Here is a 113,220-nt window from a genome sequence, read left to right on the forward strand (position 1 = left end):
GGGCGTCTCTGGCTCACACGTAGTAGAGGTGCGCGTTGTGGGATCTGCGGCCGCGAGCCTTCGCAACTGTGGACAATCGCGCGGTTCTAGGACCCGCCACGAAGATGAGATAAACCCGTCCGCCATTTTGATGAGAATTCTGCAACACCGCAGGTGGCATGGCCGTCATCCGTCACGCGGTTTGAGAACCTAATGGCATCGGCGATGATCCCCCTCCACCGCTGCCAGCGGATAATCGTTGTCCCGCAGCCAATTCAGATACTCGGCGGAGCCGAAGCGGTGGTTCCGCCCTGGGTGCTATTACGCCAAGGCGTAGGCGGGCGGTTGGTTACGGCGCGCGGCTGTTCACGCACGACATGATCGGTTCGAGTCGGTGACGAAACTAGTCGGCGGCGGTCCGCCGAGCGGTCAACCTGCGCGGGACTACTTTGCGCTCGCGCCAGCAACCTTGGTATTCGCCGCGCAAACGGCAGGCAGAATCAGCGTGTCGATGACTTTCCGGACGAACTTCGCGTCAACGGTTTGACCGCTGATGACCCGCATCAGCCCCATTCCCGTCAAGGTGTCGGCGATAAGGGACCAATCCCCGTCGGGCGCGACCTCGCCGCGGGCCGCGGCCTGCCGGAGGATGGCCGTCACCACGCGCCTGCCCTTGAGCAGCATCAACTCGTCGAGGGCTGATGCGAGTTGGTGATCGTGTACCGCCTCCATCGCCACTCGCAGCACCAGATCACTGGAGATCAGGTCGTCATCGGCGCGCGCCACACGTTCAACCAGCGCGTCGAAGTCACCGACAAGGCTGCCGGTGTCTGGGGCATCATCGGCGATGAGGTCGGGTCGCCAATACACAAGCGCATCGGTCATCAACGCGGCCTTCGACGCCCAGCGGCGGTATATCGCGGCTTTACCGACACCCGCTCGCGCGGCGATGTCGTTCATATTGGTGTTGTTATAACCGTTTTCGGCCAATGCGGCCAGCGCTGCATTGAGGATCGCGGGATCGCGGGATCGATCGAGCCGGCCTTCGGTGCGTTGGCGCAGTATCGATTTCGTGTCTGGCAAGCATTCCGCTGCAGCGACCGACTCCGTCGCCAGCTTGCCAGGCCCGGTCAAGGCGCTCACGTCCTTGCTGTCGCAAGGGGCGCGGTGTCGTGGTCGGCAGGCCTTGGTTCGGGTTCGCTACGGCCATGCCTGGTGATCTCAAAGGTGTTGAGCGGCCACCAGAACCAGCGACCCAGCGCCGCAGCGATCGATGGGGTCATGAACGCCCGCACGATCAACGTGTCGACGACCAGGCCGATGCCGATGGTCATGCCGAGCTGACCGACCACGCGCAGGTCGCTGACGATCATCGCCATCATGGTGAAGGCGAACACCAGGCCGGCCGCGGTGACGACGCGTCCGGTGGCCCCGATGCCACGGATGATGCCCGTGTTGAGCCCGGCGTGTATCTCTTCCCTGAAGCGCGAGACCACGAGGAGATTGTAGTCCGAACCCACCGCCAGCAGGATCACCATCGACAACGGGATCACGATCCACTGCACGCCCAGCCCTAGGATGTCCTGCCAGAGCAGCACCGATAAACCACATGCGGTACCCAAGGACGCGGCGACGGTGCCGACGATCACGACGGCGGCCACCACACTGCGGGTGATCAACAACATGATCGCGAAAATCAGGATCATCGCGGCGATGATCGTAATCATGAGGTCGGTGACGACGCCGTCCTGCATATCGGCATACAGCGATGCCGTGCCCGCGAGTGAGACCTTGGCATTGCTCAGCGGGGTGCCCTTGAGGGCGTCTGCGACAACATTTTTGAGGCCTCGGACATGGTCGATACCCTCCACCGAGGCGGGGTCGCCCTGGTGGGTGATGATCATCCGGACTGCTTTGCCATCGGGCGACATGAACATTTTCATGCCGCGTTTGAAGTCCGGGTTGTCGAACACGTCTGGTGGCAGGTAGAAGAAATCGTCATTCTTGGCCTGGTCGAAGTACAGGCCTATCTCCGTCGCGCCCTTGGCGAGTTCCTGTTGCTGGGCCTGGGTGCCGGCCTGGGTGCTATGGGTCGCGATCATGAAGTCGCGCATTTTGGTCATCGAGTCGATGGTGTTCTGCAGCACCGGCAACATCTGCGGCAGCAAATGATCCAAACGATCCAAATCGATAGTGAGGCCTTGTATTTGGTCGGCGAGTGCGTCGATCCCGTCCAGTGTGTCGAAGATTGACCGCAGTGACCAGCAGATCGGGATGTCGTAGCAGTGCTTTTCCCAGTAGAAGTAGCTGCGAATGGGTCTGAAGACATCCTCAAAATCGGAGATGTTATTCCGCAGTTCGTTGGTGGTGTCCACCATCTCGTGGGTCCTGCCAACCATGCTGTGCGTGGTTTCGGTCATCTCCTTGGTGATGGTGTACATGCGTTGCATGTTGGCGATGGTCCTGCTCAGCTCGTCGGCCTGTTCGAGCATCTGCGCCGAGCTGTCGTTGTTGAACTTCGCGGCCTGCAGGGTGCCCGCGTTTTGCGCACCGAGCAGGAATGGGATCGAGCTGTGCTCGATCGGTGCGCCCAGGGGGCGGGTGATGGTCTGTACTCGATCGATGCCCCGCATGCGAAAGACGTTCTTGGCGACCTTTTCGATCACGAGCATGTCCGCGGGCGTACGCAGGTCGTGATCGGCCTCGAGCATCAACAGTTCGGGGTTCATCCGGGCCTGGGAGAAATGCCGGTCCGCGACGCCCATGGCCTGGTTGGCGGGCATATCGGCGGGGGTGAACTTCTGGTCGTTGTACTGCGGCACATAGGTCATCAGGGCGACGAAACCCACGACGGCAATCACGCAGGTCACCAAGACGATCGGAATGGGCCAGCGCACCACGGACGTGCCGACCTTGCGCCAACCCGGCGAGGAGACCACGTTGTGCTTGGGGTCGAGCAGACCGAATTTCGACGCCACCGTCAGGATCGCGGGCGCCAGTGTCAGGGCTGCGGCGATGACCACCCCAACCGCGATCGCGCAGGGCAGACCCATGGTCTGGAAGTAGGGCAGCGTGGTCATGGTGAGGCACAAGCAGGCACCGACGATGGTCAGCCCGGAACCCAGGATGACGTGCGAGACACCGCTGTAGGCGACATAGAACGCCTCTTCGGAATCGAGGCCTTTCGATCTCTCCTCGTGATATCGCCCGAGTAGGAAGATCACATAATCTGTCCCGGCGGCCAAGGACAGCATGGTCACCATGCTCACCGCGTACGGGGTCAAGCCGATGATGTTCAGGTTGCCCGCCGTGGCCGTAATACCCTGTGCGGCAAATAATTCCAGGCCGATGATGACCATGGACACCAGCATCGTCACTACGGAGCGGTAGACGATGAGCAACATCAGAATGATGACGGCGACCGACACCACCTCCATGGTGGCCATGCTTTGATGCCCGGCCACGCTGGTGTCGGCGTTCAGCACGGTATTGCCGGCGACATGGGCCTTGATACCCGGCGGCGCTGGTACCGAGGCAACGATGTCACGCACCGCCGCCACCGACTCGTGGCTGGGTGTCGTGCCCTGGGGGCCATTGAGGAAGATCTGCACGTAAGCGGATTTGCCGTCCACGCTCTGAGAGCCCGCCGCGGTCAGCGGATCACTCCAGAAATCCTGGACGCTTTGCACGTGCTTGTGATCGGCTTCCAGCTTGGCGACGATCTTGTCGTAGAACTTGTGCGCGGCATCGCCGAGCTTGTCCTTGCCCTCCAGCACGACCATCGCTGTGGAGTCCGAATCGTACTGCTGAAACACCTTGCCGATGTGCAGCATCGCCTGATACGACTGCGAATTGGTGGGGCTGATGGGCACCGAACGTGTCGCCGCGACGGCATCGAGCGACGGGGTCAAGATGCCCAGGCCCACGGCCACGAGCACCCAGAACACGATGATCGGTAACGAGAAGATCCGAACCATTCGACCAATGAACGGGCGATGGGGCTTCATGTGCATGTTGCTCATACGGATTTCACCAAGCAGTAGATGAACGGTTTGATGGTGTCGGTGCTCGCCCTGCTGTCACGCACCTGGCCGTCGACGGTCACCTGACACCGAAGATCGTGGGTGCCCCGATCGCCCTGGGCCAAGATGTTGGCCGACATCGACGGCAGCGTCGTCACGATCGTGAATGACCAGGGCAGCGGCGCATTTTCGATGAGATGGGGTTGGCCGTTCTCGTCGAGGTAGTTGAGATTCGCGGTCCCGCCCGTCCCGGTGATCTCGTACCTGATGTGCTTCGGATTGAAGTTTGCGGTAATTCCGGATCCCTCCGCCAGATTCGGGCCGTGATGGCTTGTGGACTCGCGAATGCGGGTAATCGCATACGCGCCTAGCGCCACGACCACCACCAGCAGCAGCGGGATCCAGAACCGCCTCAACACTCGAAACACCGCGTGCGTTCCCCCAGCTTTCGTTGCGTTCAGTCCAGACGCAGGACAGCCCCGTTCAGGCGAGAAGATGACCTGCCAAGCGATGCGAAACTCGGGTTCCGAGTCAGCGACGGTGGCTACGGTAACACCGTCGCGTCAACCACGCCAACCGACCAGAGCGGCCTTGACATGGTGGCGAGCTGTATGAGCAACGGAGCCGTGATCGCATGGCCTCCACGTCGGTGGCGTTCAGTTGGTGACTCGTCGAGCGGCACGTAATGGAGTCGCCATCCACGATGCATTTGGGGACCTACGGTGACGTTCCCCGCGGAAATCCTGTCCGGTGGGTGCTCCCGCCGCGACGCCACCGTCGAAGACGGATCTAGAGAAACCTAATCGTGGGGTAGGCTGAAGGGCGAATGTGTTCTGCATTCGCGAAAGTAAACGAAAGAAGTACAAGAAATATGACGCAAGGAACCGTGAAATGGTTCAACGGCGAAAAAGGCTTCGGCTTCATCGCCCCCGATGACGGCAGTGCGGACGTCTTCGTCCACTACTCCGAGATCCAGGGCGGTGGCTACCGCTCACTGGAGGAGAATCAGCGGGTTCAGTTCGAGGTAGGACAGGGCGCCAAGGGCCCCCAGGCCACCGGAGTGACCGCGGTCTGATCTTTACGTAATCTGTGGGCCGGCAAGGGATTACCCCTTGCCGGCCCACAGTTCGTTTACGGCCGGTGCTGTGTCTGCGCCGCCTGATCGCCCCCGCTATTCCAGGCAGCTGGTAGCGGCCGTTGGGCGGTGAACGAAACCCGTTGTAACGCAGCTGGCTCCCGCCGGCCGTCACATACCCACGTCCTATGTCCGTCGAATTCTGTTGACGGAAAGGTCTTTTCGGCAAAGTATCAGGCGCGTGGTGAAATTTCGCCGAGGCAGGACCGCCGAGGTCGCCGCAACCGGGCGTCGAAATCGCGGCGCTAGCCGTGCAACCGGCTCACTGCGGCGGCGGTGGTGCTTCCCCACAATCGGTGAGCCTCGGCGGGGAAAACGTCACCGAGCCGACACCGCCGAGGGTCATACCGTTGTCCGCGAGCGTCATGGTGGTTGTGTACGGGCAGGTCTGAATTCCGGTTAGCCCGGTCAAGAACTCGACCTCGTAGGCGTACAGGAACGAACGCACGAGCTGGTCGGCATTCCACGGCACATCCAGCGCGAAGCCGAGGGATGACGCCGAACGTGCTCCGAGGACCCGTGGTCCCACTTCGCCGATCCCTGGTGTCAGGCGGAACGGGGTTCCGTCCTGCTTCGTGCCCGACACACTGCCGCTGCGGATGCGGTAACCGGTGGCGCCCGAAGGTACGAGCGGGCCTCTCGGGATCTTGGTGCTGAACAGAATCGAGTAGTTCGTACCTCCGGCGATGGCCGTTGTGCTGAAACTCGTCGAGGTGAATTCCTGGGGTAGCTGCACCGCGCAGTTGCCGACCATGCCGGATGGATCGCTGCACTCCGAAGGCTCGGCCAACGCGGCGGGTACGACGAGCGCTGCGCCCACGACGGGCACCGATAACGCGGCACCCCGTATGAATGCGCGGCGGGAGAAAGCGTCGTTGATGATGTCGGTCAATGCGACCGCCCCCTTTGTGGTGTAGGCCCGACGCTACCTTTCCAACCCCATATCGGGCGAACACCTCACCCGGCGTGATCGGTTATCGGCAACCCCGATGTCAGCACGCTTTGGATCGCCGGCGCAGCGAGCGCGACCAGTGCCTCAGTGTCCGCACTGGCGAGCACGGGAACTCCGACGATTCGTCTTCCGACGACGATGCCGACCAGCATCGAGGACGCCAATCCGGCGCGGAACGCCGCGTCGTGGTGCTGAACGGGACGTGAGCTGACGCCTTCCAGCAGCCGGGCTTGAAGGAACTCGCGCAATTGCGCGGCCGCCTGTTCGTTGACGATGGCCCCTCGAAGCATCGCCATGAGCGGCTCCGAATCTTGCGGCGCCCCTTCCCACACGCTGAGGAATGCGCGGACCACCCGTTCGCCGAGGTGTTCGTCTGGTCCGTCGAACGCGGTGCTCAAGTGTGCCAAGGCTTCCGGCGAAATCGACATGACGGCGGCGAACAACTCGTTCTTCGATCGGAAGAACTGCATGACCAACGAGGCGTCGACGCCCGCATCGGTCGCGACCCCCCGGATGGTCGTCGCGGCGAAACCGTCGCTCGCGAACCGGGCGCGCGCCGCCTCCAGGATGGCTTGGCGGGTAGTGCTCCTGCCCGGCCGACGCCCGCGGCGCATCGCGGACGCTGGCGTGCTGTTGGGGGCCATGCCGTCAAGGTACTGGTTCCGGCGCCTTATCTCAACGCATGTTGATTTTTGGGCGGATCGGTCTTATGGTCGAGAAGGTTGGATGACGCGGATTGCGAAAGGATCCATATGGCTGAGGTGGAGAAAGTGTTCATGCCGTCTCAGCCTTTGGAACCGGGCGAGAGGTTCGGGGTGTTGAGCGGGTTCGATCCGGGCACGCGCACCCTGCCGGCGGGGTTTCAGCTGGCGCCGGCGTTTCGGACCTTGCCGGTCGACATCGTGTTGGAGAAGGATGTCGCGGTCACCTTGCGTGACGGCGTGACGATCTATGTCGATGTCCTGCGGCCGGTGGGCGCGGAGAAGGTGCCGGTGATCGTGGCATGGAGCCCGTATGGCAAGGGCGAGGGCAGCGCGCCGGCCGCCATGGGGGTTTTCAGTTTGGTCGGTCTGGACAACGCGATTGTGTCGGGTCTGCACAAGTTCGAGGGGCCCGACCCGGCGTATTGGTGCGCCCACGGTTATGCGATCTGCAATCCGGATCCTCGAGGGGTCACCGATTCCGAGGGCGACAGCGTCTTGTGGGACCGCCAAGAGGGCCAGGACTGCCACGATCTGATCGAGTGGCTGGCGGCCCAGGAATGGTGCACCGGCAAGGTCGCGATGAGCGGGACCTCCTATCTGGCGGTCTCGCAGTGGTTCGCCGCGGCCGAACAGCCACCTCACCTCACGGCGATCAATCCGTGGGAAGGCATCAGCGACGTCTACCGCGATCTGGTGATGCGCGGCGGCATGCCCGACACCGGGTTTGCCCGGCAACTGCAGGACAACAGCTACTGGGGCAAAAGCCGCAAGGAGGACGTCCTCAGCGAGGCTGATCGGTATCCGCTCGTGAACGAGTTGTGGGAGAACAAAATTCCGCAGTTTGACCGGATTGCGGTACCGGCTTACGTGGTGGCCAGCTATTCCAACACCCTGCACACCGCGGGGACGTTTCGGGCCTGGCGGCGGATGGGGTCGAAGGAGAAGTGGCTGCGCATCCACAACAGTCAGGAGTGGCCCGATTACTACGACGAGGCCAACCGGGAGGATCTGCGCCGGTTCTTCGATCACTTCCTCAAGGGCGTGGACAACGGCTGGGAGCAGACCCCGCGTGTCCGATACGCCCTGCTCGATCTCGAAGGCGGCGACCAAGTCAATATCGCCGCGGATCAGTTTCCGCCGCAAGGCGTTACCTACACGAAGTACTACCTCGACGGCGCGTCGCGCACGCTGCACACGCAGGCACCCGCTGACGAGTCGGCGGCGATGTATGACGTGGAAATCAACCCGGGCCTAGTCTCTTTCATCGTTCGCTTCGACGAGCAGACCACGATGGTCGGCTACCCGAAAGCGCGGCTGTGGGTCGAGGCGGACGGCGCCGACGACATGGACCTGTTCGTCTTCATTCAGAAGCTGAACGCACAGGGGGCTCCTCTGCAGGAGTTCACCGTGCCCAACCATGGCGCGAGGGTCCACGACGTCACCGAGCGGGGCGCCTCGATCCTGCGGTACAAGGGCTCCAGTGGCCGGCTACGGGTGTCGATGCGGCATCTGGACGAGATGCTGTCGACCGACGAAGTCCCGGCCCACAGCTTCGATCGGGTCGAGAAGCTCAGCCCCGGTGAAATAGTCGACGTTGAGATCGACCTGCTGCCGATCGGTCTGGTGTATCACCCCGGCGAGCAGCTCCGGCTAATCATCAGTGCGCAGAACCTATTTGGCACATGGATGCCCGCACTCCGTGAATACATCCCGCAAAACAGCGGGCAACACATTGTCCACACCGGAGGATTCCGCGCCTCGTACTTGCAACTGCCCGTCAAAACGGTTTGATGACCGGTCTGGTGTAGGCAGGAATGGAGCCGCTGCAGGAACGATGTTGATCTGCAGACGAATTGGGGACGCTGGGACCATGGCGACGAAGCGGGTTGTGGAATTACGTCCGGCAGATGTCGCGCCGCTTTGCCGTGCAGTGCCTGCGAACACTCAGCTGCTTGGCAGTCACATTGGATCCGCTACTTGATCACCAGCAAGAGCGCACAATTTGCTGTCAGATACGCAACAGCGCCTCGACGTTACCGTGTGCGATGGCGTGCATTTGCTGATTGGAAAGCCCTGAGTCGGTGAGGAATTCGGTGACATTGTCACGCTTAACGTAAGGGAAGTCCTCGGAGTAGATGATCCGCTCGGCGCCCAGTTCGGCGACGACGTGGTCGAGCTGATGCTGGTTGAACATTCCCGAGGGAGTCACCCAGATTTGTTGCCGGTAGTAGTCGCTGACGTCGCGGTCGCGGCCCTTGCGTACCAGCGCGAAGGTTTCGTCGAGTCGTTCGAGCCAAAATGCCATCACTTCTCCCCAGTGCCCGCTGAGCAGTTTCAGCCCCGGGTGGCGGTCTAGCGCCCCGGACAAGATCAGCCGGATCATGTGGATACCGGCCTCGGCGTGCCAGCCGAATGCGGGTCCGGAGAACATCAGCCCGACGGCGGCGGACCAGTCGCCGAAGTAGTAAGGCCCAGAGACCTTTGGGTGGGGCAGCCCGGGATGAACGTAGATCGGCAAGCCCACTGCCTCAGCCGCTGCAAGTATCGGATCGAAACGGGAGTCGTCGAGGAAGAGTCCGTCGAATGTGCCCGCGATCAACGCACCCACGAAGCCGAGGTCGCCGACACAGCGCCGGAACTCCTCGGCTGCTTCGACGGGATCATAAAGCGGGAGCGTGGCGAATCCCCGGAATCGGTCGGGGCGTTCGGAAATCTGTTGTGCCAGTTCGTTATTTACTTGGCGGCACAGCACTATCGACTCTGGGGCGGGCAATGAGCTCGGGCTGCCGTTGCCGTGGGAGACGACTTGGACATCGACACCGACGGCGTCCATATGCGCCAGCCGATGCCCACCAAGCCGGGCCGCGGCGTCGGGGTCGTCGTTGAAGACCGAACCGAATTCAGCGAGCTCGTCAAGCGGCAAGCCGCTGGGTGGCCCACCCAGCTGCAGAACGCGCTGACTTACCTCGGGGTGCTCAAAGTGTTCCTCAACGGTGATAATGCGCATTCGGTCGGCTCCTTCGACTTTCGTAACCCGTTCAGGTGTGGGCGCGGTCATTGCGGCCGATGGTTCTCGGCCTTGCTGATCCACCATCGGTCTATCGACGCAATTGCGTTGTCCACGACCATGCCACGATCGCGGCTTCGAGGCCGGACATCACGACAGACCGTCATCAGCGAACTCCAATACCGGGCACTACACCTCGACGATCCAACTCAGGCCGTGATCTGCTGGTAGAGGCCGAACATATCCGGGCTGGCCCAGTGCTCGACGTACTTCCCGTCGACGATCCGGATGATGTCGATGACGCCGAATGACACTCGTCGTCCGGTTGCGGGAACGCCAAGGAACTCCGCCATATGTGTCGCCACATACGATTTGCGCGTGACGGTCTTGTCGCCTTCAGCGATCTGGTCGTGGATCGTGACGGCCAGGTCGGGGAACGCCACTTTCAGGACTCGGGTGAACCAATGAAACGCGCCGTCGGGCCCGTCCTGTCCCGGCGCGGCTGAACGGTTGATGAACTCCGGGGATACCGTCTCCCAGAAGAGTGCCTCGTTTCCCCCTTCGATGAATTCCTTGTTGAACCGGGCAATGATTTCTTTGTTCTGCTCTGGCGTGGTGGACATATTTTCTTTCTTTCGCGTTGCCGGACATTGCTTTCCGAGCGGTGTCTCACCGGTTGGCGGGCACGGTGCGCAGGGTGTGGATCATGTCGGTGACGGGGTTGGCGTCCAGCGGGCGGAGGTCGGTGGCATCGTCGATGACCGCGACCTGCCTTGTTGTGAGGTCGTAGCGGGGGAATTCGGTGCCGTCGAGGGTGCGGGGCACGCCGGTGCGGGCGAATTCCACCCAGGCGTGTTGGACGGCGTCGGACACTGCGGCGTCGATCTCGTCGTAGCTGGCGGGCGGTTCGAGCCCGCCGAACAGGTAGGGAATCTCGGCGCTGTGTTTGGCGAGCAGTCCCGATTTGCGGGCGCCCGGGGAGACCCGCGCGAAGCGGTAATGGTACGCCCGTCGTCCCAGCGCGGCGAAGCGTTCGGCGCTGGCCAGGGCCGGCTCGTGCCACACTGCGACGGTGATCAGATCGGCCAGCGCCTCATAGGGGCTGAGCCGGGAGGCGGCGTAGTGGGCGAGGATGTCCTCGGCGCGCTCGCCGCCCAGCGCGCGGGCCATGTGCGCGAGGGTGTCCTGGGTGTACACGTGGGCGGGGTCCAGCTCGGGATGGGCATACAGCAGGGTGGGCTGGACGAAAAAGCGGCCCTCGTGTTCGGTGCAGCCGATCATGACCGGCACGTCGGCGGGCCAGCCGGCGAAGTCCTCGGCCATCACCACTCCGTCGGCGGTCGGGTACCAGACGAGGTTGGCCGGGGTGTGCACCTGACCGGGTGGCGGGTTGATGCCGCACTGGTCGAACGAGGCCTGGCGCACCTGTTCGGCCGGCACCCGGCGTAGCTCAGCGATGTCGGTGCTGCCCAGCTGGTCGAACAGTCGCTGGCTGGCCGTGGTGACGCGCTGATACGACCGGGACCCGACGACTGCGTAATCCTCATAGCCGGCGCTTTGCACGACGGCCCGCTGGAACAGGCCGCGCGCGGAGGGGGTGTGCAGCAACGCGCGCGCGGCGGCGCCGCCGGCGGACTGCCCGAAGACCGTCACGTTGTTCGGGTCACCGCCGAATGCGGCGATATTCTCGGCCACCCAGGTCAGCGCGGCCACCCAGTCCAACAGCCCGAAGTTGGTGCCGGCCTGCGGGTGAGCCAGAAACCCGAACGCTCCCAGCCGGTAGTTCAGCGAGACCACCGTGACACCGCGCCGGGCCAGATTCTCGCCGGACCACAGCCTCATTGAGGAGGCGCCGTTGAGGAATCCGCCGCCGTGGATCCACACCATGACCGGTTGGCGCGCAACGGAATCGAGGGTCGAGGTCCACACATTCAGATATAGGCAGTCCTCGCTTTGCGGCGCGCCGGGATCGAAGCCGGTATCCACGGTCTGTATCGCGGCGTTGCCGAATCTCGTGGCATCGCGAACCCCGTCCCACGGGGCGGGCGGGGCCGGGGGCGCCCAGCGCAGGGCTCCGACCGGCGGGGCGGCGTACGGAATGCCGAGGAATCGGTGGATGCCGCCTTCTTCGGCGCCCGACACCAGTCCTTGCGCAGTACGCACGTTGCGGGTCATCGTGGATCCTGTTTCTCGAGGTATGTTGCGGCGCTTGCGTTCACGGCTGTCGTTTGTCGGGCGGGGTGGCGTCGATCATCGAGCCGACGAGCAGGCATGGTTGGTTGGTCCGGTTGCTCCAGCCGTGTTGACGCCGCGGATGATCACCGTGTCACCCGGGGTCATCAGGACCTCGTCGACGTCGGTGACCAAGTAGATTTCGCCTCGCACGCAGGTGATCGCATCGAGGGTGTCGGTGCGGTGCATGGTGGGGTGCCGCTGCGCGTCGGTGTCGCTGGGCTGGTGCTTTTGCCCGACCTGCTCGTTGAGCTCGGCGAACTCCTCGCGCAGCTCCTGGGGATCCTTGTCGGGCCAGATCTCCAGGGCCCGGACCAACATGCCGTTCGGGAACGGTTCACGACTGGCCCCCGGGTCGAGGGACCGGTCCCCGTCAATGCTGTTGTCGACCGGGGTTTCTCGTGTCGCCCACAGGGTGGCGCGCCAGAAGAAGCCCTCCTTGGACTGGGTGTTGGTGGGTTCGGTTTCCAGGATCGCCGAGCGGCCCTCGACGTCGGGTCCGACGACGTAGCGGTGCAGTGCGGCCATGGTTATGCCCTTTCGTTGACGAGGCGGGTCGTTGATCAAAACTGGGCGGGAAAACCGCTCTCGGGTGCAGCGGACCGGGTGAAGGAGGGGTGGGCGGCGACCGACGCGTTCGCCGCCGCGATGGTGTCTTCGCAGACCCGGCGAAAGGCCATCACGTCGATGCCGAGGCAGAACACGGCGATGCCGTCCCTGAGTGCCTGGGTGCAGCTTTGCGCGCTGGGGTCCAGGATCGGCCCGCCCATCAGCACCACACCGTGGCGGGCCGCGGCGTACTTGACCTTCTGGTAGGCGTCTTGCACCTTGGTGCTGCTGTGCATCCGGCTTCCCTCGCCGAGAGCGAAAGCGAGCTCGCCGGAAGCGAATCCGAGGATCCGGACCTGCTCGATCGCGCAGATCTCCTCGATGTTGTCCAGCGCATCCAGGGTTTCGATCAGCGGGACGACGAGCACGTTGGCGTCATTCCAGGCCGCGTACTCGCCGAACATGCGGATCGAATACCCTGCCGCCCGGTAGGCCGGGCAGATACCGCGCTTGCCCGCCGGCGGATAGGTCACCGCGTCGAGCACACCGCGGATGTCGGCCGCGCACCGCACCATCGGCACCACCACCCCGGCGGCGCCGGCCTCCAGCGCGCGCCGCGCGGCGGTACCGTCGCCGGGTTCGGGGATCCGCACCAACGTAGTGAGGCCGACCCCGTCGGCGGTGCGGAGGGTGTCCTCCAGCGCGCGGGGGTTGATGTCGCAGTGTTCGCTGTCGAGCCAGACGAAATCAAAACCGGTGCGCCCCATCACCTCGATCAGGGTGTGGTTGCCGGTGAAGCACTGCATGCCCACCGGCAGCTGCCGGTTGTCGATCATGGCCAGCAGGCGATTCGGTGTGTCGAACATCGGCTGGGGGTTCCTTTCGCGGACAGGGACGGCTGTTGGGTCAGCTACCGGGATCGGCGCGCAGACCCCCGGCGGCGATGCCCGCGATCGCGCACGCTTCGTCGTTGTCGGGGTCGTGGCCGCTGACCCCGACGGCACCGATGACGTCGTCGTTGGCGTCGCGGATCAACACGCCGCCGGCGACGGGCACCAGGTCGCCGCCGGCCAGCGACACCAGCGAGTTGACGAACTCCGGATGAGAAACCGCCCGCGCGGCCAGGCTTCGGCTGCCCACACCCATATTCAGCGCCCCGCGGGCCTTGGCCTGGGCGATGCGTCCGCGCAGCAAACTCGAACCGTCTTCTGAGGCGAAGGCCACCAGCCGGCCCGCGGCATCAAGCACCGCGACCGTCATCGGGGGGAACTCGGCGCGCCGCGCATGGTCCAGCGCGGCGTCCACGATCATGCGCGCTCGGGCAAGGTCGATCACGACAGCTCGCCGTAGCGACCGACACCGCAATCGTTGGCGTCATGAGCAGAGGCATGGCAGAGCAGCATCCTGGCCCCCAAACGAGAGTGATCGTTTCTTCTTGAGCCTGACAGTACGCCGGGACTGCCCGATAGCGCAACCGATCGTTTTCGTTTAGCCTGTGTTTTGTGCCCCGCCTCAGCGAGCAGACCCGTGCGCAACGCCGCCAGCACATTCTCACCAGTGCGTGGACGTGCTTTTCGCGCGGCGGCTTCCACGCCACCTCGATGGACGATGTGATCGCCGCGACCGGAATGTCCTCGAGCGCGGTCTACCGGTACTTCCGCAGCAAAGATGAGCTCATCACGGCCACCGTCGACGAAGGACTGGCCAAGGTGCGCGGCATCTTCGTGGCAGTGCTGGGTCGCGACCCCTGTCCCACGCCGGCCGAAACCCTGTCCCTGTTGGTGGCCGAACTGGACAGCAGGACAAGCAATCCCGACTACGACATGACCCGGATCGCGCTGCAAACCTGGGCCGAAGCCCTGCGCGATCCGTTCCTCCAAAAACGTGCCCGCTCGCTCTATCGGGAAACTCTCGACCACATCACCGAACTGGCCGAACGCTGGCGCGAGGGCGGGCACCTCCCGCCGGACGCCGACACCCGCGCCACCGCCGCCACCGTGCTTTCCCTCATGCACGGCCTGATCGTCATGCACCACCTCGTCGACGACGTCCCCGCCGACGCGCTCCAACACGGCCTCGCCCTGCTTGGCGCCGCTGTGGTCCCAAAAGCGGTGACCACCACCCCGCTGCCGGAGGCCCGCCAATGACGCCCGACATCGACCTGACCGAGCTGGCCGCCAACGATTGAACAAGGAGAGGCATCCATGGCGGACACAAGACGAGACATCGGCCGGACGTGCATGGCGCTCGCGGTTGGGGCGTTGCTAGGCGCCGGAGCCGCGGGGGCCACCCCGGCCCACGCGCAAGGAGCCGATGATTTCCTCACCGACATCAACAGCATCGGCATCGGCAGCCGCGACGACCCCCATAACTTCGACCTGGTGGGGTTTGGCAACGCCATCTGCTGGCGGCTCTACAGTGGCGAGGCGCCCGGCCGCATCGCCGATGAGTTGGTCACCGGATCGCGTTCCAACGGCAGCTCGGCGCTTAGCCACGACCAGGCCACTGCCGCAGTGCGCTTTGCCGCGGCCGACCTATGCCCGGACGCCGCGCCGTAGTAAAAGCCGGACTGGTTTTGCGGCTGGCCAGGGACCGCGCTCGTGTCATACAGATCCGACGTAGCGAACCGGTTTGGTGTCAGCCAAATCGTCAAACCTCCGGACGCGGATACGTCCGCCATATTGTTTGGAACCTGAAGGCATTTCGCGTCGGGCAATCACATGACGAACGGATAACTTTGGCAGCTGAAGCGGCGCATCTAAGGCGCCGTAACCGCGCACCGGTCCCGGACAATAAAAAGTGGGCTCCCCCGATCGAGGAGTTCGACGGCTGGCGACGAGGGGGGCTCGGTGAGCACCGACCAGGTTTTTACGATCGGCCATTCGACACGCGAGTTCGACGAACTCTTGACGATGTTGCGCACCAACGCGATCACCTACCTCGCCGATGTGCGTTCGTTCCCGGCGTCCCGAAAGTATCCGCAGTGGAACAAGGACGCAATCGCCGAAGCGCTGCCGTCCGACATCGGCTACCGATGGATGCCGAAGCTGGGCGGCAGACGCCACACACCCGCGGGCGTGTCGAGCCGTAACGGCGCGTGGCGCGTCAAGGCGTTTCGCGACTACGCCGACTACATGCACACGCCCGACTTCAAAGAAGGCCTCGACGAGTTGATCGAACTAGCGACCGGACAACGGCCGGCAATCATGTGCAGCGAGGCGGTCCCGTGGCGCTGCCACCGCAGGTTGATCACGGATGCATTGCTGGTCGCCGGGATTGAGGTCATGCACATCATGTCCAACACCTCGACGAGGCCAGCCGTCCTAAACGAACACGCTCGCCTTGATGACGACGGGAACCTGTTCTACCCACCATCGCCCGAAGACCGCGTATGAGGTCGACCTCACCGTGTGCTATACAGGTGTACAGCGCAATCCGATCTCAGCGGAAGGACCGCCATGACCAACGGCGACGAGCTCGAGCAACTGCGGCAGCGGGTGCAATACCTGGAGGATCGCACCGCCATCCTCGACTGCGTGATGAACCAGTCCCGTGGGCATGACCGCCACGACGCGGAACTGATGGGCAGCGTTTATTTCGAGGACGGCGTCGACGAACACGGTCCGACCGTGAAACTCGGCCCCGAGTACGGGGATTGGGCCAACAACGCGCACAGCATGGTCTTCGAGGACCACCTGCACAACATCACCACCCACACCTGCGAGATCAACGGCGACGAAGCCCATGCGGAGAGCTATGTCATCGGGGCGATGCGGGCCAAGGGCGGCAAGATCGTGTCATTGATGGGCGGGCGCTACCTCGATCGCCTGGAGCGTCGCGACGGGGTATGGAAGATCGCGCTGCGCCGCTGCACCTTGGAATGGATGATGAGCGGCGATTCCTCGGTGCTGGCTTCCGGCGCCGTCAAGGGCTTCATCAAGGGCAAGTGGGACCGGACCGACCCCTCCTACGCACGTCCGCTGACGATCGAAGACGTCCCCGTCGAACGGTGGTGAACATCCGTGACAAGCGACGAGGTAGATCGCCTCGGTTGGTATCCGGTCGGCGGTTCTAACCCCAGCAGACGTCGCATCTCCCGTGTGTCTCAGACGCCGGCGGGGCCGGGCCCGCCGTGCATGTACAGCGTCTGGCCCGAGCAGTAGCTGGAGGCATCGGAGGCGAAAAACAGTACCCCGTAACCAATCTCATCCGGATCGGCGATGCGGCCTGACGCGTTGGTCTGTCCGATCATGTTGACGTCAAAGCCCTGACGGTCGGCGTCGGCTTCCAAGCCGGGCGTGCGGATGGCGCCGCAGGCGATGCAGTTGACCCGCACCCCCTTGCGGGTCCAGGCCGCGGCCATCGAGCCGGTGAGATTGTTCAGCCCGGCCTTCGCGGCGGCATACACCGGCGCCTGCGGCATGGCCAACAGGCTGGCGCCGGAAGAGATGTTGACGATGGCACCCTTGCCCGCGGCGATCATCGGTTCGGCGGCCGCGCGCGACAGATACCACGCACTGGAAAGATTCAGGTCCAGCACCTGATGCCACTCGTCGTCGGTCCACTTCATCAGAGATTTGGTCTGACCACCGCCGGCATTGTTCAAAAGCACATCCAGGCGCCCGAATTCGGCCAACGTGGTATCGACGAGGGACCGGCACTCCGCGGCATCGGTCACGTCGGTCGGCACGGCCAGTGCCCGCCGTCCCAGCGCCTCGATCTGGGCGGCCGTCGCCTTCAGCGGTTCCTCCCGGCGGCCGGCGAGCACGACGTCGGCGCCGTATTCGGCGAGGACCAGCGCCGAAGCCCGGCCGATCCCCGTGCCGCCGCCGGTGATGACGGCAACCCGCCCCTGCATCGAGAACCTGTCGTCCACAACACCACTTCCCATCGTCGCGACGCGAAACAGACGCAATACAACTGTACAGCATCAACGAAGGGCGGCCGCCTTGCCTACGGCGCTAGTTTCACTATACAGTCGTATAGCACCGGGTGTCGGTGCGGCAAGGAGCGTGTCTGACATGAACCGCGTGGCGGTGGTGACCGGTGGCGGATCGGGCCTGGGTCAGTCGATCTGCACGACGCTCGCCGCCGGCGGGCACCGGGTGGCGGTCCTCGACCTGAACGAGGAGGCGGCGACCAAGGTCGTCGCCGAGGTCCACGCGGCGGGAGGCAAGGCCGTCGCGGTCGGTGTCGACGTATCGGAGGAAGCGTCGGTTCACGCCGCGTTCGACACGGTGCGGGCACAGTTCGGCCCCGTCGAGATCTTGGTGACCAGCGCGGCCATCGGCGGCTTCACGCGGTTCGACCAGATCACCCTGGCGGAGTGGAATCGGTTTCTGGCGGTGAACCTGACTGGCACCTTCCTGAGCCTGCAGGCCGGCCTCGCGGACATGGTGCCCGGCGGCTGGGGGCGGATCGTCACCATCTCCTCGGCGGCCGGGCAACAGGGCGCGCCACGTCAGGGTCATTACTCGGCTACCAAGGGCGGGGTGATCGCGTTGACGAAGACCGTCGCGCGGGACTATGCCGGAAAAGGCATCACCGCCAACACGATTCCGCCGTTCGCGATCGACACCCCGATGCTGCGCGAACAACAGCGGCTGGAAAAGCTGCCGCCGACCGAGTACCTCACGCGGGCGATTCCCGCCGGCCACCTTGGCTCGCCCGAGGACGTCGCCGGGCTGTGCTCCTACCTGTGCACCGACGGCGCGGGCTACATCACCGGCCAGGTGATCGGGGTCAACGGCGGCGCCGTCATCTAGGCGGATCCTCGGACGAATCATGCTGCCCGGCAGCAACTTTGGAGGCAACAGATGAGCGACCTGTACTACGACCCTTGGGATGTCGAGATCGACCTCGACCCCTATCCGACGTATCGCCGGCTTCGCGACGAATCCCCGGTCTATTACAACGAGCGGCACAACTTCTGGGGCATCAGCCGCTACGCCGACGTCGACGCGGCACTCAAGGACACCACTCGCCTGAGCTCGGCCAAGGGCGACATCCTCGAAGTCGTGCTCACCGATCCGGTGATCCCGGCAGGCGTCTTCATCAATGAAGATCCCCCGGTGCACACCATCCACCGCGCCATCGTGTCGCGCGCATTCACACCGAAGAAGATGCGCGCCATCGAGGACAAGGTGCGCGCGTTCTGCACCGCCTGTCTCGACCCGCTGGTTGGCGGTGAACGCTTCGACTTCGTCGAGGACCTCGGGGCCGAACTCCCGATGAAAACGATCGGGATGCTCGCCGGCATCCCGGATTCCGAGCAGCCCGCGGTGCGCGCCCACGCCAACGCGGTACTGCGCAACGAAGCCGGCAAGCCCATGCACATCGACAAGGAGCACTACTTCACCGGCGAGATGTTCGGCGAATACGTCGAGTGGCGCGAGAAGCACCCGTCCGACGACCTGATCACCGAGCTGCTGAACGTCGAATTCGACGACGAAACCGGCACCACGCGCAAGCTGACCAAGCAAGAGCTGGTCATCTTCCTCGCCGTAGTCGCCGGCGCCGGCGTCGAGACCACCGGTCGGCTGTTCGGGTGGATGGGCAAGGTCCTGGCCGAACACCCCGACCAACGCAAGGAACTCGCCGAAGACCACTCGCTGATCCCAACGGCGATCGAGGAACTGCTGCGCTTCGAGCCGCCCGGGCCGCACGTCGCGCGCTACGTCGCAGCCGAGGACGTCGCGTTCCAGGAGCAGATCGTGCCGGCCGGTAGCGCGATACTGCTGATGCTCGCCTCGGCCAATCGCGACGAACGGCACTTCGAGGACCCCAGCCGGTTCGACATCCGCCGCAAGCCGGGCGGTCACCTCACTTTCGGCCGCGGCGCCCACTTCTGCGTCGGCTCGCCACTGGCCCGCCTCGAGGGCCGCGTCGCGCTCGAAGAGGTGCTCAAGCGATTCCCGGAGTGGACCATCGACATGGACAACGCGCGCCGTTCGCGCACATCGACCGTCCGGGGCTGGGACTCCATGCCCGCGATCGTCGGCTGATCCGACAGGCAGGAGAACTCCCATGTCGTCCGCACCGTGCGTGGCCGTCGTGACCGGAGCCAGCCGCGGCGCCGGAGCCGGCATCGCCCACGCCCTCGGACAGCACGGCGCCACCGTGTACGTCACCGGCCGCAGCGAGAACGCCCGCGACGCCGCCCTGCCCGGCACGATCCACCAGACGGCCGAAATGGTCAGCGCCGCAGGGGGACAGGGCATCGCCGTGCGTGTCGATCACGGCGATGACGATCAGGTCAAGGCCCTGTTCGCCCGGATCGAGCAGGAACAGGGCCACATCGACATCCTGGTGAACAACGCCGCCATCATCCGCGACGAAATGATGGGGCGCACCAAGTTCTGGGAAGAGCCGCTCAACGTCATCGACACCCTGGACGTCGGCGTGCGCAGCAGCTACGTCGCCACCGTCTATGCCGCACCCCTGATGCTCCCGCAGCGACGCGGCCTGGTGGCCTTCACCTCCTCGTCGGGGTCGGTGCACTACGCCTTCGGACCCGCCTACGGAGTGCCGAAGGCCGCGGTCGACAAGATGGCCGCCGACATGGCCTTCGACTTCAAAGACACTGGGATCACGGCGGTATCGATCTGGATGGGATCACTGCTCACCGACCGCGTCCGCGCCATCATCGCCAACAACCCCGAGAAGTTTGGGCACATCCTTGACAGCGCCGAAACGCCCGAACTCACCGGGCATGTGATCTGGGCGCTTTACAACGACCCCCAATGCCTCGAACTCAGCGGCCAGACCCTCATCGGCGCGGAACTGGCCGTCAAATACGGCATCCACGACGAAGACGGCCGGCAACCACCCTCCTACCGCGACCTGTTCGACGTCCATCCGCACACCCAGTGTGCACACGTGATGCGCTAGCCGAAGCGGTTGACCATTGCGCCCCGGCGTTGCTATACAGTCGTACAGCACTTCTGAGTGATTCGGTCCTTTGAAAAGAGCGCGCCCTGGGCGTCCGAACGCTAGGCGGCGGCGACGGGTTCCTCGCCGGCCAGCGTTGTGCGGTGCATCAGGCGCACCGACGTCGGTTCGAAAGGCAATGCGCGGTGCAGCATTCCGGTGTTATCCCACATCACCAGGTCCCCGACGCGCCACTGATGGCGGATGCTGAACTGCGGCTGCGTCGACCAGTCCAGCAGCCGGTCCAACAGCTCGCGGCTCTGGCCGGGCGGCCACCCGACCACCTCGGCGGCGGTCGCCCCCAACAGCATCGACTTCCGGCCGTCACGATGCGTCCACACCAGCGGGTGAATGCGGGCGGGAACCCGATTCCATTGCGCGCGTTGCTCTTCGGTGGCATCCGGGTTGGCCAGCGACTGGGCATGGGCGAAGGTATGCACGACTTGCAGGCCCGAGATCTGCGCCTTTTGCTCCTCCGGCAAGGCCTCGTAGGCGGCGTACGTGCTGGAGAATTCGGTATCCCCGCCGGCGGGATCGACGGCTCGGGCGGTCAACAGCGTGCCCTTCTGCGGGGTTTCGTCGGTGGCGCCGTCGATGTGCCAGTGGAAGTTGCCCTGACGGTAGGAGGCCAGCAGGGCGTTCGTCTTGGCCGGATCCAGCGTGATGGTCTGGATCTCCGGATAGCGGTGTTCACCGGTTGGCTGCACCACCAGCGTCCCCAGCATCCGGCTCAACTCCAGCAGGCCCTCGTCGCTGATGTGAACCTCGCGGTACACCACCACACCGTGCCGATCCAGCGCCGCCTGTGTCGCATCGGCGCCAGCGCGAGTCACCAGGTCGTCGCTGGTCATACCCGTGATTTCGAGCCCCAGGGCCGCAGAAATGGGGTGGGAACGGACCGCCATGACACCTCCACAAACTTTGGTGATTTGTACAAGAATAACGTATTCAACCGCGGAACGTCCATTCTCTCGCCATCCGGATCGTCGGATGAGCCTCCCGTGACGGGGCGAAGCGTCAGGCGGTGGGAGGTTCGACCTGGTCGAGGAACCGTTCGACCAGCGCGGTGGCTTCGGCATGGCCGGTGACGGTGCCGAGGCTCTCTTCGAGATAGATCATCCGCGGGATGCAGGACAGCAGGAACAGCACGGCGGCGGGCGGCAGGGTGTTCTCGTCGAGACCGTAGGTGGCCCAGCGGGATTGGATCGTCGTCAGCAAGGCCTGGCGTACACGTTCCCCGCCCTCGCCGATGACGGCACGCACGGCGCCGCGGTGATTGGCCAGTGCCATGAACTCCATCAGCAGCGCGGTGCCGGCGGCGTTGTTGGCGTATGCCCATGCGCCCCGTAGTGGTTGGTCGGATTTGGTGGCGCGCTGCAGGTCGGCGATGAGGCGATCGGTTGCCGAACGCAGCACCGCCACGAAGAGGTCGTCCAAGGACGGAAAGTAATACTGCACCAGGCCTGCTGCCACGCCCGCAGCGTTGGCCACACTGCGAAAGGTGACCGCCCCGTAGCCCTGATCGAGCATCAGCGCTTCGGTGGCGGCCAGGATGCCCTGCAGCTTGGCCGACTGACGAGCGCCGCTACCCGATGCCATGAACAGTCCGCCTTTAGCGCTACCGTGAACGCCGTTGGGCGGTCTTACGTTTCGGAGCCGGGGCCGGCTCGATCGAGTCCAGGTACTTCTCGAAGGCGTTGGTGACTTCCTTGTGGGCGGTCTTGACCCCGATGCCCTCTTCGAGGTTGAGGAACTTGGGCAGCCCGGAGATCAGCAGTTGCAGGGCGGGCAGCGAGAAGTGTCCACCCGGGCGCGCGCTCTTGCCGAATTTGGCGACCAGCGCATCGACCTGACGTTTGCGGTTGGCTTGGGTCACCGCGGCGATCTCGGCCTGGATGGACTTGCGGTGATTGCCCAGGGCCATGAACTCCGTCATCAATGCGCCCGACGCCTCGGTCCGGCTGAACTCCCATAAGGCGCGGAGTGGATCGTCGGGGCGCGATTCGAGCACCTTGTCGAGCAGTCGACGGCTGCGTTTGGAATAGCGGCGGATCGCCGAGAGAAAAATGTCGTCGAGCGTCGGGAAGTAGTACTGCACCAGGCTGGGCGTGACGCCGGCGGCCGAGGCCAGGGCGCGGTAGGTCACGCTCGCATAGCCCTCGTCGAGCATCATCTTCTCGACATGGTCGAGCAGGTTGTCCCGGGTCTTGGACGTCTCGGCGCCCACACGCCGCGCAGATGCTGCCATGTTCTCCTCGCTCAGCCGGTTCGTTGTATTGTGACACCGGTAGCGCGCTGTACAGGCGTACAGTGCCGGCGACTCCGCGATCGCGCAGTACCAGTCCAGCGCCGAAGAGGCCGCCGCGGGCCCGGACGTGTCGACCCGATCTCCGGCTGCATGCGGTGGCCGGCAACATCTCTCGGCAACCGGGAACCGGAAATTCTTCACGGGCCCTTGCCAAGATCGCCGAGTCGAGATATATAAAAACTATGCCGTAAGGCATAGATAACCGATGCGAACAGATACTGGATGGGAGTGTTGGAGGTGACGACCATGTTGGTTCGTAGCGATCCGTTTCGTGACCTCGACCGCTTCACTCAGCAGGTATCCGGCACCGCGGCGCGCCCGGCCGCGATGCCGATGGATGCCTGGCGCGACGGCGAGCAGTTCGTGGTCGAATTCGATCTGCCGGGAATCGATGTGCAGTCGCTGGACCTCGACATCGAGCGCAATGTGGTGACGGTGCGCGCCGAGCGCCCCGATGTCGATCCAAGCCGGGAGATGCTGGCAACCGAACGGGCGCGTGGGGTGTTCAGTCGGCAACTGGTGCTCGGCGACAATCTCGACACCGAGCATATCGATGCGCGTTACGACGCCGGGGTCCTGCGTTTGCGTATCCCGGTGGCCGAGAAGGCCAAGCCGCGCAAGATCGCGGTCAACCGCGGGGATAGGCAGCAGACCGCAATCAGCGCGTGATGGGCCGGTGCGATGCTGACAGAACGTGGGTTGGTGATGACGCACCGCGGCACCGGGACAGCAGCGCCCGGCACGGTCATCGAGGCAGCACCAAGCCAGCAGACAGGGCTCTTGCCGGCCGATGATGCCGAGGTGTCGGTGCTGATGGCCGAGGTCGACGCCATCTTGTGCGCGGCGTCAGTCACCCTGCTCCGTCGGCCACCGGCGCCACCAGTGGCCGGGTGCGCCCTGCTCGGGCCCCGGTCACCTGGTCGGTCCTGGGAGGTATGCGCACCGCCGTGGCGTGCACCCGCACCCAATGTGCGCGCCGTGCAGCGCAGCCCTCCGAGGCGGCCATCGGCCAAACCCGATGACACCACGATGGAGAAAGGCAGGTGATGACATCACAACGAGGATGAATGGGCCAGTCCGCCGACCCAGGCAATTCCGTGGGCACTACCTCGGTCCCGCACAGATGAGGTTCGGCCACTGCCATAGCCAGGCGACTCGTCCGGGGGCGGGCGGCCCACCCTCGCAGGACTCAAACGTGTTGACAGTCGGGGTTATTCATCAGTCGCGAAGGAAGGGATAGCCGTGATCGAACAAGCCATGCTCAACAGCCGTGCGCGCAAATACTCCGGGGCGCTGCACAACGTTCTGCCGGTGGAGGCCGACCCCGCCGACTGGGCAGAACAGCAACTCTCAGTCGCCCTGCCCGACGACGAATATCCCCATGTCGGTGGTGACCGCCGCGTCCTGATCATGGCGTCGGGCGGCCTCGATATCGACTGAAACGCATTGCGTTGAGGCCCAGCTTGTTTGAATCGGCAGGTGCTATGCCAATCCGCCGCGCCTGAGACTTGTTGGCCGGAGTGTGGCCGGCGTGTGACCTTCCCGCGACCGTGACGAAGGACGCTCATCACGTGACGGTAATCGTGGCAATCTGCGCGCTCACGACAGCGACGTGCATCGGCTACTACTTCGGCCGTCGTGCGGGCTCCACGCGGCGAAGCTGGAGGAAGCGCACCAGCCGGATCGCGCTGGGCAAGCTGGCGATCAACCTGGTCGCGATGATCACGGCACGCCGGCTCGAGCAGAGCCTGCAGCTCGAGCGGATGTTCACCGGTAGGCGAAGATCCAGACCGGTTGCCCCACTTGAGCTTCTGCGGGGTAGCGTCGTGCGGATGCGGTCCTACTAGGCTGCCCGGAGCATCGGGCCGCATCGAACCGCCGCGACGAGGGAAGAGAGCTGGCATGGCCGCGCTGCAGGACAAGGTGGCATTGGTGACGGGGGCGTCGTCGGGCCTGGGCGCGGAAACGGCCAAGCTGTTCTCGCGGCAGGGCGCAACGGTTTTCGGCATCGGCCGCGATGCCGGACGCCTGGCCGACGTGTTCGCCGACGTGGAACGCGGCGGATACGCGTCGGTGGACATCGCTTCGGCGCCGGCCTGCAGGGACGCGGTCGAGCGGTGCGTCCGCGACTTCGGCGGTTTGGACGTTCTCGTCAACGTCGCCGGGAAGCATCAGATGCGCCGCACGGAGTCGATGACCGACGACGATTGGGAGCAGGACGTCGCGGTCAACCTGAGCGGTCCTTTCTTTCTCTGCCGGGCCGCGCTGCCCCACCTGCTGGAGCGAGGCGGAAACATCGTCAACGTCAGCTCGATCGCCGGTGTTGAGGGCCAGGCGTATTCGGCGGGATACTGCGCCGCCAAGCACGGGCTGATCGGACTCACCCGCGCGCTGGCCGTGGAGTACACGGCGGATCGCCTTCGCGTCAACGCGGTGTGCCCCGGCGGCATGCTCACACCGCAAATCGAACAGTTCAGTGCGCCCGAAAATCCGAACTACGACCTGATCATGCGCACGGCCTCACCACGGGGCATGATGCAGCCCCTCGACGTCGCCAATGTGATCGCCTTCCTCGCCAGCGACGCCGCGGCGGCCATCCACGGCGCCGTCTATCGCGTCGACAACGGCAAGGGCGCCGGATAACGGTTGGGGCACGTTTCGGTCAACCGTCGACATGTCATGCGCCGCCACGGTTCTCGTGGTCGACAATTCGGGGCATGAGGCAGTCGCGGGAGCCCGGCGTTGGCGCGTGAAATCTCACGGCAGACGTTTCTGCGGGGCGCCGTCGGGGCGTTAGCCGCCGGAGCGGTGCTCGGCGCACCCCGGGCTGTCGCCGATCCCCGGCCGTCGGGGTGGGAAGGACTCTCCACCGCGCTCGGCGGCAAGGTGTTGCTTCCCGACAACCCCCAATTCGCCAGCGCCAAGCAGATTTTCAACACCAACTACAACGGGTCCACGCCGGCGGCGGTCGTCACCCCGACGTCGGCGGCCGACGTGCAAAAGGCGATGGCGTTCGCCGCCGCCCACAACCTCAAGGTCGCTCCGCGCAGTGGCGGGCACTCCTACATCGGAGCGTCGACCGCGAACGGGACCATGGTGCTCGATCTGCGCCAGCTGCCCGGGGATGCCAACTACGACGCCGCCACGGGGCAGGTCACCGTGACGCCGGCCACCAGCCTGTACACGATGCACCGGACGCTTGCCGCGGCCGGCCGGGGCGTCCCGACCGGGACCTGCCCGTCGGTCGGCGCCGCCGGGCACGCGCTGGGCGGCGGCCTGGGCGCCCAATCCCGGCATGCGGGCCTGCTCTGTGACCAGCTGACGTCGGCTTCGGTGGTGCTGCCGAACGGCCAGGCGGTCACCGCCTCCGCCGCCAGCAACCCCGACCTGTTCTGGGCGCTGCGCGGCGGCGGTGGCGGCAACTTCGGTGTGACGACCTCCCTGACCTTCGCCACGTTCCCCACCAAGGACGTCGACGTCGTCAACCTCAACTTCCCGCCGGAGTCGTTCGCGCAGGTCCTCGTCGGATGGCAGAACTGGCTGCGCACCGCCGACCGAAACAGCTGGGCGCTGGCCGACGCCACCGTCGACGCGACGGGCATGCATTGCCGGATCATGGCCACCTCCCCGGCCGGATCGGGCAACAGCACTGCCGCAGCCATCACCCAAGCGGTCGGAATGCAGCCCTCCGGCACCGAAAACCACACCTTCAACTACATGGACCTGGTGAACTACCTGGCCGTCGGGAACCTCAACCCGTCGCCGCTCGGCTATGTCGGCGGATCGGACGTCTTTTCCACCGTCAACGCGGGTGTGGCGCAGGGGATCGCCGCGGCGGTCAACGCCTTTCCCCGCGGGGCCGGGCGCATGTTGGCGATCATGCACGCGCTCGACGGCGCCCTCGCCACGGTGGCGCCGGGAGCGACGGCCTTTCCCTGGCGCCGGCAGTCGGCGCTGGTGCAGTGGTACGTCGAAACCGGCGATCCTTCGGCGGCGACGAACTGGCTCGGCACGGCACACCAAGCGGTGCAACAGTATTCGGTCGGTGGCTACGTAAACTACATCGAGGCCAACCAGTCGCCGGCGCGCTATTTCGGCCCGAACCTGTCCCGGCTGAGCGCGGTGCGACAGAAATATGACCCCGGCCGGGTGATGTTCTCCGGGCTGAATTACTAGGCGGCGGGCGGGGTCCGCAAGTCGGTGATTAGACCAGCTTTGCACGGGGTACTTCCAGTGCATCTGTGCGAGTTAGGGGTTGGTGAATGGCAGTGGAACACGGTCGCGCACGGTGCCCGCGATGCATGGCGTGGGCGCAGTACAGCTTCCTCGAGCGCGACGACAAGCTCGAGTATCAGGTCCATTGCGATGCGTGCGGCAACTTCTACTCCGAAGTCACAGCCGCATCGGCCACCACGACGCCCGCCGCCTAGCCGCCGGCCCCCGGACCTGCTGCGTTACGGAATTTAACCCTGGTAAAGTCGAGGTCGCGAGCCAAGACGCCCCCAACCTGGAGCAGCGCCTAGTGCGCGCAAACGCCGTGCGGAACGCGTTGAAAGGGGCGGCGTGGACGACATTTTGGCGCGAGCCGGCATCTTCCAGGGAATTGCACCCGATGCGGTCGCCGCGTTGGCTCGCCATCTGCAGCACGTCTCCTTCCCTCGCAGGCGCACCGTCTTCGTCGAAGGCGAGGCGGGCGACGACCTCTTTGTGATCCTGGCGGGCTCGGTGAAGATCCGCCACCAGACGGCAGACGGCCGTGAAACCGTGTTCGCGGTGCTGGGCCCCGGTGACGTGTTCGGTGAGCTCGCGCTCTTCGATCCGGGCCCGCGCACCTCGACGGTGATCACGCTGACCGAGGTGGAAACCGTCAGGATGGACCGCCAGGCCCTGCGAACATGGATGGCCGAACGACCCGAAATCGCGGAGCAGCTGCTACGGGTGCTGGCGCGCCGACTCCGGCACACCAACAACACCCTGTGCGACTTGATCTTCACCGACGTGCCCGCCCGGGTGGCCAAGCAAATCCTCGATCTGGCAATGCGATTCGGCACCGACAATGGGGGACCGGTGCGCGTCGAGCATCACCTCACCCAGAAGGAGCTCGCTCAACTCGTCGGTTCCTCACGCGAAACGGTCAACAAGGCGCTCTCGGACTTCACCCAGCGCGGCTGGATCCGGCAGCAGGGTAGGGCCCTGATCATCGACCAGCCCGCGAAGCTGGCCCGCCGCGCACGGGCTTAGGTGATCGACCAGAATTCCAGGAGCGTGCGCAGCGTCGCGACCAGTGGAAGCGGTTGGTCGAGCATCGGATGATGACCGGCTTCGGCCAACTCGACAAAGGGGCCCCTCAGCTGCAGGAGAGAGCGGATCCGTTCGGCCATCGCGGGCGGAACCAATCCGGCCTCGCAACGCAAATAGCCTACGCGGCAACGCATTGCGGCGAGCATGCTCTCCAACGATTCCTCGTCGGCGGGCGTCGGCTCGAGATACTCACCGCCGTAAATCGCCGGATCGAACTTCCACACCCAGCCCGCGTTGGTCTTGCGCACCGACTCGGCCGCGATGTGCTGACGGACGTAGGGGAGGATCAACTCCTGCGACGGCACCGCCGTAAAACGGGCCAGGATCTCGTCTCTGGTCCGGTATTCGGTGTGTTTGTGCCGTCGTAGCCGCCCTTCCTCCGGCGCACGCTCCCACAACGGCGAGTCGATCACCAGCATGCTGTTGATCTGCCGGCTGTAGTGCATTGCCGCCGTGGACGCTACCCAACCGCCCATGCTGTGGCCGACGATGGTCGGCCGCCCGGCGGGGCCGGCGGAGGATGCGGCCGCCATCACCTCGCTTGCCCAGATCCGCAGGTCATAGCCGGCTCGTGACCCGCTGTCGCCATGCCCGGACAGATCCAGCGCGATCACCCGGTGGGTACGGGAAATGAACGGCGCGATGTGATCCCACCAACCGGAGTGCGCACCGCCGCCGTGGATCAGCACCACCGGAGGTTGGTCCGCGGCACCCCAAAGACGTAGGTGGATGCGGCAGCCGTCGACCTCCACCTCGCCCTGCTCGGGCCGTTGATCGAGTGCGGCAGTGAACCACGCCGGCGTGACGGGTATCTGGCGCGAACGGGAAAACAGTTTGACCCTCCCTATTCGCGATGCAGGTCAGCCACGCCGACGCCCCACTTTAACTGCAGCGGAACAATTCCGGAAGGATGCGCTATCGACCTCCGCGGCCCCTTGGGCGGCGTCGCGTCACCGAGATGGCCGCCGCCAATGCCCGCCGCGACCCAAATCCTCTGCATAGATCCAACTTCCACCGAGTTGAGGAGCTCGCCGCTGCCCCCGACGGGGCTCCGATCTCCAGGGATCCCGCCCCGCCGGCCGCGCCGAACAACCACCATTATCAATTCCTTAATATTCTTACCATAACCTTATATTTGCGGTATGCTGCTGCGTCATGGGTCACAACACAAACCGTGTGGGCTCGACTGACCAAGGGCGTTCGCCGTGAATGCTTCGCGCCAACACGCCATTGTGCTGGGCGCCGGGATCGCGGGTCTGCTTGCCGCGCGCGTGCTTTCGGACTTCTACGACTCGGTCAGCGTCATCGAGCGCGACAAGGCCCCCGGCCATCCCGTTCACCGGAAGGGCGTGCCGCAGGGCCGTCACGTGCATATGTTTCTCAGCCGCGGCACGCAAGTGCTTGCCGAACTCTTTCCCGGCCTGATCGACGAGTTGGGCGCGGCCGGCGCCACTGTCATCAACGACGGCGACCTGTCGCGGTTCTACGTGCGCACGGGCCGCTACGAGCTCCAACGCTCGGGCACGTTGACCGATCCCACGGCGGTCACGTTGTGCCTGGCCAGCCGGCCGTTCGTGGAGTTTCATGTGCATCGGCGCGTCGCGGCACTGTCCAACGTGACTCTTCTCGACGGCCACGACGTCATCGAGCCGCTTGCCGCCGGGGAGGCGGTCACCGGTGCGCGAATCCTGCACCGCGACAACGGCGCGGCCATCGATGTGCCCGCGGATCTGGTCGTCGATGCCATGGGCCGCTCCGCCCGCACGCCGGCCCTTCTGGAACTCCTGGGTTACGGGCGCCCACCCGAGACGCGGTCCACCGCCATGCTGGGCTACTCCAGCCAACTGCTGAGCATGCCGACGGGATGCCTCGACAAGCAGATGGTCGTGTTCAACCTCGGCGGCGGCGGTAAGCCCGGTGGTCTGCTGCTGGCCTGCGAGAACGACACCTGGATGTTCGCGGTCGGCCGCACGATCGACACCGGCGGGGCGCCACCCGATTTCGCCACCATGCTCGCGCTGGCCGATCGCGCCTTGCCCCCGGAAATCATCGACGGGCTACGCCGCGCGCAGCCGCTCGCGGACATCGCCACCTTCCGTAACCCCGCGGCGGTATGGCGGCGCTACGACCAGATGCCGAGATTCCCCCGCGGCCTGCTCGTCATCGGCGATGCGCTGTGCAGCCCCAATCCCGTGTACGGCCAAGGCATGACGATGGCGGCGCAGCAAGCGCTGGCACTGCGAGACTGTCTGCGCGGCGGCGACGCCGACTTGGCCCAGCGCTTCTTCCACATGACGGCACGCGACATCGGCCCGACATGGGCGATGAACCAGGCCAACGATCGCGTCCCATCTCCCACCCTCAAGCCTTCCCTGAGTCGGCGGCTGCGCGGCCAGTTGGTCGGTGCCATGCTGAACGCCGCCGGTGATGACACCGCGGTAACCGAAAGCCTGCTGCGGGTCACCCATCTCGTCGATCCGCCGGCGCGACTCCAGGATCCCACGTTGCTGCTGCGCGTCCTTCGAGCCACCTTGCGGCGACGGTTCCACCGTGCGCAGCAGCCGCGTCGGCACCAACGTTTACGGGAGGCGTTGTGACGAGCGGCGACCGGCGAGCCGACGAGGACGCCACCCGCGGGTTGATCGCTCAGCAGGTAAACGGTTGGGCGGCGGGCGATCCCGACGCCTATGCCGGTGTCTTCACCCACGATGCGGACTACGTCACGTTTCTGGGCAGCCACCACACGGGGCGCGAAGCGATCGCGGCAGCGTACCTCCCGCTGTTCCGCAAGCTCCTCAAGGGAACCCGCCTACGGATAGACATCACCCAGGTCCGGTTTCTCACACCGGACGTGGCGCTGCTTCACGCGGACGCCGCGGTGGTACGGCGCCGACGCAATCGGCGCAAAAGTCGCGTGAACACCAGCGTCGCCGTGCGGGCTGATGGGCGCTGGTTACTTGTTGCCTCGCAAAACACCACCCGTCGCCGGTTCGCCGAAACCCTCATATCCACATTATTTTCCTGAAGGCCGACACCACCGTCGCTGTACGGCTAGCCTTCTGTGGTCGTGAAGGTTCGCATGGCCACGCCCGAGGACGCGGGTGCCGTCGCTGAAATCTATCTACCGTACGTGCGGGACACGGCGGTGTCCTTCGAGACGGCTCCCCCCGGCGTCCAGGAGGTGCGGTCGAGGATGACCCGCACGCTTGCGACATTGCCCTGGCTGGTCGTCGCCGATAGCCAAGGCGTCAAGGGATACGCCTATGCGAGCCCGCACCGGGCGCGCGACGCCTACCGTTGGTGCGTCGATGTGTCGCTGTACCTCGACGCGTCCATTCACGGCCGCGGTCATGGCCGCCGAATCTACGCGGGACTGCTGAATCTGCTCGTCGCACAAGGGTATGTCAATGCCTATGCGGGCATCACGCTTCCCAATGCCGCCAGCGTCGGGCTGCACGAGGCTTTGGGTTTCACCCCCGTCGGTACCTTTCGGGGCGTGGGCTTCAAGCAGGAAAGGTGGTGGGATGTCGGCTGGTGGCATCGTCGGTTGGCCGACCCGCCCGGGTCCCCGCGGGAACCGATGCCCTGGGCCGAGCTCGCCGACCAAGCCGTCGAGGCCGCGCTCGAGGGGTAAACCATAAGGGTCTAAGGAGAGTTCACCACCCATGACCACGCTGCTCTGGGACCAGCACACGTGTCTGCCGCTCAACACCGACACCGAGATCGGTCCGTTGACGCGTTACCAATACGCCGGTCGCACCGTGCTTTCGGTCAACGCGGGATACTCCCCGCACAGCTTCAGCGACGCCGTGGCGCTCCTGCACCACTATCGCGCCGGGATCGCCGCCCACCCCGACCTGGAACTGGTGGCCACCGTCGGCGAGGTAGACGCGGCGACCCGGGCCGGGCGCATCGCGGTGGTTTTCGACCTGGAAGACTCAGGCCCACTCGATGACGATCTGGAAAATGTGCGCACCCTGGCGAACCTGGGGGTACGCACCCTGCTGCCGACCTACAACAACGCCAACCGGGCCGGCAGCGGCTGCCTCGACCGCACCGATGGCGGCCTCACCGATTGGGGCCGTGCGGTCATCGCCGAACTGAACGCAGCCGGCATCGTTCCCGACGGATCCCACTGCAGCGCACGCACCGGTCTCGACATGTGCGAGGTATCCGCCGGGCCGGTCATTTACAGCCACTCGTGCATGCGCGCGCTGTGGGAGCATCCCCGCAACATCACCGACGACCAGGCGCGGGCCTGCGCGCAGACGGGCGGCGTCATCGGCATCACCGGCGTCGGCATCTTCCTCGGACCCAACACGCCCACGCTGGACGCGATGACACGGCACCTCGAATACGCCGTCGACCTCGTCGGCGTCGAGCACGTCGGCGTCAGCACCGACTTCTGTTTCGACGCCGCCGATGTCGTCGATGAGCTGCGGCGCAATCCCCACCTGTTCGACGACAGCTACACGCGCTGGGGCCCGATCCGATGGATGCCGCCGGAAACGTTCGTGACGCTCGGCGAGCACCTGCGGGCCAGGGGATGGAACGGCCGCGACATCCACGCGGTGCTCGGTGGAAACTTCTATCGGGTGGCCGAGGAAACCTGGCGCGCCTGAACAACCCGTCGGCGCACCGGTTCAGGGAAGCTCCACCTTGCTGGCCAGCCAGCGGCCGTCCACCTTTTCCATGGTCATCTTCACCCTGCTGCGGTCCAACTGGGGAACCGGCGCCGCCCCGTTGCTCACCGACTGATCGACGAACAGCACGACGTCCACCTTGTCCTCGGTCGCCGACTGGACCGCCGCATCGACGACGCTGCCGTGCGCCGCCGCCTTGTTGTCGATGAGCGTTTGGCGCAGCTGGGCGCTGGATTTCGTGTACATGTCCTTGAACTCGCCGGTCGAGCCGTCGAGAACCTCGGTGAAGTTCTTATCGATCGCGTTGGTGTCCACGCTGGTGAGCGCCAGGATATATTTCTTGGCCGCAGACAGCGCTTGGGTCGCAGCGACATCCTTCTGGTGATGCTGGAACAGCAGCCAGCCCTCGTATCCGGCCCCGGCGAGCGCTACGGCCAGAATCACGGCGGCGGCCCGGCGAGCGACATTGACCCGCAGGCCCTTTCGCCGGCGCGGCGGCTGGTCGCCTTCCGCATCGACACGACCCTCGTCATGGTCCGTGTCGGGTGAGGTGTCGGCCGGCGGACTCATGTCGCCTTCCCCAACTTCCGAGACTTCTGTGCCTTCTGCGGCGATACGGAAGCGGCTCACCAACCACGTCCGTGGGTTGCCGACTGTTCGTAGCGATGGGCGGTAGTTCATCAGTTACATGCGCCGGAGTCACGTAGCGCGTTCGCCCAGCCGGTGGCCGAGACGATGTTCGCGTGGGTGACGCCCGACGGTTCCTTTCTCTTGATGCTGTCGCTGATCCGTGACAACTGAAATGCCAAGTGGGTCATGGATTCCCCGCCGTATATCGGCGAATAGGGGCCGAAGTTGTCGGGTTCGTTGGTGATGATCAGTGGCTTTACCCGCGGGCCCAGAAAGGCCGTCGACCGGTCGATGTTGGTGACAACGGCGTTGGCGTTCTGCTGCACACCACCGGCCGTGTAGTCGTCGTGCTGATCACCGAGGTATCGGTTGAAGTCGTTGATCTGGCCCATCAATGGGTCGAATTGGGACTTGAACCATTGGCAGGAGTCGGACATTCCGCCGATCATCTCGGGTGTCACCCGAGAGGCGAAGGTGTTGTACGGCCAGATGTCGAAGTTCGGTGACCAATCGCTGGGTGCCGGCGTGAACGCGGGCAACGGTGGGGGAGGCTGACCCGGATCGGCGTAGGCGGTGCCGGACAGCGCGAGGGCGGTAGCGAGCAGCGCCGGCCCGGCGGCCGAAATGCCGCCGCCCGCCCGTCGCAACCTCGTCAGGATCATCCGCGCCTTCCCCAGGAAAACGATAACTCGCGATCACCCCAGACTGAACCAACCATTTAGTAGACAAATGGCTATTAACATCAGCAGTCCGGAACGCGATCTTCCCGCGATGTCAGCGGCGCGTCAAGAGGCGGCTAGCAGGGAAATACGCGAAATGACCATGGGTCATACCCGGCTCGGTGGCTCAAATTAGGCGCTGAATTTGCAGACAGTGCAAAGTGAGATCTTCCGCATAACCTGAGCAGCGGTTAACATAGCGGCCCGTGGGGGCACACCAAAGGTTCACCGATGAACACACATACCGGCGAGTCGTCGCGCTGAGGCGCATCCGGCGATGACCATCCAGGACGACCGCTCGCTCAACGACGACCGAGCACCCGAGGGTGTGGCCACCATCCAGGAGTGGTCCGCGGGCTACGTCGTGCGGCACCCCCTCGCTTCGCTCACCACCCTCGGCGAGCAGTACATCCTCGCGGTACGCACGGTCGAGTACTGCGTGGTCGACCTGTTCACCGGGCGCTTCCAATGGGCGGAGTTCGTGCGCCAGGGCGCATTCATGGCGGCGACCGCCGTGCTGCCCACCGTCCTGGTGGCGCTGCCGATCGGGGTGACGCTATCCATCCAGTTCGCCCTGTTGGCCAACCAGGTCGGTGCGACCTCCCTCGCCGGCGCCGCCAGTGGGCTCGCCGTGATCCGACAGGCCGCCTCATTGGTGGCCGCGGTGCTGATGGCTTCGGCCGTCGGGTCCGCCATCACCGCGGATCTCGGGTCTCGGACCATGCGCGAAGAGACCGACGCGATGGAGGTCATGGGGGTCTCGGTGATCCGCCGTCTGGTCGTACCCCGCTTCGCCGCGGCCATCATGGTCGGCGTCGCCCTGACCGGAATCACGTGCTTCGTCGGGTTTTTGGCCAGCTATCTGTTCAATGTCTACTTCCAGCGGGGCGCGCCGGGAAGTTTCGTGGCGACGTTCTCGTCGTTCGCCACCACGGAGGACATGATCGTGGCGCTGCTCAAGGCCGTGATCTACGGAGCCATTGTCGCGGTAATCGCCTGCCAGAAAGGTCTTTTCACCAAGGGCGGCCCGGCGGGCGTGGCCAACTCGGTGAACGCGGCGGTGGTGGAATCGATTTTGGTGCTGATGGTCGTCAACGTCGGAATCAGCCAGTTGTACAACATGCTGTTTCCCAGGACGGGGCTGTGAAATGACGGCCTCCGCATACGTTCCCGGACTCGCACGACCGTTCATCGGCGCGTACCGGGTCGCGGCCGGGCCCACCATGCGGCTGGGGCACATGCTGGTCTTCTTCGTGCGTGCCGTGCTCGCGGTGCCCAGCGTGCTGCGGCAATACCGTACGGAATTCCTGCGGTTGCTGTCGAACATCGCTTGGGGCAACGGCTCGATCGTGGTGGGCGGCGGCACCGCCGGCGTCGCGGTGGTGCTCGGTTTTACCGCGGGCGCACTGGTGGCCGTGGAGGGATACAACTTTCTCAACCTACTGGGACTCGGCCCCGCCACCGGGATCATCTCGTCACTGGTCAACACCCGCGAACTGGCGCCCATCATGGCCTCCCTGGCCTTCGCGATGCAGGCGGGCTGCCGATTCACCGCGCAGCTCGGCGCCATGCGCATCGCCGAGGAGATCGACGCGCTGGAATCCCTGGCGATACGCCCGATTCCGTTTTTGGTCACGACGAGGCTCATGGCCTCCGTCATCGCCGTCATCCCGCTCTACATCGCCTGCCTCGCGGTCACCTACCTCACGTGCCAGGTGGTCGCCAACATCATCAGTGGCGGATCCATCGGACCGTACCTGCACTACTTCACCATGATGCTCAGCGCCAAAGACATCGCGTACTCGGTGCTCAAGTGCGTTGTCTTCGTGTGGCTTTCATCCACCGTGCAGTGCTACTACGGGTTTTACGCCGCGGGCGGCCCCGAGGGCGTGGGTGTAGCGGCCGGGCATGCCATGCGGGCGAGCATCACCGTCGTGATCATGGTCAACATGTTGCTCACGATGGCGCTGTGGAGCATCGACGCCGGCGCGAGATTCGGTGGCTGAATGGCGAATTCGCTAGATTTCGACGGGCGGGGTCCCACCGACCAGCAGCTGGTGGCCCTCGGGGCGGCGGTGCTGCTGATCGCGGGACTGATCACGGGAAGCCTGCTGTTGAAGTCCACCGGACGGCTCAACGACTACATTCGCGTGGTCGCCGAGCTGACGAACGTGGGTGACGGGCTGCCGGCCCGGTCCGATGTCAAATATCACGGGCTACTCGTCGGCGCCGTCGACAATGTCGTCCCGGCGGCCTACGGCAAGCCGAATTACGTGCACATCAACCTCAAACCCGAATACGCGAAGGACATCCCGAGCGCGGTGACCGCGCGCGTGGTACCCAGCAACGTGTTCGCGGTCTCGTCGGTGCAACTCGTCGACGGCGGCCCCAGCCCGAGCATCCGCAGCGGGACGCGCATCCCCGAAGACCTCCAGCTGTCGACGGTGATCTTCCAGACCACGATCAGCAAGCTGCGTGACATCCTGGCGGCGACCGGCCGGGGCCGCGAAGACCACAGCGTCGGAATCCTGGCCGCGGTCGCGGCCGCCACCAATAACCGGCGCGGCACATTGCTCACCGCCGGCGCGCAGATGACCCGGGTGCTCGACGAACTCAACGCGATCGTGACCACCGACCCCGGCCCCTCCACGGTCTCCGCGCTGCTGGACGCCACCCGCGGCCTGCAGGCCACGGCGCCCGACCTCGTCGACGTCCTGCACGACGCGGTCAAACCGATGCAGACCCTGGTCGAAAAACGCGAGCAGTTCCGGTCGCTGGTGACCGGCTCGCACCACACCTTCGGCGTGAATCGCCAAGCGTTCGACAACCACACCGACCAGCTGATCGAAATGAGTCAGAACCTCACGCCCGCGCTCGGGGTCTTCGCGTTGAACAGCGACAAATTCGTGCCCATCTTCACCAGGCTGAATCGGCTGTCCGACAAGTTCTTTGAAGAGGTCTGGGATCCCGAACTCGATACCGGCAACATGCGGGTCAATCTGGCGCTGACGCCGACCTACACCTATACCCGCGCCGATTGCCCGCGCTACGGCCAGCTGCTGGGACCGAGTTGCTTCACGGCCCCGACGATCGCGGTGCGCCCGGACCTGCCCGAGGTGTTGCTGCCGCAGAACTACCATGCGCCCGCGGATCTGGCGCCGCCCCCGGGCACGCAGATCGGACCCGACGGCAACCTCACCGCGGTCGGCCCGCCGCTGTTCAACCCCAATCCCAGCCTGGAAGACCCCAACCCGCCGTTGCCGTGGTGGCCGTGGCAGGTCGGTCCGACACCCCGAGTCCCGGGGACCGCCGACCCCGACGATGCGCCGCCACCGCCGGCGCCGGGACCGCCGCCCCCGAGTCCGGCCCTGCCTGGTGCGGCCGCGCCATCGGCCTACGGCGGCAACGTCGGCCCCGTGGGCAGCCAACACGAACGCGACCAGCTCGGCATGATCACCGGCCAAGGCCGTCCGGCGTCGGTGGCGACCCAGCTGCTGCTGGGCCCGGTGGCGCGCGGCGCCACGGTCTCCCTCAAGCCACAGCAACCGCGGCCCGCGGCGGGCGAACCGAAATGAAGGTACGCAAACCGCTGATCGGGCTGTCGCTGTTCATGGCGATCGCCATCGCGGTGACGTGGATGGTGTACGCCACCCTGCGCCGCGACGTGGCCGGGCCGACCACGCCGTACGCGGCGATGTTCACCGACGTGTACGGATTGCGCATCGGCGACGACGTCCGCATGGCCGGCGTGCGGGTGGGCCGCGTCGAAAACATCGAATTGGCCGGGAAACTGGCGAAGGTCTCGTTCATCGTCGAGAACGAGCAGCGCCTGTACGGCAACACCGTCGCGTCGGTGACCTACCAGAACATCATCGGACAGCGCTATCTGGGGCTGTCGCTGGGTGAAACCGGCAGCAGGGGAACGCTTTCGGCGGGCAGCGTGATACCGGTGCAGCAGACCGACCCCTCCTTCGACGTCGGCAAACTGCTCAACGGTTTCGAGCCCCTGTTCACCCTGCTCAACCCTAAAGACGCCGATGACCTGACCAAGGGGGTCCTGCAGTCGTTGCAGGGCGATCAGGCGTCCATTCCGCTCCTGGTGCAGCAGACGTCGACGATCACCCGGACCCTGTCTGCGCGCGATCAGTCGTTGGGCGACCTCATCAGCAACCTCACCAAAGTCACCGACACCGTCGCGCGCCAGAACGACGACCTCGACCACGCGCTCGATCAAACCCGCTCCGCGGTGGCCAATTTCGATGACCGCCGCCCGGCGTTGCAGGACTCGGTGGGTTCGATCGCCCGGGTGACCCGCCGCCTCGCGGCGATCGCCGACGACGTCGACCCGTCGTTGAACCAACTGATCACCCGGGAGCCGGGGTTCAGCAAGCACCTGGTGGGTATCGAGCCGCAGCTGGCGTTCACCGGTGACAACCTGCCCCTGTTGCTCAAGGGTTTCGCGCGGGCCCTCAGCGAGGGTTCCTACGGCAACGCCTACGCGTGTGACCTGAATGCGACGGGCTTCTTCCCCGGACTCAACGACATCACCACGTTCATCGTCAACGCGGCCACCCCCGGGAACGCGTATCCGATCACCACGAAGAACATGGGGTGGCACACCCCGCGATGCAGGAACATGGCCAATGGCTGACGCACTGAAAACCCGATGGCTGCAGCGGCGCCCGCTTGAGTCGTACAACAGGACCTGGCTCGGCCTGGCCGGGCTCGCGGTGGTCGCGGTTCTTGTCGCGGTGTCGCTCGGAATCAAGCTGCTCGGCGTCGGCTACACCCACTACACCGCCGAATTCCTGCAGGCCGCCACGCTGCGGCCCGGAAACCCGATCACGATCGCCGGCATCGAGGTCGGGCACGTCACCAGCATGAAACTCGACGGCGACCACGTCGAAGCCGGCTTGAGCGTGCGTGACAACGTCCCGCTCGGCAGGGACACCCGGGCGGTCATCAAGGTGATGACCATCCTCGGGTCGCGCTATCTGGAGCTGGTGCCCGACGGCCCGGGTTCGCTCCCGGCCAAGACCATCACGCTGTCCCACACCGCGGTGCCCTACGACCTGCAGTCGCTGCTCGAAGACGCCACCACCACCTTCGAGCAGGTCGATTCCGACCAGTTCGCGCAGTCGCTGGCGGTGCTGGGCAAGCAGCTCGCCGGGGTGCCGCCGCTGGTTCCGCAGGCCGTCGCGAATCTGCAGACCTTGTCGACGATCACCGCCGACCGGCGGGGACAGCTCGGCACGCTGATGAAAAGCACTCAGCGAGTGGTCAATACGCTGCGGCGTCAGCAGACCAACATCGGACATCTGATGGATCAAGGTCAGGACCTGCTCGGCCACCTGGTGGCCCGCCAGGCCACCTTCCACGCCATGTTCACGGCGCTGACCGAGCTCGTCGATCAACTCGACAAGATCGTCGTCACCAACCGGCCCATGCTGGACGAATTGTTCGCCAACCTGCACGACCTGACGAACATGATCGGCCAGCACGACGACCTGGTGCGCAATCTGCTGCAGGTTGCCCCGGTGGCGTTGCGGGGCTTGACCAACGCCACCGGCTACGGGCCGGTCGTCGAGTTCAACCTGCCCAACGGGCTCGCCATCGATTCGTGGATGTGCGCCATCAGCGGCCGCGCGAAGGAATTCAAGATGATCCAGTACTTCAAGGACTGCAAATGATTTCCGGTAGGCGCAAGCTCATCGCCGTCGCTGCCGTGGTAGCGGTGGGGGCCGCCGTCGCCATCGGCGTGGTCGGGCACTATGTCAAGTCACGCCTCGACACGATGACGGTGATCGCTCAATTCGACAGCGCCGCCGGCCTTTACGAAGGCAACGTGGTCGCGGTGCTCGGCATGCCGGTGGGAAAGGTCAGCAGGGTCACGTCCAAAGGCAGCTACGTCGAGGCCGAGCTGACCGTGGACAAGAAGGTCAAAATCCCCGCCGCGGCCCGCGCGGTCACCATCACCACCTCGATACTCACCGACCGGCAGGTCGAACTGACCCCGCCGTACCGGAGCGGCCCGGTGCTCAAGAACCACGACACCATCGGACTGACCAGGACGAAGACCCCCGTGGCGTTCGACCGCGTGCTCGACATGCTCGACAAAGTCTCCAAATCGCTCAAGGGCGACGGGAAGGGCGGCGGCCCGGTCGCCGATCTGAGCGACGCGGCGGTCGCCATGACCGATGGGAACGGCAAGAAGATCTTGGCCGCACTCGACGAGCTTTCCAAGGCGTTGCGGCTCAGCTCCGAGCGAGGCGGCACCACCCGCGAGCAATTGACCACGATCGTCACCGACCTCAGCTCGATCACCGAGGCCGCCGCGCGCAACGACACCAAGGTGCGCCAGTTCGGTTCCACCACACGCCAGCTCAGCCAGATCCTGGCCGACGAGAAGTTCGGCACCGGAGCCACCGGGCGCACCATCAACCGTATCCTCGAAGTAGTCACCACGCTGATCGAGAACAATCGCGACAATCTCAAGCAGGCGGTCCGCAACGGCGACACCGTCGCCAAGACGGTCGTCGAGGATCAGCGCGTCGTGGCGGAGATGCTTGACGTCCTCCCGCTGACGCTGGAAAACCTGTACAACACCGTCGATCGAAACAACGGCGCGATCCGTGTGCACGGCCTGCTCGACAAGGCACTCACGGACAGCCAATCGGCCAAGGAGCTGTGCAACCTGATGCACCTCCGTCAATTGGGTTGCAGTACAGGGACACTGCAGGATTACGGGCCCGACTTCGGCCTGACGTACATCCTCGACGGCCTCTCGGCGATGGGGCAGTAGCGATGGCCTGGGGCAAGCACAAGACATTGGCGGTCGCGCTGAGCGCGGCCATGGTCAGTTCGAGCTGCGCCACCAACGGGCTGGCCAGCTTGCCGCTACCGGCCCCGGGAATCGGCGGCGGCGGATATCTGCTCAACGCCGTGTTCTCCAACGCCCTGAATCTGCCCGCCCACGCGAAGGTCAAACTCGCCGGCGCCGACGTCGGGCAACTCGAATCGATGGTCGCGCGCAACTACACCGCGGTGACCACCCTGCGCATCATGGACGGCGTGCGCATCCCCGTGGGCAGCACCGCGGAGTTACGTTCCGCGACACCGCTTGGCGACGTGTTCGTCGCCATCAAGCCACCCACCCCGACGAACCCGAATGCACCGCTGCTCAAGGGCGGTGAAACCATCGGACTGCCGGCGACCCGCGCCGCCGCCACCGTCGAGAGCGTGCTCAGCTCGGCCGCGCTGCTCGTCAACGGTGGCGCGGTCCGCAACTTCACCAATATCGTCAACGGCGCCGGCAAGGCAACCGGCGACCAGGGGCGCGCGTTCGGCGACCTGATCAACCGGACCAATCTGTTGCTGGGCAAGCTCAATGCCCGCTCGGAGCAGATCGACGCGGCGGTGACCGAGACGGCGAACCTGGCCGATCGGCTGGATGAGAAGAACCAGGCGATCACCGATGTCCTGCGAGCGGTCGGGCCGGCAACGAACGTGCTGTCCGACAACGCCGATGAAATCGCCGACGTCGTCGACGAACTCGGCGCCACGACCCGCCAGCTTTCCAAGTTCCCGTCCATCGCCGGCACCGACAAGACGGGCCGCAGCGTCATCAAGGACGCGAACACCATCGCCGCCGCGTGGAACGACGTCGTGTTGAGCCCCGACACCAGCCTGGCCGGTCTGAACCGGCTGATCCCGCCGTTCGTGAAAACCACGCCCAGCGACGCTATTTCGGTACGTGGAAGCTTCGACCGCCTGGTCATGGGATCGCGGCCCGGAACCGGCGCGGAGACCGGGGGGTTCAAGGGGGATCCGGCATTCCACGGACCCATGCGCCGCGACTGGAACTACATGATCGGCTCGATCAAGTACGTGTTGTGGCGGCTGCAGGAAAGGGTCGTGGGCCGCGGGCCGCAAACGCCGATGGGCCAAACCCCGTGGACGCCAAGCGGTCCTCCCCTCCCACCGGCACCCGGGGGAGAACCGCCCCCGGACCCCATGAGCCCGGAGCCACCGCGGTGATCGACGCCCTCGCCCGATTCATCGTCGCCGCGGTCAAAACCGGTCACCGTCAACGCGCCTGGCTGTCCGGCATCGCCCTGGCGCTCACACTCGTGGTCGGCCTGGCCTACCTGGCGATCGGCGCCCTGCGCATCAACCCGCTGGACTCCACCTACCAGGTCACGATCCGGCTGTCCGACTCCGGCGGCCTGCTGGCCAACCAGGACGTCTCCGTCCGGGGGATTCGGGTCGGGCGAATCCAGTCGCTGCGGCCCACACCTACCGGCGTCGAGGTGGTCGCGAACATCAACGCGAATACCAAGATTCCCGCCGCCAGCCCGGTGCGCGTGTCCGGACTCTCACCCGCGGGCGAGCAGTACATCGATTTCGAACCCGCCTCCAACAGCGGTCCGTTCCTCGCGAACGGCAGCGTGATCGGCCCACAGCGCACCACGACGCCCATTCCGCTGTCCCGGGTCCTCGCCGACGCCGACGGGATGCTGGCCCAGACCGACCCGAAGAAGCTCGAAATCGTCAAGCGGGAACTGAGTTTGAGCAAGGAGGGCCCGCAAAAGCTCACCGACATCATCGACGGCTCCACGTTTTTGCTCTCGACAATGGACCCGGTGCTGCCGCAAACCGTCAGCATGCTCAAGACCAGCCGGGTGGTCCTGACCACCCTCTCGGACAAGAATGCCGGGCTCGCGGTGGCGGCGCGCAATGTCGGCGACCTCATGACCGGGGTGAACAAGATGGACCGCGGCTATCGCACATTCGTCGATCAGACACCGCACGCGATGTCGTCGGTGGACAACCTGTTCGACGACAACTCCGACACCATGGTCGGGCTGCTGGCCAACCTCGTGACCACCGCCCGGATCATCTATGTCCGGGTTCCTGCCTTGAACGCGGTCTTCCCGAACTATCGCGGGTCCACGCTCGAGGCCCTGATGACCACCATGCACGAGCACGGGCTGTGGGCGACCGCCGACATCTATCCGCGCTACACGTGTGACTACGGCACCCCGCGGCGGCCGTCGTCGTCGGCGGACTATCCCGAACCGTTCCTGTACACCTACTGCCGAGACGACGATCCCCAGGTGTTGGTTCGCGGCGCGAAGAATGCGCCCCGTCCGGGCGGCGACGACACGGCGGGCCCGCCTCCCGGCGCCGACCTCGGTCAAACCGCCGATCCAACACCGAAGGGGCGGTTCACCATTCCGACTCCCTACGGCGGCCCGGTACTACCGATCGAACCGCCTCACTGAGCCCACCGACATCCCAGGACCGCAAGGAGACAGCGCCGTGACCGTGACCGCCGACCAAGAATGCGACGCCACCGAGGACATCGAGAAGCCGCCCGACGGCGACCGTGAAGACGCGGCGGATGCCGACGAGCTGGAGCCGAAGGCCCCGGCGCGGCACTGGAAACGGTACGCCCGCATCGCAATGGTGGTCGCCGTCTACCTGGGCGCCTTCGGCCTGGTGGGCGGGCTGGGCTGGAAGCTCTGGGATGAGCACACGGTGAGCCAGGCCGGGCAGGCGGCCCAGCGGACCGCTATCACTTATGCCCAGGTGCTGACCAGTATCGACGCCAACCAGGTCGACCAGAACTTCTCCGCCGTACTCGACGGCGCCACAGGGGAGTTCAAGGACACCTACACCAAGGCCAGCGTGCAGCTCCGGCAATTGCTGGTCGACAACAAGGCCACCGCGCACGGCACGGTAATCGACTCGGCGATCGAATCGCAAAGCAAAACCCGGGTGGTGGTGTTGTTGATGGTCGATCAGACGGTCAGCAACGCGGTGCGTCCCGACGGTCGCGTCGATCGCAGCCGCATGAAGATCACGATGGACAATGTCGGCGGCCGTTGGCTGGCCAGCAAAGTCGAACTGCCCTAGGACGATTCGGCCATGCGAATCATTCGACTTTCGGCCGGTATTGCGGCCGCGGCGGTGTTGACCGCGCCGACGGCGTCGGCGTCGGCCCAGTCGTTTTGCGGCGGCCTGGGTGGCGACTGGGATGGACAGTACTGCCACACCTCGGTGACATCCGAGCGAAAAGCGGTGCGCGACATCAAGATGGCCCTGCCCGGCGATCTGGTCGACAACCCCGCCAGCGGCCCCGCGATCCGCGAATACCTGCACAACCTGATGAACAACTGGCGCACGAAGGGCGCCTCGATGGTCCAAGACAGCTGGGGTGAGGAGAACTTCCAGGTGTTCCCCCATGGTCGGGCGCTCAGCGTGGTCTTCCACGAGGACTATCACGCCGATGGACCGTCATTCAACAACGCCTACCGCACCTTCACCTTCGACATGGCGGGCGGCCGACGGTTGCAGCTCGCCGACATCACCAAACCCGGCGTCGACCCGCTGACCGCCATCCCACCGTTGGCCGAACCCTTCATCCAGGAGGCGCTCGACCGCGCCGCCTGGCAGCACACCCCGGGGAGCTACCCGTTCACCGTCGACCGCTGGACACCGGACAAGGTGTTCTCCGGGGGCTACAAGGCGTGGGCGCTCACGCCCGACGAGCTGATCCTGTACCTGCCGGATTACCCGGTCGGGCACGACTCCCCGATCCAGTACGGGCAGTCCGAGCAATGGTTCATGGACGGAGGCACCGTCGAGCCACACATTCCGCTCGGCGCGCTCAGCTCGGTGCTGCGGCCGGAATTCGGCGGGGCGTAACGGGGTTGGACGTCCAATGACCTCGGGCACAACGCTGCGCCCGGCCGCGCGCCCTCAGCGTGCCGGTACCGTAAAACCGGTCGTCCTCCGATCGCCCGATCAGCCGCCGCTGCGGCTACGGTGATCTGTATGCCATCGGCTAGCCGCTCGTCTGCGGATCACGTCAAGCGGCGCCCGAAGGACCGCAAGATCCAGATCGCCCGCGCCGCCACCGATGCCTTCAGCGAGCTGGGCTACCACGCGGTCAGCATGGAAAACATCGCCGCCCGGGTCGGAATCTCCGCCGCTGCGCTCTACCGGCATTCGCAGGGAAAATACGACCTGTTCCGCGACGTCGTCTTGGCGCTGGGCCAGCAACTGGTCGACGCCACGGCGTTCGCCGATGACTTGCCCGCCGATGCCGACCCCGGCGACGTCCTCAGCGCGCTCACCCGTGCGCTGATCGACACCACGATCGTCAACCGCACCACCGGCGGACTGTATCGGTGGGAAGGCCGCTATCTGCGCGGGGACGATCAGCGCGCGTCGGCCGAGCAGATCAAACTGATCAACCGGCGCCTGCAGCGGCCGCTGATCAGGCTGCGGCCGAAACTCACCTCGCGGCAACGCTGGATCCTGTCGGCGGCCACGCTGAGTGTCATCGGCAGCATCACCGATCACCGATCCCGCCTCGGCAATGCCGAGATCCGCGCCGCGCTCACCGACATCGCGGCCGCGGTGCTGCAAGCCGAATTGCCGGCGCAGCGCCCACGCGGCTCCGAACCGTTGCGGACGTCGACCCTGACGAGTGCCGCGGGCAGCTACGAACTGCTCCTGCACGAGTCGATGCGCCTCTTCAACGAACGTGGCTACCGCGAGACCGGGATGGAAGACATCGCCGCGGCGGTGGGCATACCGGTTGCCAGCATCTACCAATACTTCCCGGGAAAGGCCGCGATCCTGGCGGTGTACTACAGGCGAGCCGCCGACCAACTCTCCGGCGACCTGTCCAGCATCCTGGCCACCAGCGACGATCCGGAGCAGGCGCTCGCGCGGCTCATCGACGCCTATGTGACCCGGTCGTTCGCCAACCCCGAGCTCGCGGGCGTGTATTACACCGAGCGTCACAACCTGCCTGACACAGATGCGGTGCTGCTCTACAACATTCAGCGTTCCACCGTCGAATCCTGGGCCCGGTTGGCCGTAGCGGCACGACCGCAACTCACGCTCGGCCGCGCGCGGTACGCCGTGCACGCCGCGTTCGCGCTCGCGGCGGGCGTCGGGCGACTCGTGTACCCCGACACCAGTCAGTCCGCCGCCCTCACGGTTCGTCGCCTGATGGAGGTGACGGTGCTGGGACGGCCGGCCGCATCCCCCGCCGCGGTCGGCGATAGCCGGCAACGTCGCTGACATGCGTTTCGGAGAACAGCGCTGCACTTGCTGCGATGCGTCCGCCGCGATTCGCGAATCGGTGGGGATGAACGTGCCGTTCCGGCAGCGTATCTCCGCGTAAGAGGCCTCGGCGCCCATCAACGCCGATCGGCCCATGCACTACCCAATAAGACGAATCGGTATTAACATATTCGGCGTCTAGTCCGCGCGCCGGAATGTGGTGGTCCTCATCGCTTGGTGTGGGTCGGCGGCGACTCCGGCAGCGCCCGCGCGAAAGGGATGCTCATGCTCAGCAGGCTCCGCAAGCTCCTCGAGTATCAGTTGAGCATCGCCGAACTGCTGGGACTGGGCATCCTGCTGGGCACGCCGTACTTGATCGTCGGCGTGATCTGGTCGAGCACCCACACAACGCATCTGCACGACATGCACGGCGTCGATTTGGTGGTGTCGTTCCTCGGCTCGATCGTGTCCTGGCCGGTGCTGCTTTTCTCCAACGTTTGCATGACCTAGGGGGCTCAGGCGCATGCTCACCCGCGGACCGCTCATCGTCTTCGCGGCGGTGCTGTTCTTGGCCGGGGGGCTCTTCGCGTTGCGGTTCCCGGTCTTCATCGATGCCTACGACCAGTTCGGCTGGCAAGTCAAATGCGGCAGCGGCTTCACCACGGATCTGACCCACGCATCCAACGCCGAGACGAGGCCGACCGGCCGAAAGGCCAGCGCCGGCGCGCCGCACGCGGCCGGCGACAACTACGTGGGTCGATGCAATGACGCGCTGATGGCCCGTCGCGTGTGGGCCATCCCCGCGGCGGCCCTCGGTGGCCTGACCCTGACCTGGTCGGCGGCCGCGGCGCTCGCCCACGACCGCCGAGTCCGCACCGAGCACAGCCAAGCCTGACCGGCGGCAGCGAGTCTCGAAAAGCCTTAGGAATCAACGGAAGTAGCTGGGGCTAGCGCGTGCTCTCGTCGGCGGTGTCGTGCCGTGACTGGTGCAAACCCGGCGCGTCCAAGTCTTCCTTCTGGTGCTCGAGCTGATCCTGCAGCTTGCGCTGTTCCTCGGTTGTCTTTCGGGCGTCCTCGGGCGCAGCGGGCGAGTCGCTGTTGACTTCCTGATCCACCGGGATCTCCTCTGAACGTCTGCAGATGGCTTTTGTGAGGGTCTCCCGAATCGCAGGCGCCGAAACACTCAATACCGTTTGACCACGGCGCGCGGGGCCGTTCGCCACGTTCTGCCGCCGCCGCCTTGGCGGCGCGGTGGCTCGAGAAGCAGGACGGCCAGCCCGTCGAGCAGCACCGGGCGCACCCAGTCGCCCAGTTCGATCACCTCACCGGGAGTGGGTTGGCGATGCAGGTCATCGTGGGCGAGGTCGATCGGTGTCAGGGTGCGAACCGTGTCGAGGGTGGCATGGTGGGGCAGCTTGCGGATGCCGGGCAGGGTGATGAACAGCCCGTCGTTGCCGGACAGGTGCAGGCCGACCGCCGCCAGCGCGCCGGTCATGCCCTCCTTGGTGCCGCCGTGCCCCGATAAGTGCACGCCGAGCGTCGTGGCGAGTTCGCGGGCTTCGCTGGGATGCAAGACCTCTCGTTTGGCGCGGCGACCGAACTCGATGAGCAGCGCGGCGTCGTCGAGGTCCGCTGGGACGGCGGCGGCGAGGCCGGGGTCGGCATCGGGTGGGCAGACCCGTTCCAAGAACTGCCCGGCGAGTTCGATGATGCCGGCGCGCGCCGCGTGTGGGTCGCCGCCGGCGGCGCGCCAGGCCAGGCATGCGCTCGAATTGTGGGACGTATAGGGGATCCGGTCGTCGACGAGCAGCTGGTGAGGGGTGGCGCCGGCGGGCGAGCCGAGGCCCGCCGCGGCCAGCTCGTGAAGCAGCGCGCGGGCGCGCCGGCCGGTGCCGGGCGTATAGGGGTTGTCGATGCCGATGAGCAGGTCGACACCGGCGAGTGCCGAGCGTGTGGTCACGGGTTGACCACCAGGGCGGTGACATCGCGGACCCATTGGTCGCGGCCGAGTTTTGCGCCCGCCAGCTTGAGCGTGTCGCGTTTGGTGAAGCTGAGGATGGTCTGATCGTCGAGCGCGGCGGCGATCAGCGTCTGGGCCGGGTCGCGCCCTTCCACCCGCACCCTCGTGGCTCCTGCCGCGCCCGCAGCGTTGAGGACCGAGCGCACGCTGGGGCCCTTTTGCGCCTGCGCGCCGTGCGATTGCGGCGTGGCGATCTCCACCTGGGGGAGCCGGCGCAGCTGCGCGATGGTGAACCGCTCGAGCACGCGGTGATTGTCCTGGACGACGAGCTGATTGTCGGCCCCGGAGGGCCCGCACGCAGCGACCCCAGCGCCGAGGGCCAGGACCGCGACTGCCCGAAGCAAACGCGTACGGCTGCGCATTTACGGATCTTATCCTGTGAATCATCCGCAAATGAGGGCGTGGGTGGCTGCCGGCAATTTATGCTTCCCGGATGACCGTGATGCACGTCCGGCGGCCGGTTTCGTGCCCGTCCGCGAGGCGGCGTTCCCCCTGTTTGCGGTGGCCACGATCGTCGCCTCGACCGATCTCCGGATCCCGCTGGGCCTGCCCGGGCACCGCGGATTGGTTTGGCTGACGCTGTTGGTGGCGGTGGCGCTGGTAACCGCCCGGCGCGAGACGGTGCTCGCGGTCGGGGCGGCCTCCACGGTGGCGACGTTACCGATGCACGGGTGGGCCGATCCGCTGTGGAGTAGTCGCTATGTGGCCGCGGCGGCGTTGCTGTACGCCGTCGCCTCGCTGCCGGCGGTGCGGGCGCGGCGATGGCTGTTGTCGGTCGCTGCCGCACCGGTTCATCTTGTCGCACTGGCCAGTTCGGTGTTCGGACTGCACGCCGGTGGTCATTTGTCGACCTGGGCGTCGACCGGGCTGCTCGAAAAGTCTGGCTGGCATGTGGTTTTCGGCTTCTTGGCCGGGCTGCTCGGCTGGGCGGTCGCGCGTTGTGTGGGGTCCCTGCCCCCGCCGAACGTGACCGGAACATTGTGGGGCAAAAGACGAATCGAGGAGTGGCCGCGATGACGCTACGAGTTCTTCCCGAGGGCCTGGCCGCGACCAGCGCGGCGGTGGAGGCGATCACCGCGCAGCTCGCCGCCGCACATGCCGCCGCCGCCCCGGTGGTCTCGGCGGTGGTCCCACCGGCGGCCGATCCGGTATCGCTCGGAGCCGCCGCCGTTTTCAGTGGTAGGGGCGGCCAGCATACGGCCGCGGCGGCCAAGGGTATCGAGGTGTTGGGCCGGGCCGGGCTGGGGGTGAGCCTGGCCGGCGTCGGTTACGCCGCCGAGGACGCGGCGGACGCGACGACGTATCTGGTGGCGGGCGGCTGACGGTGACCGCTCCGGTGTGGATGGCGCTGCCGCCAGAGGTGCATTCGACGCTGCTGAGCAGTGGCCCCGGACCGGGCCCGCTACTCGCCGCGGCGGGAACGTGGTCAGCACTGAGCACCCAATACCATTCTGCAGCAACGGAATTGACGACAGTGCTGACCGGATCGGCCGGGGTGTGGGACGGCCCGACCGCGGAAACGTACGTCGCCGCGCACATGCCGTATCTGGCCTGGCTGGAGCTGGCCGGGACGCTGAGCGCCGAGGCGGCCGCCCAACATCAGGGGGTGGCCACCGCGTACACGGCCGCCCTGGCCGCGATGCCGACGCTGCCGGAGTTGGCCGCCAACCATGCCATGCACGCGGCCTTGCTGGCAACGAATTTCTTTGGCGTCAATACGATTCCGATTGCGCTGAACGAGGCCGACTACGCGCGGATGTGGACCCAGGCGGCCACCACGATGAGCACCTACCAGGTCACGACCGAAGCCGTGCAATTGACCAGCGGCGCCGGGTCGGGCGGGCATGGATCCGGCACCGGGACCGGAACCGGTAGTGGGACCGGGACCGGAACCGGGGCCGGTGGCGGCACCGGCGGAGGGGGCGGTAGCGGCACGGGGTCTTTCCAGTTACCCACCCCCGAAGAGATCTGGGAAATGCTCTTCGGGCCCGACGGCGAAAAGATCCCCGGTCAGGGCCAGCCGAACTGGAGCCCGTCGGAGTATCTGCAGAACCTGGGCAACTTCTTCAACGGCAACGCCCAGGCGCTGGCGTGGCTTCAGCAGAACGCGTCGGGTCTGCTCAACCCGTCCACGTTCCCGGCGCTGATGAATTATTTCATTGCGTGGCAGACCTTCCGGATCATCAACTGGACGATCAGGACGCTGCGGTTCATTCTCCAGGAGCTGCCCTTGCTGTTGCAGGTCGCCTTGAGCCTGTCCATCACCAGTCTGGGAGGCCTCGCCGGACTGGCGGGTCTGGCGGGCCTGGCCGGGATAGCCGCGCCGACCCCGGCCCCCGTCGTCGCCGCCCCGCAGCCCGCCGTGGTGGGGGTGCAGCCACCGCTGGTGTCGGTTGCGCCGACGATGGCCCCGCAGGCCCCGGCCGGCCCGGTGGCGCCGGCCACATCGGCGGCCTCGACCCCGACGACCGCGGTCTCCACCGCTGCGCCTCCGGCCGCGCCCCCCACGCCGCCCGCTCCGGTGACCGGCGCCGAGGGCTTCGGCTACATGGTGGGCGGCCTCGGTCTCGGCATGGGTTCGACGGCGCAGACCCGCACCAGAACCGAACTGCCGGCCGCGCAGGCCGCCGCGGCGGCGGCGCGCGCGACCGCACCGGAACGCGAGCAGACGCGGGCGCGGCGCCGCCCGCGTTCGGTCATCGACCACGGATACCGGTACGAATTCCTCGAGGCCGACGACGACTCCGGCGCGGTCAGCCCGTGCCTGCCCGACCGGGCCCTGGCGTCGGACTCCCGTGGCGCGATCGAGGGTTTCACCGGGACGCTGCCCAAGCCCGACGTGCGGGCGGCGGGTCTGCTCACGTTGGCCGGCAACGAGTCCGGCGACGGCCCCCGTCTGCCGATCCTGCCGGAGAGCTGGGACGGCCAGTAGGTCGCGCTCGCCGGCGCGCCGCTAACCGAGATGCGCGGACAGTAGCCAGGCCCCTATGGACTTGCGGCCGTTGCCCTCGTCGCGGATGTCGGCACCGGCGAAGGCCTGGAAGCCTTCCAGAAAGCTCTCGGGCACGTTGGCGTGGATACGCGCCGGGCGGATCTCGTCGATCACCCAGTACTTGGAGACGACGTCGCGCAGTTCGTCTTCGGTGACCGCGTTGACCGGGCCATCGGTCGCCATCGCGGCGCGGTCAAAGACCAGCACGAAGTATGACGCGCCGGGCGCGGCGGCCCGCACGATCGATTGCTGATAGCCGTCGCGCAGCTCCACGGGCATCGAATGGAACAGGGTGCTGTCGACGATGGTCCCGAAGCGGCCGTCGTAGCCGGTGAAGGCACTGATATCCGCGACGTCGAAGGTGGCGCCGGTCAGGCCGCGCCGGGCGGCCTTCTCGCGCGCCAAGTCGATGGCGGTGGGCGACTGGTCCAGGCCCACCGTGGTGAAACCGCGTTCGGCCAGGTACAGCGATACCGCCGCCTCACCGCAACCGGCATCGAGCACGTCACCGTGGAACTTGCCGGCCTCGATGAGGGCCGCGATCTCCGGCTGCGGCTCACCGATGCTCCACGGCGGCCGGTTGCCCTCGCCCATCTCGGGGGCCTCGCCCCGGTAAGCGGCTTCGAACATCTCGTGCGTTGGCTGAGTCATACCACCATTGATATCAACGGCCCTGATATGTGTCAAGAAGGTTGATATGCATGAAGTGGTGGGCCCGCGGCCGCCGGGAACGCCTTCGGTGGCCGCTAGCGCAAGGTCGCGGTCAGGTAGCCCGATGCGTCGCCGAACGAGGCCAGCTCGTCGTTGGGCACCCCGAATCCCTGAGCGGCGAAAGCCTGCTCGGTGGTCCGTATGTCGATCTGCCACCCGCGCGCCGCGAGGTACTCGGCCGCGGTGTTGCGCTCGCCGGTGTAGAACAGCTCGGCCAGATTGATGCTGGACCCGATGCGCCGGGACCGCTCGGTCAGCTTCTGGGCCCAGTCCGACGGGATCTTGCTCAGGTCCAGGTGCTCCGTGCCGATCCGGCTGCCGGTCGCCGACACGGCGGCGATGTTGTCGAACAAACGGTCTTGCGCCTCGGGCGGCAGGTAAACGAGCAGCCCCTCGGCGCTCCACGCGGTCGGCTGCGTAGCGTCGAATCCGGCGTTCGCGAGTGCCGACGGCCAATCGTCGCGCAGGTCGATCGGAACCGTGCGCCGCCCCGCGCCGGGCGTTGCGCCCAGGCCGGCCAGCGTCCGCGTCTTGAACTCGATGACCTCGGGTTGGTCGATTTCGTAGACGATCGTGCCCGCCGGCCAGGGCAGCCGGTAGGCCCTGGTGTCCAGTCCGGACGCCAGGATGACCGCCTGCCGGATGCCCGAGGCCGTCGCATGCATAAAGAAATCGTCGAAGAACCGGGTGCGCACCGTGATCTGTTCCTTGACGGCCTGGCGGTTCATCAGCGGGTCGTCGCTGCGGTCGACCTGGCTGTCGAGGAGCTTGATGAAGGTGTCGGTGCCCACGGCGCGGACGAGCGGGTCGGCCCACGGGTCATTCAGCAGGGCGTCGGGACCCTGGGAGGCGATCGCGCGCTGCGCGGCGACGGCTGTCGCGGTGGCTCCGACGCTGGACGCCAGATCCCATGTGTCGTTCTCGGTGCGGGCCACGCCAAACTCCTCTCGGCGACTGTGCGCGTGATTAGTTAGCTTATTTAACTGACGAGTCAACTGTACCCGTCTCCGCCGAAGCCCGCGGTGGTGTTCACTGTTGTCATGGGCGACCACATCGAGCTGAGTCCCAGGGGCTGGGTCCGCGAGCAGACCGAACAAATCTTGAGTCGCGGCACCACCGACGGGGTCGAGGTCTTAGACCGGCCCATCGTTCTGCTGACCATCACGGGGGCGAAGTCCGGCAAGCCGCGCTACGTGCCGCTGATGCGGGTCGAGAACGGCGGCCGCTATGCCATCGTCGCGTCCCACGGCGGCGCCCCCGAGCATCCCGCGTGGTACGCGAACATCAGGGCGAACCCGACCGTGACGCTGCAAGACGGCGACAAGATCGCCACCCTGAGGGCTCGCGAACTCGAGGGACCCGAGCGCGACGAGTGGTGGCAGCGGGCCGTCGAAGCCTTTCCTCCCTACGCGGAATACCAAACCAAGACGGCGCGACAAATCCCTGTCTTCGTCCTGGAATAAGAGTTCTCCGGCGCGTTGACGGGCACGCGCAAACATTTGCATTCGATATGCGCCCCGCCCGTCCGGTTGACCGCCGTTGCCTGCCCACCTACTTTCGTACCAAGAGGCCAGGCATGCCCAGCTGAACAACGATGTTCATCGCATTTGTAATCGCCTGGGCCGCGCGGCTTTACGCATTTGTCGGCTTGCCGTTGTCGGTTGGATATCCAAAAGTCCACCGCCATTGACGAATTCAGGAGAAAGCCCTTGCAACACGCTGAATCGCCAGGTCGACAAGGCGTGGAGCATGGCGCAACGTCCCGCATTGACCGGCTCCGCGAGACGGCCCAATACGACCTGCCCGCGTCATTGGTGGTATTCCTGGTGGCGCTCCCGTTGTCGCTCGGAATCGCGATTGCTTCAGATGCGCCGGTTCTCGCCGGTCTGATCGCGGCGATCGTCGGAGGAATCGTCGCCGGGTGGATCGGTGGGTCGCCCCTACAGGTCAGTGGGCCGGCCGCCGGGCTGACCGTCATCGTCGCCGATGTTATCCACCAGTTTGGCTGGGCCATAACGTGTTTCATCACGGTCATCGCGGGGATCTTGCAAGTTGTGTTGGGGCTCAGCCGTATTGCGCGCGCCGCGCTGGCGATCTCACCCGTCGTGGTGCACGCCATGCTGGCCGGTATCGGGATCACGATTGCCCTGCAGCAAGTGCACGTATTGCTGGGCGGCGCCTCGGAAAGCTCGGCATGGAGCAATGTCACGGGGCTGCCTGCGCAGATTCTCGGCGCCCACCGGCCGGGACTGGTGCTGGGGCTATTGGTGATCGCCATCCTCGTTGCCTGGCGCTGGGCCCCGGCGCGGCTGGCCAGCATTCCCGGGCCACTGGTCGCCATCGTGGTCGTCACCGCGATCTCGGTGGTGTTCCCGTTCCACGTATCCCGGATCGTCCTGAACGGCTCGGTGCTCGACGCGTTGCAATTACCGTCGCTGCCGCACGGGAATTGGGGAGCCGTCGTGATCGCCGTCATCACGGTCACCATGATCACCAGCGTCCAGAGCCTGCTGACCGCGGTGTCGATCGATCGCATGCACAACGGACCGCGAACCGACTTCAACCGCGAGCTGATCGGGCAAGGCGCCGCGAACATCGCCTCGGGCGCGATCGGTGGGCTTCCCATCGCCGGTGTCATCGTGCGCAGCGCGGCCAACGTGAACGCGGGCGCGAAAACGCGCGCGTCGACGATCATGCACGGGTTTTGGATCCTGCTTTTCGCCGTGCCCTTCGCCGGGCTGGTCGAAAAGATCCCGACCGCTGCGCTCGCCGGCCTCCTCATCGTCATCGGGATCGAGCTGTTGAAACCGGCGCACATCGAAACCGCCTTGCGCAATGGCGATCTCGCCGTCTACCTGGTGACCATCACCAGCGTCGTGTTCCTCAATCTGCTGCACGGCGTCATGATCGGACTCGCGTTGGCCGTCGTCGTGACCGGATGGCGGGTGGTCCGCGCGAGGATCGAGGCCAAGCCCGTGGACGATGGCTGGCACGTCGTCGTCGAGGGGGCGTGCACGTTCCTGTCGCTGCCGAGGCTGACCGGTGTATTGGCGTCCATCCCGGAACGCACGTCGGTGACGCTGCACCTGCGCACCAGCTATCTCGACCACGCGGCGCATCAGGCGATCACCGACTGGCAACGACGGCATACCGCAACCGGCGGAGAGGTCCATCTCCGTGAAACGATCGAGCCGGAAGCCGTTGGGTACGACAGCAAGCCGTCAAAACCGCACCGCCGCAATGTGCACCTGAGCCTGGTCGCTCAGCTATCCGCGGACGGACGCGCCTGACACGGCCGCTACGCCAGGTCGGTGGCCACCCGTTCCAAGGCGGCAAGGTGGTCGTCGACATGCGCGAAGCCGGCGTTCATGGTGTTCACCGACAGGTGGCTGGCCCCGGCGGCTTTCCATGCGGCGATGTCGGCGGCGAGCTGGTCCTGGTCGTCGATCCAGCTGACACGGCCTTCCATGCCGATGGTCCGCGGGTCCCGGCCCGCCGCTTCGGCCGCGCGGATCACCTGCGCGAGCGCGTGGTCCAGGCCGGGGCCGGGCGCCGTCATCGGAAACCAGCCGTCGCCGAGGCGACCGGCGCGTTCGTAGGCCCGATCGGAGGCCGCCCCGAACCACAAAGGGATGGGACGCTGGGTGGGCAACGGGGCCAGGCCCGCGCCGGTCACGGTGTGGTACTTGCCGTCGAAGCTGACCGATCGCTGCGTCCACAGCTTGCGCATGAGCTCGACCTGTTCCTCGGACCGCTTTCCCCGGTTGGTGAACCTCTCCCCGAGCGCTTCGTACTCCACGGCGTTCCAGCCCAGTCCGACGCCGAACCGGAAGCGCCCGCCGCTGAGCAGGTCGACCTCCGCGGCCTGCTTGGCCACCAGCACGGTCTGCCGCTGCGGCAAAATGATGACGCCGGTGACGAGTTCCAGGGTGGTGACCGCCGCGAGGTAGCCCAACATGACGAACGGCTCGTGAAACGTCGTGTCGATGTCGTAGGGGCCCTGAAAGTCTTGATGCACCTTCGGATCTGCACCGACGACGTGGTCATAGGCGAGGATGTGGGCGAACCCGAGCTCCTCGACGCGCTGGGCGTACGTGCGCAGGACCGCGGGTTCCGGTCCAAGCTCGGTTTGGGGGTAGACGACGCCGACGCGCATTCGCGGTTCAACCGTCTTCCGCCGCGTTTGCTTCCCGCGCGGCCCGTCGACCGATCACAATTCGGGCTTCCAGCATGATGGGGGCGTGACGGCCGAGAAGCTGAGTGGGGTGCTGCGGGTCGGCGAGCTGGAGCCGGCGCTCGCCGAAAAGCTGGGCGAGCGCTACGACATCGCGAAGCTTCCCGACGGCCCGGCTCGGGCCCGATTCCTGAACCAGCATGCCGCCGACGTGCGCGTGCTGCTGACGTGGGGGCCGCCGGGTGTCGATGCCGATACCATCGCGGCGCTGCCCAACCTGGAGGTCATCGTCAACAACGGGGCCGGGGTGGATCTGATCGACCTGGAGGCGGCGAAGCGCCGCGGTATCGGCGTGAGCAACACCCCGGATGTGCTGTCGGACACGGTCGCCGACACCGCGCTGGGCCTGATCTTGATGACGCTGCGCCGTTTCGGCGCCGCCGATCGCTACGTGCGGGCGGGCCGGTGGGCGCGCGAGGGCCGGTTTCCGTACGCCCGGGACGTCAGCGGCCTGCGGGTGGGCATCCTGGGCCTGGGCCGCATCGGTTCGGCGATCGCCACCCGGCTGCGCGGATTCGATTGCGCCATCGCGTATCACAACCGTCGCCGCATCGAAGGCTCGCCGTACCGCTACGCCCCGTCGCCCGTGCAACTCGCCGAGTCGGTCGATGTGCTCGTCGTCGCCACCACGGGCGATCAAGGGACCCACAAGTTGGTCGACCGCGCCGTGCTGCAGGCCTTGGGTCCCGAGGGGTATCTGATCAACATCGCCCGGGGCAGCGTCGTCGATCAGGACGCGCTGGTGGAGTTGCTCGTCGGCGGGGGGCTGGCGGGTGCCGGCCTGGACGTCTTCGCGGACGAACCGCATGTGCCCGCCGAATTGTGTGACCTGGACAACGTGGTGCTTCTCCCGCACATCGGCAGCGCGACCGACCGGACCCGCCGGGCGATGGCGCTACTGGCGCTCCGCAACCTCGACAGCTACCTCCACACCGGCGAACTCGTGACGCCCGTGCTGACGCCCCGCCGGGACGGCTGATCGATTCGCGACACCGTGACCTGGTGATCGTGAACGGAAACCTGCCTGTGGCCGAAGCGATACCGGGCGGAGGTTATCGCCGCGACCGCAACTGGGTATGTGGCATTCATGAGCCCACTACTGCCGGAGACAGCCGCGCCGGCGCGCCTGACACTCGCCGGCGAAGCCCGCCCCGATACGGCGGCGGAGTGGCGCCGTGCCCTGCAACAGTGGCTGCGGCACGAGGTGCGCGCGCCGGAGGACATTCGCGAGGACGTGGTTCTGGGCGTGAACGAAGCCCTGGCCAACTGCGTCGAACACGCCTACCGCTCCTGCCGCGAGGCCGGCGGAATGAAACTGCAGGCCAGCTACGACCCGGGCACCGAGTCAATCCGGGTGTGCGTCAGTGATCGCGGGCGTTGGCGCAAGCCCTCGTCGAGGCACACCAACGATCCGCGGGCCTCGCGCGGCATCACGCTGATGCACAACCTCGCCGATCACTGCACCATCCACGCCCGCCCCAACGGCACCAGCGTCTACCTGGACTACGTGACCGACGCGGACGGCACTGGCCACCAATAGCTTTCACGCAGCATGTCGATCTCACCCGCCCGACGGCGCCGAGGGCGTGAACCTGACCGGCATGCTCTCCAGGCCGCTGACGAAGTTGGCCGGCCGCAGTGGCAGCGGGTCCTCCGACGCCAGCTCCATGTCGGGCAGGCGCTTGAGTAGTCGCTCGAGCATCATCGACAGCTCCAGCCGTGCCAGCTGATTTCCCAGGCAGAAATGGGTCCCGAAGCCGAATGCCAGATGGTTGTTGGGGTAGCGGTCAATCCGGAAGCGCTCGGGATCCCCGAACACCGCTTCGTCGAAGTTCGCGGATTCGAAGAGCAGGATGATCTTCTCGCCCCGCGCGAGCTGCGTGCCGTGAAACTCGAGGTCGGCGGTCAACGTGCGGGCCATGTTCTTGACCGGCGCGGTCCACCTCAGCATTTCTTCGATCGCGTTGGGCAGCAGAGCCACGTCGTCGACCAGCTGCCGGTGCTGCTGCGGGTGGCGCAGGATCTGCGCGGTGCCGCCCGACAGCGTGTGCCGGGTGGTCTCGTCGCCGCCGATGAGCAGCAACAACACCTCGGTCACGATCTCGTGGTCGGCGAGCTTCTCGCCATCGACCTCCGCGTGCACCAGCACGCTGACCAGGTCGTCGGTCGGTTCGGCCTTGCGCGCCGCGATCATGCTCGTCATGTATTCGGTGTAGGCGGCGAAGGCGTCGATGGAGACCTGGAAGTCCTCTTGGGCGGTCGTGCTGCTGAGCAGGGTGACCATGTCGTCGGACCAGCGCAAAAACATCTGCCGCTCTTCGGGGAGCACCCCGAGCATGTCGCCGATGACGGCCATGGGCAGTGGGGCCGCAAGATCCCAGACGAAGTCGCATTCACCGCGTTCGCAGACGTTGTCGATCAGGGCATCGCACAGCGCGCCAATCGAGGCCTCCCGGTCCTTGACGCGTTTCCGGGTGAATCCCGCGTTGACGAGCTTGCGCCGCAACAGGTGAGCGGGATCATCCATCGCGATCATCATCGGCGGCGCGTCCTGGTCCGGCCGGATGCCGCCCGCGTTGGAAAACAGCTCCGGCGCCCGCTCGGCGTCGATCACCGCCTGATACGTCGCGGCGGCGGCCAGCCCGTTGCGGTCCCGAAAGACCGGCTCGTTCTCGCGCATCCACCGATAGACCGGCCGCGAGTCGCCGGCGTAGAAGGCGCCGTCGGTCAGATCGACGTCGGGCCGTAGCTGGTTGCGCGTATCAACAGTGCTTGGCATGGCTCACCCTTCCCCGAAGCGGGCATGCGCGATCTTACCGTGGACCTTACAGTAGGCGCGGTGGTAGACATCCCGCCCTCACGCCGGTCCCGGCGCGGCGCGCTCGCGTAGCGCAGTCAGGAACAGCTCGTCCATCCGCGGGCTGACCTCGGCCAGGGTCGCGGCGCTGGCGTAGCGGGCGGAGCCGAAGACGCGCTCGAGCTCGTCGGCGGCGGTGGTACTTCCGAGCGAAAGGCATAGACATGCCACGCCATCGCCACGGAGTTCCTCGAGCGCCTTGTTGGCGTCGGCTTCCGCGTAACGGCCGTCGTAGCCGTCGTCATAGGGGCACCCGTCGGACAGGACGAGAAGCAGCCGGTTCGGCGTGCCGGCCTCCGTGTTGAGGATGTCGCCCGCGCCGCGGATCGCCGCGCCCAGGCGCGTATAGCCCGACGGCTCAAGCTGATTGAGGCGCGCCCGCTGCGGGGCGCCGAAGCGCTGGTCGAACGTTTTGATCGCCGGCAGGTGCACGGCATGCCGTCCGTGGGACCGAAACGCATAGATGGCCACGCGGTCACCGAGTTCCTCCAGGGTCATCGCCACTGTCGCCGCCGCGCGCCGCTGGTGGTCATGGACGCTGTTGCCCTGGTGGTCGGCGTCGGTCGCCGATCCGGAAGCGTCGAGCAGAATGAGGACACCGAGATTCCGAACGACATTGCGCCGCTGGGTGTAGACGGCCTCGGTGGGTGAATAGCCGGAGCGCAGGTCGATGAGGAGATCGACGAGTGCCTCGATGTCGATTTCGTCACCGTCGGGGCGCGCCCGCAAGAGTCTGGGACCGAGGCCGACGCGCGCCAATCGCCGCCGCAGCTCGTCGTCGCGCGACACCTGCGCGGCCGAGATACGGGCGGGCCCGGTGAGCGGAAAATCGATCACGCGGCACCAGTCCGCCCGATAGCGATTGGTGAAGACGTCCCACTCCGGGTGCAGCGCACCGCCGATTCCCAATGCCGCGCCTGGCCTGCCGTCGACGAAATTGATGCGGGTCGCAAGTGGACGGGCCGATGCGCCAACCGTTCGTGCCGGCCGGATCGAGCGGGCCTGAAACTCCCCGCCCGAAGAGTCGTCACCGCGTGACGGCGTCTCGCCCAACAGTTTTCGGAAAAAATCCATCAGCGCCCGTGAACTGAACAGTGGGTTCTCGAACAGCTTGAGAATCTTGCTTTCCTCGGAGGCGGCCTCGTCCTCGTCATCGGGCTCCGGCGCGGCGACGAGCTCGATCGCCGTCCGCAGATCCGCGTCCGTGGCCGGGGCGGCCCGCCTGTCGGAAGACGCCAGGAGTTGCGTCGGCCGGATGACGCCGAACCACGCCGGGGGGTCCGCGATTGGGCTTGTGCCCCTGGCCATTTCGAGGGAATGATCCGCGGTTGCGGTGCGGGGCTCACCGTCGGGGCAAAGGGCCGCCGCCAGCGCAACGGTGGGGGCGAGTTCCGCGAGCGCCCGGTGGGCCTCCAGGGTGAGGTAGCGGCGCGCGAGGGCCGGGCGCGCGCGCAGGCGCTTCACCAGCCGCCGATCCAGGCTGCCGGCGCCGAGCAGCGCGCTCTGGACCAGCACCTGACGGCGCTGCTCGTCGGCGGACCCGGCTGCCGGGACGAAGATGACGTCGCCATTCGTGTAGGCGTCCTGGCCGGCCTCTGCCTCGGCGACCTCGACGGACCGGCCGGCTATGTGGGTGGCGAGGAGCCTATACCGTTGCGGGCCAATGGTATCCGCAACCATCACCTTGGGGGTAGGAGGGAGTCGACGAGCTCACCGAGCGCAGCGACGACGTCGCGGTCATCGGACAGGATCCGGACGATCGCCGCCTGGACGGCGCTGCGCAGGCCGAGCCCTTCGGCGACCAGGCTGCCGGCGAGGATCAGCATGCGGGTGGACGACACCTCGCGAAGCGGTGAGCCATCGAGGTTTCGGATCGCGTTACCGACTGTGACCAGAGCGCGCGCCGTCGCGACGTCGATTCCCGCTTCGTGGGCAACGACTTCCGTCTCGGTCTCGACGGGCGGGAAGCCGAGTTCGATGGCCACGAAGCGCTGCCGGGTCGACTCTTTGATGTTCTTCAGCACGCTCTGGTAGCCGGGGTTGTAGGAAATGACCAGTTGAAATCCCGGCGCTGCGGGCACCGTCGTACCCAGGCGGTCGACCAGAAGCTCGCGGCGGTGATCGGCGAGCGGATGGATGACCACCGTGGTGTCCTGGCGGGCCTCGACGATCTCGTCGAGATAGCAGATCGCGCCCTCGCGAACGGCCCGGGTCAACGGCCCATCCACCCAAACCGTTTCTCCCCCTTTGAGAAGGAAACGCCCGACCAAGTCGGCCGACGTCATGTCTTCGTGCGCGGCGACGGTGATCAAATCGCGTCCGAGCGCGTGGGCCATCGCCTCCACGAACCGCGTCTTGCCGCATCCCGTCGGACCCTTCAGCAGCACCGGCAGGCCGCGGCGGGCCGCCGCGCGGAACACCTCCACCTCATCGCCGGCCGGCCGATAGAACGGTGGCTGCGACGTCGGGCGAACGGTGGGCTGGGAGTTCGTCAGCACCTAGTGTCCCCGTTCGAAGGGGACGACTTCCGGCAGCTGGCCGCCCGGCGGGAGGACGAGATGGCCGTGCACGTCGACGTATCCGGAGCGTTTGGTGGGTACGGGCAGAGCGGGATTCGGGCATGGCGTGTCCGTCCCGTCACCGCAGATGCCGCCGTTGAAATACGAACGCTTCTGGTGGTCTTGGGGCCACGGGTCGGAGTGCATGCCGATCCACTGCGCGGGCACGTTGTAGAAGAAAAAGAAGCACGAGCTGACGCCGGCGAAGATCGCCAGGAAGCGCGTGAACTGCTGTCCGGCGAATCCCCCTCGCACGTGGTCCAATCCGCGCTCGACGACGGTGCGGCCACGATCGTCGGTGAAGAAGCGCAGACAGCACAGCGCGGCCTGCACACCACCCCACATCAGGCCTTCGTAGACCGGCCACTGGTAGTAGGTGTCGGCATTGATCGACACGGACCTGATGGCACCGGGGTACGTGTAGAAGCCGATCGGTAGCAGGACCAGACCCTCCATGACGAAGTCGAAGACGAAGGCGAGCGCGTAGGTGACCAGGACCAGCCGAAGATTGCTGATGTTCGGCCAGCGCGTCTTGATTTTGCGCATGATCCAGCACCCGACGATCGTGATCAGCAGGACGCCGTACGCGTAACCCGGTGCGTTGGTCAACAGCGGTTCGGACACCTGCCGGCCCGGCTCCTCCGGGGAGACCCAGCCCGGAATGTTCGACGACCAGGAGCCGCGGTTGAACAGCCAGGTGTTGTAGGTGCACCACGTGTTGAGGTAGTTCAGCAACGGATCCTGGAAGAACATCAGGCCCATCGACAGCACGAGCATGCCGTCCAGCGTGATGCGCCGCTCGCGCCGCCACGGCCTGATGAAGAACCACCACACGACGACCGGCAGCGCGATCCACAGCGCCACCGCGTTCGCCATGAGCGGCACCTTCATGTACATCGGTGGCTCGCTCGGACCCGAGGGCACCCGCTCGAAATAGGGGCCGGTGATCCATCGGATCCACACGTAGAGCTGGAGCACCAGCAGCGCGCCGCCGGCGGCGGCCCAAATCTTGATCGGTCTCACCCGGGACTGTCCTTGCGCGCCCAGTTCGGCCGCGCCGGGCGGTGACTCGGTGACAGACGCGGCCTTGTTGCTGCTAGCGAGATCGCTCATGACGCTGGTCTCCTCCCGGGTTGGCACTCCGTGCTCCGAGCAATATACTCATGAGTATCTGAGAAACGGAATAGGTTCTTGCAAGCTCTGGCAGAATCTGGCGCATGGTTGAGCGTTGGACGCGGGAGCGCCGCCTCGAGCACACGCGCTCCCTCCTGGTCGATGCCGCCGAGGAGGTCTTCGGCGAAAAGGGGTTCGTCGCGGCGACGCTCGACGACATCGCCCACGCCGCCGGCTACACGAAAGGCGCCATCTACAAACACTTTTCGACAAAGGAAGATCTGTTTCTGGCGGTCAGCGATCGCTACTGGCGCCGGTACTTCGTCAACTTCACCGAAGTGATGGCTCCGGCGACGCAGGTCGGTGCGCGGGAGCTCGACGAGATCGCCAAGCGCTGGAGCCAGCTCAGCCGCGATCGCGGGGCGGAGCACGCCGCGCTGGGTCACGAGTTCATGCTGTACCTGCTGCGCAACCCCGAGGCGCGGGAACGCGTGGCCGCCAAGAGATCAGAGGCCGTCGACGCGCTGGCAAAGTTCATCGTGGCGGGCATCGACCGGCTCGGTGGGACGTTGCTGATCCCCGCTTCGACCTTCGCCCAGGTCCTCGTCGCCACCAGCGACTCGATCGTGTTGGGCAGCCAACTCGATGACGTGGACCTCTTCCGGCCGATCGTCGAGATGTACGTGTCGGTGATCAAGCTGCCCTGACCGCCGGTTCGAAAAGCGCTGTGGCGCACAGCTTTCAGGCGCCGGTGGCGATCTCCAAGTCCTTCAACGACTCTTCGAGATGACCCAGCATCCGCTGCAGGTGCGGGATGCTGCGCCGGCAGCCGACCAGGCCGAAGTCGAGGTTGTCGGCGTTGTTGGTCACGGTGATGTTGACCGCCTGGCCGTCGAGGGGGATGGACAGCGGATAGTTTCCGTCCAAACGGGCCCCGCGCCAGTACAGCTGCTCCGAGCGGCCCGTCGACACGTTCGAGATCACGATGTTGAACGGCGGTGAGCCCGCGGACAGGTAGCCGGGGATCAGCCCGAAGAACAACCCCCCGATGTTGAAGGCCGACAGGGCCAACTGCTGAACCGGCGGCAGCTGCCAGAACACCTCCTTGGTGTCGCGGATGGATGCGCTGATGATCTCGAGCCGTTTCGCCGCGTCGTCGAGGTCCGTGCCGAGGTTGCACAGGAAGGTGCCGACCATGTTGCCGCCGCGGTCGTCGTCGTCCTTGCGCAGATTGACCGGCACCATCGCGGTCAGCGGGGCGTCCGGCAGCGCGTTCTGATCCAACAGATAGGCCCGCAGGGCCCCGGCGGACATGGCCAGTATCACGTCGTTGACCGTGACACCCGCGGCCGCCTTGACCGCGTTGATGCGCTCCAACGGCCAGGACTGGGCGGCCACCCGCCGCGCGCCGCCGATCCGGACGTTGAACATCGACCGCGGCGCCTGGAACGGAAGGGTGAGTTGCTGTTCGAGCAGCGCGGCCCGCGCGAGCTTCAGCGTGGACGGCGCCAACGCCAGCGCCGACCCCGCGGTGCGGCCCACCCGCTCGAACAGGGAGGAGCGCTTGCGTCCGCCGCGCTTGCGCGGGGCCATGCTCCACGGGACCCGCACCTCGTCGTCGTCCGGATCGGAGGTGAAGGCCCGCTGTATCAAGCGGAGCGCCGACACGCCGTCCATGAGGGAGTGGTGGTACTTCGTGTACACGGCGTAGCGCCCGTCCTGCAGGCCCTCGACCAGGTGCGCCTCCCACATCGGGCGGTGCCGGTCGAGCAGGCTGCCGTGCAGCCGGGAGACCAGCTCCAAGAGGTCGCGGACCCGTCCCGGTTCGGGCAGCGCGGAACGGCGGAGGTGGTAGTCGAGTTCGACGTCCTTGTCGATGGACCAGGCGACGTTGGTGACGCCGCCGAAGAAGGCCGGATGCTTGCTGAAGGCCGGTTGCACGTCCGTGCACTCGAGCATCGCCTGATAGCACTCGCGCACGAAATGGGGCCCGGCATCCTCGGGGGGCTCGAACAGCTGTAACGCACCCACGTGCATCGGATGCTCGCGTGACTCGCCGATGAGGAACAGCGCATCCGTCGGTGATATCGGTTCCATGGGTGTCGCCCCCAACTGTTGCGGTCGCGCCGCCCACCGGATGGACGGCCTACCTCCTAGTAACCACGGCGGGCACCGCCCCAAACGGGCCGAGTGCGCCGGGACGGTGGCTAGCGGACGTCGTCGGCGAGCGCGCGAGCCTCCCGCTCGGTTTCGACCGCGGGCCCCGAGCCCGGCAACGGCTTGCCGGCGACCTCGGGGGTGAACAGCAGGGTGACCGCGCCCACCACGCCTCCGAAGATCAGCATGTAGGCCGGCACCATCACGTTGCCGGTGCCCGATACCAGAGCCTGGGCGATCAGCGGCGTGATGCCGCCGACGAGCGAAATCGAGATGTTGTAGGAGATGGCCAGCGCCCCGTAGCGCACGTTGGTGGGAAACAGCGCCGGCAGCATGGCCGGCCCGGTGCTGTCGAAGCACAGTTCCATCAAGCCGATCAGCAGCACGCCGATGAAGATCACCGGATAAATGCCGCCGAAGCGGATGAGCAGGAACGCCGGGATGGAGGCGACGATCAACAGGCCGCAGCCCGTCCACATGATGGGTTTGACGCCGATGCGATCGGACAAGGCGGCGACGAGCACCACGGTGGCCATCAGGATCGCCAACGTGGTCACGATCATGACCAGGCCGGCGGTGTGGCCGACGCGCACGAAGAGCCGCAGGTACGTCGGCAGATATCCGGTGAGCATGAAGTCGGCGACCTGGGAGGTCAGTACCAGCGCCGCGCAGATCAGCATCGGGCGCCACTGCTCGACGATGGTGCGGCGAATCTGTTGCCCGCCCTGGCCGCCCGAGTGCGCGTCGTCGTGGGCGCTCTGGTAGGCCGACGACTCCTCGAGCCGCAGCCGCAGGAACAGCGCGACCAGGCCGAAAGGCAAGCCCAACAGCAGCGGAATCCGCCAGCCGTAGGTCAGCATGGCGTCCTCGGGCAGCCAGGTCTGCAGCCCGGTCACGAGCAGGCCGGCCAGGACGAACCCCACCAGATTGCCCATCGGCAAGAACCCGACCATCATGCCGCGTTTGTGGTCGGGCGCCTGCTCGACGAGATAGGTCATGGCGCCGACGTATTCGCCGCCGGTCGACAGGCCCTGGAATATCCGCGCGAGGACGAGCAAGATCGGCGCCCAGATGCCGATGGTGCTGTAGGTGGGCAGCAGGCCGGTCACGGTCGTGCTCACCGTCATCATCAGGATGGTGACCACCAGGACCCGGTGGCGCCCGATCCGGTCGCCCAGCGGGCCGAAGATGAACCCGCCGAGCGGACGCACGACGAACGCCGCCGCAAGCGTTCCGAAGGTCGCGATGAGGTGGACTCCGCTGACGTTCTTGCCGGGATAGAACACCTGGGCGATCGTGGTCGCGATGTACCCGTAGACCCCGAAGTCGTACCACTCCATGAAGTTCCCGATCGCGGTGCCCATGATGGTTCGGCGCATCGCGGGGTCGGCAACCCTGATTTCTTTACGGGCCCATTTCCTCCGGCGGCGTCGAATAACCATCGAATCAAGACTTACCCACAACTTTCTCAGGGACAACCGGCGGGGTGGGCTTCATGGGCCTGACGTGGGACGACCGACGGCGACCGCGGCGAACCCACGTGCCCGTGCGCGGGTTTGCTCGTGTGCGACAAACGCCAGCTAGGACCGGGTCGCCGGCATTGATGCCGGCGGCGTCGCGGCGCCGCGGGATCCGACGCAGGTTATCCCCGTCACGCTCGCCCGGTCACGCGCAGGTCACTGGCCCTTCAGGCTGCCGATGCGCAACGAGAAGTCCGAGGGTTTGGACGGCGGGGCCTCCACCTGCTCGACATAGCGGCGCGGGTCACGGTCCGTGATCGGCAACCCCGCGGTGGTGGGATGCTCGGCCATGAACTCGCTGTACTGGCGCCCCAGCGCTTCGCGAAGGCCGATCGGGGCGTTGCGGCGGAAGTCCGACAGCCCTTCGCGCTCCTCTTCGCCCATGTGATCGTCGTTGGCCTCCCGGGTGCGCCCGACGGCCGCCCACCATTGCTCGCTGCCGAGTTCGGCCGAATCGGCATCGCGCACGCCGTCGCGAATGTCGTTGTGGTCGCCGATGGCGTCGAGCGTCTCGCCTTCGGCCTCGTCACCGCCCCGTTTGAGTAGTTGCGGGTAGAAGATCTTTTCCTCGATGTAGGCGTGCACGTCGAGCTTCTCGGCGAGCGGTCGCCACACCCGTTCGAGCCCGGCGCGGTCGGTGGTCCGCTGTGCCTGCAGGTAATCCAGCCGGGCGAACTGTTCGCGGAACCACTCGTGGTCTTCGAGGATCAACATGGTGATGTCGGCCATTGGCGAGCCTCCGCCTCCGTGACGCCGGTCAGCCGGCTGGGTTGCGCGTTCGACACCATTAAAGAACGCCGGCCTCGGCGTACCCGTTTACGGGGTCGATGTAACGACCCCATCGCCCGCTGCCAGGGTGTGCGCGCCCGAGTTGCTCTGAGCCGCAGGGGATTACCAAATTTGCGCCGACGTCAGCGATCTGGCAGGCTGTGGGCCATTTCGGCGGTACTACGCTGCCCGGGAACTCGCCGCGAGGGCGCGGTGGGCCGGCCGGATACACTGGGGCGTCCGTGCGGCGATCGATTCGATCGCGCCATTGAACCCGATATGAATAAGTCAGAGGTTGTGCCTTGTCCGAAAATCCCGGCGATGCCGTCAGCTTGGAACCGCATTTCGAGGACGTACAAGCGCACTACGACCTGTCCGACGAGTTCTTCGCGCTTTTCCTGGATCCGACGCGGACCTACAGCTGCGCGTACTTCGAGCGCGAGGACATGACGCTGGAAGAGGCGCAGGTCGCCAAGGTCGACCTCTCGCTGGGCAAGCTGGGATTGCAGCCGGGCATGACGTTGCTCGACGTCGGGTGTGGCTGGGGCACCACCATCGTCCGCGCCCTCGAGCGGTATGACGTCAACGTCGTCGGGCTCACGCTGAGCCGCAATCAGCAGGCGCACGTGCAGCGCCGCCTTGACGCCCATCCGTCCGCGCGGTCCAAGCGGGTGCTGCTGCAGGGCTGGGAGCAGTTCGACGAAAAAGTCGACCGCATCGTCTCGATCGGCGCCTTCGAGCACTTCGGGCGCGACCGCTACAACGATTTCTTCAAGACGGCCTACGAGGCGCTCCCGGCGGACGGCGTGATGATGCTGCACACCATCATCAAGCCCAGCGACGAGGAGTTCGCCGAGCGCGGGCTGCCCATCACCATGACCAAGCTGCGCTTCATGAAATTCATCATGGACGAGATCTTCCCGGGCGGGGACCTTCCGCAGGCCAAGGGCGTCGTGGAGCACGCCCAGCGTGCCGGCTTCGGGGTGAAGCTGGTCCAGCCGCTGCGCCTGCACTACGCCCGCACCCTCGACACTTGGGCGGCCGCACTCGAGGCGCGCCGCGACGAGGCCATCGCGATTCAATCCGAAGAGGTCTACGACCGGTACATGAAGTACCTCACGGGCTGCGCGGACCTGTTCCGCGAGGGCTACACCGACGTCGCGCAGTTCACGCTGACCAAGGGCTGACTCCCGCGTCTCACCTCACCCGTCGGGCACGGCCCGGTTTACCGGCATAGCACGGCGGGTAATTCCACGGCAACAACCTGATTCGGTCGGTGTCGATGTCCTTTCGGCGCAAGCCGCAGGAAGGACGGATCGTGGCTGCCAAACACCGAATGCCGGACTCGCTGGAGCAAACCTCGACGCACACCGATCGTGGTCAGCGGCGCGGGCTGTCCGGTGTGGCGAAGGCATGTGAGATCGTGTGCGCTGCACTGTTGTGCGGGGCCTGCCTGACGGCGTTGGTGCTCAACGGGGTTCATGCCGACAAGCGCACCGTGATCGCCGATGTGGGGCCGCCGACCGTCTCGCAGCCGGTAAAGCAGGAGGGCACCGTGATCGCCGTGACGGTGGACTCGGTGACCATGCGGAGCGCCGACGGGTACACCCGGACGTATCGCTTCACCCCGGACACCACCGTCATCTCCCATCGCGGCAGCCAATCGGCCGTCGCGGCACCGCAATTCACCGTCAACGACCGGGTGGTTGTGGTGGGCACCATCGAAGGTGGTTCGGCGCTGGCGACCGCGGTGGCCTACCGCGGCGCGGGGCATGGCGAGGCGCCGCCCATGGATTACGTTGAGGGCCAACCGGTTTCGTCCGGCGCCGCGTGAGCTGGTCCTTGACGCTCGCCGGGATGCCTGCCCGCCTAGGCTGGTAGCGATCCGGCCATAGGGAGGCGCCATGAGCGAGCACGAGGCAAAGATGATCATCCTGTCGACCGACGACTTGGACGAGTCGATCCGGTTCTACAGCGAGACCCTGGGCATGCCGCTGAAGTTCCGCGACGGGGCGCACTTCGCGGCCCTCGATGCGGGCCCGGTCACGCTGGCGCTGGCGACCTCGGTGGACCACCCCATCCCCGGGCAGGTCGTCGTCGGCATCAAGACCGCGGACGTCGACGCCGCGGCGAAGGCTGTCGAGGCCAGCGGCGGTGGCATCGTCAAGGGCCCCTACGACGATGCCCACGAGCGACGCGCCGTGGTCTATGACAACAAGGGCAACGGCTTGGTCTTCTACAAACCGCTAGGACGCTAGCGGGCGCCTATTTCCCGGTGCGCTCGCGGTGTTTGCAGCCCGGCCAGCAGCACGGCCGGCGTTTGCCTTCCTCCAACTCCTCTTGGGTGCGGGGGATACGGCGCGCCCGGGTCGCCTCCTGCTTGGCGTCCTCGACCCAGCAGATGAACTCGTTGCGGGCCAACGGCGTGATGTCGTTCCAGGCGGACAGCGCGGCGGCGTTGGCGATCAACGTCTCGCGCAGGTCGGCGGGCAGCTTGTGCACGACCCCGCCGGGCACTCGCTGGGCGCTCATCGGCCCACCAAATGCGCGTCGTCGTCGTGCAATTCGTCGCGACGCAACGTCATCGGAGTCGCGGCGGGGATATCGCCGGCGGCGACCACGGCGCGGGTGATGGGGGACAGCGCCCGGAACAGCCTCTCGACCTCGTCATCGCTGAGCGCGTCGAGCGCCGACAAGGAGAGCGCGTCGGTCCTCGATTCGATGTGGTCCTTCAGTTCGCGCCCCGCGGCGGTCAGCGTTCCGGCATCGTCGAGCAACCCGCGCTCGGCGAGGCGTTGTTCGTGATGACGCCATGCCTCGTCGTCGTAATCGCGGGTGCGGGCGATGTAGTCGCGTGAGACGTTGCCCGCCGCGGCATGTAAGACGTTGGATTCGCGCCCGGAGATGCCGGCCGCGGCCAGCACCGCGACGTGCCCGTCTCCGCGGTGTTCGCGTAACAGCGTCGTAGCGTGCCACAGCGCGGCCAGGGGATCGTCGGGCCAGGGCAGCGCCAGATTCGCGGCGAACAACGGGCGGGCATCGAGCGGCGCGTGGCGCGCCGCCTTCCCGGCGAGTTCGGCTGCCACGCGGACGTTTTCGTCCGGGCTCAGGCCGTAGCGGCGCAGCGCCGCGACCGCGGACTCCTGGCGTGCCTGCAACGCGGCTCGCGGACCCGCGATCTCCCACGCCGCCGGCAGCGCCTTGGCGACCCGTTCGGGTGCGAAGTTGTAGAAGACCGAGGTCACCACCTCCCGCGGCACCATGCCCAGCGGCGCCGAGCGGGCCGCGAAATAGCCGATCCAGAAACCCCGGTAACCCAACGCGTCCAACGCCGCCCGGGCCTCCGGCGCGAAATACGTCACCGCATGCACCGGCTCGTAGCGATCGAAGAAGCGCCGGGCCAGCAGGGGTTGTCGTCGCATGCTCGCAGTTAACCACTGGTGGCGGGCGGGGACCAAGCACGCCGCCCAAGCGCGGCGGCCTAGTCTCGAGAGGTGACCATCCCCTATGACCAGGTACTACGCGAGCGGATCCGGAACAATCTGGCCGGTCATGAGCGCCGAATCGTGGCCGATCCGGCCAAGCGGCACGCCGCCGTGGCGGTGGTGCTCGTCGACTCCGACGTCGGGGAGGACAGGGTGGATCCGGTACCGGTCGACGACTGGAACGCCGATCGGGGGCTGCCGGCGACCGGCCTCGACGGGCGCATGGTCGACGTGTCGGGCGGTGCGGCTTTCCTGCTGTGCCGCAGGGCTTCTCGACTCACCTCGCACGCCGCGCAGTGGGCGCTTCCCGGTGGCCGCCTCGACCCGGGCGAGACCGCGGTCGAGGCCGCGCTGCGGGAACTGCGCGAGGAGGTCGGCATCGAATTGTCCGAGGCGACCGTGCTTGGTCTGCTCGACGATTACCCGACCCGGTCGGGATATGTCATTACGCCGGTGGTCATTTGGGGAGGGGGCCGCCTGGATCCGCGCCCGTCGCCCGACGAGGTGGTCGCGGTGTACCGGGTGGGCCTGCACCAACTGCAACGTGACGATTCGCCGCGATTCATCGCCATCCCGGAAAGCCCGCGACCCGTCGTGCAGATCCCGCTGGGGGGCGACCTGATCCACGCACCCACCGGGGCGGTGCTCCTGCAGCTGCGGTGGCTGGGGCTGGAAGGCCGCCACGACCCGGTCGACGGCCTGGAACAACCGGTTTTTGCCTGGAAGTAGCCATCGCGCAACCCCTTCGACGGCGCGGCCCTGCCTCACGGTGCGCCGGCGGCGCCGAACAGCGACCGCGCCAGTTCGACCAGCGACGCGCCCGCGACGTCCCAGGCGCCCGAGGGCGCCGGGTCCGCCGCCTGGCCCGGTCCGTACTCCTGCGGGCGCGCGACGAAACCGGTCGCCAGGCCGCTGCTGCGGGCCGCCTCGAGGTCTGCGGTGTGCGCCGCCACCAGCATCACCTCGCCGGGTTCCAGACCCAGCAGACGCGCGGGCGTGTGGTACGCGCGGGCGTCGGGCTTGTAGGCCCTGCTGACATCGGAACCGAGTACCACGTCCCACGGCAGGCCCGCGTACTTCGCCATCTCGACCAGCAGTCCGGTGTTGCCGTTGGACAGCGGCCCGACAATCACGTGCCGCCTCATGGCCTCGATGCCCTCGACGCTGTCCGGCCACGGTGGCAGCCAGCGCCACGAACGTGCCAGCGCCTCCACTTCGTCGCCGGGCAGCGCGTCGGCGCTGATGCCGAACTTCTCGAGCGATGCGACGAGGTTCTCTCGATGCAGAACGTCCAGCGACACGAACTCCCGTCGGCCCGAACGGATTTCGGACATCGAGGGCAGGTATCGGCTCCGCCATTCCAACGCGAGCGCGTCCGGGTCGAGGCTGATGTGCCGGCGCTGCGCGAAACGCCGCACCGAGGCGGCGATCCCGGAGCGCCAGTCGACGACCGTTCCGAACGTATCGAACAGAACGGCACGCACTGTCCGGCCGGTCGAGGGCGAGCGGTAATCGGTCATTCCTCAGGCTAACGCCGGGATCGTCAGCGACGATGCGCCCGGCCGAGCCGCGGCGTACAGTATCGTTAGTTGTGCGAACGAATCTTTTATGTCCTGATCGATGATTGAGGGGAGCCTGTTGTGGCCCGTAGCGCCGGCGATACCTGGGATATCGTGACAAGTGTCGGTTTCACCGCCTTGGCGGTGTGTGCGGCGCGGGCCCTCGACGCCGGGCTGCAGCCGCCGTTGGCGAACGACGACTTCGCCGCCGGCTTCGTCGCCGCCTCCGGTGAGCCGAATCTGATTGCGGCCGTTGACAACGCCGACATGAGTAGCGCCGCGGCCTTCAACGCGCAGTGGGTGGGGGTGCGGACGCGGTTCTTCGACGAGTTTTTCGTTCACGCCGGGCGGTCGGGGACGAGCCAGGCGGTGATCCTGGCGGCCGGATTGGACTCCCGGGCGTACCGACTGGAATGGCCCGCGGGTCATACGGTGTTCGAAGTCGATCAGCCTCGGGTGCTCGACTTCAAGCAACGGGTCCTCGACCGGCAGGGCGCCGTGCCGTCGACGAGGCGCGTCACGGTGGCCACCGATTTGCGCGACGACTGGGCGGGCGAGCTGATCTCGGCCGGCTTCGACCCCGGCCGACCGACGGCGTGGGCGCTCGAGGGCCTGCTGCCGTACTTGCCTGGGGCGGCCCAGGATGCGCTCTTCGAAAAGCTGCACGAGTTGTCGGCGCCCGGGAGCCACATAGCCGCCGAGCTCGGTCCGGCGCCGGGCGAAGTCCAGGAATTCGCCAACAACGTCCCCACCATCAGCCAAGACACCGGTCAGCCACCGGTCGCCGACCTGTGGTATGACGATGCCCGCACGGACTCCAAAGAGTTTCTGGCCCAGCGGCATTGGCGTGTCGCCAGCGTGGACCTGGTCGAAAAGGCGGCCACCGAGTATGGACGGCCGTTCCACGAGCTGCCGGTGGTCTTCGATCGGCTGATGCGCACCAAGTTCTTCACCGCGGTCCGCGAACGCTGAACCTCTTCCCGAGGCCAGGACTCACCGGCGCGTGCCGGCCTGGCCCCGCCGCGAATGCGCGGCCTTCGCCGTGTCGGCCGACCCGCGGCGTTCGATGATGGCCAGGGCGTGCTCGGCCCAGCGAATGTTCTCCTGCTCGAACGAGATTCCGCGGATCAGCGTCAGGTAGGGGCCGATTCGGTCGGCCTGGGCCAGGTACTTGTCTTCGTCGCGGCCGTCCATCATTCGCGCCCGCAACCGTTCGTAGCGTTGCACTTTGGCGCTCGCCCATTGCAGTCGTTCGAGGATGGACTCGCGCACAGCTGCCATGTCGCCGGCGTCGGCGGCCTGAACCTTGACCAGCAGCTCGTCGCGGATCACCGAGGGTTTCGGCGCCTTCGCGGTGAAGTGCCGGATCGCGTCGCGCCCGGCCCCGGTCAGGGAGAACATCCGCTTGTTGGGCCGGCGTTCTTGGCGCACGACCCGCGCTCGGATGAGGCCCTGGTCGGCGAGTCGATCCAGTTCGCGATACAGCTGCTGCGGGGTGGCCGGCCAGAAGTTCGCGACCGACGCGTCGAAACCCTTGGCCAGGTCGTACCCCGACGATTCGCCCTCGAGGAGGGCGGCCAACACCGCGTCACGCAGTGACATCGGCCGATCGTACAACGATGCGACTAGTCAACAAAGTGATTAATCGCACCCTGGACATCCGGCGAGGCGGACCCTAGCGTCAACCTCAATACTCAACAAGTTGACTATGCGAGGTCGCCGATGCACCCGTTCCGCAAGGCCGTCGAAGAGCGCGATGAAGAGGCCATCCAGGCGATGCTGGCCGACGCGGTGGTGTTCACCAGCCCGGTGGCGTTCAAGCCGTATGTCGGCAAGCCGATCACCGCGGCGATTTTGCGCGGCGTGCTGCGCGTCTTCGAGAACTTCCGCTACATCCGGGAGATTCATGACACGGGTGGCCGCGACCACGCCCTCGTGTTCGAGACCGGGATTGTCGGGGCGCCCGGAGTGAAGATCACCGGTTGCGACTTCCTGCATTTCAACGACGACGGACTGATCGACGAGTTCATGGTGATGGTGCGGCCGCTGTCGGGCGCGACGGCATTGTCGGAGGCGATGGGGGCCCAGTTCGACCGCATTCAGCGGGAGGCGCTCGGATTGGCCGATCAATCCGGGAACGCGTAGAAGTAATGACCATGCGGATTGGATTGAGCATCAATTATGCGGGCGGTTTCAAGGACGTGGCCGCCGAAGTGGCCGACCTGGAACGCGCCGGACTGGACATTGTTTTTGTCCCCGAAGCGTATTCGTTCGATGCGGTGAGCGCGCTCGGCTATCTGGCGGCCAGCACACAACGGGTCGAGCTGGCGTCGGGCATCCTGCAGCTCTACACCCGGACGCCCACCCTGACCGCGATGACCGCGGCCGGTCTCGATTACGTCTCCGACGGCCGGTTCACCCTCGGCCTGGGCGCGTCCGGCCCGCAGGTCATCGAGGGCTTCCACGGAGTGCCCTACGACGCCCCGATCGGCCGGACGCGCGAAGTCATCGACATCTGTCGCCAGGTGTGGCGACGCGAGACCGTGCAGCACGAGGGGAAGCACTATACGATCCCGCTGCCTCCCGACCGGGGGACCGGCCTCGGCAAGCCCCTCAAGCTGATCAATCGGCCTGTCCGCGAGCGCATTCCGATCTTGGTAGCCGCGCTGGGGCCGAAGAACGTCGAATTGGCGGCGGAGATCGCCGAGGGTTGGCAACCGATCTTCTACCTGCCCGAGAAGGCGCAGGACGTGTGGGGGGCGTCCCTGGCCGCCGGCCGGGCCAAGCGGGACCCCGCCTTGGGCGAACTCGGCATCTATGCCGGACCCGTACTAGCCATCGGCGAAAACGTCGAGCCGCTAAGGGAATTCGTCAAACCACACCTCGCCCTGTACATCGGCGGGATGGGCGCCAAGGGCAAGAACTTCTATCACACCCTTGCGACCAAGTACGGGTACGGCCCGCAGGCAGACCGGATCCAGGAGCTCTATCTGGCCGGTGACAAGGACGGCGCCGCCAAGGTGGTGCCCGATGATCTGGTGCGCGACGTCAACCTGATCGGCACCCGGGAGTTCGTCAAGGAACGCCTGGCCGCCTTCCGTGAGGCGGGGGTGACCACGCTGAACGTGGCGCCCATCGCGTCGACGACGGCCGAGCGGATCAAGCTGATCGAGACGCTGCGCCAACTGCTGTGAGCGCCGACGCTGACGGGTCCGAATCAGTTCTGGCGGTGACTATCTCGTCGTAGCCGCGCCGCCCTGCCGACCGCCGTCGCCAAGGCCAATACCGCCATGGTGGACAGGATCGCCAGCGCGGCGCCAGGGTCGACGGTCGCCAACAACAGCGGCAGGGCGAAGCCGACGTAGGTGACGACGTAGAACACCCCGGTCAGAGCGCCCCGCAGGTGCTGCGGCGCCGCGGCCTCGAGATCGATCAGGCCTTCGCGCAGGCACAGGCCCGACGCGCACCCCAGGATCACCAACAGCGGTAGCCCCAGCACGGGCGTCAGGGTCGGTGGCGCCGTCGCGGCCATCACGTAGCCGAGTGCGGCCAGAACCGCACCGGCGGTGCCGGTCTGTGGGCCCCAGCGGCGCGTGCGGGCCAGCACCTGAACGACCCCGCTGACCCCGTTGACGATCAGGGTGGCCGTGCCCGCCGCGATCGGAGCCGCGAGCGCGGTGTGTAGCCGGGTGGGGATGGTGACGAATCCCAGTGTCGCCGAGGCGTATACCCACGGTGCGAGTGGCATGGCCCAACTCAGGGCCCGCGACACGCCCTGCGTGGCCGGTGCCGCCGGGGCCCTGTCGGCGGCCGGTGCCGGCCCGGTCAGCTCGCCGGGCTCGGCCGCGACGATGACGGCACACGACGCCAGCACCACAATGGCGGCGGCGACGGCGAACGACACCCGAATGCCGGAGTGCCCGGCCCAGGCAAAGCCCCCGCCGGCGAACGGCCCGATGGCGAAGCCGGCGGTGAGCACCGCTCCCGCGGTCGCGGCGCCGGCCGGGCCTCTCAGATCGGAAGCCCACGCGGTGCAGGAGCTGATGGCGAGGCCCACACCGAGCCCGACGACCAGGCGGCCCGACAGCAGCGCGCCGGTGTGCTGGGACAGCAGCATCGCCACCGTCCCCGCCACGGCGGCGGCCGCCCCCGCCAGCGCCACCGGGCGACGGCCCCACGCGTCCGACGTGCGGCCGCCGATCAGCAATCCGGGGAGCAACCCGAGCGCGTAGATGCCGAAGATGCCGTCGAGGGTGGCGGCGCTGAGGTGTTCGTGCTCGCTGATCACCGGCATCAACCCGACGAAGTGATTGGCGACCCATCCCGTCGCCAGCAGCAGGGCCAACACGCTGATGAACAGGGCCCGGGCGGGGGCGGCTTCCCGGCCCGGACGCAGTCGGCGGTTGCGGCCGCTGCGCACGCTCGACGAGATCACCGGTCTTCTCCCCCTCCAACGTGCGCGCGCCCGACGATCGTAGAACGCGACGCCACCCGGGTGGTTATTCCCGGTGGACGCGATCACGCCTCCGCCGCGGGCCCGGACTTCGCGGTGTGAAGGGGTTTGAAATCAGCGGATTTGGTGTACTGATACCACTACTCGCACCCAGGAAGGCACACGATGAAGTACATTGCGGCAGCCACGATCGCGATCTCCGCCTTGTTGTCCGGCGCATGTTCGGCCTCACAGGTCATCAACACCGGCGGCGACACAAAGTGCAAAGACTTCACCACGCAGGACGAGAAGAAGCAGAACGACGAAGTCAGCAAGATGCTCAAGGACAAGAGCGGCGCCGACCCGAGCAATGTGGAGATTTCCGCAACGCGGCTGTCGGTGACGACGTACTGCCAGACGCTCGGAAAGCCGGACACCAAGATCTCCGAGGCGCCGCACGGCTGACCGACCCGACCGCCGGTCTGGGTTCCATTGCCGCTCTTACGGTTTGGAGTCCACAGATGCCAAGGCCCGCAGGGTTGCCGCCGGACTAATCCAGCAGCAACTCCGCGGGCACCTCGTCAGTCAACACGGCCCGCGCCAGCAGTTCACCGAGCAGCGGACCGAATTTCATCAGGTTGCTGCCGACGAATGCCAGCACGCGGCCACGCCGCGCCACGGTCCAGCCGTCGCCGCCCGAATCAAGCCACGGGGCACGGACACTGACGCAGTCCACCTGGTCGACCGGCGAGAGCGACGGGAACAGCGCGCGCACGGTCGCGGGGTCCGCCACCTCCTGGCCGAACGCCCACCGGCCCGTACTGCCGAGCGGCAATCCGTAGCCCTCGGGCGCGGACAGGCACGCCGCGCCGGTCGCGTCCGCGCCGCGATAGGTGAACCGTGTGTGCGGGACGAAGTCAACCCCGAGGGGGCCGAACAGGTCTGGGGTGTGCGCGCCCGCGCAGATCAGCACCCGGTCACCGCGCAGCACGGTGCCGTCGGTGAGCGTCGTCGCGCCGTCGTCGGCCACCGACTGCGCCTCCGCGTTCCGGATGGTGACGCGGTGCGCCAACGCGCCCAGGGCGCGGCGGATGCGCAGGCTGCCGCCCAGCGGATCGAAAACCCCTGTCTCCCAAGGCACCACCGCGAAGGGAAGCAGTGCCGCGATTTCGGCCCGGTCGAGCCGGGAGAACCGCGCGCCGGCCGACGTCATGGCCGCCGCGATCTCGTCGCGGGAGCCGGCGGCGATGAAGCCCTCGGAGCCCAGCAGTCGCCCCGCGCCGAACTCGGATTCCCAACGTTGCCAGCCCGCCCGGGCCGCCAGCGCCAACCGGCACAGCGCCGGGCGTCGATGCGCGACCCGGAATATCCGCGCCAGCCCGGCGGATTGCTCCCCGAAGGCGCGCCCGCGCTCCAGCACGATCACGTCGTGACCGAGCCGAGAGAGCTCGTAGGCCGCGGCGAGACCACATATCCCGGCGCCGATGACGACGATCATGCGCTTCAGTCTCGCCCTCAGAAGTAGAACCCGGCGTGGGGCGCCTCGGGCACGGCGAACAGTCGATCGGCCACGGCCAGCGCCGCCGGATCGTCGGTGCGGGCCAGCCCGGCCGCGGCGAGCTCGCGCCACGTGGCCCCGCCCAGCAGGACGGCGGCGAGCCCCTCGACGTCGACGGTGAGGTCGGGTTGCCGGTCGGTGACCGCCGCGCCGCCGCCCGCGATGGCGAACCGCGCCGAATTGGCCGGTAGCAGAGGGTCATTGACCGCGATGGTGACCGCGCCGTCGCCGCCGTAGCTGCGGGCGGTCAGCGCCGCCTCCGCATCGATGATGCGCAGCCAGGTTTCGTCGTGCACGGCGGTGACCCGCACGGCGCGCCGGTCGTCGAGGAGCCACGGCAGCGGATCGTCGAGCGGCAGCATCCAAAACAGCACGCGGTCAACCAGATCGAGTCCGAGCAGGAATCGCAGCAGCCCGAGGTAGGCCTCGGTGGTGGGCGCGAAGAAATCCTCGACCACGATGGTGCGCTGGTCGCTGACGAACCACCGCTCGGTGTCGATCGGGCGGTACCGGACGAAGCCGGATTCGGATCCCGGCTCGCCGTGCACCGCGACATACGCGGCCCCCGCGGTGGATTCGGTGCGCAGCCGCACGCCCTGCCACCACGCCGGCGGGCGGTCGATGGTTCCCGGACGAGCGGGACGGTTCTCGGCGTAGATGCGGGGCAGCACGTCCCACACCTGCGCGGTGTCGAGCAAGCGCACCCGACCGCCCGTCCCGACATCGCGCCGCAGCGCCGCCCGCGCGGTCTGGACCTCGACCGACTGCGACGAGCTCGCGACGCCGTAGCCGTAGCGTCCGTAGATCGTCGCCTCCGAGGCCCGCAGCGTCGCCACCACCTCACCGCGCGCTGCGAAGTCGCCCAACTGGTGACGTATCAGCTCGGTGGCGATGCCACGCCGGGTGTGCGACGGCAGCACCCCGATGTGGGTCACGGCGGCGTGCCCCACGATCGCCGGGCCGGGCAGCGTCAACCAACTCGTCACGGCGTCGGCGGTGCCGACAAGCTGGCCGTCGGCGAATGCCCCGACGGTGCGGCCCGCCTCGAGCAGCGTGGTGATCTGGCCGGGCGCGAGACCCGCAAGCGGGGGAAACCCGACCATGGCGGTGCGAAACACGTTCGCGGCGGCGATGAGGTCGTCCTCGCTGTCGAGCACCCGGATCTCGGTAGCCATGCCGCCATCATGTCGCGTGCCCCACCCGGCGCGGGCCGCGGGCCGCGCGGCGCGTCACACGGCGGCCGTCACCGGATAGGCAACCCGGTCAGCGCCCGGGAGACCACCAGGCGCTGGATCTCGCTGGTGCCCTCGAAGATGGTGAAGATCTTCGCGTCGCGGTGCATCCGCTCGACGGGATAGTCGCGGGTGTACCCGTTGCCGCCCAAGATCTGGATCGCCTCATCGGTGACGTAGACCGCGGTCTCGCTGGCCACCAGCTTGGCCATCGACCCCTCCGCGGAGTCGAAGGATTGGTTGTTGCGGGCCATCCATCCCGCGCGCCACACCAGCAGCCGGGCGGCGTCGATGCGGCACTTCATGTCCGCCAGCTTGAAGGCCACGGCCTGGAATTCGCCGATCTTGCGGCCGAATTGCTCACGCTGGCAGGCATATTCGAGCGCGTACTCGTAGGCGGCCCGGGCCACGCCGACGGCCATCGCGCCGACGGTGGGCCGGGTGCGCTCGAACGTCTTCATCGCGGCCTGCCCGCGGGCGGACGCACCCGATTTGACGCGGGCGATGCGCGCCTCGAACTTCTCCCGGCCCCCGAGGATGTGGTCCTCGGGCAGCCGGACGTTGTCGAGCACCACCTCGGCGGTGTGGGAGGCGCGGATCCCGTGCTTTTTGAATTTCTGGCCCTGCGCCAGGCCCTTGACGCCCGCCGGGATGACGAAGGTCGCCTGCCCGCGCGTGCCGAGCTCGGGGTAGACCGACGCCACCACGATGTGCACGTTGGCGATGCCGCCGTTGGTCGCCCAGGTCTTGGTGCCGTTGAGGACCCACTCGCCGGTCGCCTCGTCGTAGCGCGCCCGCGTCCGGATGGCGCCGACGTCGGAACCCGCGTCCGGCTCGGACGAACAGAACGCGCCTAACTTGGGTTCGTCAGCGGTGCCGAACATCTCGGGCAACCAGCGGCCCAGCTGTTCTGGAGTGCCGTTGCCCGCCAGTGCCGCCGCGGCGAGCCCCGTGCCCATGATGGACAGGGCGATACCCGCGTCGCCCCAGAACAATTCCTCGAACACCGTCAGCATGCCCAGGCCCGTCGGCTCGGCCGCCTGCTGGGCGAACAGGTCGGGGGAGTACAGCCCCACCTTGGCGGCCTCCTGGATCACCGGCCACGGTGTTTCCTCGCGCTCGTCCCATTCCGCGGCGGCGGGCCGGACGACGTCGGCGGCGAACTGGTGCACCCAGTCGCGGACTTCGATCACGTCGTCGGACAGTTGTAGTGAAAACGTCACAGCTGGTCTCCTGAATCATTGGTGTGCAAAGGATTTCGGGGATTGGCGTACTGGGCCAGGACGCTGACCGTCTGGTTGACCCACGCCTCGAAATACCGTTCTTCGTCGGTGTTTCCCGGCAGGCGGCCGGTGAGCGCTTGCAGCGTCGCCGCGTAGGACAGCGAGCCGATCGCGACGGCCGCGGCCGCTTCGGGGTCGGGGATGCTGGTGCGGCCGGAGCGATTCGACGCGGCCAGTTCATCGGCGAAGCGCTGGTAGGCGTTGTCGGTGATGACCTGCCACGTCTTCTCGTCGAGGTCGCCGAGCTCGTCGGGCTCGCGCAGCATGACCTTGAGCAGATCCTCGCTGTGTTTGAGGTTGCTCCAGATCAGCTGGCCGGCGGTGCGCACCGCTTGCTCGACGCTGCCCGGCTGTCCCGCGTCGTACTGCTCTCGCGCGGCCACGATGCTGTCGATCCGGTGCGCGACCGCGGCCTCGAGCAACTCGCGTTTGGAGCCGAAGTGCTTGTAGAGCGCGCCCGAGCCGGGCGCCAGGCCCGATTCGCGCTGGATGTCGGCCACCGACGTGGCCGCGTACCCCTTGGCGGCGAACAGCCGCAACGCCGCGGAAAGCAGGCGGTCACGCCCTCGACCCGGCCCAGTCAGCACGGTGAGAGAGTACTCACTCACCGTGGGGCGAGCAAAACGATGGCCGGCCGCCGATAGGTGACGCGCAGGGCGGCGCCGCGATTAGCGGTAAATTCTTGCGAAACGCCCTCGCGCTTGAACGTGCCGAACCCCTGCCGCTGTGAGGGTTGTACTCAGGCTGGTCGTCACGAACCCACAAAGGAGCCCGACATCCGCGTCTTTCCGCGTGTACAGCTGCCGATGCGGGTGCTGTCGCTGCGCACCATCCTCATCGTCGCCGCCATATCGGTGATGACGCTGGTCGTCCTGCTGGGCACCTGGGTGTGGGTGGGCGTCACCAATGACCAGTACAGCCAGCTCGATCGCCGGCTGGATTCGGTCAGCAGCCTGGGAGACATCAGCAGCCTGCTCAACACCGCGCCGCCCGCCACCCCCGACCGGCACATGCCGGACGGCAACCTGGTGCGCACCGCGCGCATCGGCGGGGTGACCGTGTCGGCGCCCAGCAACATCGTGTTGCCGCAACTGCCGGACGGCTACGCCAACACGACCATCAACGGGGTGCAGTACCGCGTTCGCACGTTCACCGCGGGTCCCGCCTCGATCGCGCTGGCCGCGCCGCTGGCCGAGGCCCAGCACCGGATCAACGAACTGCACCTGCGGGTGTTGCTGATCTGCGCCAGCGTGATCGGCGGCACGGTCGTGGTGGGCTGGGTGATCTCGCTGATCATGGTCAATCCGTTCCTGCTGCTGGCGCAGCAGGCCCGCGCGATCAACGCCCAGTCCAGCCCCGACGAGGTCCAGGTGCGCGGCGTGCGCGAGGCGGTGGAGATCGCCGAGGCGGTGGAGGGAATGCTGGCCCGCATCGGCAAGGAACAGCAGCGCACCAAGGCTGCGCTCGAGTCGGCCCGCGACTTCGCCGCCGTCGCCTCGCACGAGCTGCGCACGCCGTTGACGGCCATGCGCACCAACCTCGAGGTGTTGTCCACCTTGGACCTGCCGCCCGAGCAGCGGCACGAGGTCATCGGCGACGTCATCCGCACCCAGAGCCGCATCGAAGGGACGCTGACCGCGCTGGAGCGGCTGGCCCAGGGCGAGCTGACCACCGTCGACGATTTCGTCCCCTTCGACATCACCGAGCTTCTGGACCGTGCGGCACACGACGCGCTGCGCATCTACCCCGACGTCGAGGTGTCGCTGGTGCCGTCGCCGACGGTGCTGATGGTTGGGCTGCCCACCGGCCTGCGGCTGGTGATCGACAACGCCATCGCCAACGCCGTCAAGCACGGTAACGCCGGCAAGATCCAGCTGACCGTCAGCAGTTCCGGCGAAGGCGTGGAGATCGCGATCGACGACGACGGCACCGGGGTCCCGGAATCCGAACGTGCCACGGTGTTCGAGCGTTTCGCCCGCGGATCGACGGCCTCGCGTTCGGGGTCGGGGCTGGGTCTGGCACTGGTCGCCCAGCAGGCCGAATTGCACGGCGGCACAGCGGCATTGCAGACCAGCCCGCTCGGGGGCACTCGACTCCTGCTGCGGCTGGCCGGCGACGGGCGTGGCCCCGCGTAGTTGCCGGTCACGCGACAAATCGACGCGAGAGTCGTTGGGGTGCCTGCTGAGCCCTTGCGTTAGTAGAGCGATCTATATAATCTTGTGACGTCACGCCGAACGGATGCGGAGGCTTTGATGAACGTCAGCGCTGAGCATGTTCGGTATCAGAAGCGGGGTCGGGTGGCGACGATCACCTTGGACCGGCCAAGCGCGCGCAACGCGATCGATCCTGAGATGGATCAGCGGCTGCGCGAAATCTGGGCGGAGTTCCGCGACGACGACGGTGTCGACGTCGCGATATTGACGGGGACAGGGAATGCATTTTGCGCCGGCGCCGACCGCAACACATGGTTCACCCAGTGGCTCGACGCCGATGCGGCCGTGGTGCGGCGGAACGCCAAAGGGGTTGGCTTCGGCGGGATTACGCGCGGGCTACACCGCATTGCCAAGCCGGTGCTCGCGGCGGTCAACGGCTGGGCGCTGGGCGCCGGCCTCGAATTAGCGCTGGCGTGCGATATCCGCATCGCCTCTGACAGGGCGATGTTCGGTGCGCCATTGGTGGGCTTGGGCTTTCATCACGGCGACGGGGGAATCTCACGGCTTGTCGATACCTGTGGGCTCGCAGTCGCTCTGGATCTGGAGCTCAGCGGTGAACCGATCGACGCGCAACGTGCCTTGCAGGTCAACCTCGTCACCCGGGTGGTCGCCCAAGACGGTTTGATGAGTTCCGCCTATGCCCTCGCCGATCGCATTGCCGCGCACGAACAGTCCGCGGTTCGGTCAGCCAAAGAGACGGTGCTCGATGTCATCGGGCGCCCGCTGGACGATCAACTCGAGCGTGAGGCGATGAACGCCTACTCCATCGATCGTCAACGCGCCCGGCGAATCGTAGACGCCCTCCCGCTGGGTTCCGCCGGCGGTGTGGCGACCGCCCGGTCGGAGACCTCCTCATGACCACGCCGACGCGCGATCGCTTCCTGACCGCGGCGACCGGACTGTTTCGGCGCCAGGGCTATTCAGGCACCGGCCTCAAGCAGATCGTCGCCGAAAGCCGGGCCCCGTTGGGTTCGCTGTATCACTTCTTCCCCGGCGGTAAACAAGACCTGGCTGTGCAGGCCATCTCCCAGACCGCCGAGCGCTACCAGCAGTTGCTCGACCGGGTGTTTTCAGAGTCTGCCGACATCGGTCAGGCCGCCGTCAAATGGTTCAACTGGGCCGCGCGCGCCCTGGAGGAAACCGATTTCGCAGACGGCTGCCCGATCGGCACGCTGGCATGTGAGATCGCCAGCAGCAACGAAGCCCTACGTGAAGCGAGCCATGTGGTGTTCGATTCCTGGGAGTCACGGGTGGCCGCCCAGCTGATTGACGCTGGCGTCTCGGCCGCCCGTGCCCGCCGACTCGCGACGTTCGCGGTGGCCAGTCTGGAAGGGGCGATCATGCTCGGCCGGGTGCAACGGAGCACCCGGCCACTTCGGGACACGGGTCGCGTCGTTGCCGAAACGCTCCGGGCGGCAACCGGCCTTCCTCGCGACGGGGCAATGTCATGAACCGCCCGGCGTTGACGGACCCGTGCTTTCAGCGACGAGCCGATGAGATGCGCCGGATCTACCGGCCGCCGAACGTTATTCCGACGTCCCCCTTGCCGGATCCGAGCCGTTCATTGCGGGGCTCCTATAAGCCTGCGGGAAACAGCCGGGTACGGACTTGTTCTTCTATCCTGCGGACGAGCCGGGCGAACACCTGGCCTTCAGGGTGCGGCGGCCGATCATCGGTGCGCGCGGTACACGATCATGTTGTTCGAAACGGTGGCACCGTCATCCACCCGCCGCGCCATTTCCCGCAATATCCCGGCCATTATTACGCCACCTTTTGGTATGACCCGTTCGGCATCAAACTCGAAGCGGTATGCCATCACGACCGCGACTAGGCAAACGTGCTCGAACAGTGGCTATCGCGGGCCAACTGCGGCGCTTTTGTGACTGCCGGGTCTTGAGTGGCGATTGAGGTTTATCAACGACACCTTCTGGGAAATCACCAGTTTCGCGCTTGGGACCAGCATTAATTACCGAAAACAAGGGCCGCGCATCCGGCCGATAGGGACCGAATACAAGATCAACGAAACCGCACTACACTAAGGCCCCAAGAAGGCCCCAAGCACGTGGCTTTGGCGTTGAGCGTTCGGAGGGAATCATGGTTGTTTCGGTGCAGTCAGAGGCGGTTCTGGCGTCGGCAGCCGCGGAGTCGGCGATCAGCGCGGAGACCGAGGCGGCGGCCTCGGCGGCGTCGCCGGTCCTGCTGGGAGTGCTGCCGATGGGCGGCGACCCCGACTCGGCGATGTTCGCGGCGGCATTGAACGCGTGCGGCGCGAGCTACCTGGGCGTGGTGTCCGAGCACGCCGCCCAGCGCGGCTTGTTCTCCGGCACGCAGACCCTCGCCTCGGGCACCTACGTGGTCACCGAGCTCATGCGCAGCCTGACGCTGGCTATCGGCGCTTAGTCGCTAGCGACGTTCAAAGGGGGAAGTGCGCATGGCCGATCCTGGGTGGGCTGCGCGTACGCCTGAGGAAAACGACCTGCTGCTCAAGGCGGGTGCGGGCGTCGTCACTCATTTGGCGAATCAGGCCGCCTGGACCGCGCTGGCGGCGACCCATCACGGCTCCAGCATTGCCTCGACGATCAACACCGTCGCGACTTCGGCGAGCTGGACGGGCGCCGGTTCGTTGGCCTCGGCGGCCAACGCCACCGCGCTGAACGCGTCGCTGCACGGGCTTGCCGGCTGGGTCGATGTCAAGCCGGCGGTGGTTTCGACCGCGGTCTCGGCGTATCAGATGGCGTACGGTTCGATGCGTCCCGCGCCCGAGTGCATCGAAAACCGCACCGAGACCGCGACCGACTACGGCATCAACCCGCTGGTACTGGGCGCGTTGACCCCACGGATCACGTCGCTCGAGCTCGAGTACTTCGGGTCAATGTGGCCGAACAACTCCGCGGTCGGGGCCAGCTACGGATCGATCCTCACGGCCCTGTCCTCGAGCCTGACCATTCCGCCGCCGATCGCCACCATGGGCGCCTCGCCGGCGGCGCCGGCGCAGGCCGCGGCGGCGGTGGGGGAGTCCGCCGCGCAAATGGGCGCCGGCGACGGCATGCGCGCCGCCATGCAGGGCGCCCAGACGGGGACGCAGGGCGCGGGGCAGGCGACCTCGGGCGCCCAGGACTTCATGGGTCAGGCCGGCACGTTCATGCAGCCCGTGCAACAGATGATGGGCGCGGCCCCCCAGATGATGCAGGCTCCCATGCAGGCGATGCAGGCGCCGATGCAGATGATGCAGCCGCTGATGGGCATGTTCGCCAATCCCGGCGCCATGGGCATGGGCGGGGCGACGCCCGCCGTCTCGGCGGTGTCGGCCACCGGGCTTTCGGCAGCGGAAGCCGGCGGGGGCGCGTCCCTGGGCAGCGCGGGCGTCCCCGCGAGCAGTTTCACCCGTCCGGTCAGCGCCTTCGAGCCCGCCACCAGTGGCCGGCCGGTGGGGCTGCGGCCGGCCGGGGCATTAGGCGCCGAGGCCATGCGACCGCAGACCACGACGATGGGTGGTGCCCCGATGGGCGGTATGCCCGTGGGGCACGGGGCGGGAGGCGACCGCGGATCCCGTGACAAAGCCGAACAGCCCGCGACCGTGCGGGTTGTCGACGCCAGAGTCTGAAGCACACCCCCTGGTGAAAGGTGAATCGACAGGTCCAAACAGCCGCCATACACTTCGCTTCATGCCCTTACGGGGGGCGGCCAACCGCAGAAGGAGAATTCCGTGACAATCAAGGTGACCCCGCAAATGCTTCGCGATACTTCAAACGCGATTCAGGCGAACATGGAACATGCGATCGGGATCGGTCAGGGATACGTCGCAAATCAGGAAAATGTGATGAACCCGGCCACCTGGTCCGGTGACGCGGTCGCCGCGTCGCACGCGACCGCCATCGAGGTGCAAAACGACTTGAACAAAGTCTTGACCGGCGGCACGCGTCTGGCTGAGGGCCTCACGAAGGCGGCGGCACTGATGGAAGGCCACGAGGCGGATTCCTCACACGCCTTTACCGCGCTATTCGGCGGCCACGGCTCCTGACCCGTCCACTCATTCGTCAATTCATAAAGGTCTTTTGAAAGGAAATTCACCATGTCCGACCCGATCACTTACAACCCGGGCGCCGTAGCCGACTTCGCCACCGATGTCGCTTCCCGCGCCGGCCAGCTGCAGTCCATTTTCGACGACACCTCCAACCGGACGCACGCCCTGCAGGAATTCTTCGCCGGCCACGGCGCGTCGGGCTTCTTCGAGGCGCAGGCGCAGATGCTGTCGGGGCTGCAGGGCCTCATCGACACCATCCGTCAGCACGGCCAGACGACCTCGCACGTGCTCGACAGCGCGCTCAGCACCGACCAGCACATCGCCGGCCTGTTCTGAGCCCGCTCAACCACCGGGACAAGCGAAGGTGGGGCAGATGCGCCGAGCGTATGTGCCCCACCTTCGGTGTCTTCTTCGCCGATCGAGGGAGTCGCTGATTAACGGCGGGGCGACATGCTGACGACGACGGTCGATGGCCTGTGGGTGCTGCAGGCGATCACCGGGGTGGAGCAAACCTGCCCTGAGCTGGGGCTGCGGCCGATGCTCCCGCGGCTGGACACCCCCGAGCGCGCGCTGGGCCACCCCGCGGCCGCGGACTTGATAGCCGCCGGCGCACTCGATGAGGCCGGCAACGTCGACCCGATGATCCGCGAATGGCTCACTGTCCTGCTGCGGCGCGACCTGGGGCTGGTCGTCATGATGGGCGTGCCGGGTCGCGAGCCCACGCGCGCGTCGATCAACCGCTTCGCGACCTGGTGGGTGGTCTTGGAGCGGCACGGCGACCTGGTGCGTCTGTACCCCGCCGGCACGGCCGGCAACGAATCCTCGGCCAGCGAGCTCGTGGTCGGTCAGATCGAGCGGCTGTGCGGCGTGGCCGAGGCCGCGCCGCTGCGGCCGATCACCCTGGACACCGAGCAACTGCTGAACTCGGTGCGCGACACCGCCAGTCTGCGGGCGTTCCTGCTCGAACAGCGCCTCGACGCCGACCAGCTGCAGGTGGTTCTCACGGCCGCCGACCCCGCCCGGTCCGCGCACGCGAACATCGTCGCGCTGCAGGCCGGTGTCGGGCCGGACGAATTGGCGCGCGTCGCCGTCGGCGATTCGACGGTCTCCATCGTGGACACCCCCGGGGGCCGGGTCTGCATCGAAAGCGTCACCTCGGGGCAGCGCCGCTATCAGATTCTCTCGCCGGGTTCGCGCAGCGACATCGGCGGAGCGGTGCAACGGCTCATCCGCCGGCTGCCCGCGGGCGACGAGTGGCACTCGTATCGGCGGGTGGTGTAGACGGTGTTATCGGATGCCGAAGTAACTTAGTTAACCAAAGCCTTGTAATAACAACGCCTGTCGCACTTGATGGGTTTCTGAACGGGTAAACGCGGTATCGCGAACCGTGTTAGCATCTCGTCGTGACGAGCCCTTGGAATGACCCGAATATGTCGGACGAAGGAGCGCTCAGACGGGGGGATCCGTCAGGGGGCAGCAACTTCCCGGATTCGGTATCCGACACGATGCGAATTACCGATCTGGCCGCGCCACGAAAGATTCCACCGGGGTCGGGCTGGCGTAAATTCATTTATGCCATCTCATTTCGACAAATAAATCTCGGTGAATCTCCCCGAGAACGACACTATCGTGATTTACAAAACCGCATACGCCGCCATATCCGGCGGCAGTATGTGATCACCGTGGTGTCCGGCAAGGGCGGCGTCGGGGTCACGACGCTCACCGCCTGCCTCGGTGGCGTGTTCCGGGAATGCCGCCCGCAGAACGTGATTGCGATCGACGCCGTTCCCGGTTTCGGCACGCTAGCCGACCGCATCGACGATTCCCCGCCCGGCGACTACACCGCCATCATCAACGACACCGATGTCCAGGGCTACGCCGATATCCGAGAACATCTGGGGCAGAACGCAATCGGTCTCGATGTGCTGGCCGGTAACCGGACCTCGGACCAACCCAGGCCGTTGGTGCCGGCGATGTTCTCCGGGGTGCTGTCGCGATTGCGGCGCACCCACACGGTGATGATCGTCGACACCTCCCCCGATCTCGAACACGAAGTGATGAAGCCGGTATTGGAGAACACCGATACCCTCGTGTTCGTTTCGGGGATCACCGCCGACCGCTCGCGCCCGGTGCTGCGGGCGGTGGATTACCTGCGGTCGCAGGGCTACCACGAGTTGGTCTCGCGCAGCACCGTGATCGTGAACCACACCGACCAGATCACCGACAAGGACGCGCTGGCTTACCTGACCGAGCGGTTCACCAAGGTCGGGGCGACCGTCGAAGCGCTGCCGTTCGATCCGCACCTCGCCAAAGGCGGCATCATCGATACGGTTCACGAGCTGAAGAAAAAGACGCGATTGCGCCTCTTTGAAATCACCGCGGGGCTGGCCGACAAATACATTCCGGATGCCGAGCGGGCGGTACCGTGACCTCGCCGCATAAGGTCGCTTTTCCAGCGCGTTGTGCGGTCAACATTTCTTACGAGAAGCATCTGTGCTCCCAGGTTTTCCCCGCCGGAATTCCGATGGAGGGATTCTTCGAGGGAATGGTCGAGCTGTTCGACGCGGACCTGAAGCGCAAAGGTTTTGACGGCATTTCATTGCCGGCGGGCAGCTACGAACTTCACAAGATCAATGGGGTCCGCCTCGATATCAATAAGAGCCTCGACGAGCTGGGCGTCCAGGACGGCGACACCCTGGTGCTGGTGCCCAGGGTCGACGGGGAGTCGTTCGAACCGCAGTACGAGTCGCTGTCGACCGGGCTGGCCGCCATGGGCAAGTGGCTGGGCCGCGACGGCGGCGATCGGATGTTCGCGCCGGTGACGCCGCTGACGGCCGCGCACACGGCCGTCGCGGTCATCGCGATGGCCGTCTCGGTGGTGGTGGCCCTGACGCTGCGGGCACGGACATTCACCGACGGCCCGATCCCGGCGGCGGTGGCGGGCGGGGTCGGTGTCCTGTTGGTCATCGCGACCCTGGTGGTGCGGAACGGCTGGCGGGAGCGGCGCGATCTGTTCAGCGGGTTCGCCTGGCTCGCGGTGGTCTCGCTGGCCACCGCCGGCGCCTGCGCGCCGCCGGGTGTGCTCGGGGCGGCGCACGGGCTGATCGGCGCCGTGGTGGTGATCCTGGGTGCCGTCGCCATCGGGGTGACGGCGCGCAACCGGTGGCAGACCGCGGTGGTCACCGCCGTGGTGACGGTCTGCGGCGTCCTGGCCGTCGTCGCCGCCGTCCGGATGTTCCGCCCGGCCACGGCGCAGGTGTTGGCCGTGTGTGTGTTGGTCGGACTGCTGGTCCTGGTCCGGATGACCCCGCTGATCGCGTTGTGGGTGGCCCGGGTCAGGCCGCCGCATTTCGGATCGATCACCGGACGGGACCTGTTCGCCCGGCGCGAGGGGATGCCGGTCGACACCGTGTCCCCGGTCAGCGAGGACGAATCCGAGGAACAAGACAACGAACTCACCGACATCACGGCGCGCGGCGCCGCGATCGCCGCCTCGGCGCGCTTGGTCAACGCGGTCCAGGTGGGGCTGTGCGTCGGGGTTTCGATCGTGCTGCCCGCGGCGGTGTGGGGCGTGTTGACGCCGGGGCGCCCGTGGGCGTGGCTGGCGCTGGTGGTCGCCGGCCTGGTGGTGGGGATCTTCATCACCCAGGGCCGAGGATTCGCCGCCAAATACCAGGCCGTCGCGCTGGTGTGCGGGGCGTCGGCGGCGGTGTGCGCCGGAGTGGTCAAATACGCCGTCGCCGGGTCCCACGACGCGATGGCGGGACTGCTGTGGCCGGTGGTGGCGGTGGCGACGTTCGCCGCATTGGGTTTGGCCGCAGCGCTTTTGGTGCCGGCCATGCGGTTCAGGCCGTTCATCCGGTTGACCGTGGAGTGGGTGGAAGTGCTCGCATTCATCGTTCTGCTGCCGGCGGCGGCGGCCCTGGGAGGGCTCTTCACGTGGATTCGCCACTGAGAACCGCGGCGGCGCTGACCGTCACCCTGACCCTGGTCGCGTTGTCCGCCAATATCCCTGCCGCACAAGCGATCACACCGCCATCGGTGGATCCGGGGATGGTGCCACCGGACGGGCCGCCGCGGCCCGATCAGCCGATGCGCCGCGCCAACAGCTGCTCGTCGCCGATTATCGTGCGAAACCCCGACGTGGCGCAGCTGGCTCCGGGGTTCAACCTGCTCAACATCACCAAGGCCTGGCAATACAGCACCGGCAACGGCGTGCCCGTCGCGGTCATCGACACCGGGGTGACACCGAACCCGCGGCTGCCGGTGGTGCCCGGTGGTGACTACATCATGGGTGAGGACGGCCTGACGGACTGCGACGCGCACGGCACCATCGTCAGCTCGATCATCGGCGCTGCGCCCCAAGGGATTTTGCCGATGCCGCGGCCGATGCCGGCCACTCCGGCGTTCCCGCCGCCGGCCGGGCCGCCGCCGGTCGCCGGGGCGCCCCCGCCGCCGGTCGAGGTGCCGCCCCCGATGGCGCCCCCGCCCCCGCCGCCTCCGGTGACGATCACCCAGGTCCTTCCCCCGCCGCCACCGCCGCCCCCGCCACCGGAGGGCGGCGGCGCCACCGCCGCATCGAACGGGCCGCCCGATCCGCAGACCGAGGAAGAACCCGCGGTGCCGCCGCTTCCCCCGGGGGCGCCCGACGGGGTGGTGGGGGTGGCCCCGCACGCGACGATCATCTCGATCCGGCAATCGTCGCGGGCGTTCGAACCGGTCAACCCGCCGCCGGGCGATCCCAACTCCGACGAGAAGGTCAAGGCCGGCACGCTGAATTCGGTTGCGCGCGCGGTGGTTCACGCCGCGAACATGGGCGCGAAGGTGATCAACATCTCGGTCACCGCCTGCCTGCCCGCGGCGGCCCCGGCCGACCAGCGGGCCCTGGGCGCGGCGCTGTGGTACGCGGCCACCGTGAAGGACGCCGTGATTGTGGCGGCCGCCGGCAACGACGGGGAGGCCGGGTGCAACAACAACCCGATGTACGACCCGCTGGACCCGTCGGATCCGCGGGACTGGCATCAGGTCAAGGTCGTCTCGGCGCCGTCGTGGTTTTCCGATTACGTCCTGTCGGTGGGCGCCGTCGATGCAAGTGGCGCCGCGCTGGACAAGAGCATGTCGGGACCGTGGGTCGGCGTTGCCGCACCGGGGACCCACATCATGGGTCTCTCGCCCCAGTTCGGCGGTATCCCGGTCAACGCCTACCCACCGTCGAGGCCGGGCGAGAAGAACATGCCGTTCTGGGGAACCAGTTTCTCGGCGGCCTACGTCAGCGGTGTCGCGGCGTTGGTGCGGGCGAAGTACCCGGATCTCAGTGCGCACCAGGTGATCAATCGGATCGTGCAGTCGGCCCACAATCCGCCCGCGGGGGTCGACAACAAGGTCGGCTACGGGCTGGTGGACCCGGTCGCGGCGCTGACGTTCAACATCCCGCCGGGTGAGCGGTTGGCGCCGGGCGCACAGAGTCGGGTCATCACCCCGGCGGCGCCGCCCCCGCCGCCCGACCATCGGGCGCGCAACGTCGCGATCGGATTCCTGGGGGTGGTGGCCGCCGGTGTGCTCGTCCTCGCGATCGCCGCGCGCTTGCGGAGGGCCCGATGAGGCCCAACCTCACCGGGTTCAGCCGCGGCAGCAATCGCCGGGTGGTCGGGGTGTGGGTGGTGTTCCTGCTGGCGCTCGCGAGTTGGCTGCTGGCCGGCTACATCGGCGCCGCGGTCGCCGTGATTGTGGGCGTCGCGCTGGTGTTCGTGCGCTGGTGGGGCCAGCCGGCGTGGTCGTGGGCCGTGCTGTGGCGGCGCGGTCGGCGCCCGATCGACTGGTCGGCCCCAATCACCGTGGCCAACAACCGATCCGGTGGCGGCGTGCGGGTGCAGGACGGTGTCGCCGTGGTCGCGGTGCAGCTGCTGGGCAGAGCGCATCAGGCCACCATGGTGACCGGATCGGTGACCGTCGAGACCGACAACGTGCTCGATGTCGTCGAATTGGTGCCGATGCTGGACCAAGCCCTCGGCCTGCAACTCGACTCGATCAGCGTCGTCAGCATCGGGTCCCGGCACGGAACCGTCGGCGACTATCCGCGGGTGTATGACTCGGAGATCGGCACCCCGCCCTACGCGGGCCGGCGCGAAACGTGGCTGATCATGCGGCTGGCGGTGTTCGATAACGCCCACGCGTTGGTGTGGCGCACGACCGTTGGCGTAGCGGCGATTTCGGTCGCCCAGCGCATCGCGGGTCTGCTGCGCTGCGAAGGCCTGCGGGCCAAGGTGGCCAACGCCACCGATTTGGTCGAACTCGATCGCCGGCTCGGCTGGGACGCGGTGTCGGGACCGGCGCAGCGGTGGAAAGCCATCCGCGGGGAAGCGGGCTGGCTGACCACCTATGCGTATCCGCCCGGGGCGATCACGTCGCGCAACCTGTCCCAGGCGTGGACGCTGCGCGCCGACGAGGTCATCCAGAACGTGACGGTGTATCCGGATTCGCAGTGCACCGCGACCATCACCGTGCGCACCCCCACGCCCGCGCCCACCCCGCCCAGCGTGATCCTGCGCCGCCTCAACGGCGAGCAGGCCGCGGCGGCGTCGGCCAACATGTGCGGCCCCCGACCACACCTGCGCGGAATCCGGCGCAGCCCGCTGCCCGCGGAGCTGGTCACCGAGATCGGGCCCTCGGGCGTGCTGATCGGGAAACTCAGCAACGGCGATCGGCTGCTGGTGCCGGTCACCGACGCCGGTGAACTGTCGCGGGTGTTCGTCGCCGCCGACGACCCGATCGCCAAGCGGATCGTGATCCGCACCGCGGGCGCCGGGGAACGCGTCTGCGTGCACACCCGTGACATGTCGCGCTGGCTCAGCGTTCGGATGCCGGAGATCAGCGTCGTCAACGGCTCGCGCCCGGCACCGCGCACCACCGTCAGCGTGGTGGAATACGCCGCGCGACGGGGCAGGGACGGCAACGGGGCGCCCGACGGCGGGGCCGCGGATATTCGGGACGCCGCGATCTCGCCCACCCCGCGGCCGGCGACCGTGATCACCATCGCGCCCGCGGGCGTCAGGCTCTCCGAGGGACAGCGCCACGGCTTCGAGGTGATCATCGAGCAAGTCGGCCCCACGGTGGTGAATGTCACTGCTGCGGGGAAGAATTGGCTTGCCGAGATGGACATGTTCCGTGCCGAGCACCGCTATGTCAGCCTGGATCCGGTCACCATGTCGGTCGGCACGTAGCAGTTCGGTAAGACGAGTTTGAGGCACAGTTTGATGAGCGCGTTGGGCGGCGGTTCGCTCCGGCCGGGGGCGGCTGACCGCAACCCCGATGACCACGGCGGCGGCGCTCGTGATGGGGGATGTGATGGGTGATTTACAAACGGCCCGAAGGCATTTCGACCGGGCGATGGGGATCATGGGCCGGCAGGGCCGGGCGGCGGCCTTGCCGGAGTTCGCGGCCGCCACCGACGCCGACGCGTCGATGGCCGACGCGTGGCTGGGGCGCATCGCGTGCGGCGACAGCGACCTGGCCTCGTTGCGGCGTCTCTACGCCACCAGCGAATGGCTGCACCGCGAGACCACTCGCATCGGGCAGACGCTGGCCGCGGAGATCCAGCTGGGCCCCTACATCGGCATCACCGTCACCGACGCATCGCAGGTGGGGCTGGCGCTCTCGTCCGCATTGACGATCGCCGGCGAGTACGCCGAGGCCGACAAACTGCTGGCCAACCGCGACCTGCTGGACTCCTGGACCAACTACCAGTGGCACCAGCTGGCCCGCACCTTCCTGATGTACCGGACGCAACGCTGGCCGGACGTACTGCTGGCGGCCGCCGAGGAGCTGCCCGCGCAGGCGATCGTCATGTCGGCCGTGACGGCGTCGATCTGCGCGCTGGCCGCGCACGCCGCCGCCCACCTCGGGCAGGGCCGGGTCGCGCTGGACTGGCTGGACCGCGTCGACGTGATCGGGCACACCCAGTCGTCGTCGCGCTTCGATGCCGACGTGTTGACCGCATCGATCGGCCCGGCCGACATTCCGCTGCTCGTCGCCGATCTGGCGTACGTGCGCGGGATGGTGCACCGCCAGCTGCGCGAGGAGGACAAGGCCCAGATCTGGCTGTCCAAGGCCACCATCAACGGGGTCCTCACCGAGGCGGCCAAAGAAGCGCTGGCCGACCCGAACCTGCACCTGGTGGTCACCGACGAAGAGACCATCGAGAGCCGCACCGATCGTTGGGACGCGTCCTCGGCCAAGAGCCGCGACGAACTCGACGAGGACGCCACCGCCGGGCGGCGGGCCGAGCTGCTGGCCGAGGGACGCAAGCTGCTGGCGAAGCAAGTGGGGCTGGCCGCCGTCAAGCAGGCCGTCGCGGCGCTGGAAGACCAACTCGAAGTGCGGATGATGCGCCTCGAGCACGGCCTGCCGGTGGAGGGGCAGACCAACCACATGCTGCTGGTCGGGCCGCCGGGCACCGGTAAGACGACCACCGCCGAGGCGCTGGGCAAGATCTACGCCGGCATGGGGATCGTGCGCCACCCCGAGATCCGGGAGGTGCGCCGTTCGGACTTCTGCGGCCACTTCATCGGGGAGTCGGGACCCAAGACCAACGAACTGATCGAAAAGTCGCTCGGCCGAATCATTTTCATGGACGAGTTCTACTCCCTGATCGAACGCCATCAGGACGGCACGCCCGACATGATCGGCATGGAGGCCGTCAACCAGCTCCTCGTCGCGCTGGAAGCGCACCGATTCGACTTCTGTTTCATCGGTGCGGGCTATGAAGACCAGGTGGACCAATTCCTCACCGTGAACCCGGGTTTGGCCGGCCGGTTCAACCGCAAGCTGCGCTTCGAGTCCTACTCACCTTCGGAGATCGTCGAGATCGCACACCGCTACGCGACGCCGCGCGCCAGCCTGCTCGACGACGGCGCACGCGAGAAGCTCCTCGACGCGGCCACGACCATCCGCAACTACACCACTCCCGGTGGGCGCCACGGCATCGATGCCATGCAGAACGGCCGGTTCGCCCGCAATGTCGTCGAACGTGCCGAAGGCTTCCGCGACACCCGGGTGGTCGCGCAGAAGCGGGCGGGCCAACCGGTGACGGTCGAGGACCTGCAGATCATCTCCGCCGCCGATATCGAGGCGGCGGTGCGCAGCGTGTGTTCGGACAACCGCGACATGGCCGCCATCGTCTGGTGACGCGAACCCTACGTCGACTCGAAGCGGAACACGGCGAGACGGCCGGCCAGGGCTTCGAATTCGTCGGCCGTCCCGTCGCGCACCATGCCCGAGCGTTTCGCGAACGCCACGCCGACCGGGACTTTGGCGGGGAACTCCCGCAGCACCGGCCGGGCCTCGTCGGCGGACAGTTCGACGATCCGGACCCGGCGTGAGCGGCGGCCGCGGCGCAGCGTGCCGGCGCCCGCCGCCCTGGCGTTCGCCGCCCAGTCGGCGCCGGGATAGCCGGCCACCACATAGAGCCCGCCGCGGAAGTCGAACGGCGTCATCGGCGTGCTGCGCGGTTGACCGGACTTACGTCCGGGCACGGTGAGCACCATGGCCGGCCCGGTCGGAATGCCCAGCCGTTGGACCGCCATCATGAACTTGTTCATGGGTTTGAGGTAACGCGGGGGACGCGGTTCGGTCATGTCAGGCCCCCTCGTTCTCGCCGGTGAAGACGTCGCGGTGCTCGGCGACCCAGTGGCTGAACGGAAGTGCCGGGCGGCCAAGGATCTTCTCGACGTCGTGGGTGACCAGCGCGGGCTTGTCGAGCGATTCGGCGAGCATGGCAATGTAGGCGTCGGCGAATCCGGCGCTGAATCCCAGACCCAGGAAGCGTTGCCGCACAGCGGCCGTGGGCACCTCCAGGTAATGCAGCGGCCGTCCCAGCACGGTGCCGATGACCTCCACCAGCTCCGAGTCGGTGAACGCCTGCGGGCCGGTCAGCGGGATCCGCTGTCCGACAAGCTCATCGGTGAGCAACGCCTGCGCCGCGACCGCCGCGATGTCTGTCTCGACGATCGGCGCCGTCGACGCCGCGGCGTATGGCCCCGCGACCACGTCGCCGGCGCGGAGCTGCGCGGACCACATGCCGGCGAAATTCGTCGCGAACACGGTGGGCCGCAGGCTCACCCAGGCCAGTCCGGAGCCGACGGCGAGCTGTTCGACCTCCCTGTTGCGGTCACCGCGAAATCGCGACGGCTGACGCGAGACGTCATCGTCGGCGTTGATCGCCGACAAGGCGACCAGCTTGGCGACGCCGGCGCGCGCGCATTCGGCCACCACTTCTTCGAGCCGCCCGCCGAGCGCGCGGGAGTTCAGGAAGACCGCTGACGCGCCCGAGAGCGCGTCGGTGGCCGAATCGAACACCTCGACGTCGGGGGGAAATCCGGCCGGTGCCGGCTGTCGGGTGACCGCGCGCACGCGCGCTCCCGCGGCACGCAGGTCCGCGACGAGCGGGCGCCCGACGTTACCGGTCGCGCCGGTGACGACGATTGCCATGGGATGGTTCCTTTCGTGGATTTGTACTGCTGCAAGGACGGGGCAAAAGGTGGGAAAGTTACACCGCAGAACGGGTAACTTTTTGCGGCGCCATATCGTCGAAGAGTCATGAACCAGTCGCAGTCAGCCGGCGACCAGGTCGCCGAGGCCTGGCGTCGTCACCGCCCGTATCTGGTCAACCTCGCCTACCAGATGCTGGGCGACATCGGCGACGCGGAAGACGTTGCGCAGGAGGCATTCCTGCGGCTCTCCCGCGCCGAGGTCAGCGGCATCGAGGATGTCCGGGGCTGGCTGACCGTGGTGGCGAGCCGGCTCTGCCTCGACCAGGTGCGCTCGGCCCGCGCCCGTTACGAACGTCCCGGCGACGTCGAGGAGCGCCCGGCGCCGCGCCGCTCCGACCCGGCCGACCGGATCACCCTCGACGACGAGATCCGCAGCGCGCTGCTGGAGGTCCTGCGCAGGCTCAGCCCCGGTGAGCGGGTCAGCTTCGTGCTGCACGACGTGTTCGGCATTCCCTTCGACTCGATCTCGGAGACGGTGGGCCGTCCGGCCGGCACCTGCCGCCAGCTCGCGCGGCGGGCACGGGCGAAATTCGTTGCGGCGCAACCGAATATGAACGATGTGGCCGCGGCCGAGCATCAGCTCGTCACGGAGAAATTCATTACCGCCTGCTCGAACGGCGACCTCGCCGGGCTGGCCGCCGTCCTCGATCCGACGGTCTGGGGCGTGGGCACGATTCTCGGCGACCCGCCGCCGCCACAACAGGTCAACCACGGGCCCGACGCGGTGGCCACCAACCTGCTGCGGTACCTGTGGCCGGGTGTGACGCTGGTCGGCGGCCCCGTCGGGGCGCCGGTGCTGCTGGCCTTCAGCGACCGCCGCCTGTTCGCCGTCATCGTGCTGACGATCCGCGGCACGCGCGTGGCCAAGATCGAGGCGATCGCCGACCCGTCGGCGCGGATGGGGGACGCCGCCGAGAAGTCCTAGCTCTGTGGGTCTTTCGGCCCTCGGTCACCAGAGCCGTGGGGGCGCGCCGCGAAGTACCCGGCGACCGTCGCCGTGATCTCGAGGAACTTGCGCCGCGTGGCCGGGGCCATTTCGCGGGCCACGTCGATGACCCCGCCGGGGCGCAGGTGCGGGTCGAACGGCACCTCGATGACCGGCCGCCCGTGATCGGTGAACTCGCGGGCCAGCAACGCGCGGGTGCGTTTGTCGGCATGGCCGTCGGAATCGTTGAGCACGACGATGCTGTGCGCCAGCAGCGTCGTCAGGCCCTGATCCGCCAGCCACTCCATGGTTCGCGCGGCGGCGGACGCGCCGTCGGCCCAGGGTGAGGACACCACGATCAGCGCGTCCAGATCCCGCAGCACCTCCTGGGTGAGGGGCGCGTCCATCGTCGAACCGCAGTCGATGACCGAGATCGTGAAATGGCGATCCAGTCGCAGCGCGGCTTCCCGGTAGATCGCGGGGTCGAGCACGCGGCGCGGGCCGGACGCCGGTTCGCCGGCGAGCACGTGCAGGCCGGCGGAATTGCGGCCCAGCCGCGCCACCACATCGTCGAAGGACCGCAGGTTTTTGTCGGCGGTGAGCTCCCAGAACGAGCGCGTCGATCCCGGATCGATGCGGCTGCTGAGTCGCCCGAAGGCGGTGTCGGCGTCGATCGCCACCACGTGGTCTTGCCGGCGGAGTTGGGCGAACAGCGAGCCGACGCTGGCCGCCACCGACGTCTTGCCCACGCCGCCCTTGCCCAGCACGCCGACCTTGTAGTGCCCGTACAGGAGGGTCTGGATCGCCGCCTTGAACTGAGCTTCCTGCCGTTGGGTGGGCGACGGGCCCAGGGCGATCAGGCCGAAGGTGGCGATCCGCACGGCCCGTCGCCAACCGCGGTCGGGGAGTTCCGGGGGCGGCGCCGGCGCGGGGGCCGGTGGCTGCGGCGCGGGTGGTGGCCGGAAGGACGGCGGGGCGGCGGGAGCCGATGGCGGGGGTGCGGGCGCCCTGCCCTGCGGCGGCGCGGACGGCCGGGGCGCAGGGGGAGGCGGAGCCGGTGGCCGAGGGGCGGGATGGGGCCCGTGCGGAGGGGGACCAGGCGGGCGTGCCGCCGCGGTGGTTTCCCGCTCGGGCCGCAGACGGTCCCGCAGGAATTCGTCGCGCTCGTTCATGGGCTCCTCAGGTGCCGGACGGTCGATCGTCGCGCCGTGTTACGTGATAAGCGCCACGGTCCGGCGTGCGCCGCCGGAGGTGACCAACATCGGTCCAGTATCTCCTCACCCGGCCGGTGTGGAAACCTGCAAACTCGGATCGGCCCGCGGCCGGAGCGTTGCGCCCCCGCGAGCCCGGCGCTGAGCACGTTCATCCCCGCCCGCGGCGCCCCGGCCGCCGCGCCTGAAAGTGCCTCCAGCAAACTAATCACGGGCGGCGGCCCCGGGGCGGTGATATGCCGGGCGAGGCCCCGCGACGGCGGCAAATCACGGCCCCGAACGGCGGCGTCGGGCTATGGCCGATCCGCGGCGACCGCGAAATTTATGAGGGTGCCCGCCGACGGTTTAGACTTGACGAAGTTGGCATGTCAGGCGGGTATTGTCATATCGTTTTACGACTTGTCGAGACCGGTTCCAGGCCACCGTTCAGAGCTGCACGGACATCCCGAACAGGATCATCTCCGCCTGGGGCACAGCCTATCGAGACAAGACCGAAGGGGTTTTAGCCCGCAACGTCCGGGTGCGACCTCATCGGGGCCGCTGCTAACGGCCGCGCAGAACGTTCAGGTGAAGGGTCAGGTGCATATGACGCCCAAGCGCGTCGGGTTATACAACCCCGCGTTCGAGCACGACGCGTGCGGGGTAGCCATGGTCGTCGATATGCACGGCCGTCGCAGCCGCGACATCGTCGATAAGGCAATCACCGCGCTGCTCAACCTCGAACACCGGGGTGCCCAGGGCGCCGAGCCGCGCAGCGGCGACGGTGCCGGCATCATGCTCCAGGTCCCCGATGCCTTCCTGCGCGAAGTCGTGGACTTCGAGTTGCCGCCGGCGGGCAGCTACGCCACCGGCATCGCCTTCTTGCCGCAATCGTCCAAGGACGCCGCGACCGCATGTGCCGCGGTGGAGAAGATCGCCGAAGCCGAGGGCCTGACCGTGCTGGGCTGGCGCAACGTCCCCACCGACGACTCGTCGCTGGGTGCGCTCTCCCGCGACGCCATGCCCACCTTCCGGCAGGTGTTCATGGCGGGGGAATCCGGCATGACGCTGGAGCGCCGCGCCTACGTGGTCCGCAAGCGCGCCGAGCACGAGCTGGGCACCAAGGGCCCGGGCCAGGACGGCCCCGGCCGCGAAACCGTTTACTTCCCAATCCTTTCGGGCCAGACCCTGGTGTACAAGGGCATGCTGACCACCCCGCAGCTCAAGGCGTTTTACCTTGACCTGCAAGACAATCGGCTTACCAGCGCGCTGGGAATCGTGCACTCCCGGTTCTCCACCAACACTTTTCCGTCGTGGCCGCTGGCGCATCCGTTCCGCCGCGTCGCCCACAACGGCGAGATCAACACCGTCACCGGCAACGAGAATTGGATGCGGGCCCGCGAGGCGTTGATCAAGACCGACGTCTTCGGCTCGGAAGCCGACGTCGAGAAGTTGTTCCCGATCTGCACCCCGGGCGCCTCCGACACCGCGCGCTTCGACGAGGCGCTCGAGCTGCTCCACCTGGGTGGGCGCAGCCTGGCGCACGCCGTGCTGATGATGATCCCCGAGGCGTGGGAGCGCAACGAGTCGATGGACCCCGCGCGCCGCGCGTTCTACCGCTACCACGCCTCCCTGATGGAGCCGTGGGACGGGCCGGCGTCGATCACCTTCACCGACGGCACCATCATCGGCGCGGTGCTCGACCGTAATGGCTTGCGCCCCTCGCGGATCTGGGTCACCGAAGACGGGTTGGTGGTGATGGCGTCCGAGGCCGGCGTGCTGGACCTGGACCCGGCCAAGGTGGTGCGCCGGATGCGGCTGCAGCCCGGCCGCATGTTCCTGGTGGACACCGCCCAGGGCCGCATCGTCTCCGACGAGGAGATCAAAGCGGAGCTGGCCGCCGAACACCCCTATCAGGAGTGGCTGGACAAGAATCTGGTCCCCCTCGACGACCTGCCGCAGGGCCACTACAAGCGGATGCCGCATGACCGACTGGTCAAGCGCCAGCAGACATTCGGCTACACCTATGAGGAACTCAGCCTGCTGGTGGCGCCGATGGTGCGCAGCGGCGCCGAACCGATCGGGTCGATGGGCACCGACACCCCGGTCGCGGTGCTCTCGCAGCGACCCCGGATCCTCTACGACTACTTCCAGCAGCTCTTCGCGCAGGTGACCAACCCGCCGCTGGACGCCATCCGTGAGGAGGTGGTGACCAGCCTGCAGGGCACCACCGGCGGCGAGCGCGACCTGCTGACGCCGACCGAGCTGTCGTGTCACCAGATCGCGCTGCCGCAGCCGATCCTGCGCAATCGAGAGCTGGCGAAGCTGATCAACCTCAACCCCGATGACGAGGTCAACGGCCGCCCGCATGGCATGCGTTCCAAGGTGATTCGCTGTCTGTACCCGGTGGCCGAAGGGGGCGCCGGGCTGGCCGCCGCCCTCGAGGACGTGCGGGCGCAGGCGTCGGCGGCGATCGCCGACGGCGCACGAGTGATCATCTTGTCCGACCGCGAATCCGACGAACAGATGGCGCCCATTCCGTCGCTGCTCGCGGTGGCGGGGGTGCACCACCACCTGGTGCGCGACCGGACCCGCACCCACGTCGGCCTGGTGGTGGAGACCGGTGACGCCCGCGAGGTGCACCACATGGCGGCGCTGGTCAGCTTCGGCGCCGCGGCGATCAACCCGTACCTGGCGTTCGAGTCGATCGAGGACATGCTCGACCGGGGTGTCATCGAGGGCATCGACCGCAAGACGGCGCTGAACAACTACATCAAGGCCGCCGGCAAGGGTGTGCTGAAAGTGATGTCCAAGATGGGCATTTCGACGCTGGCCTCCTACACCGGTGCGCAGTTGTTCCAGGCGGTCGGGATTTCCGAGGATGTGCTCAGCGAATACTTCACCGGCTTGAGCTGTCCCATCGGCGGGATCACGCTCGACGACATCGCCGCCGACGTCGCCGCCCGCCACGCGCTGGCCTACCTGGACCGTCCGGGCGAACGCGCCCACCGCGAGCTCGAGGTGGGCGGGGAATACCAGTGGCGCCGCGAGGGCGAGTACCACCTGTTCAACCCGGAGACCGTCTTCAAGCTGCAGCACGCGACGCGCACCGGCCAGTACAAGGTGTTCAAGGACTACACCCGCCTGGTCGACGACCAGAGCGAGCGCATGGCGTCCCTGCGCGGCCTGCTCAAGTTCCGCGCCGGTGTGCGGCAACCGATCCCGCTCGAAGAGGTCGAGCCCGCCAGCGAAATCGTCAAACGCTTCTCCACCGGGGCGATGAGCTACGGCTCGATCTCGGCGGAGGCGCACGAGACGCTGGCCATCGCCATGAACCGGTTGGGCGGACGGTCCAACAGCGGCGAGGGCGGCGAGGACGTCAAGCGCTTCGACCGCGACCCCGACGGGGCCTGGCGGCGCAGCGCGATCAAGCAGGTCGCCTCCGGCCGGTTCGGTGTCACCTCGCATTACCTGACCAACTGCACCGACATCCAGATCAAGATGGCGCAGGGTGCGAAACCCGGTGAGGGAGGCCAGCTTCCGGGGCACAAGGTGTACCCGTGGGTTGCCGAAGTCCGCCATTCCACCCCCGGTGTCGGCCTGATCTCGCCGCCGCCGCACCACGACATCTACTCCATCGAGGATCTAGCCCAGCTGATCCACGACCTGAAGAACGCCAACCCGGCGGCGCGCGTGCACGTCAAGCTGGTCTCCGAGAACGGCGTCGGCACGGTGGCCGCGGGTGTGTCCAAGGCCCACGCCGATGTGGTCCTGATCTCCGGGCACGACGGCGGCACCGGTGCGACCCCGATGACCTCGATGAAGCACGCCGGGGCGCCCTGGGAGCTGGGGCTGGCCGAGACGCAGCAGACGTTGCTGCTCAACGGGTTACGCGACCGGATCGTGGTCCAGGTCGACGGCCAGCTCAAGACGGGTCGCGACGTGATGATCGCGGCGCTGCTCGGCGCCGAGGAATTCGGCTTCGCCACCGCGCCGTTGGTGGTGTCCGGCTGCATCATGATGCGCGTCTGCCACCTCGACACCTGCCCCGTCGGCGTGGCCACCCAGAACCCGGTGCTGCGCGAACGTTTCACCGGCAAGCCCGAGTTCGTCGAGAACTTCTTCATGTTCATCGCCGAAGAAGTCCGCGAATACATGGCGCAGTTGGGATTCCGCACCCTCAACGAGGCCGTCGGCCAGGTCAAGGCGTTGGACACCACGCTGGCGCGCGCCCACTGGAAGGCGCACCGGCTCGACCTGGACCCGGTCCTGCACGAGCCGGAGTCGGCGTTCATGAACCAGGACCTGTACTGCACCTCGCGTCAGGACCACGGCCTGGACAAGGCGCTCGACCAGCAGTTGATCGTGATGAGCCGCGAGGCGCTGGATTCCGGCAAGCCGGTGCGCTTCTCCACCACGATCAGCAACGTCAACCGCACGGTGGGCACCATGCTCGGCCATGAGGTCACCAAAGCCTATGGCGGGCAAGGGTTGCCGGACGGGACCATCGACATCACCTTCGACGGTTCGGCGGGCAACAGCTTCGGCGCGTTCGTCCCGCGCGGCATCACCTTGCGCGTCTACGGCGACGCCAACGACTACGTCGGCAAGGGTCTGTCCGGTGGCCGGATCGTGGTCCGGCCGTCGGACGACGCGCCGCAGGACTACGTGGCCGAGGACAACATCATCGGCGGCAACGTCATCCTGTTCGGCGCCACCAGCGGCGAGGCGTACCTGCGCGGTGTCGTCGGCGAACGATTCGCGGTCCGCAACTCCGGGGCGCACGCCGTCGTCGAGGGCGTCGGGGACCACGGGTGTGAATACATGACCGGCGGCAAGGTCGTCGTCCTCGGACGCACCGGCCGCAACTTCGCGGCCGGCATGTCCGGCGGTGTGGCGTACATCTACGACCCGCACGGCGAATTGCCAGGAAATCTCAACGAAGAGATGGTCGAGCTCGAGAGCTTGGATGACGATGACAACGAGTGGTTGCAAGGCATGATCCAGGCACACGTGGATGCCACCGACTCCGCTGTGGGCCAGCGCATTCTGGGTGACTGGCCGCAACAGCGGCGGCATTTCGCCAAGGTGATGCCGCGCGACTACAAGCGGGTGCTGCAGGCCATCGCCGACGCGGAACGCGACGGCGCCGATGTCGACAAGGCGATCATGGCGGCCGCCCATGGCTGATCCGAGCGGCTTCCTGAAATACACGCACCGGGAATTGCCGAAGCGCCGGCCCGTCCCGCTGCGGTTGCGCGACTGGCGTGAGGTCTACGAGGAATTCGACAACGAGACCCTGCGCGAGCAGGCGACCCGTTGCATGGACTGCGGTATTCCGTTCTGTCACAACGGTTGCCCGCTGGGCAACCTGATTCCGGAGTGGAATGACCTGGTCCGCAGGGACCAGTGGCAGGCGGCGATCGAACGGCTACACGCCACCAACAACTTCCCGGACTTCACCGGTCGGTTGTGCCCGGCGCCCTGTGAGCCGGCCTGTGTGCTCGGCATCAACCAGGATCCGGTGACGATCAAGCAGATCGAGCTGGAGATCATCGACAAGGCCTTCGACGAGGGCTGGGTGCGGCCGTTGCCGCCGGAGAAGCTGACCGGGAAGAAGGTCGCCGTTGTCGGTTCCGGACCCGCGGGCCTGGCCGCCGCCCAGCAGCTGACCCGCGCGGGCCACAGCGTCACCGTCTTCGAGCGGGCCGACCGTATCGGCGGGCTGCTGCGCTACGGCATCCCGGAATTCAAGATGGAGAAGCGCGTCCTCGATCGCCGGCTGGACCAAATGCGGGCCGAGGGAACCGAATTCCGGGCGGGCGTCAACGTCGGGGTCGACATCACCGCCGAGCAGCTGCGCTCCGACTTCGACGCGGTGGTGCTGGCCGGCGGTGCGACCGCCTGGCGCGATCTGCCCGTTCCCGGACGGGAATTGGATGGCATCCACCAGGCGATGGAGTTCCTGCCCTGGGGCAACCGGCAGGCGTCGGGCGACCTCGGCGAGGGCGAGGTGGATGCCGACGGGCAACCGCCGCTGACCGCCAAAGGCAAGAAGGTCATCATCATCGGCGGCGGTGACACCGGCGCCGACTGCCTGGGCACCGTGCACCGGCAGGGCGCCACCGAGGTGCACCAGTTCGAGATCATGCCGCGCCCACCCGAGACGCGCGCCCCGTCCACCCCGTGGCCGACCTACCCGCTGATGTACCGGGTCTCCGCGGCGCACGAAGAGGGCGGCGAGCGGGTGTTCTCCGTCAACACCGAGGAGTTCGTCGGCCACGACGGTCGCGTGAAGGCGCTCAAGGCGCACGAGGTCACCATGGAGGACGGCAAGTTCGTCAAGGTGGAGGGTTCCGAGTTCGAACTCGAGGCCGATCTGGTGTTGCTGGCGATGGGATTCGTGGGGCCCGAGAAGGAGGGGCTGCTCACCGAACTCGGGGTCAAGCTCACCGAGCGCGGCAACGTCGCGCGCGGCGCCGACTTCGAGACGTCGGTTCCGGGCGTCTTCGTAGCCGGGGACATGGGTCGCGGCCAGTCATTGATCGTCTGGGCGATTGCTGAGGGCAGGGCGGCCGCGGCCGCGGCCGACCGCTTCATGATGGGTTCCACCGCGCTGCCGGCGCCCATCAAGCCCACCGCGGTACCGCTTCAGTAGTAACACCAGCCACACCAGAAACACGGCCGGGTTCGTTCGGCGCGTCTGCTTCAGTTTGCCAGGCGGCGGGTGTCTAATAATCCTCTGTGAGCCCGCTCACAGGGGGGTCACACTGTTTCCCGGATGGACGGACCGATCGCAGGAGTGGTTCTTGTGCATATCCACCCAGTACCCCGGACGCGGATGGGGCGAATGGCCTGGTCATGGTTGCGTCACCCGGTAAAAAGTCGCGAGTTCCCCGCCAAGCACGAGCGGCTGGTAACCGCCCAGGATCTGCTGCTCTTCGGCGCGTGAGCGCCCAGCCGACTCGCCCGAGGGCGCTCGGCGGGTTTGCTCGACGGCCGGCGCCGGGATTTTTCGCCTGAGCACCGCGGGCTGCCCCCACAATCGGTGTTATCGGTCCAGCAACCCCGAGTCGCGGATCGCCTCGGCGAGCGGTTCCAGCACGGCAGGGTCGTGCGGCGGGGGCAGATAGACGATCCCGAGGTCGAGCCCTTCGGCGGCGAGTCCCGCCGCGTCCTCGACAACCTTCCCGTAGTCGAGATCCGGCTCCAGGCGCAGGTGGGCCGAGAGCGTGATCTCCTTCGGATCGCGACCGATGTCCGCGCAGTGCGCGGCGAGGACGTCACGCTTGTGCGCGAAAACGTCGGGCGGACCGCCGACGAAGTTCCAGTGCTGGGCGTAGCGGGCGGTGATCCGCAGGGTGCGCTTCTCTCCGCTGCCGCCGATGCAGATCGGGGGGTGCGGGCGCTGCGGCCCCTTGGGCTCGTTGCGGGCGCCCTTGAGCTGGTAGAACCTGCCTTGAAAATCGGTGCAGTCGGCGGTCAAAAGGCTGGTCAGCACCTCGCACGCCTCCTCGAAGCGGTCGAAGCGTTCCTTGATGCTGCCCAGCTCGATGCCGTAGGCGCCGGATTCCTCTTCGTTCCAGCCGGCGCCGATCCCCAGCTCGAGTCGCCCGTTCGAAATGATGTCGAGGGCGGCCGCCATGTTGGCCAGCACCGCGGGGTGGCGGTAGTGGATGCCGGTGACCAGGGTGCCCAGCCGCAACCGGGTGGTGGCCTGCGCCAGCGCCGTCAGCGTCGTCCAACCCTCCAGGCAGGGCCCGCTGCTGTCGGAAAAGATGGGATAGAAGTGGTCGAACGTCCACCCGGACTCGTAGACGTCGATGTCGTCGGCCGCCTGCCAGACGGCCAGCATCTGTGCCCAGGTGGTGTTCTGCGGGGAAGTCTTGAACGCGAAACGCATGCCGACGACGTTAGTCGTCGTTTATGAAGGGCAACTAAACTCAGCCACGCTATGAACTGTCCTTGTTGCTCCTTGGGAATCGACACCAAGGTCACCCTGCTGGCGGCGGGCCTGATCTTTCTGCTCGCGCTCGTGCTCGGCATCTGGAAATACCGCGGGATGATGACCTCCGAGAATCACCTTGCGCATCCCTACGTCGACATCGCGCACCGCGCGGCGCTGCTGTATTCGTTCGCGACGCTGCTGCTCGCCGTCTTCGTGCAACTGAGCGCCTGGCCGGTGTGGGTGAACCTGGTGGCGGCGGGGGTCGTCGTCTTCTTCTTCGTGGCGGCCATCGCCGCCTACATCACCCACGGGGCCCGGCGCGACACCGTCAACCAGTTCGAAAACGCCGACCGGCGCACCGAACTGGCGATGGCCGCACTCATCGTCGGCGAGATCGGCGGGTTCGGTGTGCTGCTCGCCGGGTTCGTCGTCGGCCAACTGCTGTAGCCACCGCGGGGCACACTGGAGTCATGGATCCGGTAGCGGCCCTGCGGCAGATCGCCTACTACAAGGACCGGAGCCGTCACGACCCCCGACGCGTGATGGCTTACCGCAACGCGGCCGACATCATCGAGGGCCTCGACGACGCGGCGCGGGAACGCCACGGTCAGGCCAACAGCTGGCAGTCGCTGCCGGGAATCGGCCCCAAAACCGCCAAGGTCATCGACCAGGCGTGGTCCGGCCGAGAACCCGACCTGCTGGTCGAATTGCGTTCCACCGCACAAGATCTCGGTGGCGGTGACATTCGTGCCGCCCTGCGCGGCGATCTGCACCTGCACTCCAACTGGTCGGACGGCTCGGCGCCCATCGACGAGATGATGGCCGCGGCGGCGGCGCTGGGCCACGAATACTGTGCGCTGACCGACCATTCGCCGCGGCTGACCATCGCCAACGGTCTGTCGCCGGAGCGGTTACGCAAGCAGCTCGACGTGATCGACCGGCTGCGGGAGAAGTTCGCGCCGATGCGCATCCTCACCGGGATCGAGGTCGACATCCTCGACGACGGCAGCCTGGACCAGGAACCCGAACTGCTGGAACGCCTCGACGTCGTGGTGGCCAGCGTGCACTCCAAGTTGTCGATGGATTCGGCCGCGATGACCCGGCGCATGGTGCGCGCGGTCGAAAACCCGCACGCCGACGTGCTCGGCCACTGCACCGGTCGGCTGGTGTCCGGAAACCGCGGCATCCGGCCGGAGTCCAAGTTCGACACCGAGGCCGTGTTCACGGCCTGCCGCGAGTCCGGCACCGCCGTGGAGATCAACTCGCGGCCCGAACGGCGCGACCCGCCGACCCGCCTGCTCAACCTGGCGCTGGAGATCGGTTGCGTGTTCAGCATCGACACCGACGCCCACGCGCCCGGCCAACTGGACTTCCTCGGTTACGGCGCCCAGCGGGCGCTGGATGCGGGGGTTCCCGCCGACCGCATCGTGAACACCTGGCCGGCCGAGCGGCTGCTGGAGTGGACCGGCGCGAATTGAGACGCCACTCAGACCTGCACCGGTTCGGCGCGCTCGGGAACCGGTGCGTCCCTGCGGCCGGCGCCCTGCAGCAGGTTGGCGGCGCCGACGGTCGCGCAAATCGCGGCCGGGATGAGCAACGCGTAACCCCCCAACTGAGCCCCGAACATGATCCCGGCCACGCCGCCGCCGAGGAATAACACCAGGGTGGTCGCCAGTATCGCCGTTTTCCAGTTCTTGATTCCGTGTATCCGGCTGCGACCGAGGATCAGCCCGAGGTCGGTAATGGTTCCGGTGAAGTGCGTGGTGCGGATCGCCATTCCGCGAAAGCTCGATGTCATCCCGTTTTGCAGGCCGAGCGCCGCGGCGGCGAACAGCGCCTGCACCGCGGTCTGCTCGATGCCCAGGGCGTCGACCTGTGCCCTGACGGCGGTCTCCTCGACCCCGACCGCGGCAAGCACGAGCAAGCCTGCCTCGAGGAAGAGCACGGCGGCGTGGCGCGGGCCCGCAAGAGCATCGGTGGGTGCGAGGATCGCCCCCGCTATGGTCGCTCCCATCAGGAAGCCCAGAAAGATCGCGCCGAGCACGTGGCCTTCGTACAGCCAGGGGTTGGCCGTGTTCATGCCCAGCTGGGTGGTGATCCCGGTCAGATTGCCGACGGGCACCGCCAAGATCAGCAGCGCCACGGCGTTGACGAAGCCCGCGGATAGGGCGAGTAACGCGCTGTAACCGAGCAGGAGACCCTCGCGGGGCAGGCCGGTGTCGCGGGATTGGTGCGGCGGCATCGGATTCAGTTGCTCACTTTCGAGGTCGGGTTTTCGCCAACCTAACAAGCGGGCCGCCGCACAGGCGGCGTCGCGAGGCTGATTCAAATCAACCTCAAATCATCGAAAAGGCATGTGGCAAAGAATAATTGAATTATTAGTGAAAACACCGACAACCCGTCAGTCGGGCAGGTGCGGCATCTCGAAGCCCGGATCGCGGCCGACCAAAACCGCGGGCGTCAGGGCGGACTTGCCGTACCGATCCCGCACCCGGTCGATGGCCGCGTCGATGTCGTCGCCGGCCGTGCGGCGGTTCGAGTCGCCGAACGGCAGCATCAGCTGCTGGGCGCCGCTGCGGTCGATGCCCGACACCGCGAAGCCGACCAGCGTCAGGCCGCGTTGCGCGATCATCGGCGCGGCGCCCGCGACCAGCCGCCGGGCGGCGGCCAGGATGGGGGTCGTGGACGACGTGGCCCACGGCAGGGTGTGTGACCGGGTCGCGCGGGTGAAGTCGTCGAAGCGCAGCCGCAGCACCACCGTGCGCCCGGTGCGCCCGGCCGCGCGCATGCGGCCGGTGATGCGGTCGATCAAGTTGACCACCACGGCGTCGATCTCGTTGGGCGACATAGTGTTACCGGAGCGGCCCAGCGCCCGCTGGGCGCCGACGGAGCGGCGGCGAACGCCGGTGGTGACTCGCCGACGGTCGATGTTGCGGGACAGCGCATACAGCTGACGGCCCATCGCGCCGCCCACCATCGAGCCGAGCGTCGACTCGCTGAGCTCGGCGACGTCGGCGACGGTCACGATGCCGTGCGCGTGCAGCTTCTCGGCCGTCACCGCGCCCACGCCCCACAGCCGCCGCACCGGCAGCGGCCGCAGAAACGTCAGCTCCTGATCGGGCGGCACCAGCAGCAGCCCGTCGGGCTTGGCCTCCTGGCTGGCGACCTTGGCGAGGAACTTCGTCCGAGCGATCCCGACGGTGATCGGCAGCCCGACCCGCTCGCGCACGTCGGCGCGCAACCGCTCGGCGATCGCCACCGGCGTGCCCCTGGCCCGGCGCAGCCCGCCGACGTCGAGGAAGGCCTCGTCCACCGACAGCGCCTCCACGATCGGGGTGCAATCACGGAACACCTCGAAGACGGCGTCACTGGCGCGGCTGTAGGCGCTCATCCGCGGCGGCACCACCACGGCGGCCGGGCACAGCCGCCGCGCCTGCGCCCCGCCCATGGCCGTGCGCACGCCGTAGGCCTTGGCCTCGTAGCTCGCGGCCAGCACCACCCCGCCGCCGACGATCACCGGGCGGCCGCGCAGGGTCGGGTCGTCGCGCTGTTCGACGGACGCGTAGAAGGAATCCAGGTCCGCGTGCAGGATGGACGCATCGCACCGCACGAACATATGTTCGCACGAGGCGCCGACAAGCTCGTTTCAGCAGGCCTCGCCGTACACGCTGCTGACCCAGATGTGTACCAGCGTGTCGAGCAGTTGCTCGCTGGGCACCGACGGTCGCCCGTCGGCGAACGCGCTGAGCATGACCTTTTCGTTGAGCAGGTTCAGTGCCGCGGACAGGTTGCGCGCCGGCAGTGTCACCGGCGCCGCGCCGCGGGCGCGCTCGGCTTCGATCACGGTGGTGATGTGGTCGACCCATTTCTGCATGAAGCGTGACCACAGTTCGCCGACGTCCTTGTTGGTGCGCGCGGCATCGGCGGCCAGCGACACCGCGCGATGTGTGCCGAAGGTCTCGACGAACACGTTGATCCCGATGCGCCACAACGCTTTCAGGTCGGCGGGCGGGCTGGCGACCAGCGACTCCAGCGCGGAGTCTGCCTCCATGATCACCCGCTCGAACAGGGTGAACAGCACCGCGTCCTTGGACGGGAAATAGAAGTAGAACGTCGGCCGGGACAGCCCGGCCCCCTTGGCGAGGTCGTCGACGGAGATGTCGGCGAGCGCGCGTTCCTGCAGCAACCGTTCGGCGGTGGTCAAAATGGCCAGTTCACGGTCGTCGCCGGACGGGCGCGCCGAGCGCCTGCCCCGGTGGGTGCGGGCGGAACCGACGGTAGTCACGGCCGCTACTTTACACGGCGTCGAGAGTTTCGACACGGTGTTGACCGATTCAACACGGTGTTGATAACGTGGCCGTATGACTGAGCACCTTGACGTCCTCATCGTGGGCGCCGGCATCTCCGGCGTGAGCGCGGCCTGGCACCTGCAGGAACGCTGCCCGACCAAGAGCTACGCCATCCTGGAGCGCCGCGCCGACCTCGGCGGCACCTGGGACCTCTTCAAGTACCCGGGCATCCGATCCGACTCGGACATGTTCACCCTCGGCTTCCGGTTCAAGCCCTGGCGTTCGGCGAAGTCGATCGCCGACGGCGCGTCGATCAAGGCCTACATCAAGGAGGCCGCGGTCGAGAACCGCATCGAGTCGCACATCCGCTACAACCACCGGGTGGTGGCCGCCGACTGGTCCGACGCCGACAACCGCTGGACGCTGACCGTCGAGAACGACGGCGGCACGAGCGAGATGACCTGTTCGTTCCTGTTCGCCTGCACCGGCTACTACAACTACGACGAGGGGTTCTCGCCCACGTTCGAAGGCTCGGACGACTTCGGCGGCACCATCGTGCATCCGCAGCACTGGCCCGAGGACCTCGACTACGCGGGCAAGCGCATCGTCGTCATCGGATCCGGTGCGACCGCGATCACCCTGATTCCCGCCCTGGTGAACTCGGGCGCGGGGCACGTGACGATGCTGCAGCGCTCGCCGACCTACATCGGGTCGCTGCCCGGGGTCGATCCCTTCGCCGAGAAGGCCAACCGGCTGCTGCCCGAGCGCCTCGCGCACATGGCCAACCGCTGGAAAGCCATCGCGTTCAGCACCTTCCAGTACCAGCTGTCCCGCAAGGCCCCGGCCTACATGCGCAAGACGTTGATGACGATGGCGCAGCGGCGCCTGCCGCAGGGCTACGACGTCGAGAAGCACTTCGGGCCGCGCTACAACGTCTGGGACGAGCGGCTGTGCCTGGCGCCCGACGGAGACTTCTTCCGGACGATCCGGCATGGCAAGGCCGACGTCGTGACCGACACCATCGACCGGTTCACCGAGACCGGCATCAAGCTCACCTCGGGTGAGGAGTTGGCGGCCGACATCATCGTCACCGCAACGGGATTGAACATGCAGTTGCTGGGCGGGGTGAAGCCGACCCGCAACGGCGAGGACATCGACCTGACCTCGTTGATGACCTACAAGGGCCTGATGTTCTCCGGCGTGCCCAACTTCGCGATCACCTTCGGCTACACGAACGCGTCCTGGACGCTGAAGGCCGACCTGGTCTCCGAATTCGTCTGCCGCTTGCTGAACTACATGGACGCCAAGGGCTTTGACTTCGTCGAGCCGCAGCACCCGGGCGACGCGGTCGACGAGCTGCCGTTCATGGACTTCACCCCCGGCTACTTCCGGCGTTCGATGCACCTGCTGCCCA

General features: G+C 66.9%; 115 protein-coding genes and 2 pseudogenes (1 of these 117 cut by a window edge). 70 read left to right on the top strand and 47 right to left on the bottom strand.

The window, feature by feature from the left end; genetic code table 11:
* Positions 1–423: 423 nt before the first annotated feature.
* Genes AC0KTM_RS25210 through AC0KTM_RS25220 form a run of 3 tightly spaced genes read right to left on the bottom strand, consistent with a single transcriptional unit; the run spans position 424 to position 4,420 of the window.
* A complete protein-coding gene (locus AC0KTM_RS25210; RefSeq protein ID WP_374109673.1) occupies positions 424–1,113 on the bottom strand; it encodes a TetR/AcrR family transcriptional regulator in 690 nt (229 codons plus the stop codon).
* A gap of 5 nt (positions 1,114–1,118) precedes the next feature.
* Positions 1,119–4,001, bottom strand: a complete 2,883-nt coding sequence (locus tag AC0KTM_RS25215) for an MMPL/RND family transporter (RefSeq protein WP_238955367.1) — start codon at positions 3,999–4,001, stop codon at positions 1,119–1,121.
* Entirely contained in the window at positions 3,998–4,420 is a 423-nt protein-coding gene (locus AC0KTM_RS25220; protein WP_374109672.1) for an MmpS family transport accessory protein, read from the bottom strand. Before AC0KTM_RS25220 ends, AC0KTM_RS25215 begins: the two co-directional genes overlap by 4 nt.
* A gap of 452 nt (positions 4,421–4,872) precedes the next feature.
* Between AC0KTM_RS25220 and AC0KTM_RS25225 the strand changes: the two genes are divergently transcribed.
* Positions 4,873–5,076 (top strand): cold-shock protein, encoded by a 204-nt coding sequence (locus AC0KTM_RS25225; RefSeq protein WP_009952110.1) that lies wholly within the window; start codon positions 4,873–4,875, stop codon positions 5,074–5,076.
* Between the two features lie 322 nt (positions 5,077–5,398).
* Here the strand turns inward: AC0KTM_RS25225 and AC0KTM_RS25230 are convergent, their stop codons facing one another.
* On the bottom strand, positions 5,399–6,028 hold the full coding sequence (locus AC0KTM_RS25230) for a hypothetical protein (RefSeq protein WP_472416986.1): 630 nt from the start codon (positions 6,026–6,028) through the stop codon (positions 5,399–5,401).
* Positions 6,029–6,093: 65 nt separating this feature from the next.
* Positions 6,094–6,732 (bottom strand): TetR/AcrR family transcriptional regulator, encoded by a 639-nt coding sequence (locus tag AC0KTM_RS25235; RefSeq protein ID WP_225327727.1) that lies wholly within the window; start codon positions 6,730–6,732, stop codon positions 6,094–6,096.
* 108 nt (positions 6,733–6,840) lie between these two features.
* Here AC0KTM_RS25235 and AC0KTM_RS25240 point away from each other — a divergent pair, with 108 nt between their 5' ends.
* Positions 6,841–8,583, top strand: a complete 1,743-nt coding sequence (locus AC0KTM_RS25240; protein ID WP_225327728.1) for a CocE/NonD family hydrolase — start codon at positions 6,841–6,843, stop codon at positions 8,581–8,583.
* 217 nt (positions 8,584–8,800) lie between these two features.
* Here AC0KTM_RS25240 and AC0KTM_RS25245 read toward each other — a convergent pair whose 3' ends face one another.
* From AC0KTM_RS25245 to AC0KTM_RS25270, 6 genes are all read right to left on the bottom strand, one after another.
* Positions 8,801–9,799 (bottom strand): amidohydrolase family protein, encoded by a 999-nt coding sequence (locus tag AC0KTM_RS25245; RefSeq protein WP_225327729.1) that lies wholly within the window; start codon positions 9,797–9,799, stop codon positions 8,801–8,803.
* 209 nt (positions 9,800–10,008) lie between these two features.
* Positions 10,009–10,422, bottom strand: coding sequence for an ester cyclase (locus AC0KTM_RS25250; RefSeq protein ID WP_238955371.1), 414 nt, complete (start codon positions 10,420–10,422; stop codon positions 10,009–10,011).
* Positions 10,423–10,468: 46 nt separating this feature from the next.
* Positions 10,469–11,974: a carboxylesterase/lipase family protein gene (locus AC0KTM_RS25255; protein ID WP_238955373.1), complete on the bottom strand. Its 1,506-nt coding sequence runs from the start codon at positions 11,972–11,974 to the stop codon at positions 10,469–10,471.
* 75 nt (positions 11,975–12,049) lie between these two features.
* A complete protein-coding gene (locus AC0KTM_RS25260; protein ID WP_238955375.1) occupies positions 12,050–12,559 on the bottom strand; it encodes a cupin domain-containing protein in 510 nt (169 codons plus the stop codon).
* A gap of 35 nt (positions 12,560–12,594) precedes the next feature.
* A complete protein-coding gene (locus AC0KTM_RS25265) occupies positions 12,595–13,446 on the bottom strand; it encodes an HpcH/HpaI aldolase family protein (protein WP_472416988.1) in 852 nt (283 codons plus the stop codon).
* Between the two features lie 40 nt (positions 13,447–13,486).
* A complete protein-coding gene (locus AC0KTM_RS25270; protein ID WP_225327734.1) occupies positions 13,487–13,915 on the bottom strand; it encodes a GlcG/HbpS family heme-binding protein in 429 nt (142 codons plus the stop codon).
* Positions 13,916–14,082: 167 nt separating this feature from the next.
* Between AC0KTM_RS25270 and AC0KTM_RS25275 the strand changes: the two genes are divergently transcribed.
* The 4 genes from AC0KTM_RS25275 (at position 14,083) to AC0KTM_RS25290 (ending at position 16,596) form a co-directional block, all read left to right on the top strand.
* The gene (locus tag AC0KTM_RS25275; protein ID WP_225327735.1) at positions 14,083–14,727 is read left to right on the top strand and encodes a TetR/AcrR family transcriptional regulator; all 645 of its coding nucleotides are present in this window, start codon (positions 14,083–14,085) and stop codon (positions 14,725–14,727) included.
* A 57-nt stretch (positions 14,728–14,784) separates the two neighbouring features.
* Entirely contained in the window at positions 14,785–15,138 is a 354-nt protein-coding gene (locus AC0KTM_RS25280; protein WP_225327736.1) for a DUF732 domain-containing protein, read from the top strand.
* 291 nt (positions 15,139–15,429) lie between these two features.
* Positions 15,430–15,975: a DUF488 domain-containing protein gene (locus AC0KTM_RS25285; RefSeq protein WP_225327737.1), complete on the top strand. Its 546-nt coding sequence runs from the start codon at positions 15,430–15,432 to the stop codon at positions 15,973–15,975.
* A 63-nt stretch (positions 15,976–16,038) separates the two neighbouring features.
* Positions 16,039–16,596, top strand: coding sequence for a nuclear transport factor 2 family protein (locus tag AC0KTM_RS25290; RefSeq protein WP_238955379.1), 558 nt, complete (start codon positions 16,039–16,041; stop codon positions 16,594–16,596).
* Between the two features lie 89 nt (positions 16,597–16,685).
* Here AC0KTM_RS25290 and AC0KTM_RS25295 read toward each other — a convergent pair whose 3' ends face one another.
* Complete coding sequence (locus tag AC0KTM_RS25295; protein WP_225327739.1) at positions 16,686–17,456, bottom strand: SDR family NAD(P)-dependent oxidoreductase; 771 nt, start codon at positions 17,454–17,456, stop codon at positions 16,686–16,688.
* A 145-nt stretch (positions 17,457–17,601) separates the two neighbouring features.
* Here AC0KTM_RS25295 and AC0KTM_RS25300 point away from each other — a divergent pair, with 145 nt between their 5' ends.
* The 3 genes from AC0KTM_RS25300 to AC0KTM_RS25310 are packed head-to-tail and all read left to right on the top strand — an operon-like array spanning position 17,602 to position 20,470.
* Positions 17,602–18,345, top strand: coding sequence for an SDR family NAD(P)-dependent oxidoreductase (locus AC0KTM_RS25300; protein ID WP_225327740.1), 744 nt, complete (start codon positions 17,602–17,604; stop codon positions 18,343–18,345).
* A 51-nt stretch (positions 18,346–18,396) separates the two neighbouring features.
* Positions 18,397–19,584, top strand: a complete 1,188-nt coding sequence (locus AC0KTM_RS25305; RefSeq protein WP_225327741.1) for a cytochrome P450 — start codon at positions 18,397–18,399, stop codon at positions 19,582–19,584.
* 22 nt (positions 19,585–19,606) lie between these two features.
* Positions 19,607–20,470 (top strand): SDR family NAD(P)-dependent oxidoreductase, encoded by an 864-nt coding sequence (locus tag AC0KTM_RS25310; protein ID WP_238955381.1) that lies wholly within the window; start codon positions 19,607–19,609, stop codon positions 20,468–20,470.
* Between the two features lie 101 nt (positions 20,471–20,571).
* Here AC0KTM_RS25310 and AC0KTM_RS25315 read toward each other — a convergent pair whose 3' ends face one another.
* From AC0KTM_RS25315 to AC0KTM_RS25325, 3 genes are all read right to left on the bottom strand, one after another.
* Complete coding sequence (locus tag AC0KTM_RS25315; protein WP_238955383.1) at positions 20,572–21,414, bottom strand: TauD/TfdA dioxygenase family protein; 843 nt, start codon at positions 21,412–21,414, stop codon at positions 20,572–20,574.
* 112 nt (positions 21,415–21,526) lie between these two features.
* Entirely contained in the window at positions 21,527–22,108 is a 582-nt protein-coding gene (locus tag AC0KTM_RS25320) for a TetR family transcriptional regulator (RefSeq protein WP_238955385.1), read from the bottom strand.
* Between the two features lie 19 nt (positions 22,109–22,127).
* Entirely contained in the window at positions 22,128–22,757 is a 630-nt protein-coding gene (locus AC0KTM_RS25325) for a TetR/AcrR family transcriptional regulator (RefSeq protein WP_472416990.1), read from the bottom strand.
* Positions 22,758–23,063: 306 nt separating this feature from the next.
* On the opposite strand from AC0KTM_RS25325, the gene AC0KTM_RS25330 reads away from it, so the two are divergent.
* The 8 genes from AC0KTM_RS25330 to AC0KTM_RS25365 all read left to right on the top strand — a co-directional run bounded on the left by AC0KTM_RS25330 (position 23,064) and on the right by AC0KTM_RS25365 (position 28,058).
* Positions 23,064–23,486 carry an Hsp20/alpha crystallin family protein gene (locus AC0KTM_RS25330; RefSeq protein WP_225327744.1) on the top strand — a complete coding sequence of 141 codons (423 nt, stop codon included), beginning with the start codon at positions 23,064–23,066 and terminating at the stop codon, positions 23,484–23,486.
* 12 nt (positions 23,487–23,498) lie between these two features.
* On the top strand, positions 23,499–23,864 hold the full coding sequence (locus AC0KTM_RS25335; protein WP_472416992.1) for a hypothetical protein: 366 nt from the start codon (positions 23,499–23,501) through the stop codon (positions 23,862–23,864).
* Between the two features lie 195 nt (positions 23,865–24,059).
* A complete protein-coding gene (locus tag AC0KTM_RS25340; protein ID WP_472416994.1) occupies positions 24,060–24,257 on the top strand; it encodes a hypothetical protein in 198 nt (65 codons plus the stop codon).
* A 131-nt stretch (positions 24,258–24,388) separates the two neighbouring features.
* On the top strand, positions 24,389–24,664 hold the full coding sequence (locus AC0KTM_RS25345) for a hypothetical protein (protein WP_472416996.1): 276 nt from the start codon (positions 24,389–24,391) through the stop codon (positions 24,662–24,664).
* A 55-nt stretch (positions 24,665–24,719) separates the two neighbouring features.
* Entirely contained in the window at positions 24,720–25,460 is a 741-nt protein-coding gene (locus AC0KTM_RS25350) for an SDR family NAD(P)-dependent oxidoreductase (protein ID WP_225327747.1), read from the top strand.
* A 99-nt stretch (positions 25,461–25,559) separates the two neighbouring features.
* On the top strand, positions 25,560–26,993 hold the full coding sequence (locus tag AC0KTM_RS25355) for an FAD-binding oxidoreductase (RefSeq protein ID WP_472416998.1): 1,434 nt from the start codon (positions 25,560–25,562) through the stop codon (positions 26,991–26,993).
* An 86-nt stretch (positions 26,994–27,079) separates the two neighbouring features.
* Positions 27,080–27,247, top strand: a complete 168-nt coding sequence (locus tag AC0KTM_RS25360) for a hypothetical protein (protein WP_225327817.1) — start codon at positions 27,080–27,082, stop codon at positions 27,245–27,247.
* A 133-nt stretch (positions 27,248–27,380) separates the two neighbouring features.
* Positions 27,381–28,058 carry a Crp/Fnr family transcriptional regulator gene (locus AC0KTM_RS25365; RefSeq protein ID WP_225327749.1) on the top strand — a complete coding sequence of 226 codons (678 nt, stop codon included), beginning with the start codon at positions 27,381–27,383 and terminating at the stop codon, positions 28,056–28,058.
* Here AC0KTM_RS25365 and AC0KTM_RS25370 read toward each other — a convergent pair.
* Positions 28,055–28,951 (bottom strand): alpha/beta fold hydrolase, encoded by an 897-nt coding sequence (locus AC0KTM_RS25370; protein ID WP_472408548.1) that lies wholly within the window; start codon positions 28,949–28,951, stop codon positions 28,055–28,057. The two genes, AC0KTM_RS25365 and AC0KTM_RS25370, sit on opposite strands and share 4 nt — an antisense overlap.
* Positions 28,952–29,323: 372 nt before the next feature.
* Between AC0KTM_RS25370 and AC0KTM_RS25375 the strand changes: the two genes are divergently transcribed.
* From AC0KTM_RS25375 to AC0KTM_RS25390, 4 genes are read left to right on the top strand one after another with little or no spacing between them, the layout of a single operon-like run.
* Complete coding sequence (locus AC0KTM_RS25375) at positions 29,324–30,715, top strand: FAD-dependent oxidoreductase (protein ID WP_225327750.1); 1,392 nt, start codon at positions 29,324–29,326, stop codon at positions 30,713–30,715.
* A complete protein-coding gene (locus AC0KTM_RS25380) occupies positions 30,712–31,143 on the top strand; it encodes an SgcJ/EcaC family oxidoreductase (protein WP_472417000.1) in 432 nt (143 codons plus the stop codon). The genes AC0KTM_RS25375 and AC0KTM_RS25380 overlap by 4 nt, the downstream gene beginning before the upstream one ends.
* Before the next feature lie 54 nt (positions 31,144–31,197).
* Positions 31,198–31,752, top strand: a complete 555-nt coding sequence (locus AC0KTM_RS25385) for an arsinothricin resistance N-acetyltransferase ArsN1 family B (RefSeq protein ID WP_225327752.1) — start codon at positions 31,198–31,200, stop codon at positions 31,750–31,752.
* A 31-nt stretch (positions 31,753–31,783) separates the two neighbouring features.
* Positions 31,784–32,740, top strand: a complete 957-nt coding sequence (locus AC0KTM_RS25390; RefSeq protein WP_472417002.1) for a dipeptidase — start codon at positions 31,784–31,786, stop codon at positions 32,738–32,740.
* A gap of 21 nt (positions 32,741–32,761) precedes the next feature.
* Here the strand turns inward: AC0KTM_RS25390 and AC0KTM_RS25395 are convergent, their stop codons facing one another.
* Both AC0KTM_RS25395 and AC0KTM_RS25400 read right to left on the bottom strand, forming a co-directional pair.
* A complete protein-coding gene (locus AC0KTM_RS25395) occupies positions 32,762–33,442 on the bottom strand; it encodes an Mce protein (RefSeq protein WP_255641186.1) in 681 nt (226 codons plus the stop codon).
* The gene (locus AC0KTM_RS25400; protein ID WP_225327754.1) at positions 33,442–34,053 is read right to left on the bottom strand and encodes a hypothetical protein; all 612 of its coding nucleotides are present in this window, start codon (positions 34,051–34,053) and stop codon (positions 33,442–33,444) included. Before AC0KTM_RS25400 ends, AC0KTM_RS25395 begins: the two co-directional genes overlap by 1 nt.
* A gap of 334 nt (positions 34,054–34,387) precedes the next feature.
* Between AC0KTM_RS25400 and AC0KTM_RS25405 the strand changes: the two genes are divergently transcribed.
* From AC0KTM_RS25405 to AC0KTM_RS25465, 13 genes are all read left to right on the top strand, one after another.
* Positions 34,388–35,257 carry an MlaE family ABC transporter permease gene (locus AC0KTM_RS25405; protein ID WP_225327755.1) on the top strand — a complete coding sequence of 290 codons (870 nt, stop codon included), beginning with the start codon at positions 34,388–34,390 and terminating at the stop codon, positions 35,255–35,257.
* A gap of 1 nt (position 35,258) precedes the next feature.
* Positions 35,259–36,116 (top strand): ABC transporter permease, encoded by an 858-nt coding sequence (locus tag AC0KTM_RS25410; RefSeq protein ID WP_225327756.1) that lies wholly within the window; start codon positions 35,259–35,261, stop codon positions 36,114–36,116.
* A complete protein-coding gene (locus AC0KTM_RS25415; protein ID WP_472417004.1) occupies positions 36,117–37,685 on the top strand; it encodes an MlaD family protein in 1,569 nt (522 codons plus the stop codon).
* Positions 37,682–38,761 (top strand): MCE family protein, encoded by a 1,080-nt coding sequence (locus AC0KTM_RS25420; protein ID WP_238955413.1) that lies wholly within the window; start codon positions 37,682–37,684, stop codon positions 38,759–38,761. Before AC0KTM_RS25415 ends, AC0KTM_RS25420 begins: the two co-directional genes overlap by 4 nt.
* Complete coding sequence (locus tag AC0KTM_RS25425; RefSeq protein WP_238955415.1) at positions 38,754–39,800, top strand: MCE family protein; 1,047 nt, start codon at positions 38,754–38,756, stop codon at positions 39,798–39,800. Before AC0KTM_RS25420 ends, AC0KTM_RS25425 begins: the two co-directional genes overlap by 8 nt.
* Complete coding sequence (locus AC0KTM_RS25430) at positions 39,797–40,912, top strand: MCE family protein (protein ID WP_238955417.1); 1,116 nt, start codon at positions 39,797–39,799, stop codon at positions 40,910–40,912. Before AC0KTM_RS25425 ends, AC0KTM_RS25430 begins: the two co-directional genes overlap by 4 nt.
* A gap of 2 nt (positions 40,913–40,914) precedes the next feature.
* Positions 40,915–42,147, top strand: a complete 1,233-nt coding sequence (locus tag AC0KTM_RS25435) for an MlaD family protein (RefSeq protein ID WP_472417006.1) — start codon at positions 40,915–40,917, stop codon at positions 42,145–42,147.
* Positions 42,144–43,394: an MlaD family protein gene (locus AC0KTM_RS25440; protein ID WP_472417008.1), complete on the top strand. Its 1,251-nt coding sequence runs from the start codon at positions 42,144–42,146 to the stop codon at positions 43,392–43,394. The genes AC0KTM_RS25435 and AC0KTM_RS25440 overlap by 4 nt, the downstream gene beginning before the upstream one ends.
* Positions 43,395–43,431: 37 nt before the next feature.
* A complete protein-coding gene (locus tag AC0KTM_RS25445; protein WP_225327763.1) occupies positions 43,432–44,028 on the top strand; it encodes a YfgM family protein in 597 nt (198 codons plus the stop codon).
* Between the two features lie 12 nt (positions 44,029–44,040).
* Complete coding sequence (locus AC0KTM_RS25450) at positions 44,041–44,820, top strand: mannan-binding family protein (protein ID WP_225327764.1); 780 nt, start codon at positions 44,041–44,043, stop codon at positions 44,818–44,820.
* A 129-nt stretch (positions 44,821–44,949) separates the two neighbouring features.
* Positions 44,950–46,209: a TetR/AcrR family transcriptional regulator gene (locus AC0KTM_RS25455; protein ID WP_472417010.1), complete on the top strand. Its 1,260-nt coding sequence runs from the start codon at positions 44,950–44,952 to the stop codon at positions 46,207–46,209.
* Between the two features lie 267 nt (positions 46,210–46,476).
* On the top strand, positions 46,477–46,701 hold the full coding sequence (locus AC0KTM_RS25460) for a hypothetical protein (protein WP_225327766.1): 225 nt from the start codon (positions 46,477–46,479) through the stop codon (positions 46,699–46,701).
* A gap of 13 nt (positions 46,702–46,714) precedes the next feature.
* Positions 46,715–47,086: a hypothetical protein gene (locus tag AC0KTM_RS25465; RefSeq protein WP_238955428.1), complete on the top strand. Its 372-nt coding sequence runs from the start codon at positions 46,715–46,717 to the stop codon at positions 47,084–47,086.
* 52 nt (positions 47,087–47,138) lie between these two features.
* Here AC0KTM_RS25465 and AC0KTM_RS25470 read toward each other — a convergent pair whose 3' ends face one another.
* The 3 genes from AC0KTM_RS25470 to AC0KTM_RS25480 form a co-directional block, all read right to left on the bottom strand.
* Positions 47,139–47,306 (bottom strand): hypothetical protein, encoded by a 168-nt coding sequence (locus AC0KTM_RS25470; protein WP_225327768.1) that lies wholly within the window; start codon positions 47,304–47,306, stop codon positions 47,139–47,141.
* A gap of 68 nt (positions 47,307–47,374) precedes the next feature.
* Positions 47,375–48,151 carry a hypothetical protein gene (locus AC0KTM_RS25475; RefSeq protein ID WP_472417012.1) on the bottom strand — a complete coding sequence of 259 codons (777 nt, stop codon included), beginning with the start codon at positions 48,149–48,151 and terminating at the stop codon, positions 47,375–47,377.
* Positions 48,148–48,573 carry a hypothetical protein gene (locus AC0KTM_RS25480; RefSeq protein WP_225327770.1) on the bottom strand — a complete coding sequence of 142 codons (426 nt, stop codon included), beginning with the start codon at positions 48,571–48,573 and terminating at the stop codon, positions 48,148–48,150. The genes AC0KTM_RS25475 and AC0KTM_RS25480 overlap by 4 nt, the downstream gene beginning before the upstream one ends.
* Before the next feature lie 71 nt (positions 48,574–48,644).
* Between AC0KTM_RS25480 and AC0KTM_RS25485 the strand changes: the two are divergent.
* From AC0KTM_RS25485 to AC0KTM_RS25495, 3 genes and pseudogenes are all read left to right on the top strand, one after another.
* Positions 48,645–49,228 (top strand): annotated as a pseudogene (locus AC0KTM_RS25485) (hypothetical protein).
* On the top strand, positions 49,225–49,533 hold the full coding sequence (locus AC0KTM_RS25490) for a PE family protein (RefSeq protein ID WP_225327772.1): 309 nt from the start codon (positions 49,225–49,227) through the stop codon (positions 49,531–49,533). The pseudogene AC0KTM_RS25485 and the gene AC0KTM_RS25490 overlap by 4 nt, the downstream one beginning before the upstream one ends.
* Positions 49,534–49,535: 2 nt before the next feature.
* Positions 49,536–51,143 carry a PPE domain-containing protein gene (locus AC0KTM_RS25495; RefSeq protein ID WP_374109671.1) on the top strand — a complete coding sequence of 536 codons (1,608 nt, stop codon included), beginning with the start codon at positions 49,536–49,538 and terminating at the stop codon, positions 51,141–51,143.
* A gap of 21 nt (positions 51,144–51,164) precedes the next feature.
* Here the strand turns inward: AC0KTM_RS25495 and AC0KTM_RS25500 are convergent, their stop codons facing one another.
* Positions 51,165–51,854, bottom strand: a complete 690-nt coding sequence (locus tag AC0KTM_RS25500) for a class I SAM-dependent methyltransferase (protein WP_225327773.1) — start codon at positions 51,852–51,854, stop codon at positions 51,165–51,167.
* A 95-nt stretch (positions 51,855–51,949) separates the two neighbouring features.
* A complete protein-coding gene (locus AC0KTM_RS25505; RefSeq protein WP_225327774.1) occupies positions 51,950–52,849 on the bottom strand; it encodes a class I SAM-dependent methyltransferase in 900 nt (299 codons plus the stop codon).
* A gap of 105 nt (positions 52,850–52,954) precedes the next feature.
* Here AC0KTM_RS25505 and AC0KTM_RS25510 point away from each other — a divergent pair, with 105 nt between their 5' ends.
* Both AC0KTM_RS25510 and AC0KTM_RS25515 read left to right on the top strand, forming a co-directional pair.
* Positions 52,955–53,377, top strand: a complete 423-nt coding sequence (locus AC0KTM_RS25510; RefSeq protein WP_225327775.1) for a nitroreductase family deazaflavin-dependent oxidoreductase — start codon at positions 52,955–52,957, stop codon at positions 53,375–53,377.
* Between the two features lie 279 nt (positions 53,378–53,656).
* Entirely contained in the window at positions 53,657–55,204 is a 1,548-nt protein-coding gene (locus AC0KTM_RS25515; RefSeq protein WP_238955446.1) for a SulP family inorganic anion transporter, read from the top strand.
* Between the two features lie 8 nt (positions 55,205–55,212).
* On the opposite strand, the gene AC0KTM_RS25520 is transcribed toward AC0KTM_RS25515, so the two are convergent.
* Positions 55,213–56,070: an LLM class F420-dependent oxidoreductase gene (locus tag AC0KTM_RS25520; RefSeq protein ID WP_225327777.1), complete on the bottom strand. Its 858-nt coding sequence runs from the start codon at positions 56,068–56,070 to the stop codon at positions 55,213–55,215.
* 85 nt (positions 56,071–56,155) lie between these two features.
* Between AC0KTM_RS25520 and AC0KTM_RS25525 the strand changes: the two genes are divergently transcribed.
* Together AC0KTM_RS25525 and AC0KTM_RS25530 are read left to right on the top strand one after the other, a co-directional pair.
* Complete coding sequence (locus tag AC0KTM_RS25525) at positions 56,156–57,127, top strand: 2-hydroxyacid dehydrogenase (protein WP_238955448.1); 972 nt, start codon at positions 56,156–56,158, stop codon at positions 57,125–57,127.
* Between the two features lie 108 nt (positions 57,128–57,235).
* On the top strand, positions 57,236–57,688 hold the full coding sequence (locus tag AC0KTM_RS25530) for an ATP-binding protein (protein ID WP_238955451.1): 453 nt from the start codon (positions 57,236–57,238) through the stop codon (positions 57,686–57,688).
* Positions 57,689–57,709: 21 nt separating this feature from the next.
* On the opposite strand, the gene AC0KTM_RS25535 is transcribed toward AC0KTM_RS25530, so the two are convergent.
* The 4 genes from AC0KTM_RS25535 to AC0KTM_RS25550 all read right to left on the bottom strand — a co-directional run bounded on the left by AC0KTM_RS25535 (position 57,710) and on the right by AC0KTM_RS25550 (position 62,676).
* Complete coding sequence (locus AC0KTM_RS25535) at positions 57,710–58,927, bottom strand: cytochrome P450 (protein ID WP_225327781.1); 1,218 nt, start codon at positions 58,925–58,927, stop codon at positions 57,710–57,712.
* A gap of 78 nt (positions 58,928–59,005) precedes the next feature.
* A complete protein-coding gene (locus tag AC0KTM_RS25540; RefSeq protein WP_238955453.1) occupies positions 59,006–60,685 on the bottom strand; it encodes a nitric oxide reductase activation protein NorD in 1,680 nt (559 codons plus the stop codon).
* Positions 60,685–61,503 (bottom strand): CbbQ/NirQ/NorQ/GpvN family protein, encoded by an 819-nt coding sequence (locus tag AC0KTM_RS25545; protein WP_225327783.1) that lies wholly within the window; start codon positions 61,501–61,503, stop codon positions 60,685–60,687. Before AC0KTM_RS25545 ends, AC0KTM_RS25540 begins: the two co-directional genes overlap by 1 nt.
* A complete protein-coding gene (locus AC0KTM_RS25550) occupies positions 61,504–62,676 on the bottom strand; it encodes a spirocyclase AveC family protein (RefSeq protein WP_472417015.1) in 1,173 nt (390 codons plus the stop codon).
* A 104-nt stretch (positions 62,677–62,780) separates the two neighbouring features.
* Between AC0KTM_RS25550 and AC0KTM_RS25555 the strand changes: the two genes are divergently transcribed.
* On the top strand, positions 62,781–63,383 hold the full coding sequence (locus tag AC0KTM_RS25555) for a TetR/AcrR family transcriptional regulator (RefSeq protein ID WP_225327785.1): 603 nt from the start codon (positions 62,781–62,783) through the stop codon (positions 63,381–63,383).
* Positions 63,384–63,417: 34 nt separating this feature from the next.
* Here AC0KTM_RS25555 and AC0KTM_RS25560 read toward each other — a convergent pair whose 3' ends face one another.
* The 3 genes from AC0KTM_RS25560 to AC0KTM_RS25570 all read right to left on the bottom strand — a co-directional run bounded on the left by AC0KTM_RS25560 (position 63,418) and on the right by AC0KTM_RS25570 (position 67,082).
* On the bottom strand, positions 63,418–64,773 hold the full coding sequence (locus tag AC0KTM_RS25560; RefSeq protein WP_238955458.1) for a WS/DGAT/MGAT family O-acyltransferase: 1,356 nt from the start codon (positions 64,771–64,773) through the stop codon (positions 63,418–63,420).
* Positions 64,774–64,883: 110 nt separating this feature from the next.
* Positions 64,884–66,212 carry an MFS transporter gene (locus tag AC0KTM_RS25565; protein WP_225327787.1) on the bottom strand — a complete coding sequence of 443 codons (1,329 nt, stop codon included), beginning with the start codon at positions 66,210–66,212 and terminating at the stop codon, positions 64,884–64,886.
* Between the two features lie 297 nt (positions 66,213–66,509).
* Entirely contained in the window at positions 66,510–67,082 is a 573-nt protein-coding gene (locus AC0KTM_RS25570; protein WP_238955459.1) for a hemerythrin domain-containing protein, read from the bottom strand.
* A gap of 341 nt (positions 67,083–67,423) precedes the next feature.
* Between AC0KTM_RS25570 and AC0KTM_RS25575 the strand changes: the two genes are divergently transcribed.
* From AC0KTM_RS25575 to AC0KTM_RS25585, 3 genes are all read left to right on the top strand, one after another.
* Positions 67,424–68,308 carry a cyclopropane mycolic acid synthase family methyltransferase gene (locus tag AC0KTM_RS25575; protein WP_238955461.1) on the top strand — a complete coding sequence of 295 codons (885 nt, stop codon included), beginning with the start codon at positions 67,424–67,426 and terminating at the stop codon, positions 68,306–68,308.
* A gap of 131 nt (positions 68,309–68,439) precedes the next feature.
* Positions 68,440–68,955: a hypothetical protein gene (locus AC0KTM_RS25580; RefSeq protein ID WP_472417017.1), complete on the top strand. Its 516-nt coding sequence runs from the start codon at positions 68,440–68,442 to the stop codon at positions 68,953–68,955.
* A gap of 70 nt (positions 68,956–69,025) precedes the next feature.
* Positions 69,026–69,379, top strand: a complete 354-nt coding sequence (locus tag AC0KTM_RS25585; RefSeq protein WP_136245367.1) for a VOC family protein — start codon at positions 69,026–69,028, stop codon at positions 69,377–69,379.
* 7 nt (positions 69,380–69,386) lie between these two features.
* Here AC0KTM_RS25585 and AC0KTM_RS25590 read toward each other — a convergent pair whose 3' ends face one another.
* A complete protein-coding gene (locus AC0KTM_RS25590; RefSeq protein WP_472417019.1) occupies positions 69,387–69,653 on the bottom strand; it encodes a YdeI/OmpD-associated family protein in 267 nt (88 codons plus the stop codon).
* Positions 69,650–70,543 (bottom strand): SCO6745 family protein, encoded by an 894-nt coding sequence (locus AC0KTM_RS25595; protein ID WP_472417021.1) that lies wholly within the window; start codon positions 70,541–70,543, stop codon positions 69,650–69,652. Before AC0KTM_RS25595 ends, AC0KTM_RS25590 begins: the two co-directional genes overlap by 4 nt.
* A 72-nt stretch (positions 70,544–70,615) precedes the next feature.
* On the opposite strand from AC0KTM_RS25595, the gene AC0KTM_RS25600 reads away from it, so the two are divergent.
* Positions 70,616–71,335: an NUDIX hydrolase gene (locus AC0KTM_RS25600; protein ID WP_238955467.1), complete on the top strand. Its 720-nt coding sequence runs from the start codon at positions 70,616–70,618 to the stop codon at positions 71,333–71,335.
* Between the two features lie 35 nt (positions 71,336–71,370).
* Here AC0KTM_RS25600 and AC0KTM_RS25605 read toward each other — a convergent pair whose 3' ends face one another.
* Positions 71,371–72,126: a haloacid dehalogenase type II gene (locus AC0KTM_RS25605; protein WP_238955469.1), complete on the bottom strand. Its 756-nt coding sequence runs from the start codon at positions 72,124–72,126 to the stop codon at positions 71,371–71,373.
* 120 nt (positions 72,127–72,246) lie between these two features.
* Between AC0KTM_RS25605 and AC0KTM_RS25610 the strand changes: the two genes are divergently transcribed.
* Positions 72,247–73,137 (top strand): SAM-dependent methyltransferase, encoded by an 891-nt coding sequence (locus AC0KTM_RS25610; protein ID WP_238955472.1) that lies wholly within the window; start codon positions 72,247–72,249, stop codon positions 73,135–73,137.
* Positions 73,138–73,158: 21 nt separating this feature from the next.
* On the opposite strand, the gene AC0KTM_RS25615 is transcribed toward AC0KTM_RS25610, so the two are convergent.
* The gene (locus AC0KTM_RS25615) at positions 73,159–73,767 is read right to left on the bottom strand and encodes a PadR family transcriptional regulator (protein ID WP_238955473.1); all 609 of its coding nucleotides are present in this window, start codon (positions 73,765–73,767) and stop codon (positions 73,159–73,161) included.
* Positions 73,768–73,887: 120 nt separating this feature from the next.
* Between AC0KTM_RS25615 and AC0KTM_RS25620 the strand changes: the two genes are divergently transcribed.
* Positions 73,888–74,310, top strand: coding sequence for a nuclear transport factor 2 family protein (locus AC0KTM_RS25620; protein ID WP_238955475.1), 423 nt, complete (start codon positions 73,888–73,890; stop codon positions 74,308–74,310).
* 11 nt (positions 74,311–74,321) lie between these two features.
* A complete protein-coding gene (locus tag AC0KTM_RS25625) occupies positions 74,322–75,359 on the top strand; it encodes an LLM class F420-dependent oxidoreductase (protein ID WP_238955478.1) in 1,038 nt (345 codons plus the stop codon).
* 23 nt (positions 75,360–75,382) lie between these two features.
* Here AC0KTM_RS25625 and AC0KTM_RS25630 read toward each other — a convergent pair whose 3' ends face one another.
* Entirely contained in the window at positions 75,383–76,600 is a 1,218-nt protein-coding gene (locus tag AC0KTM_RS25630) for an MFS transporter (RefSeq protein ID WP_225327800.1), read from the bottom strand.
* A 183-nt stretch (positions 76,601–76,783) separates the two neighbouring features.
* On the opposite strand from AC0KTM_RS25630, the gene AC0KTM_RS25635 reads away from it, so the two are divergent.
* Positions 76,784–77,062 carry a hypothetical protein gene (locus AC0KTM_RS25635; protein ID WP_225327801.1) on the top strand — a complete coding sequence of 93 codons (279 nt, stop codon included), beginning with the start codon at positions 76,784–76,786 and terminating at the stop codon, positions 77,060–77,062.
* 85 nt (positions 77,063–77,147) lie between these two features.
* Here AC0KTM_RS25635 and AC0KTM_RS25640 read toward each other — a convergent pair whose 3' ends face one another.
* The 4 genes from AC0KTM_RS25640 to AC0KTM_RS25655 form a co-directional block, all read right to left on the bottom strand.
* Positions 77,148–78,095 (bottom strand): NAD(P)/FAD-dependent oxidoreductase, encoded by a 948-nt coding sequence (locus tag AC0KTM_RS25640; protein WP_238955480.1) that lies wholly within the window; start codon positions 78,093–78,095, stop codon positions 77,148–77,150.
* Positions 78,096–78,112: 17 nt separating this feature from the next.
* Positions 78,113–79,330: a GNAT family N-acetyltransferase gene (locus AC0KTM_RS25645; protein WP_472417023.1), complete on the bottom strand. Its 1,218-nt coding sequence runs from the start codon at positions 79,328–79,330 to the stop codon at positions 78,113–78,115.
* Between the two features lie 68 nt (positions 79,331–79,398).
* Positions 79,399–80,610 (bottom strand): acyl-CoA dehydrogenase family protein, encoded by a 1,212-nt coding sequence (locus AC0KTM_RS25650; protein ID WP_338341725.1) that lies wholly within the window; start codon positions 80,608–80,610, stop codon positions 79,399–79,401.
* Entirely contained in the window at positions 80,607–81,257 is a 651-nt protein-coding gene (locus AC0KTM_RS25655; RefSeq protein ID WP_225327805.1) for a TetR/AcrR family transcriptional regulator, read from the bottom strand. Before AC0KTM_RS25655 ends, AC0KTM_RS25650 begins: the two co-directional genes overlap by 4 nt.
* Before the next feature lie 219 nt (positions 81,258–81,476).
* On the opposite strand from AC0KTM_RS25655, the gene AC0KTM_RS25660 reads away from it, so the two are divergent.
* The 14 genes and pseudogenes from AC0KTM_RS25660 to eccA2 all read left to right on the top strand — a co-directional run bounded on the left by AC0KTM_RS25660 (position 81,477) and on the right by eccA2 (position 96,090).
* Entirely contained in the window at positions 81,477–82,805 is a 1,329-nt protein-coding gene (locus tag AC0KTM_RS25660; RefSeq protein WP_225327806.1) for a sensor histidine kinase, read from the top strand.
* A 117-nt stretch (positions 82,806–82,922) separates the two neighbouring features.
* Positions 82,923–83,741 (top strand): enoyl-CoA hydratase/isomerase family protein, encoded by an 819-nt coding sequence (locus AC0KTM_RS25665; protein ID WP_472417025.1) that lies wholly within the window; start codon positions 82,923–82,925, stop codon positions 83,739–83,741.
* Positions 83,738–84,334 carry a TetR/AcrR family transcriptional regulator gene (locus AC0KTM_RS25670; protein WP_472417027.1) on the top strand — a complete coding sequence of 199 codons (597 nt, stop codon included), beginning with the start codon at positions 83,738–83,740 and terminating at the stop codon, positions 84,332–84,334. Before AC0KTM_RS25665 ends, AC0KTM_RS25670 begins: the two co-directional genes overlap by 4 nt.
* 46 nt (positions 84,335–84,380) lie before the next feature.
* Positions 84,381–84,714 (top strand): annotated as a pseudogene (locus AC0KTM_RS25675) (VOC family protein); the annotation flags it as partial.
* Between the two features lie 263 nt (positions 84,715–84,977).
* Positions 84,978–85,283: a PE domain-containing protein gene (locus AC0KTM_RS25680; protein ID WP_008262885.1), complete on the top strand. Its 306-nt coding sequence runs from the start codon at positions 84,978–84,980 to the stop codon at positions 85,281–85,283.
* Positions 85,284–85,314: 31 nt separating this feature from the next.
* Positions 85,315–86,487, top strand: a complete 1,173-nt coding sequence (locus AC0KTM_RS25685) for a PPE family protein (protein ID WP_225327810.1) — start codon at positions 85,315–85,317, stop codon at positions 86,485–86,487.
* 102 nt (positions 86,488–86,589) lie between these two features.
* Positions 86,590–86,904 (top strand): WXG100 family type VII secretion target, encoded by a 315-nt coding sequence (locus AC0KTM_RS25690; protein WP_008262887.1) that lies wholly within the window; start codon positions 86,590–86,592, stop codon positions 86,902–86,904.
* Between the two features lie 51 nt (positions 86,905–86,955).
* Entirely contained in the window at positions 86,956–87,243 is a 288-nt protein-coding gene (locus AC0KTM_RS25695) for a WXG100 family type VII secretion target (RefSeq protein ID WP_008262888.1), read from the top strand.
* A gap of 114 nt (positions 87,244–87,357) precedes the next feature.
* Entirely contained in the window at positions 87,358–88,188 is an 831-nt protein-coding gene (locus AC0KTM_RS25700) for an ESX secretion-associated protein EspG (RefSeq protein WP_472417029.1), read from the top strand.
* Between the two features lie 122 nt (positions 88,189–88,310).
* Positions 88,311–89,336: a MinD/ParA family ATP-binding protein gene (locus AC0KTM_RS25705; protein WP_008262890.1), complete on the top strand. Its 1,026-nt coding sequence runs from the start codon at positions 88,311–88,313 to the stop codon at positions 89,334–89,336.
* On the top strand, positions 89,333–90,862 hold the full coding sequence (eccD, locus tag AC0KTM_RS25710; protein ID WP_225327812.1) for a type VII secretion integral membrane protein EccD: 1,530 nt from the start codon (positions 89,333–89,335) through the stop codon (positions 90,860–90,862). The genes AC0KTM_RS25705 and eccD overlap by 4 nt, the downstream gene beginning before the upstream one ends.
* Positions 90,847–92,508: a type VII secretion system ESX-2 serine protease mycosin MycP2 gene (gene mycP2 / locus AC0KTM_RS25715; protein WP_225341151.1), complete on the top strand. Its 1,662-nt coding sequence runs from the start codon at positions 90,847–90,849 to the stop codon at positions 92,506–92,508. Before eccD ends, mycP2 begins: the two co-directional genes overlap by 16 nt.
* Positions 92,505–94,127: a type VII secretion protein EccE gene (gene eccE / locus AC0KTM_RS25720; protein WP_238955491.1), complete on the top strand. Its 1,623-nt coding sequence runs from the start codon at positions 92,505–92,507 to the stop codon at positions 94,125–94,127. The genes mycP2 and eccE overlap by 4 nt, the downstream gene beginning before the upstream one ends.
* A 112-nt stretch (positions 94,128–94,239) precedes the next feature.
* On the top strand, positions 94,240–96,090 hold the full coding sequence (gene eccA2 / locus AC0KTM_RS25725; protein WP_472417566.1) for a type VII secretion system ESX-2 AAA family ATPase EccA2: 1,851 nt from the start codon (positions 94,240–94,242) through the stop codon (positions 96,088–96,090).
* A gap of 8 nt (positions 96,091–96,098) precedes the next feature.
* On the opposite strand, the gene AC0KTM_RS25730 is transcribed toward eccA2, so the two are convergent.
* On the bottom strand, positions 96,099–96,539 hold the full coding sequence (locus AC0KTM_RS25730) for a nitroreductase family deazaflavin-dependent oxidoreductase (RefSeq protein ID WP_225330571.1): 441 nt from the start codon (positions 96,537–96,539) through the stop codon (positions 96,099–96,101).
* Position 96,540: 1 nt separating this feature from the next.
* Positions 96,541–97,392 carry an NAD(P)H-binding protein gene (locus AC0KTM_RS25735; RefSeq protein ID WP_225330570.1) on the bottom strand — a complete coding sequence of 284 codons (852 nt, stop codon included), beginning with the start codon at positions 97,390–97,392 and terminating at the stop codon, positions 96,541–96,543.
* Between the two features lie 108 nt (positions 97,393–97,500).
* Here AC0KTM_RS25735 and sigI point away from each other — a divergent pair, with 108 nt between their 5' ends.
* Positions 97,501–98,379: an RNA polymerase sigma factor SigI gene (gene sigI, locus AC0KTM_RS25740; protein ID WP_472417031.1), complete on the top strand. Its 879-nt coding sequence runs from the start codon at positions 97,501–97,503 to the stop codon at positions 98,377–98,379.
* Here sigI and AC0KTM_RS25745 read toward each other — a convergent pair.
* Positions 98,376–99,551, bottom strand: coding sequence for a MinD/ParA family ATP-binding protein (locus AC0KTM_RS25745; RefSeq protein WP_225341150.1), 1,176 nt, complete (start codon positions 99,549–99,551; stop codon positions 98,376–98,378). The genes sigI and AC0KTM_RS25745 overlap by 4 nt on opposite strands.
* A gap of 624 nt (positions 99,552–100,175) precedes the next feature.
* On the opposite strand from AC0KTM_RS25745, the gene gltB reads away from it, so the two are divergent.
* Both gltB and AC0KTM_RS25755 read left to right on the top strand, forming a co-directional pair.
* Positions 100,176–104,759, top strand: coding sequence for a glutamate synthase large subunit (gene gltB / locus AC0KTM_RS25750; protein WP_472417033.1), 4,584 nt, complete (start codon positions 100,176–100,178; stop codon positions 104,757–104,759).
* Positions 104,752–106,227: a glutamate synthase subunit beta gene (locus AC0KTM_RS25755; protein ID WP_238955495.1), complete on the top strand. Its 1,476-nt coding sequence runs from the start codon at positions 104,752–104,754 to the stop codon at positions 106,225–106,227. The genes gltB and AC0KTM_RS25755 overlap by 8 nt, the downstream gene beginning before the upstream one ends.
* A 393-nt stretch (positions 106,228–106,620) precedes the next feature.
* Here AC0KTM_RS25755 and AC0KTM_RS25760 read toward each other — a convergent pair whose 3' ends face one another.
* Entirely contained in the window at positions 106,621–107,472 is an 852-nt protein-coding gene (locus tag AC0KTM_RS25760; protein WP_238955497.1) for an LLM class F420-dependent oxidoreductase, read from the bottom strand.
* A 51-nt stretch (positions 107,473–107,523) separates the two neighbouring features.
* Here AC0KTM_RS25760 and AC0KTM_RS25765 point away from each other — a divergent pair, with 51 nt between their 5' ends.
* Complete coding sequence (locus tag AC0KTM_RS25765) at positions 107,524–107,964, top strand: hypothetical protein (protein ID WP_225329651.1); 441 nt, start codon at positions 107,524–107,526, stop codon at positions 107,962–107,964.
* A gap of 23 nt (positions 107,965–107,987) precedes the next feature.
* On the top strand, positions 107,988–108,995 hold the full coding sequence (locus AC0KTM_RS25770) for a PHP domain-containing protein (RefSeq protein WP_472417034.1): 1,008 nt from the start codon (positions 107,988–107,990) through the stop codon (positions 108,993–108,995).
* Positions 108,996–109,003: 8 nt separating this feature from the next.
* Here AC0KTM_RS25770 and AC0KTM_RS25775 read toward each other — a convergent pair whose 3' ends face one another.
* The 3 genes from AC0KTM_RS25775 to AC0KTM_RS25785 form a co-directional block, all read right to left on the bottom strand.
* Positions 109,004–109,759, bottom strand: coding sequence for a YoaK family protein (locus AC0KTM_RS25775; RefSeq protein ID WP_472417036.1), 756 nt, complete (start codon positions 109,757–109,759; stop codon positions 109,004–109,006).
* 159 nt (positions 109,760–109,918) lie between these two features.
* On the bottom strand, positions 109,919–111,133 hold the full coding sequence (gene dinB / locus AC0KTM_RS25780; protein WP_472417038.1) for a DNA polymerase IV: 1,215 nt from the start codon (positions 111,131–111,133) through the stop codon (positions 109,919–109,921).
* Positions 111,134–111,163: 30 nt separating this feature from the next.
* Positions 111,164–111,802 carry a TetR/AcrR family transcriptional regulator gene (locus AC0KTM_RS25785; protein ID WP_225329647.1) on the bottom strand — a complete coding sequence of 213 codons (639 nt, stop codon included), beginning with the start codon at positions 111,800–111,802 and terminating at the stop codon, positions 111,164–111,166.
* A gap of 76 nt (positions 111,803–111,878) precedes the next feature.
* On the opposite strand from AC0KTM_RS25785, the gene AC0KTM_RS25790 reads away from it, so the two are divergent.
* Positions 111,879–113,220, top strand: the 5' portion of a protein-coding gene (locus AC0KTM_RS25790; RefSeq protein ID WP_472417040.1) for a flavin-containing monooxygenase. Its footprint extends 128 nt past the window's final position; the window shows 1,342 of its 1,470 coding nt (coding positions 1–1,342); it begins with the start codon at positions 111,879–111,881; its stop codon lies off the right edge, out of view.

The sequence above is a fragment of the Mycobacterium sp. NTMscope_Eco_3 genome, assembly GCF_976985685.1.

Bases quoted from the DNA above. Each gene is read 5' to 3' on its own strand.
- AC0KTM_RS25215 (WP_238955367.1), bottom strand. From the start codon at position 4,001: ATGAGCAACATGCACATGAAGCCCCATCGCCCGTTCATTGGTCGAATG.
- AC0KTM_RS25225 (WP_009952110.1), top strand. From the start codon at position 4,873: ATGACGCAAGGAACCGTGAAATGGTTCAACGGCGAAAAAGGCTTCGGC.
- AC0KTM_RS25235 (WP_225327727.1), bottom strand. From the start codon at position 6,732: ATGGCCCCCAACAGCACGCCAGCGTCCGCGATGCGCCGCGGGCGTCGG.
- AC0KTM_RS25240 (WP_225327728.1), top strand. From the start codon at position 6,841: ATGGCTGAGGTGGAGAAAGTGTTCATGCCGTCTCAGCCTTTGGAACCG.
- AC0KTM_RS25245 (WP_225327729.1), bottom strand. From the start codon at position 9,799: ATGCGCATTATCACCGTTGAGGAACACTTTGAGCACCCCGAGGTAAGT.
- AC0KTM_RS25250 (WP_238955371.1), bottom strand. From the start codon at position 10,422: ATGTCCACCACGCCAGAGCAGAACAAAGAAATCATTGCCCGGTTCAAC.
- AC0KTM_RS25255 (WP_238955373.1), bottom strand. From the start codon at position 11,974: ATGACCCGCAACGTGCGTACTGCGCAAGGACTGGTGTCGGGCGCCGAA.
- AC0KTM_RS25260 (WP_238955375.1), bottom strand. From the start codon at position 12,559: ATGGCCGCACTGCACCGCTACGTCGTCGGACCCGACGTCGAGGGCCGC.
- AC0KTM_RS25265 (WP_472416988.1), bottom strand. From the start codon at position 13,446: ATGTTCGACACACCGAATCGCCTGCTGGCCATGATCGACAACCGGCAG.
- AC0KTM_RS25280 (WP_225327736.1), top strand. From the start codon at position 14,785: ATGGCGGACACAAGACGAGACATCGGCCGGACGTGCATGGCGCTCGCG.
- AC0KTM_RS25290 (WP_238955379.1), top strand. From the start codon at position 16,039: ATGACCAACGGCGACGAGCTCGAGCAACTGCGGCAGCGGGTGCAATAC.
- AC0KTM_RS25300 (WP_225327740.1), top strand. From the start codon at position 17,602: ATGAACCGCGTGGCGGTGGTGACCGGTGGCGGATCGGGCCTGGGTCAG.
- AC0KTM_RS25305 (WP_225327741.1), top strand. From the start codon at position 18,397: ATGAGCGACCTGTACTACGACCCTTGGGATGTCGAGATCGACCTCGAC.
- AC0KTM_RS25310 (WP_238955381.1), top strand. From the start codon at position 19,607: ATGTCGTCCGCACCGTGCGTGGCCGTCGTGACCGGAGCCAGCCGCGGC.
- AC0KTM_RS25315 (WP_238955383.1), bottom strand. From the start codon at position 21,414: ATGGCGGTCCGTTCCCACCCCATTTCTGCGGCCCTGGGGCTCGAAATC.
- AC0KTM_RS25320 (WP_238955385.1), bottom strand. From the start codon at position 22,108: ATGGCATCGGGTAGCGGCGCTCGTCAGTCGGCCAAGCTGCAGGGCATC.
- AC0KTM_RS25325 (WP_472416990.1), bottom strand. From the start codon at position 22,757: ATGGCAGCATCTGCGCGGCGTGTGGGCGCCGAGACGTCCAAGACCCGG.
- AC0KTM_RS25330 (WP_225327744.1), top strand. From the start codon at position 23,064: ATGTTGGTTCGTAGCGATCCGTTTCGTGACCTCGACCGCTTCACTCAG.
- AC0KTM_RS25335 (WP_472416992.1), top strand. From the start codon at position 23,499: ATGCTGACAGAACGTGGGTTGGTGATGACGCACCGCGGCACCGGGACA.
- AC0KTM_RS25350 (WP_225327747.1), top strand. From the start codon at position 24,720: ATGGCCGCGCTGCAGGACAAGGTGGCATTGGTGACGGGGGCGTCGTCG.
- AC0KTM_RS25360 (WP_225327817.1), top strand. From the start codon at position 27,080: ATGGCAGTGGAACACGGTCGCGCACGGTGCCCGCGATGCATGGCGTGG.
- AC0KTM_RS25385 (WP_225327752.1), top strand. From the start codon at position 31,198: ATGGCCACGCCCGAGGACGCGGGTGCCGTCGCTGAAATCTATCTACCG.
- AC0KTM_RS25390 (WP_472417002.1), top strand. From the start codon at position 31,784: ATGACCACGCTGCTCTGGGACCAGCACACGTGTCTGCCGCTCAACACC.
- AC0KTM_RS25395 (WP_255641186.1), bottom strand. From the start codon at position 33,442: ATGAACTACCGCCCATCGCTACGAACAGTCGGCAACCCACGGACGTGG.
- AC0KTM_RS25400 (WP_225327754.1), bottom strand. From the start codon at position 34,053: ATGATCCTGACGAGGTTGCGACGGGCGGGCGGCGGCATTTCGGCCGCC.
- AC0KTM_RS25405 (WP_225327755.1), top strand. From the start codon at position 34,388: ATGACCATCCAGGACGACCGCTCGCTCAACGACGACCGAGCACCCGAG.
- AC0KTM_RS25410 (WP_225327756.1), top strand. From the start codon at position 35,259: ATGACGGCCTCCGCATACGTTCCCGGACTCGCACGACCGTTCATCGGC.
- AC0KTM_RS25415 (WP_472417004.1), top strand. From the start codon at position 36,117: ATGGCGAATTCGCTAGATTTCGACGGGCGGGGTCCCACCGACCAGCAG.
- AC0KTM_RS25420 (WP_238955413.1), top strand. From the start codon at position 37,682: ATGAAGGTACGCAAACCGCTGATCGGGCTGTCGCTGTTCATGGCGATC.
- AC0KTM_RS25425 (WP_238955415.1), top strand. From the start codon at position 38,754: ATGGCTGACGCACTGAAAACCCGATGGCTGCAGCGGCGCCCGCTTGAG.
- AC0KTM_RS25430 (WP_238955417.1), top strand. From the start codon at position 39,797: ATGATTTCCGGTAGGCGCAAGCTCATCGCCGTCGCTGCCGTGGTAGCG.
- AC0KTM_RS25435 (WP_472417006.1), top strand. From the start codon at position 40,915: ATGGCCTGGGGCAAGCACAAGACATTGGCGGTCGCGCTGAGCGCGGCC.
- AC0KTM_RS25450 (WP_225327764.1), top strand. From the start codon at position 44,041: ATGCGAATCATTCGACTTTCGGCCGGTATTGCGGCCGCGGCGGTGTTG.
- AC0KTM_RS25455 (WP_472417010.1), top strand. From the start codon at position 44,950: ATGCCATCGGCTAGCCGCTCGTCTGCGGATCACGTCAAGCGGCGCCCG.
- AC0KTM_RS25460 (WP_225327766.1), top strand. From the start codon at position 46,477: ATGCTCAGCAGGCTCCGCAAGCTCCTCGAGTATCAGTTGAGCATCGCC.
- AC0KTM_RS25465 (WP_238955428.1), top strand. From the start codon at position 46,715: ATGCTCACCCGCGGACCGCTCATCGTCTTCGCGGCGGTGCTGTTCTTG.
- AC0KTM_RS25480 (WP_225327770.1), bottom strand. From the start codon at position 48,573: ATGCGCAGCCGTACGCGTTTGCTTCGGGCAGTCGCGGTCCTGGCCCTC.
- AC0KTM_RS25490 (WP_225327772.1), top strand. From the start codon at position 49,225: ATGACGCTACGAGTTCTTCCCGAGGGCCTGGCCGCGACCAGCGCGGCG.
- AC0KTM_RS25500 (WP_225327773.1), bottom strand. From the start codon at position 51,854: ATGACTCAGCCAACGCACGAGATGTTCGAAGCCGCTTACCGGGGCGAG.
- AC0KTM_RS25510 (WP_225327775.1), top strand. From the start codon at position 52,955: ATGGGCGACCACATCGAGCTGAGTCCCAGGGGCTGGGTCCGCGAGCAG.
- AC0KTM_RS25520 (WP_225327777.1), bottom strand. From the start codon at position 56,070: ATGCGCGTCGGCGTCGTCTACCCCCAAACCGAGCTTGGACCGGAACCC.
- AC0KTM_RS25530 (WP_238955451.1), top strand. From the start codon at position 57,236: ATGAGCCCACTACTGCCGGAGACAGCCGCGCCGGCGCGCCTGACACTC.
- AC0KTM_RS25535 (WP_225327781.1), bottom strand. From the start codon at position 58,927: ATGCCAAGCACTGTTGATACGCGCAACCAGCTACGGCCCGACGTCGAT.
- AC0KTM_RS25540 (WP_238955453.1), bottom strand. From the start codon at position 60,685: ATGGTTGCGGATACCATTGGCCCGCAACGGTATAGGCTCCTCGCCACC.
- AC0KTM_RS25550 (WP_472417015.1), bottom strand. From the start codon at position 62,676: ATGAGCGATCTCGCTAGCAGCAACAAGGCCGCGTCTGTCACCGAGTCA.
- AC0KTM_RS25555 (WP_225327785.1), top strand. From the start codon at position 62,781: ATGGTTGAGCGTTGGACGCGGGAGCGCCGCCTCGAGCACACGCGCTCC.
- AC0KTM_RS25560 (WP_238955458.1), bottom strand. From the start codon at position 64,773: ATGGAACCGATATCACCGACGGATGCGCTGTTCCTCATCGGCGAGTCA.
- AC0KTM_RS25565 (WP_225327787.1), bottom strand. From the start codon at position 66,212: ATGCGCCGAACCATCATGGGCACCGCGATCGGGAACTTCATGGAGTGG.
- AC0KTM_RS25570 (WP_238955459.1), bottom strand. From the start codon at position 67,082: ATGGCCGACATCACCATGTTGATCCTCGAAGACCACGAGTGGTTCCGC.
- AC0KTM_RS25585 (WP_136245367.1), top strand. From the start codon at position 69,026: ATGAGCGAGCACGAGGCAAAGATGATCATCCTGTCGACCGACGACTTG.
- AC0KTM_RS25590 (WP_472417019.1), bottom strand. From the start codon at position 69,653: ATGAGCGCCCAGCGAGTGCCCGGCGGGGTCGTGCACAAGCTGCCCGCC.
- AC0KTM_RS25595 (WP_472417021.1), bottom strand. From the start codon at position 70,543: ATGCGACGACAACCCCTGCTGGCCCGGCGCTTCTTCGATCGCTACGAG.
- AC0KTM_RS25605 (WP_238955469.1), bottom strand. From the start codon at position 72,126: ATGACCGATTACCGCTCGCCCTCGACCGGCCGGACAGTGCGTGCCGTT.
- AC0KTM_RS25615 (WP_238955473.1), bottom strand. From the start codon at position 73,767: ATGTCACTGCGTGACGCGGTGTTGGCCGCCCTCCTCGAGGGCGAATCG.
- AC0KTM_RS25620 (WP_238955475.1), top strand. From the start codon at position 73,888: ATGCACCCGTTCCGCAAGGCCGTCGAAGAGCGCGATGAAGAGGCCATC.
- AC0KTM_RS25625 (WP_238955478.1), top strand. From the start codon at position 74,322: ATGCGGATTGGATTGAGCATCAATTATGCGGGCGGTTTCAAGGACGTG.
- AC0KTM_RS25635 (WP_225327801.1), top strand. From the start codon at position 76,784: ATGAAGTACATTGCGGCAGCCACGATCGCGATCTCCGCCTTGTTGTCC.
- AC0KTM_RS25640 (WP_238955480.1), bottom strand. From the start codon at position 78,095: ATGATCGTCGTCATCGGCGCCGGGATATGTGGTCTCGCCGCGGCCTAC.
- AC0KTM_RS25645 (WP_472417023.1), bottom strand. From the start codon at position 79,330: ATGGCTACCGAGATCCGGGTGCTCGACAGCGAGGACGACCTCATCGCC.
- AC0KTM_RS25660 (WP_225327806.1), top strand. From the start codon at position 81,477: ATGCGGGTGCTGTCGCTGCGCACCATCCTCATCGTCGCCGCCATATCG.
- AC0KTM_RS25665 (WP_472417025.1), top strand. From the start codon at position 82,923: ATGAACGTCAGCGCTGAGCATGTTCGGTATCAGAAGCGGGGTCGGGTG.
- AC0KTM_RS25670 (WP_472417027.1), top strand. From the start codon at position 83,738: ATGACCACGCCGACGCGCGATCGCTTCCTGACCGCGGCGACCGGACTG.
- AC0KTM_RS25680 (WP_008262885.1), top strand. From the start codon at position 84,978: ATGGTTGTTTCGGTGCAGTCAGAGGCGGTTCTGGCGTCGGCAGCCGCG.
- AC0KTM_RS25685 (WP_225327810.1), top strand. From the start codon at position 85,315: ATGGCCGATCCTGGGTGGGCTGCGCGTACGCCTGAGGAAAACGACCTG.
- AC0KTM_RS25695 (WP_008262888.1), top strand. From the start codon at position 86,956: ATGTCCGACCCGATCACTTACAACCCGGGCGCCGTAGCCGACTTCGCC.
- AC0KTM_RS25700 (WP_472417029.1), top strand. From the start codon at position 87,358: ATGCTGACGACGACGGTCGATGGCCTGTGGGTGCTGCAGGCGATCACC.
- eccE (WP_238955491.1), top strand. From the start codon at position 92,505: ATGAGGCCCAACCTCACCGGGTTCAGCCGCGGCAGCAATCGCCGGGTG.
- eccA2 (WP_472417566.1), top strand. From the start codon at position 94,240: ATGGGGGATGTGATGGGTGATTTACAAACGGCCCGAAGGCATTTCGAC.
- AC0KTM_RS25730 (WP_225330571.1), bottom strand. From the start codon at position 96,539: ATGACCGAACCGCGTCCCCCGCGTTACCTCAAACCCATGAACAAGTTC.
- AC0KTM_RS25735 (WP_225330570.1), bottom strand. From the start codon at position 97,392: ATGGCAATCGTCGTCACCGGCGCGACCGGTAACGTCGGGCGCCCGCTC.
- sigI (WP_472417031.1), top strand. From the start codon at position 97,501: ATGAACCAGTCGCAGTCAGCCGGCGACCAGGTCGCCGAGGCCTGGCGT.
- AC0KTM_RS25745 (WP_225341150.1), bottom strand. From the start codon at position 99,551: ATGAACGAGCGCGACGAATTCCTGCGGGACCGTCTGCGGCCCGAGCGG.
- gltB (WP_472417033.1), top strand. From the start codon at position 100,176: ATGACGCCCAAGCGCGTCGGGTTATACAACCCCGCGTTCGAGCACGAC.
- AC0KTM_RS25755 (WP_238955495.1), top strand. From the start codon at position 104,752: ATGGCTGATCCGAGCGGCTTCCTGAAATACACGCACCGGGAATTGCCG.
- AC0KTM_RS25760 (WP_238955497.1), bottom strand. From the start codon at position 107,472: ATGCGTTTCGCGTTCAAGACTTCCCCGCAGAACACCACCTGGGCACAG.
- AC0KTM_RS25765 (WP_225329651.1), top strand. From the start codon at position 107,524: ATGAACTGTCCTTGTTGCTCCTTGGGAATCGACACCAAGGTCACCCTG.
- AC0KTM_RS25770 (WP_472417034.1), top strand. From the start codon at position 107,988: ATGGATCCGGTAGCGGCCCTGCGGCAGATCGCCTACTACAAGGACCGG.
- AC0KTM_RS25775 (WP_472417036.1), bottom strand. From the start codon at position 109,759: ATGCCGCCGCACCAATCCCGCGACACCGGCCTGCCCCGCGAGGGTCTC.
- dinB (WP_472417038.1), bottom strand. From the start codon at position 111,133: ATGTTCGTGCGGTGCGATGCGTCCATCCTGCACGCGGACCTGGATTCC.